The sequence below is a fragment of the Paenilisteria rustica genome (assembly GCF_013820765.1).
In the GTDB taxonomy this organism is placed as follows: domain Bacteria; phylum Bacillota; class Bacilli; order Lactobacillales; family Listeriaceae; genus Listeria_A; species Listeria_A rustica.
Genome location: NZ_JABJVM010000013.1, coordinates 1 through 84,636, shown reverse-complemented (window position 1 = coordinate 84,636; position 84,636 = coordinate 1). Strand labels below are relative to the sequence as shown.

Annotated in this window: 83 protein-coding genes, 5 tRNA genes and 1 riboswitch; of the genes, 19 read left to right on the top strand and 69 right to left on the bottom strand. The window is 42.7% G+C overall.

What is annotated here, in order from left to right:
- Positions 1-422 precede the first annotated feature (422 nt).
- The 6 genes from HPK16_RS12230 to HPK16_RS12205 all read right to left on the bottom strand — a co-directional run bounded on the left by HPK16_RS12230 (position 423) and on the right by HPK16_RS12205 (position 12,363).
- On the bottom strand, positions 423-6,938 hold the full coding sequence (locus HPK16_RS12230; RefSeq protein ID WP_181677221.1) for an immunoglobulin-like domain-containing protein: 6,516 nt from the start codon (positions 6,936-6,938) through the stop codon (positions 423-425).
- 494 nt (positions 6,939-7,432) lie between these two features.
- Complete coding sequence (gene htpX, locus HPK16_RS12225; RefSeq protein WP_181677220.1) at positions 7,433-8,359, bottom strand: zinc metalloprotease HtpX; 927 nt, start codon at positions 8,357-8,359, stop codon at positions 7,433-7,435.
- Positions 8,360-8,382: 23 nt separating this feature from the next.
- The gene (locus tag HPK16_RS12220; RefSeq protein ID WP_181677219.1) at positions 8,383-8,940 is read right to left on the bottom strand and encodes a LemA family protein; all 558 of its coding nucleotides are present in this window, start codon (positions 8,938-8,940) and stop codon (positions 8,383-8,385) included.
- Between the two features lie 55 nt (positions 8,941-8,995).
- Positions 8,996-10,261, bottom strand: coding sequence for a peptidase U32 family protein (locus HPK16_RS12215; RefSeq protein ID WP_181677218.1), 1,266 nt, complete (start codon positions 10,259-10,261; stop codon positions 8,996-8,998).
- A 13-nt stretch (positions 10,262-10,274) separates the two neighbouring features.
- Positions 10,275-11,183 (bottom strand): peptidase U32 family protein, encoded by a 909-nt coding sequence (locus HPK16_RS12210; RefSeq protein WP_181677217.1) that lies wholly within the window; start codon positions 11,181-11,183, stop codon positions 10,275-10,277.
- A gap of 118 nt (positions 11,184-11,301) precedes the next feature.
- Entirely contained in the window at positions 11,302-12,363 is a 1,062-nt protein-coding gene (locus HPK16_RS12205; protein WP_220132332.1) for a glycosyltransferase family 4 protein, read from the bottom strand.
- A 210-nt stretch (positions 12,364-12,573) separates the two neighbouring features.
- Between HPK16_RS12205 and HPK16_RS12200 the strand changes: the two genes are divergently transcribed.
- Positions 12,574-13,503 carry an LCP family glycopolymer transferase gene (locus HPK16_RS12200; RefSeq protein ID WP_181677216.1) on the top strand — a complete coding sequence of 310 codons (930 nt, stop codon included), beginning with the start codon at positions 12,574-12,576 and terminating at the stop codon, positions 13,501-13,503.
- Between the two features lie 46 nt (positions 13,504-13,549).
- Here the strand turns inward: HPK16_RS12200 and HPK16_RS12195 are convergent, their stop codons facing one another.
- From HPK16_RS12195 to msrA, 12 genes are all read right to left on the bottom strand, one after another.
- Positions 13,550-14,014 (bottom strand): DoxX family protein, encoded by a 465-nt coding sequence (locus tag HPK16_RS12195; protein WP_181677215.1) that lies wholly within the window; start codon positions 14,012-14,014, stop codon positions 13,550-13,552.
- A gap of 13 nt (positions 14,015-14,027) precedes the next feature.
- The gene (locus HPK16_RS12190; RefSeq protein WP_246369410.1) at positions 14,028-14,801 is read right to left on the bottom strand and encodes a DM13 domain-containing protein; all 774 of its coding nucleotides are present in this window, start codon (positions 14,799-14,801) and stop codon (positions 14,028-14,030) included.
- Positions 14,802-14,875: 74 nt separating this feature from the next.
- Entirely contained in the window at positions 14,876-15,523 is a 648-nt protein-coding gene (locus tag HPK16_RS12185; protein ID WP_181677214.1) for a TVP38/TMEM64 family protein, read from the bottom strand.
- Positions 15,520-16,872 carry a dihydrolipoyl dehydrogenase family protein gene (locus tag HPK16_RS12180; RefSeq protein ID WP_181677213.1) on the bottom strand — a complete coding sequence of 451 codons (1,353 nt, stop codon included), beginning with the start codon at positions 16,870-16,872 and terminating at the stop codon, positions 15,520-15,522. The genes HPK16_RS12185 and HPK16_RS12180 overlap by 4 nt, the downstream gene beginning before the upstream one ends.
- Before the next feature lie 5 nt (positions 16,873-16,877).
- Positions 16,878-17,471 (bottom strand): CDP-alcohol phosphatidyltransferase family protein, encoded by a 594-nt coding sequence (locus tag HPK16_RS12175; RefSeq protein WP_181677212.1) that lies wholly within the window; start codon positions 17,469-17,471, stop codon positions 16,878-16,880.
- Entirely contained in the window at positions 17,464-18,324 is an 861-nt protein-coding gene (locus HPK16_RS12170; RefSeq protein WP_181677211.1) for an ABC transporter ATP-binding protein, read from the bottom strand. Before HPK16_RS12170 ends, HPK16_RS12175 begins: the two co-directional genes overlap by 8 nt.
- Positions 18,324-19,049, bottom strand: a complete 726-nt coding sequence (locus HPK16_RS12165; RefSeq protein WP_181677210.1) for an ABC transporter permease — start codon at positions 19,047-19,049, stop codon at positions 18,324-18,326. Before HPK16_RS12165 ends, HPK16_RS12170 begins: the two co-directional genes overlap by 1 nt.
- Positions 19,046-19,849, bottom strand: a complete 804-nt coding sequence (locus HPK16_RS12160; RefSeq protein WP_181677209.1) for an ABC transporter permease subunit — start codon at positions 19,847-19,849, stop codon at positions 19,046-19,048. The genes HPK16_RS12165 and HPK16_RS12160 overlap by 4 nt, the downstream gene beginning before the upstream one ends.
- Complete coding sequence (locus HPK16_RS12155; protein ID WP_246369409.1) at positions 19,836-21,026, bottom strand: ABC transporter substrate-binding protein; 1,191 nt, start codon at positions 21,024-21,026, stop codon at positions 19,836-19,838. The genes HPK16_RS12160 and HPK16_RS12155 overlap by 14 nt, the downstream gene beginning before the upstream one ends.
- Positions 21,023-22,072, bottom strand: a complete 1,050-nt coding sequence (locus HPK16_RS12150) for a sensor histidine kinase (RefSeq protein WP_181677208.1) — start codon at positions 22,070-22,072, stop codon at positions 21,023-21,025. The genes HPK16_RS12155 and HPK16_RS12150 overlap by 4 nt, the downstream gene beginning before the upstream one ends.
- Positions 22,069-22,758: a response regulator transcription factor gene (locus HPK16_RS12145; protein WP_118907463.1), complete on the bottom strand. Its 690-nt coding sequence runs from the start codon at positions 22,756-22,758 to the stop codon at positions 22,069-22,071. Before HPK16_RS12145 ends, HPK16_RS12150 begins: the two co-directional genes overlap by 4 nt.
- Positions 22,759-22,776: 18 nt before the next feature.
- Positions 22,777-23,904, bottom strand: coding sequence for a peptide-methionine (S)-S-oxide reductase MsrA (msrA, locus tag HPK16_RS12140; RefSeq protein ID WP_181677207.1), 1,128 nt, complete (start codon positions 23,902-23,904; stop codon positions 22,777-22,779).
- Between the two features lie 251 nt (positions 23,905-24,155).
- On the opposite strand from msrA, the gene HPK16_RS12135 reads away from it, so the two are divergent.
- From HPK16_RS12135 to HPK16_RS17200, 4 genes are all read left to right on the top strand, one after another.
- Positions 24,156-24,905, top strand: coding sequence for an alpha/beta hydrolase (locus HPK16_RS12135; protein WP_181677206.1), 750 nt, complete (start codon positions 24,156-24,158; stop codon positions 24,903-24,905).
- The gene (locus HPK16_RS12130) at positions 24,902-25,582 is read left to right on the top strand and encodes a phosphatase PAP2 family protein (protein ID WP_181677205.1); all 681 of its coding nucleotides are present in this window, start codon (positions 24,902-24,904) and stop codon (positions 25,580-25,582) included. Before HPK16_RS12135 ends, HPK16_RS12130 begins: the two co-directional genes overlap by 4 nt.
- A 146-nt stretch (positions 25,583-25,728) precedes the next feature.
- Positions 25,729-25,980, top strand: a complete 252-nt coding sequence (locus HPK16_RS17205; protein ID WP_181677204.1) for a transposase family protein — start codon at positions 25,729-25,731, stop codon at positions 25,978-25,980.
- Positions 25,981-25,992: 12 nt separating this feature from the next.
- Entirely contained in the window at positions 25,993-26,100 is a 108-nt protein-coding gene (locus HPK16_RS17200) for a transposase (RefSeq protein ID WP_425487934.1), read from the top strand.
- 254 nt (positions 26,101-26,354) lie between these two features.
- On the opposite strand, the gene HPK16_RS12115 is transcribed toward HPK16_RS17200, so the two are convergent.
- The 5 genes from HPK16_RS12115 to HPK16_RS12095 all read right to left on the bottom strand — a co-directional run bounded on the left by HPK16_RS12115 (position 26,355) and on the right by HPK16_RS12095 (position 29,626).
- Positions 26,355-27,152 (bottom strand): SMI1/KNR4 family protein, encoded by a 798-nt coding sequence (locus tag HPK16_RS12115; RefSeq protein WP_181677202.1) that lies wholly within the window; start codon positions 27,150-27,152, stop codon positions 26,355-26,357.
- A gap of 21 nt (positions 27,153-27,173) precedes the next feature.
- Complete coding sequence (locus tag HPK16_RS17115) at positions 27,174-27,710, bottom strand: HNH endonuclease (protein WP_181677201.1); 537 nt, start codon at positions 27,708-27,710, stop codon at positions 27,174-27,176.
- Between the two features lie 303 nt (positions 27,711-28,013).
- On the bottom strand, positions 28,014-28,175 hold the full coding sequence (locus HPK16_RS12105; RefSeq protein ID WP_181677200.1) for a lmo0937 family membrane protein: 162 nt from the start codon (positions 28,173-28,175) through the stop codon (positions 28,014-28,016).
- Positions 28,176-28,243: 68 nt separating this feature from the next.
- Entirely contained in the window at positions 28,244-29,179 is a 936-nt protein-coding gene (locus tag HPK16_RS12100) for an NADP-dependent oxidoreductase (RefSeq protein WP_181677226.1), read from the bottom strand.
- Positions 29,180-29,200: 21 nt separating this feature from the next.
- Positions 29,201-29,626, bottom strand: coding sequence for a MarR family winged helix-turn-helix transcriptional regulator (locus tag HPK16_RS12095; protein WP_246369408.1), 426 nt, complete (start codon positions 29,624-29,626; stop codon positions 29,201-29,203).
- 167 nt (positions 29,627-29,793) lie between these two features.
- Between HPK16_RS12095 and HPK16_RS12090 the strand changes: the two genes are divergently transcribed.
- Both HPK16_RS12090 and HPK16_RS12085 read left to right on the top strand, forming a co-directional pair.
- The gene (locus HPK16_RS12090; protein ID WP_181677199.1) at positions 29,794-31,026 is read left to right on the top strand and encodes a threonine/serine exporter family protein; all 1,233 of its coding nucleotides are present in this window, start codon (positions 29,794-29,796) and stop codon (positions 31,024-31,026) included.
- An 82-nt stretch (positions 31,027-31,108) separates the two neighbouring features.
- Positions 31,109-31,837, top strand: a complete 729-nt coding sequence (locus HPK16_RS12085) for a hypothetical protein (protein ID WP_181677198.1) — start codon at positions 31,109-31,111, stop codon at positions 31,835-31,837.
- Between the two features lie 114 nt (positions 31,838-31,951).
- Here the strand turns inward: HPK16_RS12085 and HPK16_RS12080 are convergent, their stop codons facing one another.
- Both HPK16_RS12080 and HPK16_RS12075 read right to left on the bottom strand, forming a co-directional pair.
- A complete protein-coding gene (locus HPK16_RS12080; protein ID WP_181677197.1) occupies positions 31,952-32,152 on the bottom strand; it encodes a hypothetical protein in 201 nt (66 codons plus the stop codon).
- A gap of 22 nt (positions 32,153-32,174) precedes the next feature.
- The gene (locus HPK16_RS12075; RefSeq protein ID WP_181677225.1) at positions 32,175-33,008 is read right to left on the bottom strand and encodes a hypothetical protein; all 834 of its coding nucleotides are present in this window, start codon (positions 33,006-33,008) and stop codon (positions 32,175-32,177) included.
- Between the two features lie 558 nt (positions 33,009-33,566).
- Here HPK16_RS12075 and HPK16_RS12070 point away from each other — a divergent pair.
- Positions 33,567-33,639, top strand: a tRNA-Ala gene (locus HPK16_RS12070).
- A gap of 91 nt (positions 33,640-33,730) precedes the next feature.
- Here HPK16_RS12070 and dagF read toward each other — a convergent pair.
- The 13 genes from dagF to HPK16_RS12005 form a co-directional block, all read right to left on the bottom strand.
- Entirely contained in the window at positions 33,731-34,474 is a 744-nt protein-coding gene (dagF, locus tag HPK16_RS12065) for a 2-dehydro-3-deoxy-phosphogluconate aldolase (RefSeq protein WP_181677196.1), read from the bottom strand.
- Between the two features lie 26 nt (positions 34,475-34,500).
- The gene (locus HPK16_RS12060; RefSeq protein WP_181677195.1) at positions 34,501-35,598 is read right to left on the bottom strand and encodes a DgaE family pyridoxal phosphate-dependent ammonia lyase; all 1,098 of its coding nucleotides are present in this window, start codon (positions 35,596-35,598) and stop codon (positions 34,501-34,503) included.
- Positions 35,599-35,617: 19 nt separating this feature from the next.
- Positions 35,618-36,268 carry a DUF4310 family protein gene (locus tag HPK16_RS12055; protein ID WP_181677194.1) on the bottom strand — a complete coding sequence of 217 codons (651 nt, stop codon included), beginning with the start codon at positions 36,266-36,268 and terminating at the stop codon, positions 35,618-35,620.
- Positions 36,269-36,272: 4 nt separating this feature from the next.
- Positions 36,273-37,055 carry a DUF4311 domain-containing protein gene (locus HPK16_RS12050; RefSeq protein ID WP_181677193.1) on the bottom strand — a complete coding sequence of 261 codons (783 nt, stop codon included), beginning with the start codon at positions 37,053-37,055 and terminating at the stop codon, positions 36,273-36,275.
- Between the two features lie 9 nt (positions 37,056-37,064).
- Positions 37,065-37,406 (bottom strand): DUF4312 family protein, encoded by a 342-nt coding sequence (locus tag HPK16_RS12045; protein WP_181677192.1) that lies wholly within the window; start codon positions 37,404-37,406, stop codon positions 37,065-37,067.
- 1 nt (position 37,407) lies between these two features.
- Entirely contained in the window at positions 37,408-37,773 is a 366-nt protein-coding gene (locus HPK16_RS12040) for an SFCGS family glycine-rich protein (RefSeq protein ID WP_181677191.1), read from the bottom strand.
- Between the two features lie 13 nt (positions 37,774-37,786).
- Complete coding sequence (locus HPK16_RS12035) at positions 37,787-38,119, bottom strand: hypothetical protein (RefSeq protein WP_181677190.1); 333 nt, start codon at positions 38,117-38,119, stop codon at positions 37,787-37,789.
- The gene (locus HPK16_RS12030) at positions 38,116-39,228 is read right to left on the bottom strand and encodes an amidohydrolase/deacetylase family metallohydrolase (protein ID WP_181677189.1); all 1,113 of its coding nucleotides are present in this window, start codon (positions 39,226-39,228) and stop codon (positions 38,116-38,118) included. Before HPK16_RS12030 ends, HPK16_RS12035 begins: the two co-directional genes overlap by 4 nt.
- A gap of 15 nt (positions 39,229-39,243) precedes the next feature.
- Positions 39,244-41,067, bottom strand: a complete 1,824-nt coding sequence (locus HPK16_RS12025) for a BglG family transcription antiterminator (RefSeq protein ID WP_181677188.1) — start codon at positions 41,065-41,067, stop codon at positions 39,244-39,246.
- A 234-nt stretch (positions 41,068-41,301) separates the two neighbouring features.
- Positions 41,302-41,667, bottom strand: coding sequence for a hypothetical protein (locus HPK16_RS12020; RefSeq protein WP_181677187.1), 366 nt, complete (start codon positions 41,665-41,667; stop codon positions 41,302-41,304).
- 267 nt (positions 41,668-41,934) lie between these two features.
- Positions 41,935-42,018: transfer RNA gene (locus HPK16_RS12015), tRNA-Leu, on the bottom strand.
- 220 nt (positions 42,019-42,238) lie between these two features.
- Positions 42,239-42,310: transfer RNA gene (locus tag HPK16_RS12010), tRNA-Glu, on the bottom strand.
- A 121-nt stretch (positions 42,311-42,431) separates the two neighbouring features.
- Positions 42,432-44,702, bottom strand: coding sequence for a family 10 glycosylhydrolase (locus tag HPK16_RS12005; RefSeq protein ID WP_181677186.1), 2,271 nt, complete (start codon positions 44,700-44,702; stop codon positions 42,432-42,434).
- A gap of 350 nt (positions 44,703-45,052) precedes the next feature.
- On the opposite strand from HPK16_RS12005, the gene HPK16_RS12000 reads away from it, so the two are divergent.
- From HPK16_RS12000 to HPK16_RS11985, 4 genes are all read left to right on the top strand, one after another.
- Complete coding sequence (locus tag HPK16_RS12000; RefSeq protein WP_181677185.1) at positions 45,053-46,357, top strand: PTS sugar transporter subunit IIC; 1,305 nt, start codon at positions 45,053-45,055, stop codon at positions 46,355-46,357.
- Between the two features lie 62 nt (positions 46,358-46,419).
- Positions 46,420-46,707 (top strand): hypothetical protein, encoded by a 288-nt coding sequence (locus HPK16_RS11995; RefSeq protein WP_181677184.1) that lies wholly within the window; start codon positions 46,420-46,422, stop codon positions 46,705-46,707.
- An 18-nt stretch (positions 46,708-46,725) separates the two neighbouring features.
- The gene (anmK, locus tag HPK16_RS11990) at positions 46,726-47,901 is read left to right on the top strand and encodes an anhydro-N-acetylmuramic acid kinase AnmK (protein WP_181677183.1); all 1,176 of its coding nucleotides are present in this window, start codon (positions 46,726-46,728) and stop codon (positions 47,899-47,901) included.
- Entirely contained in the window at positions 47,894-48,982 is a 1,089-nt protein-coding gene (locus HPK16_RS11985; protein WP_181677182.1) for a DUF871 domain-containing protein, read from the top strand. Before anmK ends, HPK16_RS11985 begins: the two co-directional genes overlap by 8 nt.
- A gap of 84 nt (positions 48,983-49,066) precedes the next feature.
- On the opposite strand, the gene HPK16_RS11980 is transcribed toward HPK16_RS11985, so the two are convergent.
- From HPK16_RS11980 to HPK16_RS11880, 21 genes are all read right to left on the bottom strand, one after another.
- Positions 49,067-49,157 (bottom strand) — tRNA-Ser (locus HPK16_RS11980).
- A 41-nt stretch (positions 49,158-49,198) separates the two neighbouring features.
- Positions 49,199-49,271 (bottom strand) — tRNA-Asn (locus HPK16_RS11975).
- A gap of 119 nt (positions 49,272-49,390) precedes the next feature.
- A complete protein-coding gene (locus tag HPK16_RS11970; RefSeq protein WP_181677181.1) occupies positions 49,391-50,293 on the bottom strand; it encodes an RloB domain-containing protein in 903 nt (300 codons plus the stop codon).
- 12 nt (positions 50,294-50,305) lie between these two features.
- On the bottom strand, positions 50,306-51,649 hold the full coding sequence (locus HPK16_RS11965) for an AAA family ATPase (protein ID WP_181677180.1): 1,344 nt from the start codon (positions 51,647-51,649) through the stop codon (positions 50,306-50,308).
- Between the two features lie 109 nt (positions 51,650-51,758).
- The gene (locus HPK16_RS11960; protein WP_181677224.1) at positions 51,759-52,208 is read right to left on the bottom strand and encodes a SprT family protein; all 450 of its coding nucleotides are present in this window, start codon (positions 52,206-52,208) and stop codon (positions 51,759-51,761) included.
- A gap of 7 nt (positions 52,209-52,215) precedes the next feature.
- The gene (locus HPK16_RS11955) at positions 52,216-54,378 is read right to left on the bottom strand and encodes a Tex family protein (protein ID WP_181677179.1); all 2,163 of its coding nucleotides are present in this window, start codon (positions 54,376-54,378) and stop codon (positions 52,216-52,218) included.
- A 298-nt stretch (positions 54,379-54,676) separates the two neighbouring features.
- Positions 54,677-55,279: a PP2C family serine/threonine-protein phosphatase gene (locus tag HPK16_RS11950; protein WP_425487933.1), complete on the bottom strand. Its 603-nt coding sequence runs from the start codon at positions 55,277-55,279 to the stop codon at positions 54,677-54,679.
- A 9-nt stretch (positions 55,280-55,288) separates the two neighbouring features.
- Positions 55,289-56,095, bottom strand: a complete 807-nt coding sequence (gene sigB / locus HPK16_RS11945) for an RNA polymerase sigma factor SigB (RefSeq protein WP_181677177.1) — start codon at positions 56,093-56,095, stop codon at positions 55,289-55,291.
- Entirely contained in the window at positions 56,073-56,546 is a 474-nt protein-coding gene (gene rsbW, locus HPK16_RS11940; RefSeq protein WP_181677176.1) for an anti-sigma B factor RsbW, read from the bottom strand. The genes sigB and rsbW overlap by 23 nt, the downstream gene beginning before the upstream one ends.
- The gene (locus HPK16_RS11935) at positions 56,530-56,874 is read right to left on the bottom strand and encodes an STAS domain-containing protein (protein WP_181677175.1); all 345 of its coding nucleotides are present in this window, start codon (positions 56,872-56,874) and stop codon (positions 56,530-56,532) included. The genes rsbW and HPK16_RS11935 overlap by 17 nt, the downstream gene beginning before the upstream one ends.
- Before the next feature lie 55 nt (positions 56,875-56,929).
- Entirely contained in the window at positions 56,930-57,943 is a 1,014-nt protein-coding gene (locus tag HPK16_RS11930) for a PP2C family protein-serine/threonine phosphatase (RefSeq protein WP_181677174.1), read from the bottom strand.
- Positions 57,944-57,958: 15 nt separating this feature from the next.
- Positions 57,959-58,369: an anti-sigma regulatory factor gene (locus HPK16_RS11925; protein WP_181677173.1), complete on the bottom strand. Its 411-nt coding sequence runs from the start codon at positions 58,367-58,369 to the stop codon at positions 57,959-57,961.
- Positions 58,370-58,371: 2 nt separating this feature from the next.
- Positions 58,372-58,728, bottom strand: a complete 357-nt coding sequence (locus tag HPK16_RS11920) for an STAS domain-containing protein (protein WP_181677172.1) — start codon at positions 58,726-58,728, stop codon at positions 58,372-58,374.
- Between the two features lie 4 nt (positions 58,729-58,732).
- Positions 58,733-59,569, bottom strand: a complete 837-nt coding sequence (locus HPK16_RS11915) for an RsbT co-antagonist protein RsbRA (RefSeq protein ID WP_181677171.1) — start codon at positions 59,567-59,569, stop codon at positions 58,733-58,735.
- 310 nt (positions 59,570-59,879) lie between these two features.
- Positions 59,880-60,224 (bottom strand): type II toxin-antitoxin system PemK/MazF family toxin, encoded by a 345-nt coding sequence (locus HPK16_RS11910; RefSeq protein ID WP_181677223.1) that lies wholly within the window; start codon positions 60,222-60,224, stop codon positions 59,880-59,882.
- Between the two features lie 8 nt (positions 60,225-60,232).
- A complete protein-coding gene (locus tag HPK16_RS11905; protein WP_036079655.1) occupies positions 60,233-60,511 on the bottom strand; it encodes a hypothetical protein in 279 nt (92 codons plus the stop codon).
- A 218-nt stretch (positions 60,512-60,729) separates the two neighbouring features.
- Positions 60,730-61,824, bottom strand: a complete 1,095-nt coding sequence (alr, locus tag HPK16_RS11900; RefSeq protein WP_181677170.1) for an alanine racemase — start codon at positions 61,822-61,824, stop codon at positions 60,730-60,732.
- On the bottom strand, positions 61,815-62,198 hold the full coding sequence (gene acpS, locus HPK16_RS11895) for a holo-ACP synthase (RefSeq protein WP_181677169.1): 384 nt from the start codon (positions 62,196-62,198) through the stop codon (positions 61,815-61,817). The genes alr and acpS overlap by 10 nt, the downstream gene beginning before the upstream one ends.
- The gene (gene hemG, locus HPK16_RS11890) at positions 62,195-63,583 is read right to left on the bottom strand and encodes a protoporphyrinogen oxidase (protein WP_181677168.1); all 1,389 of its coding nucleotides are present in this window, start codon (positions 63,581-63,583) and stop codon (positions 62,195-62,197) included. Before hemG ends, acpS begins: the two co-directional genes overlap by 4 nt.
- Positions 63,584-63,614: 31 nt before the next feature.
- On the bottom strand, positions 63,615-65,087 hold the full coding sequence (locus HPK16_RS11885; RefSeq protein WP_181677167.1) for a PH domain-containing protein: 1,473 nt from the start codon (positions 65,085-65,087) through the stop codon (positions 63,615-63,617).
- A complete protein-coding gene (locus HPK16_RS11880; RefSeq protein ID WP_181677166.1) occupies positions 65,080-65,562 on the bottom strand; it encodes a PH domain-containing protein in 483 nt (160 codons plus the stop codon). The genes HPK16_RS11885 and HPK16_RS11880 overlap by 8 nt, the downstream gene beginning before the upstream one ends.
- 219 nt (positions 65,563-65,781) lie before the next feature.
- Here HPK16_RS11880 and HPK16_RS11875 point away from each other — a divergent pair, with 219 nt between their 5' ends.
- A complete protein-coding gene (locus tag HPK16_RS11875; protein ID WP_181677165.1) occupies positions 65,782-66,237 on the top strand; it encodes a hypothetical protein in 456 nt (151 codons plus the stop codon).
- An 80-nt stretch (positions 66,238-66,317) separates the two neighbouring features.
- Positions 66,318-66,527 (top strand): hypothetical protein, encoded by a 210-nt coding sequence (locus HPK16_RS11870; protein WP_181677164.1) that lies wholly within the window; start codon positions 66,318-66,320, stop codon positions 66,525-66,527.
- Between the two features lie 58 nt (positions 66,528-66,585).
- Here HPK16_RS11870 and HPK16_RS11865 read toward each other — a convergent pair whose 3' ends face one another.
- Complete coding sequence (locus HPK16_RS11865; RefSeq protein WP_181677163.1) at positions 66,586-67,071, bottom strand: QueT transporter family protein; 486 nt, start codon at positions 67,069-67,071, stop codon at positions 66,586-66,588.
- 10 nt (positions 67,072-67,081) lie between these two features.
- A riboswitch (PreQ1 riboswitch) is annotated at positions 67,082-67,126 on the bottom strand.
- Positions 67,127-67,329: 203 nt separating this feature from the next.
- Between HPK16_RS11865 and HPK16_RS11860 the strand changes: the two genes are divergently transcribed.
- The 4 genes from HPK16_RS11860 to HPK16_RS11845 all read left to right on the top strand — a co-directional run bounded on the left by HPK16_RS11860 (position 67,330) and on the right by HPK16_RS11845 (position 72,005).
- The gene (locus HPK16_RS11860; RefSeq protein ID WP_036058499.1) at positions 67,330-67,821 is read left to right on the top strand and encodes an RrF2 family transcriptional regulator; all 492 of its coding nucleotides are present in this window, start codon (positions 67,330-67,332) and stop codon (positions 67,819-67,821) included.
- Positions 67,822-67,826: 5 nt separating this feature from the next.
- Positions 67,827-70,526 (top strand): YhgE/Pip domain-containing protein, encoded by a 2,700-nt coding sequence (locus HPK16_RS11855; protein WP_181677162.1) that lies wholly within the window; start codon positions 67,827-67,829, stop codon positions 70,524-70,526.
- 128 nt (positions 70,527-70,654) lie between these two features.
- Complete coding sequence (locus HPK16_RS11850; protein ID WP_181677161.1) at positions 70,655-71,071, top strand: MerR family transcriptional regulator; 417 nt, start codon at positions 70,655-70,657, stop codon at positions 71,069-71,071.
- An 82-nt stretch (positions 71,072-71,153) separates the two neighbouring features.
- Positions 71,154-72,005, top strand: coding sequence for an aldo/keto reductase (locus HPK16_RS11845; RefSeq protein ID WP_181677160.1), 852 nt, complete (start codon positions 71,154-71,156; stop codon positions 72,003-72,005).
- 63 nt (positions 72,006-72,068) lie between these two features.
- Here HPK16_RS11845 and HPK16_RS11840 read toward each other — a convergent pair whose 3' ends face one another.
- The 3 genes from HPK16_RS11840 to cshA form a co-directional block, all read right to left on the bottom strand.
- Positions 72,069-72,719, bottom strand: coding sequence for a hypothetical protein (locus tag HPK16_RS11840; RefSeq protein ID WP_181677159.1), 651 nt, complete (start codon positions 72,717-72,719; stop codon positions 72,069-72,071).
- 237 nt (positions 72,720-72,956) lie between these two features.
- Positions 72,957-73,286 (bottom strand): hypothetical protein, encoded by a 330-nt coding sequence (locus tag HPK16_RS11835; protein WP_181677158.1) that lies wholly within the window; start codon positions 73,284-73,286, stop codon positions 72,957-72,959.
- Between the two features lie 250 nt (positions 73,287-73,536).
- Positions 73,537-75,087 carry a degradosome RNA helicase CshA gene (gene cshA / locus HPK16_RS11830; RefSeq protein ID WP_181677157.1) on the bottom strand — a complete coding sequence of 517 codons (1,551 nt, stop codon included), beginning with the start codon at positions 75,085-75,087 and terminating at the stop codon, positions 73,537-73,539.
- A gap of 576 nt (positions 75,088-75,663) precedes the next feature.
- Between cshA and HPK16_RS11825 the strand changes: the two genes are divergently transcribed.
- Positions 75,664-79,230 (top strand): immunoglobulin-like domain-containing protein, encoded by a 3,567-nt coding sequence (locus tag HPK16_RS11825; protein WP_181677156.1) that lies wholly within the window; start codon positions 75,664-75,666, stop codon positions 79,228-79,230.
- A 58-nt stretch (positions 79,231-79,288) separates the two neighbouring features.
- On the opposite strand, the gene HPK16_RS11820 is transcribed toward HPK16_RS11825, so the two are convergent.
- The 6 genes from HPK16_RS11820 to HPK16_RS11795 all read right to left on the bottom strand — a co-directional run bounded on the left by HPK16_RS11820 (position 79,289) and on the right by HPK16_RS11795 (position 84,357).
- Positions 79,289-80,653: a UDP-N-acetylmuramoyl-tripeptide--D-alanyl-D-alanine ligase gene (locus tag HPK16_RS11820; protein WP_181677155.1), complete on the bottom strand. Its 1,365-nt coding sequence runs from the start codon at positions 80,651-80,653 to the stop codon at positions 79,289-79,291.
- A 65-nt stretch (positions 80,654-80,718) separates the two neighbouring features.
- Entirely contained in the window at positions 80,719-81,837 is a 1,119-nt protein-coding gene (locus HPK16_RS11815; RefSeq protein ID WP_181677154.1) for a D-alanine--D-alanine ligase, read from the bottom strand.
- Positions 81,838-82,100: 263 nt separating this feature from the next.
- The gene (locus HPK16_RS11810; RefSeq protein WP_181677153.1) at positions 82,101-82,421 is read right to left on the bottom strand and encodes a DMT family transporter; all 321 of its coding nucleotides are present in this window, start codon (positions 82,419-82,421) and stop codon (positions 82,101-82,103) included.
- The gene (locus HPK16_RS11805; protein WP_036091253.1) at positions 82,421-82,771 is read right to left on the bottom strand and encodes a DMT family transporter; all 351 of its coding nucleotides are present in this window, start codon (positions 82,769-82,771) and stop codon (positions 82,421-82,423) included. Before HPK16_RS11805 ends, HPK16_RS11810 begins: the two co-directional genes overlap by 1 nt.
- 84 nt (positions 82,772-82,855) lie before the next feature.
- Complete coding sequence (locus HPK16_RS11800; RefSeq protein ID WP_181677152.1) at positions 82,856-83,407, bottom strand: TetR/AcrR family transcriptional regulator; 552 nt, start codon at positions 83,405-83,407, stop codon at positions 82,856-82,858.
- A 179-nt stretch (positions 83,408-83,586) separates the two neighbouring features.
- Entirely contained in the window at positions 83,587-84,357 is a 771-nt protein-coding gene (locus HPK16_RS11795) for a hypothetical protein (RefSeq protein WP_181677222.1), read from the bottom strand.
- Positions 84,358-84,636: the final 279 nt, after the last annotated feature.

The following is an 84,636-nucleotide window of genomic DNA, read 5'->3' as shown; positions in this document are numbered from 1 at the left end:
GGATTGGGTTTCGTCACTTTTATCTTAACGGATGTTGATATTACTGTGTATTTTTTTGTCTTGAAATGAGAACAAAAAAATGTTGAGGCAGATTAATTTCTACCCCAACATTTATTATAGAACCTTTTTTCTCTGTCCAAAATTCTAATCAAACTTTCATCAAAATAATGTTGGAATTTCATGCATATGCTTTATTATAGAGAATGTAAAGCAAGGACAGCAATTAGTTTTACCCCCCTTTTTCTAATTGTGGTGTCCCTTAACAAACTCCTTTTTTCGACCAGCCTCCCCTAGCTGGTCGTTTTTTTGTTGTAAACTATAAGATAGGATTTCTTGCAATTTCGTATACGACATATCTACAAAAAAAGCTGAGAGGTAAGCTACTCATTAGAGTAGTTATCTCTCAGCTTTATGCTTAGCTTTTAAAGAATTAGCACACTCACCGTCTGAATCTCGCCACCTAGCACATCATATGCTGTCAGTGAAACGATGTCTGTCCGGTTCTTAATGACGGTTTTTGCGTAGTATTGGAAGTCTGGTCCTGTTGTTGGCACGTTGATGGTTGTTTGTTTTACATTATTAACGGTAAGACTGATTCTTGCTACATCACCGGAGAACTGACCTTTGACGTAACTATCAGTACCAATCTGGAAAGAATTCACCGTTACGTTGCCATTTGAAGAAGTTACCGGTACCACTTTTGTGCTAATGACGTTGCCAGCTGTGTTATAACCAACAAGCTCGATAATATCAGTCACTTTTGTGATGTTGGTTTTTGCATAATATTTGATTGTGCCATCAGTGACATTGATACGTTGAAGTGGCACCTTGTTTATTTGCAATTCCACTTTTACGATATCTCCTGTGAATGTACCTGTTACATAGCTATCTTTACCAATCTTAAATGGCGCGACAGTATCGATTTTTCCTGGAAGGCTGATACCGTTTAGGATGGTGACTTTTTTTGTGTCTAGGATTTTGCCAACATTATCGTAAGCTGTCAGTTGGCCGTTATCATTGAGATTGCGAATCACGTTATTTGCATAATACTTAAAGTCTGGCGAACTTACACTGATTCTCGTGCCTTCTATATTATTAACTGTCAAACTGATTTTAGCCACATCGCCGGAAAATTGTCCTGTTACGTAGTTGTCTTTACCAAGATAGAACGAGTTCACGGTGAATTGTCCAACTGTTGGTTTTTGCACGTTTACTTTTGTTTTTTGTAGCTCGTTACCGTCTTTATCGTAGCCAATCATGTTGACTTCGTCGGTCGGCGCACTGATTTTACCTTTTGCGTAATATTGGTACGGGGAGCCAGTTGCGTTGATGATTTGTTGCAGTGTACCGTTTATTTCTAAAGCGATTTTTGCGACATCACCAGTATACGTACCTTTGACGTAGCTGTCTGTGCCAATGATAAAGTCGTTTGTTGTGATGGTTCCCGACGTTTTTCCTCTGTTTGCTAATAGTTCTTTTGCTTTATCCAAATTATTTTGTAAATCATATCTCGTTGCAACATCCGCTACAGCGTCTACTGCTTTTTGGGCTACATCGATCGCTTTTTGATTCGTTTCTTTTTTGAGTGACCCTGATGTTGTATCGTCATTTGTAAAAAGGGCTTGCACGGCTTTGGTTGCTGCGTCTTCTTTTTGTGCTTGTTCTGCGGCTAGACCGTTATCGATCATCGGTCCCCAGTTATTTGTTTTAAAAGCGCGGACAGTTAGTTTTACTTTTGCATCAAGAATTGTTCCTGGTGTGTATTTGGTTGCTCTGCTTGATACAACACCGTCTGCTCCCATTGGATCGGTACCGTCAGTTGTGTAATAAGCATCCGTTCCAGCATTTGGATTTTCTAAAATAACTCCCGTGCCGCTTGGTACAACATTAACGTTTTGTAATGTATGCGCCATGCCGTATTTTGTCCACATTTCTAGGTTGTATTTCACGCGGTCAGGGACTTGGGCTTGTACTTTTACTTGAGCCGCTAACCAATCAGCATACATCGTTTTTCTCGCACCCATGTACGCTGCGTCTAGTTTGTACGCCGCGTCAATTTGTTTTTGGTTTTCTAAGATCAGTTGTCTCACATTTGCGACAGATAATGGAGCGCCTGCTGCACCTGCGAAATCACCGTTTGCTGGGCCGATTTGTTTTAGAACTTGGTCTTTAACGAGCGTTTTGAACTCAAGATTACCAGCTGTTGCGACAGTACTACTATCACCTGAAAAATTCCCAAATAAAACGCCAGCACCACGTCTTGAGTTGCCATCTGCCCATTTATACCGATACGTTCCACCACCGCCCGCAAAGGCAGATGAGCTCGTTCCAGTTCCACCATTATTATAAAAAGCGCCATCGGTATCGTTAATGTTGAACTTCATTTTCGTGCCATTCCCGTTTAGAATATCGTTGGAAACGACTGCGTCTACTTCTTGCTCGGTATCAGTAAACATGAATAGTATTTGTGTTTTGATTAAATCATCGACATCGACATAGTTTTTAAATTCTTGGAAGTTTTTCGCTGCTGCTACTGCTTTTACTTTGGATAAAATAGCAGTGTCGCCATCGCCTTCTTCTACATGGCCAGGCACAAAATAGCCATCTTGGAAGCGAATTTTTGTATAGTCATCATCGCTACCACCGAAGTACTCCTCAAACATTTTCTGGCTGAAATCTTCGCGCATCGTTTTTACACCCATATATTTACCGTTGTAATAGTAATGCACGTAATTGGCGTGTAAAAAGATTTTATGCATTTGTTCGGCTAACGTATTGGTTACTTTTTCATCGTAACGGTTGTAGCCGAGGTTGTAGACGTCATTCTGCGGACCATCTTGCCCCTCTTTAAGCTCTAGTTTGCTGAACTTCCCTACAACAGGGTATGCTTCGCCAGGTATGGCATCGAAAAAGTTGTATTTTGCTTTTTTGCCATTGAAATCACGATGGAATTTAATAGCGACGCCGGAGTTGAACTGTGATACACTTGCTTGCCCGAATTTTTTAGCACCGGAAAAATTGAAATAATTCGTTCCACCAGTACCCAGATGGGAATCTAGATATTCAAATGTGCCGTGTGTGTGTGTGGTTCCATTTAGATTAGCCGCATCACCAGTAACGGATACAACAGGAAAATCGTCAATGGCTTGAGCGTACTCATCACTCGTGATTGTCGTTTTATACTGCCACTGGGAGCCTGATGTCACTTCATTTTTGTAGTTATCTCGCAAAATGTACGTGTTCGAAAGTACGCCCGTATTCCCAATTGCATCATACCCATAAACTTTCACAACGGTTGTTTTGCTAATGGTCAATGGCCCAGTGTAAATCGTTCCTTTCGTCGCGCTCGGTTCGCTACCATCTAGCGTATATTTCAATGTGATACCAGCTTTAGAAGTGATGCTTAAGTCAAAACCATTATCATACATACCGCGATTTTTACTGAATTGTATAGCATAATTCTTCTGACCGTTATCATTCGACTTTCCTAACGTATCTGAGCTGAATAAAGTGAGGTTCTTACTCACATCCGGTTGACGTCCGAATGACTGATTGTACGCTTGTTTTGTATATTTAATCGAGTCTACGGTTTTAAATTCAGAGCCGACTTTAGCCGATAAAATAACATCCCCACTACCGCCGATTTCAAAATTTAAGTGATTATTGCCGAGTTCCGTTGCTTTATCAGAGTACATGACGCGGTATCCTTTTGCGGGAATTACCAGATTGGAAAACTCGAATTTGTCGAGCGTTTTCGCTTTATCTGTCAAATACATCCCTTTGTCTAAAATTACAGGGACATCGTTGTCATTGTATAGCTCGACCCACGCTTCTTTTGAGTTCGCGGTGCCTTCTGATGATAGCTCGTTGATGTAGACGTTTTTGATTTTATCTGGTGTTGTGAGTGCGCCTTCGATGCTCGGACCTATGCCATTGTTTTTATATTTGATGATTAGACGGGCGGCACTTGCGTTTCCACCTTGATAGACGCTCCCAATATAGTTATCGCCATCGACGCGGAATGCCATCGATTGGCCGTCTTTCCAACCAGTTAAACGGTTTTCGTCAATAATATCTTTTAAATTAGCTGTACGCACGATTTGGTTGCCTGTTGTAAAAGCTGGCTGATTGTATTTCACAACCAAATTGCTGTAAGCTCGCGATGTGATGTTTCCAGCTTGATTTTTGTAGATTTCTGGATTACCAAGCTCGGAGCGAACTTCCATATTGGAGCTTACTTTTGCTGCATTCGTTGCATACGTTGTGAATTCTAGGTAAGCATCTTCAATTTCTGCTGATTCTGGAATACTGACATTGCCAAAACGGAAAGCTGAGATATCTTTGTAACTAGGTGTTAGATTAGTTGATGTGTATCCGCCGATTCTTAAATTCGAGTTTAGGTCGATTGATTTTGCTGTGCCATATTCTTCTGCATCGTCGTTTGCCGTCGCAACTTGACCATTAAAATCGCCATCTTCGGAGTAGTATTCTAGTACTAATTTTGGTGCCATTGTAGCGCTTGATTCATAAGAACGAGCGATGAAAGACCCTGTTTTGTCGCCGTCGACTTTGAATACGAGATTTTTCATAGCAGGTGTTGCTTCACGCATTTCATCGATAACTTGCGTCAAATCAGCTGTGTTGACAGTATCATTGACCGCTACTTTATCTGGCGTTGTAGATTTAGCAACAGAATTTGTCAGTTTACGGCTATCGAATGAAGCGACTGTGGACGCGAAGGCATCGCCATTTCCCATTTCACCTGCTACCGTCAAATTCGTTGGCGCACTTGAGGCTGTGAGTGTTGTAAAGGCAATATATGCTTTCGTAATCACAGCATCTGCTGGAATCGAAACATTCGCAAAACGTACAAATGTAGCTTGTGGCGCCGCGTTCAGAAGTCCGTGTAAATTAAGCGCAGTGCTCGTTAAATTAACAGATGAAGCGGATATCGCCGCGTCATCGGTTCCAGCTTTAACGCTATATTCTTTTTTCGCTAGTGGTACTTTGTCGGCATCTTCTCGAATCGAATACGTGAAGGTTTGCACGCCGCTATTTTGTTTGGCGTTATAGGCGTATGCTTTAACCGTCGTATTTTTATCAATGGTAATCGGTGTTGTATACGTTTTTCCGTTCGTCTCGCTCGGAATCGATCCATCTGTCGTGTATTTAATCGTATTAACCGCATCACTCGTGAGTGTTAGGTCAAAAGCTTTCGCATAAAATCCCGTTTTCTGGCTAGCTTCAACCGTGACAATCGGAGTCGCATCGTTGTTTGAACGCTCATAAGTCCCCTGTTTAAAAGTCACTAGATCCGCAGCGGCATCATTAAGACGGCCAATCGTCTCGTTAAAATTCATTTTTCGAACGTCAAACGAGTCCACAATATGAAAACTAGCATCATATTTTGTAGATAAATACAGTTTTGTTGCACGATTTCCCAATGTGAAATTAGTCGCCGCATCGTTATCCGTTCCATCTGCTTTCACAATACGATATCCTTTTGCTGGAATGTAGAGGTTTTTCAACGCTGATTTTCCTAATGTAGTCTCATCATCGGATAGGAAAACATCTTTTTCAAAGAATACAGGGACATCATTGTTATTATAAATTTCAATCCAGCCTGCTGCTTGGAGATCTGTTCCCATACTCGCAACCTCATTAATAAAAAGGTTTTTCATCTTCGCTGGCTCTTTTATGACATCTGCACCGACTGCATCCTTTTCACTGTATGAATATTTAATTACGAGTTTTGGTTGGTATGCAGCTGTCGCGCCGCCTTGATAAATGGTGCCGATATAATTGTCGCCATCCACGCAGAATGCAAGTGCATTGCCATTTCTCCATCCCATAAGACGTGTTTCATCGATGATATTTTTAAGATTTGGTGTTCGAATGACTTGATTTGCCACCGTAAACGAGGGCTGCTGATATTGGATAGTAGACGCTGTATAATGACGCGCACTGATATTTCCAGCAACAGTCGAATAAGCGACTGGGTTACCTAATTCCGCCGCAATCGACATGTTGGATACCCGATTTGCCGTCGTAGCTTTCGTCGTAAATTCCAAATAAGCATCATCAATTTTTGCGTTTTCTGGAAGCGTTACATTCGTAAATCGGAACGCAGAAAGGTCTTTATTAGCAGGTGTTAGCGTTGTTGATGTATAACCGCCAATCTTCATTTCTGTGTTCAACTCTATCGCATTGTTCACGCCGTACTCTTCAGCATCATCGGATGTACTGCTAATTTTCGCTGTATAATCTGCGGATGGTGATGTATATTCTACGATCAGTTTCGGCGCCATCGCTGCGCTTGAATCATAAGAACGCATCACAAAGGAACCCACATTGTTACCCACTATTTTGAATACATAGTTTTGTATTTCAGTCGAATTAGCTCGCATCTCATTTAACACAGAAGTAATGTCTGTCGTATTGAAAATCGTATTCGTTGCTACCACAGGGGTCGTCATGCTAACCGCTGCGTTCGTAAATGTTCGACTGGTAAAAGAAGCCACCGTATTCGCGAATTCCGCTTGACTTCCAAGCTCCCCTGTTATATTAATCGTTGTAGATTGACTTGCAGAGGAAGCATCACGCGTCGTAAATGAGAGATACGCGTTTGATATTTTCGCATCGACCGGCAACTCTACATCAGAAAAACGTAAATAAGTCGCTTGAGGTACGCCACTCACTACACCATGTAAATCAAGGCCAGTACTCGTTAAATTAACGGATGAAGCGCTAACCTCAGCATCTTCTGTCCCTTTCTTAATTTGAAACTCTTTCTTCTGTACAAAAGTCGGTTCCGTATTTCCTATTACTGCTGGTGCTGCCGTTTCTGCAAAAGTAATGATATTCCCGAGCGAAGTCGGTACCATCAAGGCAGCAATCATTGCCACTGATAAAATTTTTAATCCAAGTTTCTTTTTCATGTTTGTAATTATAACCACTTTATGCATCATTTATTTATGATGAGCAGTCATTTCCTCCTTTATTTGATTCGAATTTTTTCTTTTTGGTCGCACTAGTGGTGCATCCTTATTTCATAAAAATATTTTTAGTTTTCTTTTTCCTAAATACCATCTTTTCCTTTACTGTAGAATATTTAGTCATGCATATGCCTTAGATTAATGCAATTCTCCCAACACCTCATTCATTCTATTTTGATTTTAAATTATCTGCCTTGTTTCTTCTGTTCCTACTTCTATCTTACTTGCAAAATGTAGCGTACGTCAGCAAAATCTGAGGTTTTTTTTACTCTAAAAATAACTGTTCACGAAAATGACATCTGCTCTTTCCGAAAAAAACAAAAAGAATAAATATTCTTTTATATGTTTTTATATTCAATACAAAGACAAAAAAAGACTAAGAACTAGCCGCCAGTTTGACATGACAATAGCTAATTCTTAGTCTTTCTTATCAGTGCTTACATATGTTCTAAACGCTCAATTCGGCTTGCAATTGGCGGATGTGAATCAAATAGGCCAGCTTTCTCTTTTTTCTTCTTGTCACCTTTGGATGGTGTTGTGAAGTAAATCGATTCAGAGGCGGCACTCGGCTGTTTCATCTTGGTCGTGTCGCCACCAATTTTGCGCAAAGCATCGGCTAAACCGGTCGGGTTCCGCGTCAGCTCAATCGCCGTTGCATCCGCCAAATATTCGCGGTTACGGCTAAGTGCGAACTGTATCGCCGTCGCAATAATCGGGGCTAAAATGACGAAAACGAGGGCGACAATATAGATAATCGCTTGTGCCCCACCGCCGCCGTTGTTATCATTACTTTTTCGATTGTTGTTTCCGCCGGTGATACTACCCCAGAAGAGCATCCGCATCGCTAAATCGGACAAGATCGCAACGACTGCTACGAGCGCGATTGCAATCGTCGAAAGTCGAATATCGTAGTTACGAATATGCGCCACTTCATGTGCGATAACACCTTCTAGTTCATAGCGCTCCAACTTGTCTAGTAATCCTCGTGTGACAGCGACCGCGCCCTTCTCTGGTGAAATCCCCGTTGCAAAAGCGTTCGGACTTGGATCTTCCACAATGTATACTTTTGGCATTGGAATTCCTGCTACCATCGCCATACTTTCCACTGTATCCCAAAGCACTGGTTCTTGATCTTTGGATGTGACTTCCTTCGCCCGGTTCATCGTCATAACGACTTTCGAACTTGAAAAAATCATAATCGCGATATAAATAGCACCAATCACAGCCGCCATAATCAAACCGTTCAAGTAATTATTGTAAACCAAAATCCCGATAGCACATCCGACCAGCATCACAAAAATGAAGAATCCTAAAACAATGAACACTGTCTTACGCTTATTAGCCGCTATTTGTTCAAATAACATGGCGCATTCTTCCTTTCAGTGTTTTAGAATTGTACTTTTGGAACTACTTTTTCTTCCTCAGGTGTTGCAAGCATGTCGCGTTTTGTGAACCCGCCCATTTTGGCAACGATGTTAGAAGGTACTGATTCAATTTTTGTGTTATATGTCATGACTGTTGTGTTATAAAGTTGGCGTGAATAAGCCACTTTGTTTTCTGTTGTCGCTAGTTCGTGTTGTAATTCGATAAATGACGTGTTCGCTTTTAAATCTGGGTAAGACTCAGCAAGAGCAAATACAGATTTTAGCGCGCCAGTCAGCATGTTGTCTGCTTCCATTTGTTCACTGCGACCATCTGCTGGGGCTTGTGTCATCATATTACGAGCTTCCACAACTTGCGCCAATGTTTCTTTCTCATGTGCCGCATAGCCTTTCACCGTCTCAATTAAATTCGGAATTAAGTCAAAGCGACGTTTCAGTTGCACATCGATTTGCGCCCATGTTTCTTCTACTCTGTTGCGATATTTAACAAGGCTGTTATACAGTCCGAAATAAATCAAGACAAGTATGACAACAACCGCGATAGCAATAATCCATCCTATCATGTTCAAACAACTCCTTTTCTGGTTTGTTTCCATTATAGCACGTTTTTTAATTTATTTATGCTCTGGCGCGTTTTTTAGCTACCCGTTCTTCTTTTTTCTTGCGCATAAAATAAAATTCTTCTACAGGATGCTCTACCGTCATTTTCACCGTCATCATCGCGTTAGGCGCACGCTCAATCGGTTCGCCCTGCTCGTTCCAAAGGTCCTTCACAACTTGTTTAAAGCCAACTTCACCCGGACCGTAAAATTCAATTTCTTCACCAATCCCAAAATTGTTTCGCTGTTGTAGCGTCGCGATTTTTGTAGTTGGGTCATAATCCAATACTTGTGCTGCAAACGCGTATTGCGGAATTTTACGCGTTTTGCCGAATAGCTGCTCATCTTCAGTCGGTTCTTGATAGAAGAAACCAGTCGATAATTCGCGCTGTGCCACTTTCCAAAGTTCCGCTTCCCACGCTGGATCAAATACGAAATTATCTGGATCCGCGCAATACGCATCCACGACTTTACGATACACACTAGCTACTGTGGAAACGTAATGAATCGACTTCATGCGGCCTTCAATTTTCAAACTATCCACGCCTGCTTCGACCATATCCGGAATGAAGCGAATCATCGATAAATCTACCGCGCTCATCGAAAACGGCTCTTCGTCCTCATCCACAAGGTTACGCGGCACACCATTATCAATTTCAAAAAGGTCATATTTCCAACGACAACTCTGCGCACAGCCGCCACGATTCGCGTCCCGATTCGCCATATGATTCGACAACGTACAGCGTCCAGAATACGAGATACACATCGCGCCGTGAATGAAAGCTTCCATCTCAACATCCGTATTTTGTCCGATTTCCTGAATCTCGCTCATGCTCACTTCACGCGCCAAAACCACGCGCTCCAAGCCCTGCTGCTTCCAGAATTCAAGCGTCTTGTAGTTCGTCGCCGAAGCCTGCGTCGACAAATGCACAGGAAGTCCCGGTGCATCCGCAAAACAAATACTAATCAGCGCTGGGTCCGACACGATGACCGCGTCAATCCCGATATCACGCAATGTCCGGAAAAACTCGCCAGCACCTTCCGTGTCACCGTCATGGGCCACCATATTCGCTGCCACATACACCTTCGCGTCACGCGCATGCGCAAACGCCACACCTTCTTGCATCTCCTCATACGAGAAATTCCCCGCACGCGAACGAAGCCCGAAAGCCTGCCCACCAATATATACAGCGTCCGCACCGTAGCGAATCGCAATTTTCAACTTTTCAAGATTACCCGCCGGCGCTAAAACTTCCGGCTTTTTCAATATTTTTCTTCCAGTCATTGTCATGCCCTCCTCATTTTACCTCATCTGGTTGTTTCAAAAAGAATCCTGTTCCAAGCGTCCGCGTCTCCGGCTGTAATTTCGCTAAACGGTTCACAAAAGTTTCCGCCACAAAATCACCCGCCTCAAGTGCCTCTTTCGCCTTCACAAATAGCGCCACAATCGCGACAAAACCCTCGCCCGGCAACAAAACACCATCCAGCTTCCAAGTCCTCAGTCCCGCGTTATACACACGTTCCAAATAAGGCATCAACGACAAATCCTCCGTTGAAAAAATATGCGTCCCATTCTCGTCCTCATAAATCGGTAACTGGCTGTCCGCGTCATTCGGTTCACGCAAATAAAGCCCTCGATCCTTCGACGTATCATCTTTTATCTCTACAATGTTTTGGTAATTCGTTACGAGTTTCCGCTTCGATTGGTGAATACATGTCGGGCCATACACCTGCACCTCAATCGGCACATCCATTTTTGCCGTGATCGCTTCAAGCTCAATCAACGTCAACTCACGAGCCATGACAGCCCCAACTGCCCCCTGTTTCACCCAAAAATCGACCTGTTCCGCGCTCGTCACAAACGTCTGCGCATCATAGATAAACGGTAAATCAAGCGCCATTTCATGCAACATAAAAACAACACCTGGGTCCCCTACAGTAATGGCGTCGACTTTCATGTTAGCTATTTCACGTAAATAAGCAGGTAAATCCTTCAAATGCTCATTATGCATGAGCGCATTCACGGCCACTAAGACCTTCTTCCCTGCTTCGTGCGCTTTGTTAGTAATTTCACTAATATCGGCGAGCGTCAGTGATTGCGGCATGCGCAGTCCAAATCGACTTCCTCCGACGTATAGCGTGTCTACCCCCGCGCCCAACAACAATTCAGCTTGCAAAACCGACTCTGCCGTGGCAATAATATTCATGTTTTATCTCTCCTTTGATCTGTTTAAAATGTACTTACATAGAGTAACATAGATACAGCAAGGCATCAAGCGTATTTTAGAACAAAAAAAGAACTTACCCCAAATGGAGATAAGTCCTCTATTCCTGTTCCTCTTCACGTTCAATTCGTTCCATTCGCAAAAGCCGCATCATTGGTCGGTAATTTTGGCTGACGAGTCCTAATACCTCAACGAAAAACTCCACAATCACGAGTAGTACCAAGATAAGTAGGAACGATCCCCAGAATGTCGACATCGTGAAAATAAGGGCGAACAGCGAGAATAGCGCCGAAATCGCGTAAATCAAAATCACCGTTTGTCGATGTGTGAAACCGAGCTTCATTAAACTATGATGCAAATGCGATTTATCCGCCATCGCGATTGGTGTCCTGTGCACAATTCGTCTAATAATCGCCAATATCGTATCGAAAATTGGTACACCGAGAATAAGTACAGGGACAATCAACGAAATAAATGTAACGTTTTTGAAACCCATCAACGAAAGAATTGCGATGATATATCCTAAAAACAGCGCGCCCGTGTCACCCATGAAAATTTTGGCGGGGTAGAAATTATATGGTAGAAATCCGAGTGTGGAAGCTGCGAGCACCGCTGTAATCATGATAACTAACGGATCACCCATCACGAAAGCCATGCCCATAATCGTTAACAGGGCAATCGTCGAAACACCAGCAGCCAGTCCGTCCAGACCATCGATCAAATTAATCGCGTTCGTAATCGCCACAATCCACAGAATCGTCAGCGGAATCGATAGGTAACCGAAGTAAACCTCCCCACCAAATGGCAAATTAATAAACGTAATGTTAATGCCACCCCAGAAAACAATAATCCCTGCCGCGAGAAGCTGACCGATCAACTTGTAACGCGCCTTTAATTCAAAAATATCGTCCAGGATACCAGTCAATGCGATCACACTTGCCCCAATAATAAGCGGCCATAATAGCGTTTTATCGATTGGTAATAAGAACATTCCGATGAGAAAGGCGATGAAAATAGCCACCCCACCCAAGCTCGGTATCGGTACTATATTAATTCTTCTTTTATCTGGTTTATCCGTAATATCAAATTTAAGTACAATTCGTCTCACCACAGGAGTTAACAGCAGCGAGGCCAAAAAACATATTAATATAACTGTCAACATAATTCCTCGTGCTCCTCTTGCAAAATTTATGTACAGACTCATACTTCTACAAGTATACCCACAATCCTGAAAAAAAACAATGAAAACCCATAATCCTATTTTGCATATGTGTTTTCTAATGAAAAACTAATGGAATTATCAGTGACTTATTTGTCAGTATGTAGTAAAATAGGAAGTGACATAAATTACTCTAGAGAGGTTGAGACGCAAATGCGCGCTGAAAAACGCACAGCTACAAAAAAGAAGAAACGTACAGGACTGAAGATTTTCCTATGGTCTGTTTTGGGTATATTTTTAATTCTAGGAGGCATCGTTGGCTATGCCGTGTTCCAAACAAAGTCAACCATGGATACAATTCACACGCCTGTTGCAGGTGCTGCAAATCCGGTAAAATTGGATGGTAACACCCCGTTTTCAGTCCTTATTTTAGGTGTTGATGAACGTGAAGGCGATGTTGGACGTTCCGATACAACAATGGTTGCGACCGTTAATGGAAAAACGAACAAAGCACAAATGTTGAGTATCCCTCGTGATACGCGTACCGAAATTATCGGACATGATTCCACAAATAAAATCAATGCCGCCTACGCTTATGGTGGCGTAAAAATGGCTGAAGATACAGTAACTCACTTTTTAAATGGTATTCCGATTAACTACTACATCAAAATGAACATGGAAGGCCTCAAAGATTTAGTTGATGCTGTTGGTGGCGTTGAAGTTTATAACGACATGGACATCAGCTTAAAAGATAAAGAGTTCAAAAAAGGTAATGTAAAACTAAACGGTACCGATGCCTTAGCCTACACACGTATCCGTAAAACAGATGCGCGCGGTGACTTCGGTCGTCAAATGCGTCAACAAGAAGTTATCCAAGCCGTTGTTGAGAAGATTGCAACAACGCAAACACTATGGAACTTCGATGAGATTCTTTCCGCAGTTGGTAAGAACATGCAAACCGATTTAACTATGACAGATATTACACGTATCACCAAAAACTATCTTTCTGCACGTAAAAATGTTGAAAATATGACAGTTGCTGGTGATGGTGGTAAGATGGACGGCATTTGGTATTACAATGTATCTGATGCAGAACGTCAAAAATTACACGATTCTTTAGCGAAAAACTTAGAGTTAAAATAAAAATTAAGAAGAAGCTCCCGCGTGATTAGGAGCTTCTTTTTCTGCATTAAGGGTTATCTCCGGCTATGGCATGCCGCTTTTTGTGCCAGATTTTGTAGGCATTTGTTAGGCTAAAATAGTTAGCTTGATGTATTGTGAGGACTAGTACAAAACCAGTCGCCAGCTGTAATGGATAAATATAAATCATATCCGCCAACCAATAGTTGATTCCCATAAAAATTCCGGCGATCAGAGCTGGCAATGTCAGTATTCCTGTGATTAAGCCAAGTCCCACGAAGAGCTCCCCCCATGGAATCAAAATGTTGAATAATCCTGTGTTTGGCGCTACAACATTTTCCATGAATGCTTTGTACCAATCTGGGGAGTCTGTATTGGCGAGCACACTTGGAACGAGACCCGAGATATCAAAGTGGGCTTGCAATTTGAACCAACCTTCATGAAACCAACTGATACCTAGAGCTATTCGGATAAGTGAGAACAAGACATTTGCGCTTTGTTTGAGAATACGCATCTGATTCAACTCCTTAACTGTTTAATGGCGCTTGACCAAATGCTTCATGCGCTTTTTCACAGTAAATCACGACTGTATTGTAGTCCCCTGTTTCCACGCCTGCCAACGAGAAGTTTTGCTCCGCCGCTTTTAGATCGATTTTTGAGATTTCTTTCCCGGTTTTAATATCGCCATCCTTCGTTAAATACACATGCAAATCTGGACCTTCATCCGTTTTAAAGTTCATCAATTTCAAATCGTCACCGTCAATTGTCGCTGTACCGCTCACTTTATGTTGACCAACGCCTGCAAAATTACCCGTCATCATCGTCATCGCTGTATCGTCCATTTTATCTGATAGTGCGCCTTTACCGAATACTTCGTGGGCTTTTTCGCAATAAATCATGACTGTATCGTATTTCGTGAGATCTTTATCCGACACATCAAATGTTTGGCTCATTTCTTTGAGGTCGATTTTGCTTACTTCCACACCATCCTTCACATCATTGCCTTTTGCTAAGTACACATGCAAGTCTGGGCCTTCATCTGTCACAAAATCAGTCAACATCAGTTTGCTGTCTTTGATTGTCGCTGTCCCACTGACTTTATGTGCACCTTCCCCGCTCAATGTGGCCATCATCGATACTTTCTGATTCGCCTTCATCATGCTGTCTTTTTTGTCCGTCATCGCTGACTTCGTATCGTCCATTTTGTCATCTTTGCTTGATGAATCCGCGCCTCCACATGCCGCCAATACCAATGTCGAGCCAAGTGCTACTGTTAAAATTGCTGTTTTTATTTTCATCATTTTTACCCCTCTTCGTTATTATTTTCTACTCTCTTATCATAACAACGAAAGATATGGTAACGTTTACGCAATTCTTAGGTATTTCTTATTTTTTTCACGATAAGGGGTAAAATAATCATAAAAGCGTATAAAGCAATCGCCGTATAAAATTGCCAATCGAGATGTCCGAGTGAAGAGCCAAGGAAATTCAAAGTAAATGCGCCTGGAATAATGCCAAGATAGGTTGCTGCGGCGTAATCACGCATGCGAATCGAGCTGAGCCCCATCGAATAATTGATACTGTCAAAAGGAAAAAGTGGGATAAGTCGTAAATAGAGCACGACTAAAAAGCCATTTTCACCGATTTTATGATCGAATTTCTCTAATTTCTTCCCCTGAATGAGGCGTTCGATTTTATCTTTTCCTAGTTTACGGGCAATCCAGAAAGCCAGAAGCGCGCCAGTTCCAGCGCCAATAACATCTAGAATCGTGCCTTGTACCGCGCCAAATGTGTAGCCACCAAAAAGCGTGAGTGGTGTTGCGGGAAATAGGACGAGCGGACGCAGAATATAGGTGATCACGTAGAGAATTTTGCCCCAAATGCCCATATCGCGAACAACTTGACTAAGCTCCGCCACGTTGAAACTGTCGATAATTCCGAGTTTGTAAATGATGAGAACACCGGTGAGTACGAATGCAATAAATAAAATAATACCGCGCCATTCTTTCCAAAATTTCTTCATGATAACCCCCTCCATTTAATGATTTTGCGGATCAGTCGTTGTAATATTGGTTTTTCGAGTTTTTCGGTGAGTAGTTGATCAGATAGGTTTTTTAGGATTTCTGATTTCGTTGGGTACGGGTAGATTGGTTTGGATAGGTCTGTGAGTTTTGCGTTTTTGGATTTTAGTAGCGCGATTTGTTGCATGACCGTTGATATATCCATACCAATTGCCTCGGCGCGAACGATTTTTGCTTTGTTGTCGATGCCGACTTTGACGAGTGCTTCCGGTTCGTTGTCGGTTTTGAAACGATCAATGTTGGCGCCTGATGCGGTTAGAATTCGAGTTGCTTGGTGCGTCGAAGCTAGCTGATAAATTTCAGGTTTTGTGTAGATAACGGATGCGAGTGTGCCATAATTTACTTTGCTGAAATTGCCAAATGCGATATTCGTGAGAGCGGTTCTGGCCTCGACACCTCCTGCATGCGTGAGGCTGGGGCTTTTGATGACGTCTCCGATAGCATAAATATGTGGTGCTGTTGTTTGAAGATAATGATTGGTGCTGATTTTCGCGTCATAGGTAACACCAGCTCGTTCTAGTTGCAAGCTGTCGATATTCGCGATTTGTCCAGCGGCAAAAAGTATTTTTTCAACGGTTAGCGTTTTTTCTATCCCTGATTCTGTGATTTTAAGACTGATTTCATCTTTGTTCAGACGTGTGACATCGGTTAGTGTACTATCAAGATGGATATCTAAATCAAGTTTTTGCAAAGCGATATCTGCAATATCACGGCTAAAATGTTTTAAAAATTCAGTATTATGATCAAAAATCGCTATTTCAACGCCCAAATTTTGTAACGCTTGCCCAAGTTCGAGTCCGACCGGGCCTGCGCCAATGATTGCCATTTCGCATGGAAGTTTTGCCATCTGGAATAGTGTCTCATTTGTTTCATACATTGATGTATCCAAACCTGCCACATCCGGAATCCTTGGACGCGAGCCGGTTGCGATGATAAATTTTTTCGCGCTGAGTTGTTGATCTCCGACTTCTATTTGATATGCGTCCAGAAAACGCGCTTTCCCGATGTAAACCGTTGCGCCGATTTCTTCAAAACGCGGAACGCTGTCATGGACTTGAATCTCCGCAATCACAGCTTTTATTTTCGCCTGAATTTCCGTCCAATCCGTCGTTTCCTGCGCCATATGTAGCAGCGTTTTTGAAGGAACACAGCCAGAATGAAGACAATCGCCGCCCATATTTGCATCTGTATTGACCACCGCGACATCCACACCAAGCCGCGCCAAGCCAGCCGTAGCATAGAGTCCCGCCGCACCGCCGCCAATCACAATCACCTGATGATGCTTTTTCATCGTCCTCACTCCTCCTTATCGAGCTGTCTGTGCGCTTCGATTAAACGCTGTATTGTCGAAATTATTTCGATGATAAAAAACAATAACGTCGTCCAAAATAAGAAAGTCGGCGCTGTTAATACCATCAAACTAAGTAAAATAAATCCTTCCGTTCGTTCCGCGAGTCCCGTTGCATAATGAAATGACTTCACGCCTTTATTCTGCACCACATTTCCAATCGTCAAAAAAGCCGTAATTCCAAATAAAATCGATGCCATCAAAAGTAGCAGGATGAACTGCTGTTCTGGAAATCTTGCGGCCAGCGCAACAATAATCCCCGCTTCGACCACTCGATCAAACGTCACGTCCATCACCGTTCCAAAACCGCTTTGCTTCGTTTTTCGTGCCATCGTCCCATCAACCGCATCCAAAAACCCAGAAAACCAAAGGACTAAAACACCCGTCCACATCCAGCCAAATCCGACCAAAATCGCAGCAACGACGCCAATCACAAATGCCAAAACCGTCACTTGATTCGCTGAAAATCCGATTTTCAAAAAGAAATCTGCCGTTTTGTCCAATATCGGTCTGACATATGGTCTCGCTTTCGTATCAAGCATCTTTTTCACCCCTTACTGGCGCAATATAAGCCGTTTCCGCTCTATTTTCATCCACGATAATAAACTTCTGTGTCCCGTCTTCCAAAATAACCGACCAATAGGCCTGCCCATAGAGCATAACTTGGCGCTCGACCCGCACCGGAACACCAAAATCCGCCATCCGCCAAGCACCAATCGGGTAATAGGCATCCTCATACAACAGACCATCTCCGAAAAAAACATCGATTTCAGCCTCCGTCGCCTCTTTCAGTAACCCATTGTCCATCAACAAAACGCGCTCACTGAAAACTTTAGCCTCTTCATAATGATGCGTCACGAATACCGCCGCGATTTGGCGCTCCTCAATCTGCGTAAAAACCCACTGCCGCATATCGCGTCCGAGCCTCACATCCAAACTACTAAACGGTTCATCCATCAATAGTAAATCTGGATTACCAATTAGCGCTCGCGCCACCGAAACCCGTTGCTGTTGCCCACCTGAAAGCTCAAAAGGGTAGGCATCGGCCCATTTTGCCAGCTCGCTTTTCTCCAAGAAAACGCGTCCGATTGCCTCACGTTCTTTCCGTTTTACCTTTTGGCATTTCAGTGGAAAAATAAGATTCTCCAAAACCGTCATATGCGAAAATAGCACAGGTTTTTGAGAGATATACGCCATTTTAATCCCTGATTTCTGATAACTACCACCATCAAACGGTAATAATCCCGCTAATACTTTTAAAAATGTCGTTTTCCCACTCCCCGATCCACCTAGAATAGTCACCTTCTCACCTCTTCTAAGCGTCAAGCTAACCTCGTGCAAAATCGTCTCATTTTCAAAGCGTTTCGTTATATTTTCAGCCCTGATTATCTCCATTAACCCATCACCCCAACCAATTTCACAATTCCTTTGTAGCACCATCTAAATATAAATAACATCGCAAACGCCATGAAAATCGTGAATAAAGCAGCTGCCGCAACGATTTGCAATTGCGAAGATGTGAAGTATGGAAATAAAATGAGTGCCACCGTCTGAATAATACCGCCACCGATCATCGATGTAATCGCGTACTGCCCAATCGAAATCACGACCGAAAACAACAAAATCGTCTCATTCATCGGACGCATAAGCGGTAAATAGACGTCCAATGCTAGGCGCAACCGCGTTCCACCCATCAAATAAACATACTGATTAATATCCTGATCAAGCGCCAAATAAGCATTCCGCGCAATCCTAATTGAATAAGGTAACGTCGGCAAAAGTTGAATCAAGACAACTCCTAGCACTGTTTCCGTCAAATCCAAACGAATAAACCAAATATCCAGCCCCGCCGCAATAACAATGAGCGGCACAATCAGGGGTAGCTGCAAACAAACATCCAAAAACGCCAATTTCCGCCCCGTCGCCCGCGCTAAATAATACCCCACATAATTTGCCACCAGCAAGTTAATCATCACAACAAAAATCGCGACCATAATCGTTGTTCCAATCGCCGACCTGAAATTCGAATCCTCAAAAATACCAACTTCCCCGCCACGCCAAGCAACGATACCAAAAACAGCAATCATAATCACATATTGTCCGTAAATAAACTGCCTCATAATTGCCCACTTCCTTTACGCAAAAAGCCCCGATATCGTTGCACCGAAGCGAATAGAACAAACGCCAACAACAGCAAGAACACAGACACCACAACCATCCAAAACATCGTCGCCACTTGCACACTCACATCCGTCGCATAATATCCCTGATAAAATACCACACCTAGAAACGCCGGAAAACTGTTTCCCACCAAGCTTGGGATTTCATATGCCGTCCAAATAAAAGCCAACAAAATAATTATGAGTTCTGCCATTTGTGGCGCTATTTTTGGAAATTCAACAGTCGCAAAAACGCGCCACGTCCCACCGCCAGACAATCGCACCAATTCCACCTCTGCAAAATCGATTTTTCGGTACGTCGTCATCAGATAAAAAACAACAAACGGTACTTCTTTCAACAAATACGCGATCAAAATCTCCAGAGTCCCGTAAATTTTATAATATTCGCCGATATACGGATAAATGAACGCAAAAACGAGATATACATAGAGCGCTACAACAAAATGCGGATAATAGAAACTCGTGTTTAAACGTGCCACGGATCGCATCACTTTAGGTTTAAGCAATATTTGTCGCACAATTAAAACACCCAGTCCAATCGATAAAACTGTTGCAATCACACTCACACCCAACGAATACAAAACACTTGTGAAAATCCGCTTTTGACGGCTTACTTCCACAATTCCATCCCAATTTGCCCCTAAAAATCGCATTTTCCAAACGAGCAACACAATTGCCATCAAACTAACCGCGCCAAGCAACACCGGAATTAGCCAAGCCACGCCTTTACGGATAGACATAATTGCTCCATTCTTTCTGAATCGCTTCTGCGGTCGTATCCGGGAACTCATTCAACGCCTGCCAGTCATTATAAAACTGATCCCCCGTCTCACCTGCCGCGTCAAATTTCGCCTGCCAGTCCTTCGTCATTTTATTCGTAAGTAGCGTCGTTCCATCGCCCCACACCGATGTTTTCAATTTCTCGGCTTGCGCTTCTTCCGACAATAAATAATTAATCACGACAAGAGATGCCGCTGGTTGTTGCGTATTAAAAGCCACCGAAAGATAATGCGCATTCGTCAAAGCCCCATTATCAAGCGAAAAAGTCCGCGTCGAAGCTGGAAACGTGCCATCTTTTATAAATGGCAAGGCACGACGCTCATTAAAGCCCATCGTGAAATCAATCTGACCTTGCGCGTACAACTGATCTAGCTCCTGCAACGTTTTCGGATATGTTTTCCCATCACGCCACAAATACGGTCCAATCGATTCTAAATACGCATACGCCTTCTCACGATCCGCTTTTGTCGGAGCCTCGGTGAATTCCTTCCCCGGATTTTGCGCGTAAATCACTTGCCTAACAAACGCATCTCCGGTGAAATCTGCCACATCCGGATACGTAAACCGTCCAGGATTTGCCTTCACCCAAGCCGTCAATTCCGCCAAATTAAGCGGTGGTTTCGAAACTTTGTCCGCATTATATTGGAACACAAAAGACGTTTTTCCCCATGGTGCTTCCATTTTATCGATCGCATTTCCCGCATCCTTTTCCGTCAAAAGTGGATCGACAAACTTCGCTACATTTGGAATCTGATCGGTAATTTCACCGTAAAGCAGCCCGCCATCCTTTGCCGTTTTGAAATTCTGACCATTAATCCAAACCACATCCACGCTACCATTTTTCTTCCCAGCCTGTTTCTCACTGCTCAGTTTCTGAATAAATTTCTCCGTATCCATTGGCACCCGTTTCAGCGTAATATCCTGCTCTTTTTTCAGTTTCGGCGCCACAAAATCGTCGATGTAGGCGTTAATATTCTTATCCCCGCCCCACATGTAGAAATTCACCGTCTGACCTTTCGCGTCCTTTTCCAACTGCGCAAAATCCTGGCCCTTCACGCTATCCGACGAGCTATTATTCCCGCACGCCGCCAAAACGAACAATAATCCAAGCATTGCCATTAAGCCAAATCGCTTCATCCCAGTTCCCCTTCTTTCCAAATCGGTATCGCCAAAATAAACGTACTACCAACATTGAGCTCGCTCTCCACACACAGCGAACCACCGTGTAACTCCGCTAAATTTTTTGCAATATGAAGCCCAAGTCCCGAGCCACCATGCGCCAAATTCCGCGATTTCTCCACACGATACAACCGCTCAAAAATCCGCTCCTGCTCCGCCGCTGAAATTCCCTGTCCGTGATCCTGCACCCGAAACAAAATAGCATCTTCCGTCCGCCTCACATTAATCTCAATCGCCGTTCCCACATCCGAAAACTTCAACGCATTCTCCAGCAAATTATACAAAATCCGCGTCACAAACTTCTGATCCGCATACACAAACTGGCAGTCCGGCGCAATCGCCACATGCACATCCCGATGCTCTCGCTTCAACTGCACATCAAAAGCCTCCAAAACATCAACCAGCAACTGATCCAACCAAATCCGCGTCCGCTCCAAAACTGGCTCTTTCTTATCAATCGCCGCGACATCCATCAACTCATCAACCAAATCCGTCAATCGCATCGTTTCCCGCTGAATCGTCCGCAAATACTGCTGCCGCTCCGCATCCGTCGCAATCATTCCATCTAAAAGTGCCTCCGAAAACGACCGAATCGATGCAATAGGTGTCTTAATATCATGCGACAAATTCGCAATCAACTCATTTCGCTCCAGTTCTCCGTCCTTAATCTGCCGAAACATCTCGTCTAACCGCTCCGACATCTCATTGAAATCCTCCGCCAGCATCCGTGTTTCGAGTGGTCCCGTCACCTCGACCTTCCCAGAAAACTCACCTTGCGCGATTTTGCGACTTTCCTTTCCCAATTTATCAATCGACCGAAGTGCCGGCCGCATCAACAAATAATTAATCACAAAAGCAAGCGTACTCGCACCAAGCGTAATCAAAATCGTAAAAATCACGAATTGCGTGTTAAAAATCATCCGATACGCGCTAAAGCCCAGCACAACCGTTACAATAATCACGCCAATCCCATAAGAAAGTAAAATAAGCGTCCGTAATTTCATGATTCCATCACCAACTCGAACTTGTAGCCAAGACCCCAAACAGTCTTAATAAAAACTGGTGCCTCGCCGTTCACCTGCAACTTCTCCCGTAAATGATGGATGTGCACATTAATTGTATTCGCATCCCCATCGTACTCGTAGCCCCAAACACGCTCCAGCAATTCCGATTTTGAGAAAACCCGTTTATTCTCACTCGCTAGAAGCCACAACAAATCGAATTCCTTAATCGTCAGCTCCAATTCCTGCCCAGAAACCGACGCCAATCGTTTCGCCTTATCCAGAAAAAGTGGTCCATGTGTCAGCGTCTCCGGTTCCACAAATTGCCGCGACCGCCGCAAAATATTTTTCACCCGAAGCACCAACTCACGTGGGCTAAATGGTTTCGACATATAATCATCCGCACCGAGCGTCAAACCGTACAACCGCTCCTTCTCCTGCGTTAAAGCACTCAAATACAAAAACGGCGTATCCTTTCCGCGCTCCTGCACCTCCATAATAAACGCATGCCCGTCCATTTTCGGCATCATAATATCCACGACCATCAAATCGACACGTTGCGCATCATACATCACAAGCGCCTCTTCGCCATTTTTTGCCGTTAAAACACGAAAGCCTTCCTTCTCCAAATAGCGCCGACACACATCAACTATTGTCTCCTCATCATCCACCAGTAAAATCGTGTTCATCCGCGCCTCACCTCACGTTTATTTTTTCTCAAATAGATACAAGAAATCCCCGTACCCCTTCTCCTTCATCTGTGCCCTCGGAATAAAATTGAGCGCCGCCGAATTCATGCAATACCGCAAATGCGTTGGCTGTGGCCCATCCGAAAAAACATGTCCCAAATGCGAATCCGCGTGCTTACTCCTAATCTCCGTCCGCTTTGTCACCAAGAAATTATCCTCTTTTTCATAGACATTATTCGGCACTAGCGGCTTGGTAAAACTCGGCCAACCCGTACCCGAATCGAATTTATCCGTCGAACTAAACAGCGGCTCACCCGAAACCAAATCTACATAAATTCCTTCCGCCTTATTCGCATCATATTTATTTTGGAAAGCCGTCTCTGTTTGACTTTCCTGCGTCACCCGGTACTGCTCGTCCGTCAACTCCGCCTTGATATCAGCCTGCGAATAGCTCGCTGGGTAACTCGGCAAATCTACCGCCTTGTCCTTGCCCCAATGCTTATTCAAGAAATCATCACGCCCCGAGCCATTCCGATAATACTCGTACCGTTTCGGATTTTTCTTATAGTAATCTTGATGATACGTTTCCGCTTCATAAAAGTTGCTTGATGCCTTAATCGGCGTCACAACCTTGCTAAACCGATTCGTTTCTGCCAACGCTTTTTTAGAGGCTTCCGCTTCCTTCTTCTGCTCCGCATTCACATAAAAAATCCCCGCACCGTACTGCGTTCCACGATCGACAAACTGGCCCTCGGCATCCGTCGGGTCAATCTGATGCCAAAATACGTCCAGCAACTGCTCATACGAAATCAACTTCGGATCAAATTTTATCATCACAGCTTCCTGATGCCCGGTATTCCCACTCGAAACTTCATCATACGTCGGATTCCGCGTCGTGCCCCCCGTATACCCCGAGATCACATCGTTGACCCCTTTTAACTTCTCAAATGGCGGCTCCATGCACCAAAAACAGCCACCCGCAAAAATCGCGACCTCTTGCCCCGATCCATCATCACCCACATTTTGATACGCTAGATTATCGCTACCATGCGACTTTGCATCCTGATGCGAAACATACGCATAAACGCCCCACGCCACCCCAATTGCAGCGATTACAATAAGCGTATTTCTCAACCATTTTTTCATATAGTCCGCCTCCAAATAATACAATAGTCTGCTAATAATATCTAATTCCCTGATTTACACGTTGGAAAACGATATTATCTTACCCACCTATCATACAAAAAAGAAGTTTTATATAACTTACCTAATTATTATGTAATTCTTAAGTTTAAAAAAAGCCTAATTTAGAATGAAAACGATAGCAATCTATCCAACAAATTCCCCACTATGTTATACTAATAATACTTTCCATTACAAAAGGAGGAACCTAAATCATGGCTATTTTTTCAACACATTTCGCATCACAATCCTTGCAACTAAGAACCTCGCTTCAGGTGTTTATTCCTGACATCATCGATACCGACAAGCCCATGCGTTTGCTGTACTTATTACACGGTTTATCCGACGATGACACCGCTTGGCTGACCAACTCCTCGCTCGTTCGCTATGCGGAGAATCGTAATATTGCGATTGTGATGCCACAAGTTCATCGCAGTTTTTATACAGATATGCAGACTGGAAATCGGTACTGGACATTCCTGAGTGAGGAATTGCCACGCCTTGTCCACAGCTGGTTCAAACTCCCTACGGAACCCGAAAATACATACGTCGCAGGCCTATCCATGGGCGGTTACGGCGCGTTCAAATGGGCCTTGCATTATCCCGAAAAATTCGCCGGAATGGCATCACTCTCTGGTGCACTGGACATTGTGGCATTACGCGAAGCCAGACCAGAAGGCGAAGCAGAGATGCAAGCAACATTTGGCGACATCGAATCCCACCGCGGTTCCGACAACGATTTGCTCACTTTATTAGGAAAAATCACAGCCAAACCGCGCGTTTTACAGCTTTGCGGCACGGAGGACTTTCTATATGAAAACAACCTCGGTTTCAAAGCCCACATCGAGCAAACAGATTTACCGTACACCTATCAAGAATCACCTGGTGAACATGACTGGGAATACTGGGATCGCGAAATTCAGACCGTACTCAACTGGATTGATCAAAAAGGAGATTTTGCATGACGAACACGAAAAGAAACGCCAGTATTTTATTTGTGCTTAGCGCGATTACGGCGATTGGCTTTATCCTGATGATGATTGGTGTCGCAACGAATGCACCCTTTATTCAGACTTTCGACAACTACTGGATTGATATTATCCGCGTTAATATTACAGCAAGCAAGACAGATATCATTGCTTTTATTACCAATTTTGGCGGGGTTGCAGCGATTGTGATGATGACGGTTGTCCTTCTCGTGATTCTCCTGCTTTTGAAACGCTATACCATTGCCATTTGGTTTGGCGGCGTTGTTTTGGTTGGCGGCGCGCTTTTGCCCTGGATTATTAAACAAATCATCGCCCGTCCACGCCCGAGTGACATGCTTATTTCCCAAGGCGGTTACAGCTTTCCAAGTGGTCACGCCACAGGTTCGACAGCGTTTTACGGCATGATCGCAGCTTTACTTATCCTTGCCGTATCAAAATTATGGCAACGCATCCTGATTGGGCTCGTCGCCCTAGCAATCATTTTAACAATCATGTACACTCGCGTCTATCTTGGCGTTCACTACCCATCAGATGTCACCGCCGGATTCCTACTTGGCAGCACCGCAGTTCTTTGCGGGAGCGCCCTATTCCTACTATACAGTCAGGCATGCCACCGCTATTTGTTGGCTCGAAACTGGAAAGACGTCTATTAAAAACGGGTTCTATAATAAATGTTGGGGTAGAAATTAATCTGCCTCAACATTTTTTTGTTCTTGTTTTAAGGCAAAAAAATACACAGTAATATCAACATCCGTTAAGATAAAAGTGACGAAACCCAATCCAAAGGAGCGATATTACCATGCCAGACCATTTTATCATACAACTCATGGGTTTAGAAAATAAAAACGTCCAGCTCATCAAACATTCCATAGAGAAAGATACCTGCCATCTTCATATTCAATTAAAACGAAAGAAACATACGTGCCCTCATTGTCAAACCGGTATAAATCGTATGAGAGATTATCGTACTCACTTGTTTCAACACCTTAAAATGGCCGAGAAACGGGTCTATATTCATTATTGGAAACGACGCTATCTCAGAGAACGCTGACAACAAGTAGAAATCGTGATTATGGATCTAAGCTCCACATTTAAAAGCTCCGTTCAAAAAGCCCTTGGCAACCCATTGATTATTGCTGATTCTTTTCATTTTTCCCACTATATTTATTAGGCATTAACCAAAGTTTTAAAACGTGGTGCTTATGGCTTTCAATGCTTCGAAAGGTTCCGAACCAAAATACTAGCACAACACTTTATCAAAGATTTTGACATCTCTGTAGTTTAAGAAAAGGCACGAGCTATTGACTCCCTAGCTCGCACCTCGATATTTCACCCCAACAATTGACATAGAGCCTTAAAAAGAAACGTGCCATTTTCATGACACGCTCTCGTAATCTTACATGATTAGCCTATTTAACTTTAAACTTATCTTTTGTCAGCTAAGTTTTCTTCAATCATTTCTTTGTATATTTTAAAATCTAAACCGACTTCTTTTCTTAGTAAAGTTAGGCAGATATCTATCAAAGTTTGGTTTGTAATCGTTTCATTTTCTATCTCTGTTCTCATCGCATCCGCAATAGTAATTTTTTGCTGCTCTGTTCCTTGGTCGAAAACTTTAGCGAAGGCCTCATACAACAAGTTGTCTTCTTTTACCATAGAAAAATCTTGAATCCACGTGTAGACACCATTAGCTACTTCATTCATGTTTGTTGAGCTAGCCCATGCTTTTATTTCTTCATGAGTGGGTATATGAATGTCATCATGTTCTTCATCATCGTCGTCTTCCACCGTAAACATCAAGTCCATCAAGCTATCAAAGTCATCACAAATTTTGTGCGCATCACCGCGTTCTGTATCTATATATATAATTTCAGGCGCTGATGGGTTCATTTCATAATCTAATGCTATAAAAGAATGCCCATCTCCCGCAATCAGAATGATATTATCTTTCGTAATTTCCCACTCTTCTTTAAGATATTCTGTTTCCAGTATACCTTCATCTGGTTCAATTCCGTATAACGAGTCAAGTAAGATAAAACCCTCACCATCATCATTAACAAAGTCAACGTGAACGGCATCCGTTTTTAGATAACCACCATTTTGTTTTTTCAATACCTTAAGATAGCTCTTGGGTAATGTGACACCAAATGTTTTTTCTGCCAATTCAATATTTTTTTGTGTCAATCGGCTCGGATTGTCACTATCTTTTTCCCAAATACTCATATTCTTTACTACCTCCTTCGTTTATTTTGTACCCCAAATAGCTTTACCTCCAGTGTGGCCCGTCGCCTTATGAATAGCTGTATCTACTAATTGCATTTTGCCTCTATCTTGATGATGCCACGTCATACTTCTAGGAGTAAACCCATTTTGTATATCCTTAAGTTGATTCGAAGTAAAGTTACTCTTAGATATTTTACCATTATTTATATTCTTTTTAAGATATGCATTTGCTTCTTTAAATTGTTTCGTGTTAGATGACTTCAATAAAGAATTTGGTAAAGTCATTTGCGCTTTCTTGCTGAAAATAGGGAAACCTTTAGCATCAAATTTAACACCTGTTTTAGGATGTGATTTCCCAGCCAATTTACCATTTTTTATGGTTATGTTTTTCTTCACACCATTTTTAAGTGTTTGTTTGACTACATATCTTGATCCTATTCTTATAACAACCGCTGCAACTGCAGGAATTACAAATGGCAATATCCGACCTTCAATTAAATCCGAATCAATTTCAGGTAAACCACTCGTGTCGTAGGATTCTTCTTGTAACCGTTCCACTTCTTCTGTGGTTGTTGCAAGTATACCATCCAGTTCTTCTTCCGTAAATGTTACTAAATCATCCTCTGTAAATTCAGCCGGGACATATTGTTCAAATCCATCAATAGAGACACTTGGTACTTGCGAGATAGCAATCGTTTGTCCTTTCTCGCTATACGCTGTAACACGGAACCAAAACTTATCCGCATTGGCATACGTTGTGCCCTTTAAGGCATATGGCTTTCAATGCTTCGAAAGGTTCCGAGCCAAAAAACGAGGCTATACCGTTCCCAATCAGGGTATCACGGATAGCCTCGTTCTTTTTTATTTACGCTTATTTCGAGCGGTTTGAATCAAGTTCCAAATAACTAATACTAGAACAACTACCAATAAAATATTGATAAGCCCTCCAGCGATATGAAAAATTAATCCGAGTACCCAGAAGGCAAGCAGAATAACGATGATTCCCCAAATGATACCTAGCATGTGTAACCCTCCTTGCTTTGTGTCATCTATATCTTTACCACATTGAAAAATCGGCAAACATCCAAAAACTAGAAACTAATCACGATTTTTCCTTTTGCATGGTGTGTTTCGCTGAGGGCATGCGCGTCGTAAACACCTTGTGCGGAGAATGGGAAAGTTGCCCCTATAATCGCTTTAACCTTGCCAGCAGCCATCAAGTCAGCAAATGCTTTCAACTGCTCACCGTTAGGCTCCAACCAGATGCTCTTCGCTACGATATTTTTCGATTTTGCCAATTCTTGATCAGGTTCCGCAACGATTGAAATCAAACGTCCCGTGTTCTCTTTCAACACTTTGAAGCTATCCTTTTGAATGTCGCCACCCATCGTATCAAAAACAACATCCAGATCCGTTAAAACGTCCGCAAAATTCGTTGTCTTATAGTCAATCACTTCATCCGCGCCAAGCTCTTTCAAAAAGGCTGCATTCTTCTCGCTCGCCGTCGTAATCACGTGTGCACCAGCATTTTTCGCGAGCTGAATCGCAAGGGTTCCAACACCGCCAGCACCAGCATGAATCAACACTTTTTCACCAGCTTGCAAATTCGCGTGGTCAAAAAGCGCCTGCCAAGCCGTCAAACCAGCAAGGGGGATCGAAGCTGCCTCATCAAATGATACATTATCCGGAATTTTCGCAAGTAATGGCGCGTCTACTAACGCATATTCTGCATACGTACCAAAACGCGTCGTCTCAGGGCGCGCGAACACTTTATCCCCGACTTTCCAATCCGTCACATCCGCGCCAACTTCAGAAATAACACCCGCTGCGTCCCACCCTAAAATAATCGGGAACGGCCAATCCATCATTTGTTTTAAGTACCCTTCACGCAATTTCCAGTCAATCGGGTTAATCGAAGTCGCCTTCATTTCCACCACAACTTGATTTGCTTCCGGTTTTGGATTCGCAACCTCTGCTTCTTTCAATTCCTCTTTACCACCATAATTTTCAATAACAACTGCTTTCATCATCCATTACCTCCTCTAAATTTAACGCGTAATATTCGCCGACATCCGTCCTAAAATATCCGCAAAACCCGCAAGTTCTTGTTTTGATAAACCTTCTAGTAACTGCCTCTGAAAAGCCTCTTTTTGCGCTGTTAGTTCAGTAAGCCTCGTTTCACCAAGTGCCGTCAATCTGATAAAAGTTGCCCGACGATCCGGCGCCCGTTTCTCACGAATGAGCAGACCATCCTCTTCCAGTTTGCGCAAATGCCTTGTAATCGCAGCAGCATCAAGATTTAGAGTCTGTTGCAGGGCCTGCTGATTTTGCTCGTTCTCACAAGATATTTGGTAAAGTAATTCCACTTTTGTCGCACTCATTCGCAATGTTGACTCGAATGTTTGGTTCATATTTTTGCATAAACGGTGCATTTTCGCGAGCAATATCGCGCGTTCCGAACAACCATCATCCATCTCAATCCCTCCGATCCACCAATTAATTGACCCATCAATTGATATATCAACTATCTTACTCTTTTAAATAAATTTGGCAAGGAATCTGCTCGAAAGGTATTCAGAACTGCATTATGGTATAATTTTTACAAAGTATGAGTTCAGAACAAAAATGGGGGTGTGGAAAAATGACAACGCAAGATAAGACATTTATTTCACTTATTTCGACAATGGGACGTGTTTTGCTGACAGAGAGCGGCGAAGGCACCATTATGATAGAAGAACAGTTGCATCAAGTAGCCGCGCATTATGGCTATCACTTGAATATCTTATGCTTAAGTGAGTATATAGAAATCACCATTTATCATGAGGAAGAGCATATTCACCATGCTATTATTCAAGCAACACCAGGAATCGCTTCTTTATCACGCATATCTTCCGTCAAAACATTGCTTCATGACATAGATAATGGCCTCACGCTTGAAACGGCGGATGAAAAGATGCAAAAGATTGCGACGTCCCCGCCAATTTATCCTGATTGGTTACGCGTAATTGGTACCTCTTTTTTCGCGATGGGATTTGCACCTCTTGTTATTGCAACATGGACAGAAGTGTGGATTAGTGGTGTTTTAGGCCTCATTTCAGGACTGATATGCGTCGTTTTAGAAAAAAATAGGTTCGGCCTTTTCTTTCCGCTCATCGCATCCTTTTTTGTAGGTATTGTTAGTCTCACTGTTTTCCATGACACGGCGATTAGCTACGGGCCTGTGTTTCTGATGATTCCAGCGCTGTTCATTTGTATTCCGGGAGATACGATGTCTGCGGCTGCCGGCGAGGTTTTTTATGGAAAATTAACAGCTGGGTCTGCTCGCTTAGTCTCTGCATTTATGTGTCTCCTCCAGATGGTGATTGGCATTTTGCTAGCGATTGAAGTGACTGGGGCAACCGTTCGGACGCTCGATAAAGGAGATATTTCAGGCACTTTTAATTCAGTCTATATCTTATTATTTGTCATCGTTTTCTGCCTAGGATTATGTTTAACATTTAACGTTCCAATGACCTATTTGAAGTGGTTATCGATTTTTGCAATCCTGACTCTTGTTATCCAATATGTTGTAGGTCAGTGGACTGGTGATTTAATTGGCACCTTTGTTGCAGCGATTGCGGCTGGTGTTATGGCGAATATTGCCACAAAATCCCCTTCTCAACCACCACGCGTCGTCCTTTTTATCAGTAGCTTCTTCATTTTAACAGTTGGCGCAAAAGGGATTGAAGGGCTATCGAGCATTATTGGTGGATACGTTGTGGAAGGTTCGCGTGAAATAATGGCGATGATTATCCTCTTCCCGACCGTGACTATTGGCATAGCGATCGGCTACTTAATTTCGACACAAAAGAAACAATTACAACAAAAAAATTGAAAAACTGCTGTTCACCTGCCTTGTGATGATTATATAATGGAGATAGCTTCATAAAACAAGGTAAGAGGAGAGATTTAGAAAAATGAAAAAAGGCATCGGGATACTGCTTTTGGGCTTAGTACTACTTTTAGCAGCATGCGGAAGTAACGAAAAGCAAGCAGAAACCTCTGATAAATTAACGATTCAATTAGATGAAAAAAACGTAACGGCGGACGCAAATGATATTTTCACGGTTACAGGAAAAGCAACATCTGGTGCTACGATTAGTATCGGCGACGTTTCCGTGGATGCAAATAAAAAAGGCAAATTCGAGTTAATGCACGTCTATGAAAGCGATAAATCCTATGAACTAATAGCGAGTAAGAAAGGCCTGACAGAGGTCCGCGCAACCGTTCATGTGACCAAACCGAACGCAGTTAAAGAGGAGCAGAAAGAACAAGAGCAAGCCGCGAAAGACAAAGCTCAAAAAGAAGTAACGGAAAATGCGAAGCCAAACGCCGCCAAAATATCCTTTGCGATGTTGAACGGCAATCCTGATAAATACGCGCGAGAATCGTATTATTTAAAAGGACAAGTCGCAGAAGTCACTGATGGCGGCGCGACGAAATATTTGAAGGTAAATATGACGCAAGATGGTGGCACGTGGAAAGATACCGTGATGGTGATTTACACGGGGACTACAGAAGCTAAAAAAGGCGCTATCGTCGAGGTTTATGGGACGATTTATGGAACGTATGCGTTTGATGACGCGAATGGTAAGACAATTGCGATGCCGGGGATTACGGCTAGTTCGATTAGTGTTGTAGAATAAAGTATCCCTGTCACACAATGTTTTTATCATCACTGAAAATAAGCAAAATAATGACCGCCAAGCGTCCAATGCTGGCGGTCTTCTTCTGTATCTATCATTTAGCATTAAGATAGCTTAGTTTGTGCTACGTCGCTTTAGCAACTTCACCAACAAAATAATAATCAGTATAGGAATAAGCACAATTATAGTTTGGGCTGCACCTAACACCAGAGCTCCAATAATAGTTGATGCATTCGCATCATTGATTAACATAATATCCATGAAGCTAAGTACTATAAAAAGCGATATTGCTAGAATTAATATAGTTTTCTTCATTGAAATGCGTCCTTTCTATATTTTATCGTATTACAGATGACTTACTCACCTTGCCCAAGTGATTACATTCCACATTTACGCGAATATACTTCTCCTCCACTACAAGCCCGTTACCTTTGTACATTATACCAGACTTAACTGTAGCCTGCTGATACACTACTCGTCTCTTGCTACTCGGTTTTTGTACATCATTTTTCTTATCATGAACCGACCAAACGACACCAGAGATACCATTCACTTTAACATAGTTCTCTGTAGTTTGTGCAGTCACTTTAGTACCGTTGTAAGTGAACTTGGCGCCAATGCCAGCAGTGTAAAGCTTATTTCCTGAGTACTTAGCATATCCCGTACGTGTATGTCGAGCCGACACTGTTTTTGATGCAGCGTGTACTTTTTGACCGAAAATAACTGTCTCACCAAACTCCTTAATACTTGAAATTATAGTTTCATTCGACTCTTCTTCTCTCAGTAACTTCTGCTCTTCTGGAGTCGCATCGCTCTCATTTGATACCTCAGTTGAGTCTAGCATAACCTCTGTGTCTGTAACAACCAATTGTATTTCATCATTGATAGTATATGTATCAATAAATTCTGGCGCTTCCTCAGAGCTACCTATTTTCTCAGCAATAGTATTATTATTATCAGCTAAATACTCTTGAACAATTTTTTCCTCGTTGCCATCCGCATTTTTTAACTCTTCTACCAGCTCTTTCTGATATGCTAACTCTTCCTTTATTTCTTTTTTAGTAAGATTCAGACCGCCACCACCAGCTGCTACAGTTACAGGTGTGTCTAGCGACTCAGCATCAGCTAATATAGGTGATGCTACTCCCGATAACACTATAGTAGCTACCATAGAGCCGATACTAATTTTCTTTAATATATTCTTATTCACAATAACCATCTCCCTTTTTTATATTATTTTTCTATATCACTTACATTACAGTAACATTACAATAATTGCAAACTTTTTGTTAACTGTACCCAATTTAGACAAAATAAAAAAGGCATTCAGACGAAAGCCACTGTCTTACTATTTGATGTTAATGATTTCGAAATCTTCATCTTACGTATTGGCGTAGATTATATCGCATCGCTTAGAGCTAAATGATTTTCAAGCTTTTTTTGACTATACTATTCATCACTTTCTCCGCTAACTCTAAGACATATATCTGCCACTCTACTCATAAAAGAAAACGTACATTTGAAATTTGTAAAACAGAAATCACGGTACAAGAAATACGCCCTAACTTTGTACATTTATTCCTATATTTTGTAGGAACCAGGATAATATCGCAGCAATCACTTTTAAAAAGTCATTTTGACATCTCTGCCCATGGAGCATTTTTAGCACTGTAAAGCTAAAAGGGTTGACAGGTTCAAAAGCGCTGTGCTACAATGTTTTCAAGATATAGGGGCGTTAGCTCAGCTGGGAGAGCGCTACGCTGGCAGTGTAGAGGTCAGGGGTTCGATCCCCCTACGCTCCATAAAAATCTCTAAATATGTAGAAAAGACATGTTCCTGATATAAACTGGGAACATGTCTTTTATTGTATCACTATCTACTAAATGAAGTAGATTACACTAATTTTTTAATAATTTCCAATAACATTTTCACATCCTCTACTCGTGTCGCACCCGTTTCTGCGTCCACAATCGACGTGTACACGTGCGGGATTACTTGTTTCACACCGGCATCCAGCGCGATTTTTAGAATAGCTTCGAAGTTTTCTAAATCGATTCCGCCTGTTGGTTCTAATGCGAAATCGGCTTCTGCACATGCTTTAGCGACTGCCCGGAATTCGGGTTCTGTGGATAAGCCCTTCATTGGGAAATATTTGATTGCGTTACCACCCATGTCCTTGATGAGTGCAATCGCGGCTTCAATTGGGACAATCGCTGTTTCTGCCACGCCTGCACTGATCGCTCCTGTGGAAATGTTGACGTATCCAACTTTTCCAGTTGGCGACACAAGGCTATTAATCCAGCCAGGTTTTGCGTCGAGGTTTGCTCGAGTTGCTCCAACAGCTGGGAAAACTTGATTGATGTGGTTTCCTGCGTATTCTTTTGCGATTGCCGCAACAACACTTGCTTGGCGAGCATCTCCTGCGCCTAGCCCAACGGATACAGCATCATCAATCGCCGCGCCGTATTCACGCATGGCCGCGATGCCTGCTTCAACTGTCGGATAATCTTTGGATAGCACACCGACAACAACGTGCTCTTCTGCTGCGTCAAAAACTTCTTTTGCGTTCTCCACCGAATTGGCTAACACGTTCAGAACCACGCGATTTTTATAAAAACGGTCTTGTATCGTACTCATTGAAAAATTCCTCCTAATTATTCGTTTTATGCGACGAATCGTTTGATTTCTGCCGCGATTATTTCTGCGTCATCGCCTTGAAGCGAGCGCGAATCGATATCGAAAAAGCCTTGTGTTGCGCCGTAATCTCGTGTGTAAATGGCGATTGGGCCGTTTTTGAGCGCTTCGACAAGTTCTACCGCGGTTTTTCCTGTTTGCTGTGCGTCAATCCGAATACGTGCTCGAAAAATCGGACGTCCAGCTTCATCTTGTACTTCTGTCACGCTGATTCCCGCCTGATTTGCAAAATGTGAGGCTAATTTGTGCACGGTTTCTTTTTGTACCGCGCTCGTATCTGCTTTATCCCAATATTCTTCTAATGCTGCGAGTAAGCCGAATGTGCTTTCCTTGCCAACTTTCATGCTACGGCCGATACCATAAAGCTGTGTTTTCACCCAAGTAACGTAGTCTTTACCACCTGCGACGATGCCTGTTGTAGGGCCTTCAATCGCTTTAGAGCCGCTATATATCGCTAAATCGCCACATTGAACATATTTCTTCAGATCACCTTCTGCTGCTGCATCAATAATGAGCGGAATATTATATTCGAGGCTGATTTCACGCATTTCTTCGACAGAAATCATGTTTTTCTGCACGGCATGATGGGACTGCACGTATAAAAGTGCCGCTGTGCGTTCATTAATCGCATCAATCACATGCTTCTTGCGCCCTTCATTGGCATATCCAACTTCCACACGACGCCCGCCGCCGAGCGCTATCATCGTCTCAACTGGTGCGCCATACTGGACATTATGCCCTTTTAACAAAATAATTTCATTGGCTGCGATTGGCTCTTGGTGTAATTTCATCGAGATACCTTCGTGGCCTTTTGTCACCATCGCTGCGACCGAGAGTGCGATACCGCTCGAGGCCGAATTGACTACAACCGCGTCCTCTGACTCTAGCATTTTGGCAATCCGTGCGCCAGCTTTATCGACCAAATCCGCGATCTCAACATAATTTTGACCGCCTTTTTTCATCGCTTCAAAAACCGCATCACTCGGCGCCGAAACACCGAGAATACTCATTCGACCGCTCGCATTGATCACCCGTTTCAAGCCGTATTTTTCGTTTAGATTTGTCATCTTAAAACTCCTTCGCATTTTATAGTGGGAAAAAGATACCTAGAATCATCGCGCCAATAATTGCGCCACCAGCAATTGGCTTTTTCCAAGCGTAAAAAATCGCTGCGCCGATGATCGAACCGATACCTACTGGAATCGAGGCCGTGCAAGCGCTTAAAACAATAAGTGGGCCTAGAAAGCGACCAGACGTATTTCCCGCACCCATCATGACATCTGCGCCAAATGTCGAGTTCGATTTTCCAACTGTGAAATGGCGAATTCCAATAATAATCGCGCCGACTGCAAGACCAAGTACCGCACCTGTCAAAAGCGCCACCGCAAAATTCGTAAGCGGCAATGTGATACCAGCGCCAAGCATTAGGGCAGGCACTCCAATCCCAATTCCCGTCTGAATCGCGCCACCGATATCGAGAATCCCGACAAGCGAGCCTTCCAGAATTCGCGCAAACAAGAAACTCGCGCCAAACGCAGCAGCTGCGCCATATCCGCCACCTTCCATCCCGGCTTTTAGCAAGGCCACAATCGCCACATCATTGAACGCGCCCACATGATACACGTAATACATATGCGTTCCAGCGAATACGCCAGCCGATAAAAGCGCCACAAAAATCGGGAAACTCCAGTCTGCAAACCAAAAGTTCTTTTTATCAATTTCCGTTATATGCTCCATTATACTACACCTCTTGTCCTAATAGTCTGTGGAAGTTGAGCAACCACTCTGGTACTGGTAAATTCATACTCTTAATCATTTCAATATCAAATCCGCGGAAGAATGCACTTAATACGAACAAAATAATAACAGAAATCAACAGCGTACGTGTCAATTTATTCCAACCGCTATCATCCACACCTTTACCGATTAAAATACCGAGAACCACACCTGGAACGGCATTTCCCATAATAATATGTGCCAATCCACCAAAAATCGTACCCCAAATACCAGACCGTTTTCCCGCATCAAGGGCTGCTAACCAAAAGATAACTGGCATGATCGGATTGATTAAAAGCGTCGCTGCTGGAACGAGCACTTTTTCCGCGATATCTTTCAAAGAACTAGGAATCGCCGCACCCGTTGAATTCAAAAATGCAACAACAAGGACGCCAACAATCGCGCCAGCAATCGCCATTTTTTTCGGATTATGTAGCGTATCCTCTACTGTTCTGCCTTTTCGGATAAGAGATGCCGCCGCCCAGTTCGGAATAATCCGATGATCGACGTCTTGCGTGAAGGCTCCTGTTGAAACGACGGAAGCCCAGGCGTTGAAGAAGAATCCAAGCCCGAAAGAAAAGTGACTCGCCGCGTCTCCCGCACATGCATTCAATTCGCCGAGCGTTCGAAAAGCTCCCATTCCTTGAGTCGTCGGCGCGTGGAACATCCGTGCAGCACCAGCACCGACAGCAAATCCGACAAGGCCACCGATGATTGCCGATTTAAATAGAATTACTAAAATATCCATATTCTCAACCTACCCTTTCGCCAATTTTTTCATTAGTTTGTTTTTAGTATTGTCTTCTACGGTAAAATTCACTTTTTCAATGTGCATCACGGCAAGATCCAACGCAATTTCTAATTTCACTTCAAATTCCTGCCGTATGCGCGGAAACAGGAAGAACATAAACGTCTCTTTATAGCGTTTTTCCGTCGCCGTTAAAATGCTGACATCGCGCGGTTCGATTCGTAAAATCATCGTGTTCGGATACTTCGCCATCACCTGTTTTTGCACTTGACCGAGCGCTGCATTTATCGCGTGCTGTTTCGTTTTTCCTTTTCCAGTAATCTGCACCGTTTCTTTCATATTCTCCTGCATCTTACTGTTTCTCCGCGTGTTCCTGGAAAGCCTTTACCAAACGCTCACCGAGTTCTTCTACATCCATAAAACCAAAACCGAGCACTGTTTTACCGCCCTGAATCGCCGTCACGCCTTCTTCAATCGAGCGCATCCCGTAATGTGCCGGATAGCCGTATTTCGTTTGCGCCGTCAAAGCACCCGCGCCACCACTACCACAAAATGAAATACCGAAATCTGCGTTATTTTCCTTCATCACGTCACCAAGTCGCATATCCGCGCCCATTCCCGGCACAACAATTGCCTTCGCTCCCGCTTTTTCTGCACCAGCCGCTACGTTTTGTCCTTTTCCTAACCGATCTGCAATCACCACTGTAATTTGATTCATCATTTTTCCTCCTCTAATTTAATTTTGCCGTCTCAAAATGGATCGACAGTAAATATTTCTCATCTTCATGAATCCCTGAAACCATGCCACAAATCCGTGCTGCTAAATATAGCGAATCAAGCGACACCTCATCAAAAAGCGCCTTATCCTCAATCGTGAACATTTCGCCTTCCCGACCCCGCCGGATCATCGCCGCCACATGAGAAGCAAGGCCTAACTCCTGCGCTGGCTCCAAAAAAATCCCATCATGCTCCGCTTCGGTCTTCGCTTTTTTCATGACTTTCTCAAAAAACATCGCATCACCACTTCTCTCTGAAATCATTTGCCAATCCGTTTCAAAACTCATGCCTTCCAAACCACCCGTCCCGATTTAATCGTCATTTTTGGCTCTATCACTTTCACCGTTTCACGCACCTCGCCATTCGAATCGACAAGCGCCATTTTCCGATCCACCACATCGAACACCGTCACATCCGCTACCGTTCCAAGTGCAAAAGTACCTTGCTCATGGAGCCCCAGCGCCGCGCGTGCCCGACTTGTAACCGATGCCACCGCCTCATCTAGCGAATAATCCAGTTGTAGCAACTTCGTCATCGTCGTCATCAAACTACCGACTGGCGTTTCAATATTCCGCTCATAAATGTCCGTGCTCGTCGTAAACGCCTCATCGTATTTCCCCTTAAATTTCTGCAACGTCTCATAACTAAAGCTCGCCGAACCATGCCCAATATCAAAAAGAACACCACGAGTAAGCGCATCTCGCGCCTCCGGAATCATCTCCCCATTCGTGTCCAGAATCCCATGTTCCTTTCCATGAAATGCATGCGTCACGATATCCCCCTTTTTCAAGAGTGGCAAAATATCCGGTAAATATGGTGGCGGATTCCCAATATGAATCATAATCGGCACACCTAGTGCATCCGCCACCATCCGCGCATGAACGAGCGGCTTCACATCCTGCTCCCGCACAACCGATCCACTCATCCGCGCCTTCAAACCGACCAAATTTGGCTCCGCCGCAAAAGCCGTCCGTGCCTCATCCACGCCCATCAAATCAGCTGGATCGGCAAGCTCTGAAAGCCCGTCACAAAGCCCTTTTCGCGAAATATTCAAAAATGCCAAGACCTCCGTATCATGCGTATCAATAATCGTTTCCCGAAAACGCGCCAAACCATCGCTTCCCGTACTCCCCGCATCCACAATCGTCGTCACACCTTGCTGCACGCCAACTCTGTCCGCATCAATCCCAATCACAGCCCCGTCCTCATATACATGCACATGCATATCAATGAATCCCGGCGCCACATAACTCCCAGCCACATCCATCACAGTCGCCGTCTCCTGCGAAATCTCACTCACCGCAACAAATCGTCCATCACGAATTGCAATCTCACCTGACTCCCGCGCCACATCATCCGGGTCCACTAACCGCCCATTTCGAATCAACAACTCCATTTCTCATCATCCCCTCTACTTAAAATAATGCACAATTGCCTCCAGTTCCGCCGACTGAAAATACAATCCACACTGCTCAAAAACCTCCGTCAAGCGCGCCTTCAACTCCTGCCGCTCACCATCCTCACTCGCCAATACCAAATCATACTGCTTATTAAAATAATACCGCTGCACCATCAAAAAAATATGCAACAACAGTCCATTTTCCAATTTTCGATCGATTTCACCCGCCAACGCATCCTTGACCTGCTGGTAAACCTCGAATCCTTTCAAAATAATCTCTTCACTAATCTCCTCATGACTGCTCTGCCGTACCAGATCCACCCTTTCACCCAAGTCCAGTGCAACAGGAACCTCCACCAAAATTCGCGCCACTTCCTGCCTGATCATTTCCAAATCCGTTTCTTTCGGCAACGCCTCCGTCACAACGACCGGCAAACCCGACTCAATCGGAAAAACACTAATAATCAACTCAATCGCATGCTTCCGACACATCGCCTCGACCTCGACAATCGAACAATACGCGACCATCTCCACATGCGCAATCCCAGCTTCCACGCGATTTTTAATCAAGCGAGCCACACCACGCCCCGTGGAACAAACATAGAGCGTCCGTACTTTTCGCTGATGCAATTTCTGATTTTCCAGCGACACGAGAAAATGCAACACGATGAAAGAAATAAACGACTCCTGAATCACCTGCTCATCCGAAATGAATTTTTTGCAAGCCTCGTATACATGTCCAAATAACGCAGGATACTGCTGCTTAATCTCCGAATTCAGCGGATTAAACTCATTTCCCGGCACTCCACCTTGACCGAGCCGCAACGACAAATGCGCAAACAAATTCGCATACAACTTCTGATCCAGCGCATAATCCACACCTTCCTTCTCCGCCACAAACGCAATCATCGCCTCCGTCAGAGCCGCAATATCCGTCTCCAACATCCCGCCCACAGGACTGCCCACACAATACTGATACTCCGCCTTCAAAAGCGGAAACTCCCTTTGCATATACACCCGCTGCATAAACCCGATAAAACTGCGCTTCGCCTCCGATTTCTCCGCCCCAATATCCAGCACATGATACGCCTCCATCGTGCGCCCCATTTGCAAACGCTTAAGCGAAATCGTCAGCCGAATCAAAATGGTCATCAAATCCAGCTGCTGCCAAATTTCCCGCGTCTCCTCCTGAAAGTAATGAGCCAACGCCGATTCCACCAACTGATACTCCGGCAAAATTCGCTTATCAAACATCGGCTGAAAATTTCGTTCCCGGTCTTGCCTCGTAATCCGCGTCGTCATTTTGTAAACCTCATAATTATTCATGTTACTCATAAGCAAATGCTCCAACAACGAACGCAGTCGCTGTTCCTCACCCAAAATCCGATAACCACTGCGCTGCTCACGGCTAAGCGACACATGAAACCGTTCCGCAAGCCGTTCCACCTCATTCATATCCGCCAAAATCGTATTTCGGCTAACATCAATCTCATCCGCCATCAAAGCCGCCGTCACATAATCCTCACTCAGCAACAACATCACTAAAATACGCCTAACACGCATCGCTCGACTCGTATACAGTTTCTGATTCTCCATCTGCGACAACTCATTGCGCAACTCCATCAATAGACTCGCATCACATTCCAACCAATAACCCTTATTCGGCTGCGAAAACAACACAACCTGATGCTCCGAAAACCAATCTCGCACCCTTTCCAAATCATATTTTATCGACCGAATACTAACGCCCATCTGATCTGCTAAATCCTTCGTACGAACAACAGCAGAAGCGCTAAGCAGCTGATTCACAATTTGCAACTCTCTCCGCCCCAACATAATACCTGCCTCCATTTTCTTACCTTATGGACTACACTTCTCATTATAGAATTAAAACGCTTACTTTTACAGACAAAATTTATGCCCTCGATTAGTGCAATTCATTTTGTTAAGTTACATCATATCAGAAAAAGGTCGTGGCTATACGGGCAAAAAAAGCTTAATCGCAACACCAATTTGGCATTTTGATTAAGCTTTGGATACCTATTAAATTCATTCTTTAAAAATAAGACCCTATTTATCATGCATCGCCTCATTTTTTATAGTAATACAATACGATTCGATTTTTTGAAGTAAGCCATTGTCATTGAATGTATATATATCACACGCGTCAATAAAAGATACTTCATCCTTTTTTTCAAAAACCGCCAGTCCATTTAAGACAACTTGATGCTCTCCGATAATCCTATTTTTAACATTGAATGTTGTAGTGACTGATTTAAAATAGCTACTAGTCTCCTCACATTTTTGAATGACACTTTCTATCCCGGTTATAGTGCTTTCACCGACAATATTCCATTCGATTGAATCAGACAAATATAAGTATGTTTCCTCGAAGCGCCCCATTGAAAATGATTCAGCAATTAATCGTTTATTCATCAGACACAACTCCTTTCTTAATTTTTCTGTACAAATCTCCCTTAAATTTGATATTCTTAATGCTACCATAAAAATAGCACTAAAACCATGAATCTTAGCCCCTACTTTTCCTAAATCCGATTCCAGCTCCAAATACAAAAAAGCTCGCAAGTCTAGCGTAAACACAAGACTCACAAGCTTATTCAGACATTCTAATCGATTTCATATCCACGCACGTTCACATGAATATCGGGGTTGCAACAATCCAAGATCGAACAACCCCAACAATGCGGCCGAGAGGACTTGAACCTCCACGGGTTTTACCCCACTAGGCCCTCAACCTAGCGCGTCTGCCGATTCCGCCACGACCGCTCTGTAACACTAATTTATATTATATTATTGGATTTCCACCATGTCAATGATTATCTCAAAAAACATGAATATTTATTCATCCACGACGCGAAATTAGCGAATCTCACATACAAAAAAACGTCCACCCATCTCTTTTCTTTCCGGGTAGGACGAAATCTCCGCTTCACACAAATCGAGCGAAAGCGTTTGTATTCCTCCGCATATACACAAAATAATGCTATGACCCGTACGGGAATCGAACCCGTGATACCGCCGTGAAAGGGCGGTGTCTTAACCGCTTGACCAACGGGCCTTGGTGTGTAGCCCTAAAGCCAACTTTTTCATTATAGCATACTCACCAAAACTTGCAATACCTAATTCAAATTTTCTAGAGAAGTCCCTACTTATCGCTAAGCAGAGACTCATCCTAATTCCTAGATTTGTCTTCTTTTCCAACGAATCAGTATCAGCACACCCAACATGCTAAGTACCAATCCTAGGACAATGGCTAAATCCATCGACTTGTCTCCAGTTGTTGGTAGCGCTCCTTTGTCTTCACTGGTTTCCGGACTCTTCACTATTTTTTCAACAGTTGGTGCTTTTTCTGGCTGATTCGGCACGATCTCTTTCTCTGGCGATATTACGATTGTTCCATCTGGTTTTGGTGCAGGATCTGGTGTTGGTGTCGGCTCAGGTTCTGGCTCTGTTGGCGCGACTTTCGTATAGCTCACAATGACGGTCTGCGCTTGATCTGTGAACGTTCCCGTTGTTTGCGATGCTTTTTGTGTGTAGCCTGCAATCGCTTTTATTTCCGCTGCAAAATTTTCACCGACGTTCCCTTTTAAAACTACCGGTGACGCGATTTCTGCCCCATTTTCATCTTGGTATAAAACGGTCACATCGGCGCCTTGTATTTGGGCGATAACTGGGGCGGATTCATTGCTGGCAGCGTCCAGTGCGGTCACGACATAAGTGCCGGATTCGCTAATTGGATAGCTGAATTCCGATGCATCGCCGCGCCAAATTTTTGTGACGATGTTCGCTGGATTAGCGGTGATTTCTGCGGCGGTTCCGGTGCCTTTATAAATGACGTAGTAGCGCGCGGAATTGGTGGCTGTATCTGACCAAGTAAGTGCAGCCGCGGTTTGTTTGACTTCCATCGGTGCGGCAATTGCTTGGTGCGCAAGCCACGGTTTGCTCGGTGTTAATGACGGTATCGCAAAATAGGTCTCTTTTAAAAGATCAATCGCGGCATTTTTAGCTTCGTTTGTAGGCGTTGCGATATCGCTTTTTTTGATATCATTATAGCTGAACAGAACGCTACCGGAAACTTGGTCTAGTAGCTGATTGAAACGCATTTGATTCGGAATTTCTGCTGGGTTCATCCATGCAGCGTCGAAACCGCCATTTCCAACATGTTTATAGTTCGCATGCCCAACATAAATTTGTACATGTGTCCCTTCTGCGGCCTTGTTCCACCACCTTGCCAAATCGCCATAAGGAGCGGCTGCTTGGTCAAAACTCCAGTAAATTTGCGGTGTCATATAATCGACTTTCTCGTCTTTAATCCACTGATATGTATCAGCGAAAATGCTTTGGGAATAGGACTGCGAGGAACCTGTCGGCGTGTTGGAACCGAGCGGATTATTCGCTTTATGCTCCCAAATTCCGAATGGACTAATACCGAATTGGACGGCGGTTTTCTTGGCCTGATTGCTCGTATCAATTGTGCTTTTCACCTTGTCAATTAATGTCGTAATGTTGTCACGGCGCCAGTCATCGATTCCCGCTTTCGTGTTTGGATATCCTGCTGGAATACCATATTTAGCGAATGTTGCCGCGTCCTCGTCTTTATCGCCAAACAAAACATTTTTCCCATCCACCGTAATGCGATATGGATAAAAATAGTCATCGAAATGAATCGCATCCACATCGTAATTTGTCACAACTTCCTTGATTGTTGCCGCTACGTGATCCTGTACTTCTGGAATACCAGGATTCAGAAATAGCTTTTCATCAAAGCGCAACACGCTCTCAGGATGCAAAACAGCGTAATTCGTGTCCGCTAAAAGTCCTGCCTTGTTCCATGCCGCGATTTGCTCTGGAATCGTCATTGCAAGCGCTTCCTCTTTCGTCGCACCTATTTTGGCCAAAACGCTTTGTGTCGTCAATTTTGTATTCGTCACGCGGTATGGATTAAACCAAGCGTGATATTCCATGCCTCGTTTGTGCGTTTCCTCGACCATGATGGCAAGCGGATCATACCCTGGATTCGCGCCCTGCACGCCAGTTGCGATAAACTCTGACCATGGATTTATTTTCGATGGGTAGTAAGCGTCAAGGAGCGGCCGAACTTGGAAAATAACCGCGTTCATATTCCACGTTTCAAAATCGTCTAGCACGGTTTTATATTGTGCACGGAAAGCCGATTCTGATGCCGCTTTTGCGAAGTTCAGATTAGCTATTGTCGCGACCCATGAACTTTTGAATTGCTCTTTGTCTTGTGTGTAAGTCGTTGGAATCTGGACTTGCTCGCTGGAACCGTTATAGTAGAAAACCGGTGTGCTCGCGTCATAACCATACGTTCCATCCGCGTTCTTAATAAATTTTGTAAGTCCTTCTGTTACCCCTTCCGCCTGTACTGCCACGGAAAAAATGCTTACACTTAATACGAGTATGAGTAACATTGATGCCCACTTTTTCATTCTTCATCCCCCTTTTTAATATCGCCAAACTTTATAATATTTTCCAGATGGCGATTACGGGTTCAATATATCATCTTCAAACATTGATTTCAACTTATTTTTTAGAAAAATTAATTATATTTACCTTTTATACAGTGTTAGAATATGCCTCTATCCCTTTTATAGCAACCTATTTCATGTTTCAAACTAACTGAAATAAATTTTTAAATACTTTTTGCAAGCGTTGACATTTTATTTCAAATGAACTAGAATACACCATGTGAACTATTTTTAATATAAAGGAGGTTTGTCACCATTATTCTCACCACAGAGATAATACATACCTATCTAACTAAAAAGGGAGAGTCATTATGCAGAGATTTATGGATTTTTTAGAGAAGTATTTGTCGATTCCAATGGCAAAATTGTCCGAACAACGGCATCTGCGCGCGATTCGTGATGGGGTTGTTTCGTCGCTACCGTTTATCATTGTTGGTAGTATGTTTTTGATCGTCGCTTTTCCCCCGGTTCCTGAGAGTACCGCGCTTTATCAATGGTCCCAAGAGCATTTATTTGAAATTTTGATTCCTTATCGTATGACTATGTTTATTATGTCCTTATATATCACTTTTGGAATCGGTTACAATTTAGCGAAAAGTTACAAGCTTGATCCGTTATCCGGTGGGCAGATTGCTGTTGCTTCGTTTCTATTAACCCTGACACCAATCGCACTTGATAAAGTCGGTTTTGTTTTGCCAATGGCCAATCTCGGCGGGCACGGATTATTTATGGCAATGATTGTTTCGATTTTTTCTGTTGAAGTGATGCGCTTCTGTAAAACGCGCAACATTACAATCAAGATGCCAGAACAAGTTCCCCCTAGTGTAGCAAGGTCGTTTGAAGCACTTATTCCTGTTGCTTTTGTTGTTTTATTTATGACACTAATCACGGTTGTACTCGGCATTGATCTCCATTCGCTTGTCGACCAAGCAGTGGCACCGGTTGTAAAGGCTGGCGATAGCTTATTTGGTGTCCTACTACCCGTATTCTTAATTGGTTTCTTCTGGTCCTTTGGTATTCACGGGATTTCCGTTATTGGAGCCGTTGCAAGACCTCTTTGGGAAAAATATTTAGGTGCCAATGCAGAAGCTGTGGCGGCTGGTACTCCAATTCCTCACGTTGCTCCTGAGACATTTTTCCAATGGTTCGTGTGGATTGGTGGGTCTGGTGCAACACTTGGCTTAGTTTTTGCCATGCTATTCTTTGCTAAATCAAGTTATTTGAAAGCGCTCGGCAAAACGACACTGGTTCCAAGTCTTTTCAACATTAATGAGCCTGTTATTTTCGGAACGCCGATTGTGTTGAACCCGATGTTGATTATTCCGTTCATCTTTATTCCAATGATTACAACAACAATCTCGTATTTTGCGACCGTTTTGGGATTCATCTCACCAACGTATGTCATGGCGCCGTGGACTTTACCCGCCCCGATTGGAGCCTATCTGTCAACAGGCGGTGATTGGCGAGCCATCGTACTCGTTCTGGTCAACATTGCGATATCGTTCGTCATCTACATCCCGTTCTTCAAAATGTACGATCAGAAGTTACTGGATGAAGAAAAAGCACAATCAGAGGAAAACAAAGAAACGCACAGCAGCGAGCCGAATTTGGCTTAACTTAGAACACAAGGAGGGGCGCATCGTTGTCCCTCTTCATTTAAAAAGGAGGTTTTACCCATATGGAAACGAATAGTAAATGGATTAAGTTTAACTATAAAAGCGCGATTATCTTTTTCACCATGACGATTCTAGCCAATCTTATTTTCCTTCCTGTACTTACCGGTCTTGGTGTTCCTAAGGCTTTTGCTTTATTTCTACTTACGAGTCTTGGCAGTAGCATTGGGCTATCTTATATTTTACTCGCGAAACATGGTTTTTATAAGTCGAAGAAACAGGCGGCAATTTTTACAACAGTTGTTACACTAGTTTGCACGGCGAGTTGTTACTTTTTAATGTATCTGAGCTAAAATGAGGAGGTTTATATTATGTACGTTGTTGGACTAATGTCCGGTACGTCGCTTGATGGCGTGGACGTGGCTCTGCTTGATGTCAAGGAGATGGATGGGAACTTATCGACAAAATTGATTGATTTCAAAACGGTGCCCTTTCAACCTAGAATCGTGGCGGAAATTCGTAAAAGTTTGAGTATAGAAGAATCTGACTCACAGCTGATTTGTAGTTTAAATTTCAAATTGGGTGTGCTTTTTGCCGAAAGTGTGAAAATGATTTGTAGTAAAAATGGGATTGCGGCGTCAGAACTTGGCGTGATTGGCTCGCATGGCCAGACGATTTTTCATCAGCCGGAACAAGTTGGGGATTTCGTTGCTTCGACGTTGCAAATTGGTGAGCCTGCGGTGATTTCGTATGAAACTGGCGCGACGGTTGTCTCGAATTTTCGCACGATGGATATGGCTGCTGGCGGTCAAGGCGCACCGCTCGTGCCGTTCACGGAGTTACTGCTCTACCGAGACGCGCACAAAAATCGCTTATTGCAAAATATCGGCGGGATTGGAAATGTGACGGTTTTACCTAAAAACGCGACATTGGATCACGTTTTTGCGTTTGATACTGGTCCTGGAAATATGATTATCGATGAGTTGATGCAACGCCTCTTTGGACGCGGCTATGATGACGGCGGGGAAATGGCGGCGCACGGTACTGTAAACGCGGAGCTTCTTGCTTATTGTATGGATGACCCTTTTATAACCGCTGCCATTCCAAAGTCAACTGGGCGCGAACTTTTTGGGAAGGAATATACTGATGAGTTGCTGACTACATACGGACATCTGGCGCCGGAAGATTTGATTGCTACCATAACCATGTTCACCGCCAAAACCATCGTTTCGAACTATGAACAATTCGTCTTTTCAAAAATGGCGATTGACGAAGTAATTGTTAGCGGTGGTGGAAGTTATAACCAGACGTTATTGCGCTATTTGGCAGAACTTTTGGAGGGGCGCTGCGAGGTATTGACACAAGAAGACATTGGTTACTCTTCCGATGCAAAAGAGGCTGTCGCGTTTGGCCTGTTGGCGTATGAAACACTGCATGGTCGGCCGTCCAACGTTCCGATGGCAACTGGCGCGCGTGAACACGTTATCCTCGGCAATGTCACCTATCCACCGCTAAAATATAAGGAAGAAGGTACGACTCATGCATAAACTTGGTATTTCGATTTATCCGGAACACGCAACACCTGAAAAAGATAAGGCTTACATCAGTTTGGCACACAAATATGGTTTTACGCGCGTATTTACGTGTTTATTGTCGGTGAGCGGCGATAAAGAACTGATTTTACGCGAATTTAAAGAGACGATTAGTCATGCGAATGCACTTGGTATGGAAGTCTTGGTTGATATTTCGCCACGCATTTTCGAAGCTCTTGGTATTTCTTATGATGATCTATCCTTTTTCCACGAGCTCGGCGCTTACGGGATTCGCCTGGATATGGGCTTTACTGGTAGCGAAGAAGCCGCGATGACATTCAATCCATACGGTCTCAAAATTGAGATTAATATGAGTAACGACACGAATTATTTGAATAATATTATCGATTTCCAGCCGAATCGGGATAATTTGATTGGTTCTCACAATTTTTATCCGCATCGGTATGCGGGTCTTTCCTATGATTATTTCGTGAAATGTAGCGAACGTTTCCGTAGTTTTCAGATTCGCACCGCTGCTTTTGTCCACTCGAATGACGCAACGTACGGTCCTTGGCCAGTGACAGAAGGCTTGTGCACACTTGAGATGCACCGCGGTTTGCCAATTGACACACAGGCGAAACATCTGCTGGCAACCAAGCTAATTGATGACATTATTGTGGCGAACGCCTACGCTTCTGAGAATGAACTCGCACAACTAAGCGCTGTGATACAAGCAGAGAAATTTGGATTAAAAATACAGCTTCACGATACGATAACTCCGCTGGAACGCAAAATCGTCACGGAAGAACCTCACTTCTATCGCGGCGACGTATCCGATTATTTCATTCGCTCGACACAATCACGCGTAAAATATCGCGCAGATGATTTCAAACCAACGTTCACACCAAACATCAAACGAGGCGATATCCTGATTGAAAATGAGCTGTATGGTCAATATAAAGGCGAATTGCAAATCGCTCTGAAAGACATGGAAAACCGCGGCAAAACGAATGTCGTTGGACGGATTCTAGACGAGGAGATTTTCTTGCTGGACTATATGGAACCGTGGACAAAGTTTGAATTTTTTGTAGAATAGTTTGGCAGGCAGGTTAGTCTTTGGCTAGCCTGTTTTTGCGCATGAAAAAAACCGATGAATCTTCATCGATTTGGATTTATAATATGGCGGAGAAGGAGGGATTTGAACCCTCGCGCCGCGTTAACGACCTATACCCTTAGCAGGGGCACCTCTTCAGCCACTTGAGTACTTCCCCATATTTGAATCGTCAGGCTTATAATATGCTCGTCGAAAGAACTCCACAGGCAAGACTCGAACTTGCGACCGATCGGTTAACAGCCGATTGCTCTACCAACTGAGCTACTGTGGAATAGCGTCATGTTTGTTTTTGCTGACTCTTTACATTATAAGCAGGAATACTGAAAAAATCAAGCTTTATTTGACATATCTAATAATAAATTTTTCAAAATTAATACATAAAAATAAAAATCACCAAATTTCATCTAACTTCAGTTTTTTTATAACCTTGGGAATAGTTGATCCAATACCATTTTTTATAGCATTAACCTCTGAATTGTATAGTTCAGCATTTGCTAACATGCATGGTATTTTATCTACAAAAATGGCTGCCTTATATCTATTTTTTTTGTAAGTACTCCCATCTATTTCGTGTAACTTGCTATTGAGTAAATCCTCTAAATACCTTCTTTTACTGGAAACCCTTCTATTCTCGCTAATTTCAGTTTTGGTAAACAGTTGGCAGCTATCTAAGTGTAGCAAAAGATAAAACTCAAAATTGGGATTAGTTACGCCTAATTCAAATCCATTCTCGCAACAAATTGTAACCGCTTTATCAAATTGATTGATTGTGAAACTTTCTTTATCTCTGTCAATGATAACCCAAATCTCATCAATCTCCTCATTATATTCACCCAACTTCTTTAATGCCTTTAGCTGTAGCAAAACTTCTTCAACTTTACTACTATTTTGAAGGATATCAGAAATTTTACTTCTACTATCCCATTTTTCTGCACACTTCTTCAAATCAACAATTAAATCTTCATATGTTTTTTTATCATCTTCGGTATAGTCATTGACTATTTTTTCTAATATCTTTTTTTCATCTTTTACGATTTGTCTTTCATTGAAATACAAGCTCATATTCTCTACTACATACAATTGATTAGATCTATTTTTCAATATTCTATCAAAAAAGATAATCTCTGGAATAACTCCAATATCTGACATCTGAATTTTTTTGTATACTTCTTCAAAATAAATTTTCTCTGTTTTCTCACCTTCAAAAACAAAGAAAAATTTATGTTGTTCGTCTTTCTTACTATCTACATGTCTTACTTCTGCAGGATTAATATTTGATAGCCTCAATAACATAACATCCTCTCTTTATGTTGTAAGTATTTTAGGTATACTTCCATACCTTCCATCCAAATAAGCTGACTGGATATCTTTATCAAATCTCTCTTTATACACTTCTAATGAATATATTTTAGAGGCACCCCGATTGTTTTTTTCCACAAACCAGATTTCATCTCTCCTTAATAAAGTCAAATCCAGTAGCCTATCTTCGTGAGTCGTTACTATCAATTGATTCCTTAGTTTTTCATTAACTTTTCCTTTTTGCAAATAATCTTCAATAAACTTAAAAGATAAGTTTGGATGGAGACTTCGGTCTATTTCATCTACTATATATACACCATCGTTTTCACTAGAAAGAATATTGTATATGTCTATAATTCGCTTAGTTCCATCGGATTCTTCCCCAAGACTATATATAGTTGAATTCTCATCATTGTGTATAAAATATATTTTACTAATACAAATATTATTTGATTGATTCTTACTTAGTTTATATATATTCTCTCCTGTTTTAAGATGTGCCATTCCATTTTTTCCTGATTTTTTATAATCGGCTAATATTTTATCTAAGAGTTTTAACGGGATCTCTTCTTGCATATCTTTTTTACCTATTTCAACAAATTTAATATCGGTAATTCCTGTCCCAAAATTCCTTAAAAATTTCACTAATTCTGCACTCTCTTTTTTCTTAAAAAGAAATAATCCAGATTTCCTCAAACTTTCTGTAGGTGAAATAACCTCTAATTTCTCTGAGAACCAATTATAAATATCTTCAAATATCTCACTTTCGCCAGATTCAAATTTCTTTTTATTATTATTAACTTCATTAATAAAAAGATGATGTTTTGCACTATTCAAATCTTCCATGTAAACATCTAACCTTAATTTATCAGCTTCATCCATCTGAAAAAAAGCCTCATTTACTTCATTTATATAAATCTCATCTTCTAATTGTCTTGTGAAAATAATTTCATCGTTCTTTCCCTTAATTTCATACAACCATTCCTTTAGTATCCTCTCTTCTTGTAGAAGAACAGAAAAACCATAACTATAGGTCTTATCATTTATCAATAATTCATATTCGAATGCAGTTTCTCTATCAAGGTTTTCCAAGTTGATTTTACAATACTTCTCCCTATACTGGCTGATACTATCACAATTTAAAATCATTGATGAGGATGCTCTAATTGCCTCTACTAAGTTCGATTTCCCTGAAGCATTTGCTCCATATATTGTGGCCAACCTTAATAAAGATATTTTTTTTGATGCATAAACATGATTTTCATGCTTCCTAGCAGTTCCTTTTACCATTGATATTTCTGATAAATCCTCGAACGACAAAAAGTTCCTTACTCTAAAATTAATAAGCATAATAATCATCTCCTTTCTCACAAGTTATCAACTCATTATATCATATTCATGAGAAAAAAAGTTACTAAAAGTGATTTCTTCACTTTTAGTAACTTTTTTATAGTGTTTCCTACAGAATTTCTTGCATGTATTTTATACGACCATTACAGCGACCGCAACGATATTTTTTCACATCAAAACGGCGCTTGCGTAGGAACTCGGTTTGGCATGATAAACAGGTGTAGCGATGCATTTTTTGTGCGGTCGGAATCGCTTGGCAAAATCGCGGGGCATCCACTTTTGCGAGGAGGGATCGAAAATCGGCGTCACGGTGCTGATAACCTTTCCCCTCGAGGTGCAGGTGATAATGGCACAATTCATGCTTCATAATCCCGATAAAATAATCCAAGCCGAAATTCTCCAAATAACGCGGATTCATCTCAATATCGTGGCTCTGCAGCAAATAACGCCCACCAGTCGTTCGTAGCCGCGAATTAAAGCGAGCTTGATGCTGGAACCTTTTTTGGAAAAATTGCAACGACACGCGCTCCATGTGCCGCTGCAACTCTTGTTCTGTCATCATCTGTTTACTTTCCTTGATCCGGACTCAGCATCGTCAGTGAAATCCGACCTTTTTTCTGATCGATATCATCTACCCAAACCGTCACAATGTCGCCCACCGAAACAATGTCCATCGGCTTGCTGACAAAGGATTTACTTAGCTTTGAAATATGCACGAGACCGTCTTGTTTGACGCCAATATCGACAAAAGCGCCGAAATCAACGACATTGCGCACGGTTCCTTGGAGCTCCATCCCGCTTTTCAAATCTTCCATCGACATAACATCTTGCTTCAAAAGTGGCGCGTCGAGTTCGTCCCGTAAATCGCGTCCAGGTGCCACGAGCGAATCCACAATATCCTGAAGCGTTTCTTTGCCAACTTCAAGCTCTGCGGCCATTTCCGTCAAACTGAACTGTGCCAATGCAGTTTTAAGTTCCTGTGAGCCGAGGTCAGCCAGTTTGAATCCTGCTGAAACCACGATTTTTTCCGCTGTTGCATAGCTTTCCGGGTGAATCGCCGTTGCGTCGAGCGGGTGCTTTCCGTCTAAAATACGCAAGAATCCGATGCTTTGTTCATACGATTTAGCACCTAGACGCGGTACTTTTTTGAGTTCTTTGCGCGATGCGAATGGCCCGTTTTCTTCGCGGTATTTGCGAATGTTGCCAGCGACCGTTTTGTTGAGCCCAGCGACATATTGCAAAAGGGATGCCGAGGCTGTGTTCACGTTTACGCCGACTTGGTTTACTGCGGTTTCCACAACAAATGTTAGCGTATCGTTGAGTTGTTTTTGCGCGACGTCATGTTGGTATTGCCCAACGCCGACGGATTTTGGATCAATTTTTACGAGTTCGGCAAGCGGGTCTTGTAAGCGGCGACCGATCGATACGGCGCTTCGTTGCTCGACTTGGAAATCTGGAAACTCTTCACGCGCGATGTCACTAGCGGAATAAACACTAGCTCCTGCCTCATTAACGATACAATAATACGCGTTTAGTTTCTCTTCTTTAATCAATTCTGCGATAAATTGCTCCGACTCACGTGACGCCGTGCCGTTCCCAATCGCAACAACTTCGACATCATACGCCTTCATCAGTTGCAATACTTTTTGTTTCGCGTCCGCTTTTTTATTTTGCGGTGGATGAGGATAGATCACGTCAATTGTGAGCACCTTCCCCGTTTTATCAAGCAATGCGAGCTTACAACCCGTCCGATACGCCGGATCAAGCCCTAATATAATTTTTCCTTTCAACGGCGGTTGCAAAAGTAATTTACGCAAGTTCTCCGCAAAAATATGAATCGCCTGCTCCTCCGCCGCTTCCGTCAATTCCGCACGAATTTCACGCTCAATAGCTGGGCCGATAAAACGCTTGTATGCATCCTCTAACGCCGTCACCACATAGCTTTCCGTGATTGATCCAGGTTTCTTAATCACCTGTTTGCGTAGATATTCGATGATTTTAAGCGGATCTACCACGACAGAAACGCGTAAGATGTCCTCTTTTTCGCCACGATTGAAAGCCAACACGCGGTGACTCGCCACTTTGCCGATGATTTCTTGGTAGTCGTAATACATCTCGTACACCGATTTCTCATCCAGTTCGATCTTTTTACCGACCGATTGCATCATGCCAAATTTCCGAGTAAATTCGCGAATCCATTTTCGGTATGTAGGCTCGTCTGAAATGACTTCCGCGATGATTTCGTGCGCCCCTAAAAGGACATCCTCGGTCGTCGCTACTTCGTGTTCCGCGGAGATATATTTTGCCGCTTCCGCCATCACGTCCTCTGACTGCGGGAATGTCATCAGCCAAGTCGCGAATGGTTCCAAGCCTTTTTCTTTGGCAATCGTTGCTTTCGTACGCTTCTTCTGTTTGTACGGGCGATATAAATCCTCCAACGCTTGGTGTTTCTCGGCCTTCGTAATTGCCGCCGCCAAATCCTCCGTAAGCTTGCCCTGCTCCTCAATCAATCGTAAAATTTCTTCCTTGCGCTGCTCCAATTTTTCCACATACGCGTAACGCTCTTCAATATTTCGAATCTCGACCTCATCCAAGCTACCAGTCATTTCCTTCCGGTAACGCGCGATAAACGGCACGGTATTTCCCTCGTTTAGTAGGCCAATAACCGCGTTAATCTGGTTCGGGCGATATGGTAGTGATTTATGTACTAGTTTTAAAATTTCTTCCATTTTTATCTTTGCCTCCATAAAATTCATCTGTTTGTATTGTACCATAGAAATTGGGGTTGAGGGGGAATCGTGGGCATAAGGAAATAAGGATTTATCGACTGGGTTGAGTGGATAAATCCTTGGAGTATCAGTATGAGTGAGGACGTAGGGAACATGTAATCCTTGTTCTGCGTCATGACCTGCGCCTCCGATCTAGCTTCAACGACCAACTCCTCGAAAACTTCACGCCCTCCACAAAAAGCAAGAGCGGCTTTTTCTTGCGGCCGCTCCAGTTTTTTTCGGAGCTGAACTGGCCGTTTCAGCACTTCATCTTCCCCATCAAAAAAGTCACATCGTCTTCTGGCACTTCAGCAACATTACTCTCAATGCAATGGCCTGTGTTTTCTATGTTGGCGCTCGCGTAGAGGTATTTCTTTATCCCTGCTAGCGTCAAGCCGTCGGAGTGCATCAAGAATCTGGAGCCTGGGCGGTAGCTGAATTCTTGTGTCCGAATTTTTTGCCTTCTTCCAGATAGAAATCCTGTCGATGATATCGGATAGACCAACTCGTCATCTTCTCCTACCATAAAAAATCGGATATTCCCAATTCCGCAATAAATCAGTTTTTGCTTAGCCCAATCTGTTCGCCAAATCGCAATCGCGGCGCCTCGTAGTCCAGCTACTGCTTCGTTAGAGCGCGCCACGATGTCCGCTAGCGACTTTAATGAGCTATTCGCATCAATAGCTTCCACAACCGCTTTTGCGGCCTTCTCGGCTTCCTTACCGCTTCCAAGGCCGTCCACTAGTGCGCATAAAACCCCCGTCGCGTCTTCTTTCAAAAAGATTTGATCCCCACAATGTCGCTGTAAATGTTTCGCCCGTTGAAAAACATAGACTTCCGTATCAAAATCCGACTGCCACATTGCATTCATTTATTCTAAATCCTCATCTTGCAATGCCGCGCGCAACTTCTTAATCGCTTGGCGCTGAATCCGCGACACGTGCATCTGCGAAATATCCAGCAAGTCGCCAGTTTCTTTTTGACTGCGATTCTCAATGAACGTATACTGCAAAATTTTCTGCTCCCGCTCATCTAGCGCTGGCAATACCTTCTCAAGCAACATCCGCTGATTCACCCGTTCAAAGCCATCGTCCTCGCCGCCAACAACATCCAGCAACGTAATTGTGCTTCCGTCCGAATCCGCCTCAATCGAATGATCCACAGACAACGCTTGATAGCTTTTGCCCATTTCCATCGCTTCTAAAATTTCCTCTTCCGTCGCACCGATAAATTCCGCAATATCGCTAATTTGTGGTGAGCGTTGCAATTCTCGCGTCAACTCTTCCACCGCATTTTTTATCTTCGGACCGAGTTCTTTAATCCGACGTGGTACGTGAACACTCCAAGTTTTATCTCGTAAAAAGCGCTTGATTTCCCCGACAATCGTTGGTACCGCAAACGCTTCGAAACTCTTACCGAACGTTGCATCATATCTGCGAATCGCACCTAGCAATCCAATATTTCCAACTTGCACTAAATCTTCATGAAATGATTTACCTTGAGAATACTTGCGGGCAATGGATTCCACCAAATTCTTATAGTGAACAACAAGCTCATATTGCGCTTCCTCATCGCCGGTTTCTTGGTAATCACTAATCCATTTGTAGACCTTCTCTTTGGCCTTCTCACGGGCTTCCTCTCTTGCCGCTAGTTCCTCAGGTCGAGATAATTTTGGCATTCCCCTCCACCTGCTTTTCCTCTATATATTTAGTCATCACAACCGAAACTCCGTTATCATAATGCAATTCGACATCATCCATCAATGCCTCAATTAAAAATAAACCTAACCCTCCAACGCGCAACATATCCGCATCGCTTTCTTCTTCATACGGGCCAATTTCAGCCTTGCGTTTCTCCAGATCAAAGCTCTTGCCCTCATCCGTGACACGCACCTCTAATTTATCTTCATAAACGGAGAAAGTAATCTGAATTTCACCACTATCCTCTTCACTAAAAGCATGTTTTACAGCATTCGTAATCGCTTCACTAATCGCAATTTTTAAATCTTCAATCGCTTCAAAAGAAAAACCGATTCGGCTTGCGACACCCGATACTGCTAATCGTCCTAAGCTTACAAACTCAGGTTTTGCCGGAATTTTTAGCTCAATCGTGTCATACATTGTTGCCATTCATTTCACCCTCTACATTTTTGATTTCAATAATATCAGTCAAACCAGTAATCTCAAATAAACGATAAATACGATCTGACAAGCCAACTAATTCTAATTCACTCTTCTTCGCACGTAGGTTTTTAAACAGGCCGACAAAAATGCCTAACCCAGTGCTATCCATGTAACTCACGCCTGCTAAATCAATCTGTAAATGAAAACTCTCCTGATCCAAAAACTCGCTCAAGGCCTCTTTTAATTTTGGTGCCGTGTACGCGTCAATCTCGCCACCCACAACTACTTTCGCATGATTACTATCAGTTTCTCTGATCTCTACTTTGATATTCATCACTTCACCTCGCCCATTTTGTATATCCAGAGTAATTACCCTGAATACCATCACCTTAAACACGTTTTAAACAAATTAGTGTAAAATCGTCGCGCAATTCATAGTCCTGCACTTTACACAAATGATCATACACCTCCTTAACCAACCTCTGAGGCGGCAAATCAATGCGCTCCTTAAAAACAGCAATCAAATCCTCACGTTCAATGAATCCCTCGGCCGTCCGCGTTTCCGTCACACCATCAGACATAATAAAAATCATATCATCCGGCTCCACTTCCTTTTCAAAAGCACGATACGTAGCGCTACGATCAATACCAAGCGGTAACCCACGTGCATACAAATCGGTAAACTGTCGCGTTTTTGCACTAAAATACAGCCCTACTTCATGGCCCGCCGACGCAAATTCAAACAAATGGTGCGCCGTATCATACAAACCATAAAACATCGTGATAAACATATTATCCGCAATGTTCGTTTCCGCAACCGCATTCAGATTCTGCAACATCTCACTCGGCGTCTTCGCATCACCGCCATAGTTATCCGCCGCATATTTCAGCATCGACATACTAAATGCTGCCGGAATCCCTTTTCCAATCACATCCGCAAGCGTAACACTGATCTTATTTTCGCCCTCATTCGTAAAACTATAAAAATCGCCACTCATCTGACGCATCGGCACGCTCACCGCGCCAACCTCAAGCCCTTTGACCATCGGGATATCCGATTTCATCATCGTTTTTTGCATGTCCTCGGCTTGAGCAATTTCACGCCGGAGCGCTATCTGCTCTGTCCGCAAACTGAGGTGCTCCATGTGCGCCAACCCATAGCCGACCATCATTTCGAGCAACACATCAAACGAAGAAGAAACATATTCCGGCAAATCCGCATCATATTCCTCTAAAATCGAACGATGCAGATTCACCACTTCCTCTGGCGACACACGATTTTCCATCGCCTCACGCGTCAACCTTTCGCATGAATACAATATTTCCTCATCTTGATGTTCTAAGTATTTCAGCATAATTTCACGATATTTCTCTTTAAATTCCTTAATCTCCCTATCTTCCATGTAGCGTCGTCCCCCCTAGCGGACCCACTTATGTGTTGTAATAATGGTTCCCTGTGCTCCTTCTTCCACGCTAGATACTAAATCAAAAGTATCCATCAATCGTTTCACGCCTGGTAAACCTGCACCCAGACCGCCCGATGTCGTGTAGCCATCTTGCATAACTTGCCTTACATCTTTGATTCCCGGACCTTTGTCTTTTGCAACTATTTTCAGTCCGTCTTTTCCTGCTTCTGCCATCTTTTCAATACATATCTCTCCAGTTCCCGCATAGAGAAAAATATTTCTTGCAAGCTCACTAATTGCTGTTGTGATTCTCGCCTGGTCCACCGTACCAAAACCGATTTCCTTCGATATCTTTCGTCCTAACTGGCGAGCGGCGACAATGTCCCACTCATTGATAATCTTGACACAGGATTGGAATTCCATCTCTATTCCCCCAATTCCTGTTTTAATTTTTCCAAACCGCTTTCTAGATCCATCGCGGAAAGGACACCCTCAAATGTAATACCTAGCTCAATCAATGTAATCGCAACTGCCGGCTGGATTCCCGTCACAACCACTGTCGCCCCCATCAATCGAGACATACTGACAACATCACCTAAAATTTTGGCAATGAAGGAATCGATAAAATCAATCGATGTAATATCAATCACGACTCCACGTGCAGATGTTTCATGAATTTTGGCAAGTAGGTCCTCCTGGAATTCTACAGCCGTTTGATCATCGAGTTCACTCTGGATGGAAATTAATAGACATTCTCCCAATTTCAAAATCGGAATTCCCATTCTCTCACTCCTCTTTTTCTACAATCTCTCTATTCGTCATCGCGAGTGCCTTCTCCATGCCTTTTTTCATCGTGCTCGTCGTGATAACTTGATCTAATTCTATCCCTAAATTCACAATCGTCTGCGCAATCTCTGGCCTTATTCCAACGAGCATCGCTTGGCATCCCACCAACCTGACCGCATCACTGGCTTGAATAATATGATGCGCCACCATCGTATCGACAATCGGAACACCCGTAATATCAATCAGCACAACATCCGAACGATTCTTCACAACGCCAATCAGCAAATTCTCCATAATCAGCTTTGCCCGCTCTGTATCAATCGTACCAATAAGTGGCATCACCGAAATCCCATCGAAAATCGGTAACAGCGGCGCCGAAAGCTCCTGTAATGCCGTTTTTTGAATCGATACCGTCTTCTCCCAAGAATCAGCATACGCATTCACAACAACATTATACATCGAGGACAACCAGTTTTCAAAATCATAGTAGATATCCTCATCTCGCTCCTTAACTTTACTGAACAGCCCTTGCCGCTTCATCTCGCTATACACTAGAAGCCCAAACGTTCGCAAACCACTTGTCACAAAATGCACCGACCAACCAAGATGCACTACTTTTTCCGCAAAATCATCTAGTTTTTCGCTAAAAGAACCATCTTTCGTCCCTAGTACATTCGCAACAATCAAATCCAAAAATTCACGACTTGTATCCTCATATAGAATATCGCTCGTCACTAGAAGAATTGCCGGGTCTGCCTGCTCTTTCATCTGTTCCATCCACTTACTTAGCAACACATCTTTGTTTGTATGGATAAAATTCGCAAAATCTCTATACATATCTCTATTTCCAACCTTTCTCCTTGATTGAAGCCCAGTCTAATCTTCCTAAAAAAAAGAGACACAAGAAAAGCAAGGGGGGGAGCAAAATGGGGTTTGCCACAGCCTAAGAAGCTTTTCTCATGTCGGGTACTACAAGCCAGACATTATATTCTAAACTCAAGTATCATCTAATATGTAATTCTTTGTGTTCCATTGAATCTTCGCGAAACCTTCACGTACTGCCTCGTCATTCGACTAGTAAAGCCGTGCTTAATCATCAATTATGTAAAAGACACATCCGCTCTACTACTCATAAATATTCGCAATTTTAAAAATCTACCAAGCCCATGCTAATTTCTAACGCTTTATTTACTTGATTCATCAAGCTGTCGTCCAAATGCGTAATCTTGTCCGTCAAGCGTTGTTTATCAATCGTTCTCACCTGTTCAAGTAAAATAACAGAATCACGATCAAAACCATGTTTCCGGGCTGCCTCAACGTGAGTCGGCAATTTGGCTTTAGAAATCTTCGCCGTAATTGCCGCCACGATGACAGTAGGACTAAATCGATTGCCAATATCGTTTTGAATAACGAGAACAGGCCGTATTCCCCCTTGTTCACTTCCAACAACAGGAGATAAGTCCGCGTAGTAAACATCCCCACGCTTCACCATCGGCTCATTCATCCTCCTAAAACTTGTAAATTTTTATCCTCGGCTTCCGATTCTACATGTGTACATTCACACGCAATCGAAAAGTTAATAGAAGCCATTTCAGTATACCCACGTTCCATTTCGTCACGCAAATCGCGCGCTTTTCTTTGACGTAAAAACTGTTGTGTTGCTTCCATAATCATTTCACTCCGCCCCATTTTTTCTTTTGCCCGAGCCTCATCTAAGTCGTCCAATACCTGCTGCGTCATTTCTACCCAGATTTCTGTCGTGTCTGTCTTTTCTAACACGCGTCACACCCCCAGCTGTGTATTACTCCATAACATGTATATCGTAACACTATAGGCGCGTGATTGAAAGGCTTTTCGGAGTGTTTTTCACTAAAAATACGCTTTTAGACCTGATTCCCTATTCTTTAGGCTAGACTGAATACCTAAGAGTTAGGAAATATGTTGTGTACTTTCTCATTATAATTCCTAATCAAAAACTATGCACGTAAAAAACCTTACTAGATGTATTTTTTTGGAACCCTTTCCGAAATAAGACACGTAATTTCATAATTAATCGTCTTCAAATGGCTTGCAGCAACATCTGCTGAGTTCGGCCCACCAATTAGCGTCACTTTTGTGCCAACAGGGTATTTGCCTGGCAATTTAATAATGCACTGATCCATACAAACCCGACCAACAACCGGCATCAAAACACCATCTACTGATACGTGAAACCCTGTATACGCTCGAATAAACCCATCCGCGTAACCAACTGGTAATGTCGCAACCCATTCTCGCGCCTCTGCTTCATACGTAGCGCCATAACTTACATGATCTCCTGGCATTAATTCTTTCACTTGCACCATTTCCGTGTATAGTGATAAAGCTGGACGTAGCTCAAACGGCAAAGCTGACCGAATTTCTGGCGATGGCGTTAAACCATACATCGAAATACCGAAGCGCACCGCATCGAAATCCGCCTGCTCATGCAATAACGCCGTGGCACTATTCGCACAATGCACAACAGCCGGGCGTACCTCCAGCGACGCTAGCACCTCACGAAAACAGGCCAATTGCTTCTCGAAATACGACGTTTCCAGTTGATCTGCCGTAGCAAAATGCGTAAAAATCCCTGCCAGCGTGATATCCTCTCGTTTTGCGATTTCGCTCTCTATCGCACGCACCGCTTCCATGGAACGCAGACCTAAACGCCCCATCCCAGTATCCACTTTCAAATGAACATCAAGATTCGCTGGTAACTGCTCTAACTCCGTTAACCATTCGATATCAAATACCGACAAAGTAATCCGTTTTTGCGCAGCGAGTCCTGCAAAGCTTTGAGGAACCGCCCCCATCACCAAAATAAAATCATCAAACCCAGCTTCACGCAGCGCTAAAGCCTCGTCAAGAATCGCAACACAAAATCCTTTAGCACCAGCTTCCTTTGCTGTTTTTGCGACTTCCAGCATGCCGTGGCCATACGCATCTGCTTTGACAACAGCAAATAGAGCAACATCGGCAGGCAAAAGCGCCCGCTCATTCTGAATATTATCCCTAATCGCCGCACAATCCACTTCCGCCCACGTCGGTCGATGCCAACCTGTTACTGCCATTCTTTCCGCCCCCGATCAACCTCTTCAATGATGACTTGCGCCGCAGCACTTCTTCCCGTATGTGTAATACTGACAAAAACTTGCTCATCCAAACGCTTCGGCTTTGTCAAAATCGGTCGTCCATTCGGCAATGTCAAAATTTCCACATCTGTAAAGCTCAGTTCTTTGCCAAATCCCGTCCCATTCGCCTTAGCATAAGCTTCCTTCGCAGAAAAACGCCCCGCTAAAAACTCCACCTTGCGAGAACCACTATACTTAGCAAGCAATTTCTGCTCCTCATCCGTCAAAATTCGTTCCACAAACCGCGGATTGTGGTCTAAGACTTTCTCTACACGCTCTAAATCAATCATATCTAAACCGACACCTTTTATCATGGCATCACCTGTTCCATTAGTTGACAAGCCTCATTTGCCGCTGTTTTCCCAGCCTGAATACAATCTGGAATCCCAACACCACGATACGACATCCCTGCTAAAAATATAGTTGGATGGGTATGTTTCAGCTCTTTTTCCACAATCGCAAGACGTTCTTGATGTCCCACGGTATATTGCGGCATGGCTTCCTTCATTCGACTTACTTCATAAAATAACGGTTCTCCTTCAAGCCCAATCATTTCTTTCAAGTCCGCTTGCACTTTATTCGCCATTTCCTCATCTGTCTGATCTAACAAGCCCACTTGCCCAGCCTTTCCGAGAAAACCACGAAGTAAGATTTTCCCTTCTGGTACCATATGCGGCCATTTTTCATGTACCCACGTGCAAGCCGTAATATTATAATCACCCGTTCTTGCCACCAAAAAGCCCGTGCCTTCTGGAATCGTCGGAACCGCTTCTGAATCAAAAGCCAGTGAAATCGTCGCCAAACTGGTCATCGGTTGTTCTGCCAATGGTTTAACCGCTGGCACGTCGAGTAGCGAAAGCACCACATCATGCGTTGCAGCAATAATAATCGCATCTGCAACAATGCGTTCGCCATTCTCCAAAACGACCGTTGTATTCTCAATCGCCTTCACCTTTGTACGTGTGTGCAGTCGCTCCACCGGCAAGGAATCTACCAAAGCATCTGTTAACGTTGATAAACCTCCAGCAAGCGTCCGAAAAGCACCTATCGTTTTGGCAGTTCCAGTCGTATTAACCGTCTCTGGGCGATGGCTCTTCAACCCATACATCAAACTCCGGTGTTCCTTCGCCACTTGCTCAAATTGCGGAAAAGTAGCTCGCAGACTCATCTCATATATATTTCCCGCATAAATACCCGCCAGTAACGGCTCGATTAAGCGCACAACCATCTCTTTTCCAAAACGGTGTTCAAAGAAGGCACCTATCGACTGGTCCGCCTCCGTCACGTTCGCATCTAACATCAGTTCCTCTAGCGCCCTGATTTTACCGTCTTGCGTTAATAAATCGCTTTCTAGGAGCGAACGAATATCCGTCGGGATTCCCATCACAGAGCCCTCAGGAATCGGATGCAGCGCCGAGTCATGATAAATATACGATTTACCAGTCGCGTTTGTAATGAGTTGATCCGTTAATCCTAATTCATCCACAAGTGCCAGTCCCGCCGGTTTTCGTGCTAAGAAAGAATCTGGTCCCTTCTCAATGATAAAACCATCGCGATGAACTGTATTGAATTTCCCACCGAAATGATTGTCCGCCTCATACAATTGCCAATCCACGGCTTCTTGACTGGTCTGCTTATTAAGATAATGTGCTGCGGATAAGCCTGTCAGCCCACCGCCAATAATGATGACTTTTTTCATAATAGGTTCCTTCTTTCTGAATAAAACTTACTTATTTCGATGGTTGATACCAGTGATATAGACGATTGGCATCCTGCTGCGCAATATAATGAACACCTGCATCTAAGTGTGTCTGCCCCGACTTCAAATGTACCGTAAAATGAACGACTTTCCCTTTTTTCATCCAGATACTTTGCGCATAGTCCACCGATTGAACACGACGCTTCAGCATAAAATTCGTTTGTTTAGAAATAAAAGCACGACCTTGCATCACGATTTCAGTCTCCGTTGTATAAAAACCTGTAGCACGATAGGAAGCATAGGCTTTCCAAGCGAAAAGTGGTAACAAGATTAGACTGAATAACCCCCACGGGAATAATAGAATACTGACAAGTAAAATAACAGGTACCGTCCAAATCAGATTGATAAAAAAGAACCTTCTCAAACTCGTTTTGGGCACTCGTTCTAACCTATCTATCGGAAATTGGTAATCTTCTAGAAACTGAGGTAAAATCTCTAACGCTTTCTTTTTCTTCACAATTGGTAAAATAAGAATATCTCCCGAATGCTCATCATCACCTGAACTCCCGGCTGTTACAACACGCACCGACGCTAATTTCAGCATTTGCCGTAGTGGGGACTCAATTAATTTAATCGATTGAATCCGTTCAAAAGCAATAGAAGTATGTTCACGCTGTAGCAGTCCTTTTTCAATAACAATATGGTCCTCAAACTTCATCAACTTGAATTGGAAATACTTAAATAACGTGGTGACAATTGCGATTCCCCAAAGAATAAGTAACACGATAAGTCCAATGATAACGAGGATAATTGCACCGTAGCGAACGATTGTATTAAACTGTTCTTCCACAAAATCTGCTGGAATCACATCGCGGAACTGCTGTCCAAAGGCAAGAATAATCAAGAATACCCCGAAAACACCACCAGACGTCACCGCCATGAGCAACAATTCTTTGACTTCTAGTTGAAATGTAAGGAGCGGTTTTTCATTTTGCTCCTTGGCAACTGGAATATCCACTACTTCTGCGTTCTCCTCTTCCACCAATTCAGCCACTTTTCCGGCACGTAAATCTTTCAATTCCTGCGCCACGCTTGCAGGAACCGCGCTCAAATCCGCTTCGGCTTTCCCGCCACCAGCTGTTTCAATCAAAATTTGAACGACATGAAACGGCATATAGAAAAACCATTGTTTCTGCTGAACCGTCTGAATTCGCTCATATGGAATAAAAATATTTTTTTTGAAAAACAGGCCGTACTTCACGCGAATTCCCTTATCATCCATCCGATACCGGTATGTAAAATACTTGATCAAGGCTGGCGCTAATAACAAAATAATCAAAGCAATAACGAGCAGCGGATACATCCACCAAGATAGTATCCCATTGTCATTCAAATTCCGAAACACCGCAAATATAACAACCGCAATTGGAATAATACTCTGCCTTACACTGACAATTAACTCCTTAACAAGCGCAATCGGATGCAGACGTCTATCTTCATACATCTTCCTTCGCCACCTTTACAAGCTCTAAAATATGGTGTCTCAGCGCATCCGATTCTTCCGCTCGAACAGCCTCGATGGTGTGCACTGTTGCCGCCGTTGAAATCGATACACTCACCAATTTCTGTTTTCTTAAGAGCGGTCCCTGATCGGTTTCCACGTGCTGCACTCGAATCATCGGAATCAACACACGACTTCTAAAAATAATCCCATGCTGAATCTCAATTTCGTCATGTCTAATTTGATAACTCCATCTTGCCCAACGAAAAGGTACAATCAAGAAAAACGTCAAAATAAAATATAGAATCGTGAACGCAAAGCCAATCGCGCTCCACCAAAGTGATACATCAATCGCATAAAACAGAATCGCCGCCCCAATCGATGCAGCTAAAAATACCAAAATCGCAATCGCATACCCTTGGCGCCATACTGTTTTAATCTTCTCAGGTAATTTTTGTGCTAAATTCTCAAGCTCCATAAAACGCCCTCCCTTTTCTTTTAATAATACCTGAAACCCCTTGAAAAATAAAGCTTTATCCCCTGCTATTTTGCGTCCCCACCAAGCATATTTATCCCCTTATTGCTCAATTTTGTGTATACTTAGTTTCTAATATAAAGTTCTTAATCTATTCGTTTTTCGTTCATAGTTTGTTCATTTCTTGGCTTTATAATGAAAGATAGAAAGGTGGTAGTAAGCATGAAAAAACGATTTTATGGATTCCTATTATTTATTTTATTCTTTTCAACGAGTATACATATTCCAGTGAGCGCGGCCACAACGAGCCCTACTACTTCCGACGAAAGCGCCAATGACTTTATAGAAATGTTCGAAATAGACAACTATACAGCAGCAAACCCATATATTTTAGTAACTGGAAATACGGCTACTATCATGTTTACCACAGACGATAAGGCCAAAGTGAGCATTCGTAGCGGTTCTATTTATGTAAAAACAACAGACTATACACGTGACCAAGAACTAGCTATTAATCAATTAGAAACAACCAATCACCTCATTTTAACCGTTACAACAAAAGCCGGTGTTAGCACTTCTTATCCAATTACCATCAAAACAGCACCTAAATCTAAGCATAAAGTCGTGCCAAGAATCACCGAAACATCGCTTTCATCCTCAAGAAGAACAGATTCTTAGAAAACTCTCCTCTGATTTTCATTTTCATTTCACCTTTATCTAGTAGTATAGACTTAACTACTACTGGAGGGATGTCAGCCTTGAAAAGGAAAATCGGATTTGGTGCCTTATGTTTCTTAATCGCGTTAGGCGCTAGCATTTTACTCACACGACCTGATGTAAAAGACACGGCCAGCAAATTAAAAACAGACTATATAGACGCAACTACCGTCGAAAATGTAAACGATCCGTTCTCAAAGCTCGTTGATGATCAGAAAGAATGGTTTATGAAGAAATTAAGCGGATCATAAAAAAAGCATGATAACAGTCGCGATTTTTGGGCGACTTGTCATCATGCTTTTTGACGTTCTAATTAATAATTTTCTTGAAGTCAATCCGTTTGTTAATGTAGTACATAATTGGTGCACCAACAGCTAGAACGATGAATTCGCTGATAGCCAGCGTTAACCATGTATACAAAAACGGGTATTCTAAGACTAGCGCCAATTCCCAAGCAATGATAAACATTGTTGCAGAGAAAACGAGCGTCGTCAAAACCATTCTCACCTTCACATTCGCCACGTAGCGACTCAGCAAAATAACAATGGCTAACGAGATGGCGGACTGCCCTACCCCAAACACCCAGTCATACCAACCGAGCGGCGAGAAGAAATTCGCAATCAATACCCCAACTACAATTCCAAAAAAGTATTTCTTATCAAACACGATTAAATGATTGAACATCTCTGACAAACGAAATTGAATATTCGTAAATCCAAAAGGCGCTACAACCAGCGTCACGACAACATAAAGCGCCGCAACGATTGCGTTTACCGTCAACGTTTTTATTTTCATTTTATATGAGCTCCCCTTAGTTTTTTTACGTAGGATGGTTTCGAACTACGTTTTCTCATCTATGTTACCTTAAAACCCCTGCTATATCAAGGTCATTTCAACTTTTTTCGCAAGTAAACGGTTTCTTATCAAAAAATACTTGCTTTTTTTCGCAAATGGGTGTAAATTCAATTATAGACTTTATTTGTCCACGATGAATTTAATTTATTTTAATTAGGGACAAGATATATCCACAATGAAATCGAGGTGAATACCAACATGCAATTAACCAAAGGCGTAGAGCAAGCGATTTGTATCATCGTCCTGCTGTCCACCCAAGATAACAATAATCCACTAGCATCTGACACGATTAGCGAGCATTTGCAAGTATCCCCTTCTTATTTAAAGAAGATTATGCGCAAACTCGTTGTCCAGAATATCATCCGATCCGTACCCGGCAATAACGGCGGTTTTTCACTGGCGAAAAGTCCGGAACAGATCACATTGCTGGAAGTCGTGGAATCGATGGAAGGTCCGATATCTATTTATCCAGACACAGGCTTGATTAACAAAGTTTTCCGCGATGGCGAGCACACTTCTAAAGGGGAAGCAGTGTTACACGATGTTTTTAACGGCGCCAATGATCTTATTCGCGACTACTTATCTAAACAAACAGCCGCAGACCTACTGAAACGCACGATGGAACAATCTGAAATACCAGTACTTAACTGGAACACAATGAATCTAAGCAATCAAAAGGAGAAAGAGTGAGTTTTATGAATATGTTAAAGCAAGAATGGAAACGACTTTTAAACAACAAAATCCTGCTCGTTTCGACAATCGTTATTATGTTTATCCCGATTTTATACGGTGGCGTTTTCCTGAAATCCGTTTGGGACCCGTACGGCAAAACAAGTGAGCTTCCTGTCGCTGTCGTCAATGAAGACCAAGCGGCGAATTACGAAGGCCAAGAGCTCGATGTCGGGAATGAACTCGTCAAAGAACTGAAGAAAAATAACGATTTAGGCTGGAATTTCCTTGATGCAAAGACCGCCAATGAAGGTTTGAAAGACGGCAAGTACTACATGGTCATCACGATTCCGAAAGACTTTTCCAAAAATGCCTCTACCGTTCTTGATTCAACGCCTAAAAAAATGAATCTTTCTTATGAAATCAACCCCGCGCAAAACTATATCGGGGAAGTCGTAACCGGCCAAGGCGCATCAGCAGTCAACGCCAAAATTTCGAAAAAAGTAACGGAAAGCTATGCCAAGGCGATTTTTTCACAAATTTCAAAAGTTGGCGATGGAATGAAAACGGCCGCTGACGGTTCTAAGAAAATCGATGACGGTACGATTCAGTTGAAAGACGGCAGTAAAACGCTGACTGCAAAACTAAACGAACTCGCAGCAAGTACCCCGAAACTGGCAGATGGCGCGAATAAAATCAACGTAGCGCTTGGCACAACGGTAGCAGATGGCGTGAACAAATTAAATGCCGGTGCTGGCAAACTAAATAGCTCGCTCGGTCAATATACGGCTGGCGTGTCACAAGTCCAATCAGGCCTTGGCAAATTGCAAGATGGCACAGCGCAACTAAACGCGAACTCCCCTGCCCTACTTGCCGGAAGCGGTAAATTAGCAGAAGGACTCGGCACGCTAAACGCAAGCACAGAAACACTTGCCGCCAAAGTTCCTGAACTAAACAACGGCCAACAATCTTTAAACAGCGGTTTACAAAAATTACAAGCTGGAAGCACCAAGTTAGACGCTGGCCTTAACAAATTGGCGAACGGACTGCCAACCGCGAATAACGTTAAAGAACTAACATCAGGATTAAACGCGATGAAAGCCGGGATCAACACGATTAACTCGTCCTTACAAGCAGGCGGCGACCTAAGTGCTTCAATGAAAACACTACAAACCAATTTAAAAACAATGGAAACAGCCATCACAGATCTAGGCACTTCCATCCAAAATAACGGCAAAAACACAACGACCGCCGTTGCTAGTACGAGCGCATTCCAAAGCCTAACACCAGCACAACAAAAAGAAATCACAGGCGCGCTCAGCACAGAATTAACGAAACAAGCCGGACAACAAGCAGCTATTGCACAAAAACTCGGCGCTAATTTATCCAGTACCGCAGACATTTTACAAAATAAATTACAACCCGTGGCAGGCAGCTTAGGTACATTAAAAGCTGGCGTTGCGGAACTAAATAGCAAAGCATCGGTCGGCATCCCTGTCGCAGTCCAAGCAATCCAAGGCTACGACACAATCCGCGGCGCATTTACAGCACCAAACAACGGCATTTTAGCAGGTTCCGCGCAATTAAAAGCAGGTCTTGATTCAGCCGTATCTGGAAGCAATCAATTAGCATCTGGAACAGCTACCTTAAACAATAGCGTTCCTGCCTTAGTCGGTGGCGTATCGCAACTTGCAGAAGGATCTACCGCTTTAAACAGTGGCCTACAAACATATACAAATGGCGTAGGTACAGTGAATAACGGTATTAGTCAAGCAAATAACGGTGCCACACAATTAACGCAAAATAACCTAGCCCTTCTCGCAGGTTCATCCGCACTCGCAGCTGGCACAAATACACTTGCAGGTGGCTTACCAGAACTTGTGAACGGCACCAACGCACTTGCAACTGGCGCAACACAAGTCAGCGATGGCTCTGGCAAACTAGCAACAGGCTCTGGAACAATCGCTTCCAACCTCGTGAAATTAAACGATGGTACAAGCGAACTAGCAACCAAACTAAAAGACGGCGCAGCCCAAGTTGGCAAAATCGATCCATCCTCGAAAACGTACGATATGATCGCGCAACCAACCGAACTCACTGAGAAAAAACTAAGCAACGTACCAAACTACGGTCACGGTCTAGCACCTTACGTCCTATCACTTGGCTTATACGTCGGCGCATTGGTATTCAACTTTATCTTCCCAATCCGTCGCCCATCCATGACACCGACGTCTGGCGTATCATGGTGGTTGAGTAAATTCTCGATTGGTTTTGTCGCAGCGATTTTACAAGCATTGATTCTTGATTTCGTCATGTTAGCACTAGGCTTAGAAGTGGCACATATGGGAGACTTCTTCTTAATCTCCATTTTAACATCGCTCACCTTTATGTTCCTCGTTATGCTCTTGGCAACGGCACTCGGAAATCCTGGTCGCTTCATTGCGATGGTTATCCTCGTCTTGCAACTCGGAGCAAGTGGCGGTACATTCCCGATGCCACTAACAGACGGATTCTTCAACGCATTAAATCCATTCTTACCGATGACACATTCCGTTTACGGCTTCCGTCAAGCGATCTCATCAGGACTTGGAAACCAGCTTTTCGTCGTCAGTGCATGGGTTTTAGTCGGCTTGATTATTCTTTTCAACGCCCTGCTCATCCTGACGCTAACGATCAGAAAAAACAAACGCTTCCCAGTGACAGAACTACACGAACAAACGATATAATTCAAAATACCGCGAAATTACGGCTCTTCCAAATGCCGGGTTTCGCGGTATTTTTTTGCGCATAGGAGGTTCTTTCTTGCCTTAGTCCCAACTCCAAGGTTTATAATACAGGATGGAGGTGAACAAAAATGAACATTAAACAAGCAGCAGAGATGTTCGATTTAACCGTTGATACGTTGCGCTATTACGAACGAGTTGGCGTTATTCCACCCGTTCATCGCAATGCGAGTGGCTATCGGGACTATTCGACCAGCGATTTAAACTGGATTTACCTCGCGAAAAATTTGCGCAAAGCTGGTCTCTCCGTGGAATCCCTCATCGAGTTTGCGACGCTTGCCCAATTACGAGAAACGCAAAATGTCGAGGAAGCACAAAAACAGATTTTGCGAGATCAGTTAAAAGAGCTCGACGATAAATTAGCTGAAATGAACAAAGTACGCGATTTGCTCGTCTATAAAATCGAAACCTACGACGAACATATTGCCAAATTTAAGACTGGTGAAATAAGTGCAAAAAACATCGAAAAACTCTGGGAACGAAAATAAGAGTTGTTTACTTGCTATGGAGTGGGCTTAAAGGTTTATAGTTAAATTTAGAAATAGCAATAAAATCTAGGAGGACTTATTTATGAAAACTGTCGCATTGAATAATGGTGTTGAAATACCAATTTTAGGATTTGGAACATTTCAAATTACAGACTCCGAACAAGCGGAAACAGCTGTGCAAGAGGCGATTAAAGCTGGATATCGTCATATTGACACGGCGCAGAGCTACATGAATGAGGAAGCGGTTGGCCGAGGTATCGCTAAATCTGGTGTCCCACGCGAAGAACTTTTCATTACGACAAAGGTTTGGGTTGAAAATGTGAGCTATGAGGGTGTACTAGCATCATTCGAGCGTTCTTTGAAACGCCTTGGCCTAGACTATATTGATTTATTATTGATTCACCAACCATTCGCCGACGTTTACGGTGCTTGGCGAGCCATGGAAGAACTGCAAAAACAAGGAAAAATTCGGGCGATTGGCGTTTCCAATTTTGCAGTGGATAAAGCTGTGGACTTAGCAGAATTCAACACGGTTACTCCGCAAGTCAACCAAATAGAGATTAATCCATTCCAACAACAAGCGAAAAACATCGCAGCGCTAAAGGCAGAGGGTATCATGCCAGAAGCCTGGGCACCGTTCGCTGAGGGGAAAAACGATATCTTCCACAACGCCATTCTCGTGAAAATCGGTGAAAAATACGGCAAATCCGTCGCGCAAGTGATTACTCGCTGGCTGGTGGAACAGGATATCATCGTATTGGCGAAATCTGTGAAACCCGAACGGATGCAGGAAAACCTCAATGTCTTTGATTTTGCGTTGACAGATGCGGATAAACAGGAAATCGCGACGCTAAATGAAGGAGAAAGCCAGTTCTTCTCACACGCCGATCCAGAAATGATTCGCTGGATGGCAAGTCGGAAAATGGGCGTTTAACAAAGAAAAGCTTAGTATCACGTGATTGAGGCACAACCTAATCCGTGGTACTAAGCTTTATTTTTAGTTCTCAAGTTCTTCTAATTTTGATTCATTTACTTCAATACTAGTTTCAGCCTGATCTGGCGCTACGTGCTCCCCATTCTCTTCCACGTACATTCCTTGTGTAGGGTTGACAATACTAGAAGATGAGTCCTCATAATCTTGTAAAAAAAGTAAATATTCATTCCCATTTTCAAGCAACACAACCCCAGATTCCGAATAGTCTAGTCCGTTTTTCTTGCCATGCAATTGCTTTACTTCAACGATATCACCAACTTCATGGTTCCCTTTAAAATCTTCCGTTACCCTGACTTTAAAAACCCGACATGGAAAAATCGCATCATCCGTATTCTGATTTATACTTACAGCTTCCCTTTCTTCTGCTGTTAATCCTGTGACATCAAACTTCGCCTTTGTATCAACCAATTTATCCTCATAAGATGCCACCTCTCCATTAAAAACTGAATCTGAATGAGCTACCAGTTCCTCAAAATTACGATACATTGGATACTCTGTGTTTACTACTGCCCTCACAACCTGCGTCTTATTCTTTGTTTCTTGTACTTCGGCAAGGCTTCCTTTATCGTCATTCATTTCATTTATAAGGAAGAATGTACCAGCCACCAAGAAAATAACGGCAGCCACTGTGTACAACAACGCTCTGCGCTTCATATCAATCCCTCACAATCTTTATTTATATTTCACATTGATATTGGCTAAATCTTGAGTCGTCGGAATAAAGGTTACTGCTCGATTCCTATTATGATTCATCAGAGATTTATTTATCGTTGCTGGATAAGGATTATCTTCAAGCCCCCAAACATGTCCGAACTCGTGCGTTGTTGTACTCCGACAGTAATTGGAAAAATTGCTGCCACTCGCTGCTTTTATTAATGAAGTTGCATTAATCTATATCACATAACCGACTGTTTGCTTTTTTGAATTTAGGTAAGAAGTACACATTCCATACCAAGCATAGCTACTAGTAATTACTTTAAATTTATTTAGCGATGCCGATGTTTTCCGTATAGATACTTTAGTTTTTGAATTATTCCATGTAGATATAGCAGTGTTTAAGGTGTTCTTCCAAAAAACTGGATAAGTTGATGTTTCATCCATTAATTCTATCTGTGGAGTGGCGGATCTGTAAGGTAAGAAAACCTCTGCTTTCGAACTATTTCCAAATAAGAGTATTCCTACAACTATTATTCCAATAAACAACATCGCTTTAATCCTCAATTGGATAACCTCATTTCATATGTAATAATTTCAATCTATTACCAACTACCACAAAAGCCTATCACATAACTTTCACCAAAGATAGCGTTTTCATGAAAATAAAATATATATAGTTACATCCAATAAGAATATTCATAATCTATATAATTTTGTTACAAATACATTTCAAACAAGGTTTATTTATAACTAAAAACATACAAAAAAAAAACTCCGAATCAGCTGATAACAACTAATTCGGAGTTTGGTTTTATTATTTAGCGCTGCCGCCTTTGTTTCCGCCGCCGCCAGAGCCAGCTTTGCGATCGTTGCTGTAACGACGTCCGCCGCCATTTCCAGCACCTGAACCGCCTTTGCCGCGATAACCGCCGCCTCCGCCTTTGCGATCTCCACCGCCAGAGCCGCCACGATAGCCACCTTTACCGCCTCCGCGATAGCCGCCGCCACCTTTGCCTTTACCGCCTCCGCCTTTTCCTCCGCGATGAGGTAATGGACGTTCTTCGGAAATGTGAACTGGTGTTTGGTCAGGTTCTTTAGATAACAGTTTCAACATTGCTGCTGCGATATCTGTTGGATCGTATTCTTCTAGTAATTTCGTTGCTACTACTTTATAGTCAGCAAGGCTGTCTTCGCGAACGATATCGCTAATTTTTTCAGTAGCTACGCGCAATTGACCTTCGAATGCTTCGTCCCATGTTGGTGGTTGAAGTGGTGTCATGCGTTTTTTCGTAGTATCTTCCACGATTTTTAGGTAACCCATTTCACGTGGTGATACGAATGTTACTGCCATACCTTCTTTACCGGCACGACCAGTACGTCCAACACGATGGACATAGCTTTCTGGATCTTGCGGAATATCAAAGTTATAAACATGTGTTACACCAGAAATATCTAGACCACGTGCTGCTACATCTGTTGCAACAAGGATATCGATTTTTCCTTCTTTAAACTTACGCAATACGCTCATACGTTTCGCTTGGGTCAAATCACCATGAATACCTTCTGCAACATAACCACGCATGTCAAGGGCGCGAGATACTTCGTCAACACGGCGTTTTGTACGACCAAATACGATCGCAAGTTCAGGTGCTTGTACATCTAAAAGTCTAGAAAGAACGTCAAATTTCTCTCTTTCGTTTACTTTCACAAAGAATTGCTCGATTAGAAGAGCTGTCATTTCTTTTGCTTTTACTTGCACCAATTCTGGGTTTTTCATGAAACGTTCTGCGATGCGTTGAATTGGTTTTGGCATTGTTGCTGAGAATAGCAACGTTTGACGCTCATCTGGAACTGTTTTTAGGATTGACTCGATATCATCGATGAATCCCATGTTTAGCATTTCATCCGCTTCGTCCAATACTAACGTTTCTACGTTTTCTAGACGCAACGTTTTACGGTTGATATGATCTAGAATACGTCCTGGCGTACCAACAACGATTTGTGGATTTTTCTTTAATGAACGGATTTGACGACTGATGTCAGAACCACCGTATACTGCTAAAACATGAAGGCGTTTATCAGATGCTAAGCGATATAGCTCTTCTGAAACTTGAATCGCAAGCTCACGTGTTGGCGCGATAATTAGCGATTGTACCCCTGTTTTTTTAGTGTCAATTTTGTTGATAAGTGGCAAACCGAATGCTGCCGTTTTACCTGTACCTGTTTGTGCTTGTCCAATAATGTCTTTACCTAAAAGACCTAGTGGAATTGTTTTTTCTTGGATTGGGGTAGCTTCCTCAAATCCCATTCTGTTTACTGATTTAACAATTAGCGGATCTAAACCGAACTCCGAAAACTTTGTCAATGTCATTTCTCCTTTAAAAATAAGTTTTTTTGGGAGAGCACTTTCTCATCTTCATCATCTTTACTCATCGTTTTAATTCATCTGTTTAATGCAAGCAAGTTGTTATTAACTGAAACTTTAACGCCCGCATATTTCATTTTTCTGCAATAGAAAAGCTTGGATAAACCAAGCATATGATTCACGACATAATGGAGGCTGGGAGCAAACATCAACGCCGACAAGCGATCGATTCAGTCCACAGTCTCTTACGCAAAAAATAAAAAAGCCCTCTAATAATAATGTAGGCTTATCGTAAAAACCTAATTAACTTCCACAAATCATCATACCATGAATCCCTTGTGTTTTCAATGAATAAACTCGTTTTAACGCTATTTATTTTATTTGGAATATTGGTAACGATTTCATTTGCTTATTTTAAAAGTCTGAATGAAACTGTAACATAATATCCATATCTGATTGCACTTTTCCAGAAATATTGTATTTTTTCTTAGCGAAACTTGGTTAACATGGAAATGAGCTGTCCACTACTTTTAAAGGTTTGGTCAGCTTAATTCATAATAACAAGGGAGCAATAACATGTTGAAATGGTTTATTCGCACACTATTTATTTTATCAGCTATTATTTTTATAGGGGGTTTTTCTCCTATTGTCCACGCTGATGAAGTCAAGACTAAAGAAATATATACACTTGAAGACCCCACTTGGCTAAGAAATGCTGGGATGACGAAAGGTATATCGCACGACAAGCAATCGCTTGGTATCATTATTCCAGCGAATGTGAAACTTGAAGTACGCCAAACCAATCCTAAATTCACAGATGACCTTCAAGTTGAAATGGTTGGAGACGGCACAAAAAAGAACTTTGCTTATGTTACATCAGAATGGGAAACATTACAAAACACTGTCGACTTAGTTCCTTTCGTTAGAACACCTTATACAAAAGAAAAGCCTATTCTTGAGTACCGAGTGACGGACGAAATGACACCTTTACCAATCTATGAACAAGGAGATAATCAGGAGGTATTTTTCAATAAATGGGATACAGAAAATTCTTCCTATGCTCTACTTACATCTGATTATGTCCAATTCTTAGTTCCAAAAAAAGATAAAGAATATCTGAAAAACATGGACGATTTCAGCTCCATTGATAATCTTTTTGACTACTATACTGATATTTTTGAAACTTTAAATCAAGTAACAGGACTATCGTTTACACCTGAAAACCCTACAGACAAAAATATTCCTAATAAATATTTTGTTCAAGCAAATATTAATGGATATAAAGGCTCGAGTGCTGCATATACGACTGACTCTACTTATGCCACCGCGGACAGCATTGCTGATATCTGGCTATCGAAAAAAGAGCCTATGATTGCTTTGCATGAGATTGGTCATGGATACCAAGGTGCCTTCCTAGACCCAATGATTAGTATGATAGCAAATCCTTATTTCTCCGGATTCAATGTTAATGAGGTTTGGAATAATCAATATGTCACTATTTATGAAAAAAAGCTTTTCGGTGATGATGTCTATACAAAAGGCTATTTTTATGAGGGAGCTGGCAAAGCAAGAAGTGACGCAGCTATCGATAAGCTTTGGCAACAAGACCATGTTCCTCTAGATAACTGGGGACCTCTTGAAAAACTTGAAATGCTTGTTGCTCTTAATGAAAAAACAAATGACAAAGGGTTGACGCATTTCTATCAAGAATATCGTAAATTAGCTAATCAGCCTGGTTTTATCGCTAAAAATAATTTATTACTTGATCAAATATCGAAATATTACGGAGAAGTTAGTGGCTTTGATTTCACACCAGCACTCGTATCAGCTGGCGGAAGAATCTCACAAGCGCAACAGACTGAGAATTATTACAAAAAGGGGAAACCTGTAACTGCTCTTTCTGAATTAGTAACAGCAGAGAAGCTCCCAGATGTGCAAAAACAATTAAACATCCCATCTCCATTTAAATTAGTTGACACAGATCAGTTAGCCTCTACAAACTTGACTGGCACGGCAAGACTCAATTTAAGTATTGATGATATCGCTCAGATTAAAAATAAAATAATCGTTATTAGAAATGGCAATAAAATTGTTCGACAAGTAGGGATAACTGGCTCATCTGTGTATCTTGGCGAACTACCAGTAGGTATCTATTCACTGGATATGCCTACCGGTAACACAACAAAATACAGTGTCGACACACAATATCTTCGTGTCAAAAATGAAACCACTACTATTCCTGTAAAATATATGCCTAAGAAAACATCTGATTTAACAAACCAAACCATGCATCTCACAGGAATTAACAATAGCGAAGTCGAAACAATGAGCGTAGATTTAAATAATGAAAAGTTGAGTATAGATACTATTTACGAAACGCCAAATAAGGCGCTGGGTGATAAATTATTTTCTAAAATAGAGGTTCTTAATCTGGATAACCAGGTCGTTTTTTCAAAAGAAGCAAATGGTAATAGCTCCATGAAACGCGGGATTCAAACCTGCGAAATTAAAGAAGGTTACAAAATCCGTGTGTACCACAATATGAGTATATCTGTAGACAACCTAACTATCCTAGATCCGAGTAACACGACACACACATTTACCGTTACTAAATTGGGCTTACAACAAGATGGGACAAAAGTAAACGCGTCGACATTACTAACACCACTCATCTCATCGGCAGCACAAACGCTGCGCAACAATGAAACAATGCTAAACAGCCCTTATGTAGCTCTAAAAAATGATCTCCTTTTGGCGATTCAGCTTCTTGATGAGCCCGCACAATCGTCGCTACTAACCGAGTACAAAGATGTGTTGCCAACGACCACACTTGATCCAAAAAGTCATGTTACAGCTCCCACTCTAAACGATATTTACGTAGATGACACAATAATTACTGGGAGTCAGCCTACAGGAACAGTATGTACCCTCACTGTTTTCCAGCTTGATGGTACTTATAGGTTGTACGGCTATCCCGTGGATGACACCAGTAACATTAGCATGCCTTTGAATCAATACTCTATAAAATTAGTAGAAGGTATGCGCGTGGATCTAACGTATAAACTGTATGGTGTGACTAGCCTCGCCGCAACACAAATCGTAAAAACAGACAAACCAACCGCGCTAACTGTTGACGCAACCAAAATAGCAGCCTATACAGGAGAAAACGGCAAGCTAAATACAACCGTAAAACCTGCAAAAGCAAATCAAGAAGTTCTCTATACAACATCAAATCCTTCCATCATAAGTATTGATGAAGATGGAAATTGGAAAGCTCTTAAACAAGGTTCAGCAACGATTACAGTTACATCCAAGAAAAATACCAGTGTCACACAAACAATTCCTGTCACCGTCTCTGAGCCAGCTCAAATCTATACATTGACAGCTAACAATTATACTTTTGGAGATGTTGCTTTAAAAGGAACATTTAGTAAAAATATCGCTAAAGTTCGCCTTTGGGTTAACGGCATGGTTGTAACTCAAGCGACTACCAATGCCGATGGGACGTTTAGCTTTAATAATGCGGCAAGTTTTATTACAAAATCAACGGATAAAATTGAAATCGTTGGCGTTGACGCAGCTTATGTTGAAAAGAAACGTATAACGATCCCGATGAAAGCAGTACCTGCAACTGGAAATGAACTAACTGTCGGATCCTATACCATCGATTCCAGCACCCTATCTGGTACTTTTGGTAAAAATATTTTTAAAGTTCGTTTATGGGTGAATGGGAAAGTGGCAACACAAGCTATCAGTAACGCAGATGGTAGTTATAGTTTCGCTAACGTCGCTTCCTTTATAAAAGCAGGGGATAAAGTGGAGATTGTCGGTGTTGATAAGCAATATCAGGAAGTAAATCGTATCTCTGTGAAGTTAACGGATACAGAGCCCTTGAATAATACATTTACAATCGCGCCATTTAATCTTGGAGACAAAACAATTACTGGCGCCTTTGGAAGTGATATTTCTAAAATCCGCTTGTGGGTAAATGGGAAAGTGGCACAGCAAGCCACGACGACAAATGGCAGTTACACCTTTACTAGCGCAAACTATCTCATCACAAATGCCACAGATCTTGTAGAAATCGTAGCTGTGGACGCTCAGTATAAAGAACTATCTAGAAAAACAATACGTTTAAAATAAAACTAAAAAACAGTCATACAAAATCGGATTTAAGATTTTGTATGACTGTTTTTCTGATTTAATTTGTTAATGCTTCTACAATATCTTTTAATCCCATTCCGTACGAGCCTTTGACCATGATATATTCATTACCAGTAAGCTCAGCTAATAAGGCTGTTTTGAGTGCATCCTTCGATTTAAAATAAAAGACGTTCTCCGCGCCGATTTGCTCTGAAGCCGCTTTTGTAAATGCTTCGATGTGAGTTCCATAAGCAAACACAGCGTCGATGCTTCCTTTTTCGATGGATTTTCCGGCTTTGTAGTGGAACAAATCTGCGTCCTCGCCCAGCTCGAGCATATCCGCCACGACGACAAATTTCTTTTTATCGCCAGCGTTTAGATGCATAAACGTCTTTAAAACAGCCATTAGAGCGGTTGGACTCGAATTGTATGCATCGTTTAAAATATCGCTACCTTTTGTGCCGACCAGCCATTCTAAGCGGCTATTAGAGCGCTCCATATTCGCCAAAGCTTCTTTTACATCAAGTGCTGAGATGGCGAGTTCGTTCGCGGCTAACATCGCGGCCATTGTATTGAAAACGTTATGCTCCCCAACGATTGGCACGAAAATTTCGACCTCTGGTGCCGCATTTGTCGTGAAGGACGTGCCTTCCATTTCTGTACGCATCATCAGCGGATGTAAATCACCTTTTTCACCAAAAGTAGAGACGCGATATTGGTCGGTTATTAGTGGTTTCAGAAGTTCCTCTTCACTCGGATAAATTAATAAACTAGTGGACGCCAAGCCTGCTGTTATCTCCATTTTGGCTTTGGCGATTTCTTCACGTGATCCTAAATGCTCCAAATGAGCCTCACCAACGTTGGTAATCAGCGCGATATCTGGATTCACAATTTTTGTAAGGACTTCGATTTCGTGGCGATGATTCATACCCATCTCAAGCACTGCAACCTCTGTATCCGCAGGCATGCTAAGAATCGTGAACGGTAACCCGATGTGATTATTAAAATTCCCACCGGTTTTATGTACGCGATATTTCGATGCTACGATTGCTGCCATAATGTCTTTCGTCGTTGTTTTGCCGTTACTTCCTGTAATTGCGATTGTTTTTGGATTTACCTCGTGTAAATATGCTTTCGCCAAGTCTTGCAGCGCCGTTAATGTGTCTTCCACCATCAAAACTGGAACGCCTGCTGGTGGATTCGGCACATCTTTTTGCCAGAATGCCGCGCTTGCTCCCGCCTCATGTGCATCTTTCACAAATGCGTGTCCATCACGAGATTCCCCGACAAAAGGTACAAATAGGTCTCCCGCCTTTATTTGACGCGTATCAAAGCAAACACCTGTTAACTCGATGTCACGCCATTCACTTACATCATTTAGAATAGAAATCATGTCTGCAATTTCTGCTATCGTTTTTTTCAATTCGTCACCCTCCAAAATTCCGAGAAAAAAGCAGTCCGCATTTGGCACTGCTTTCCTCATTCTGATTAATCTTCTAATGTATATTTCAATTTATTTTTCGCATCATGTCGTTCTTTTGCAAGCTCAACTAATTTCACGATTAGCTCGGAATATGGCAAACCTGTTTCCTGCCAAAGTAGCGGGTACATACTGTATGGTGTAAATCCTGGCATCGTATTGACCTCATTTAAGAAAATCTGATTATCGTCTGTAACAAAGAAGTCCGCGCGCACAAGTCCACTACCATCGAGGCCGAGGAAAGCACGTTTTGCATAATCCACCAATTGATCATAAATCGCGGAATCAAGCTCTGCTGGAATCGCCATCACCGTATCGTTATCTTGATACTTCGCTCGGTAATCATAGAACACGGCCTCCGCACCTTTTGGAATGATTTCTCCCGCAACAGAACAAGCTGGCGTGTCATTACCAAGAACGGCAATCTCCACTTCGCGAGCCACAACGCCCTGCTCCACAACGATTCGGTGGTCATAACGAAGCGCCTCCACCATTGCCGCAACAAGCGTCGTGCGATCTGTTGCCTTGCTGATTCCCACACTCGAACCAAGATTCGCTGGTTTCACAAAAACCGGATAAACAAGCGCCGCCTCAATTTTTGCAACCATCTCGTCTTGCGTTTCTTGCCATTCGATTGCACGGACAGGTACAGCTGGAACTTGCGGAATGCCCGCATCAGCAAACACCATTTTCATCACAATTTTATCCATTGCCGCCGCCGAAGCCAAGACTCCCGCTCCAACATAAGGTAAATTCAGAACCTCTAACAAGCCCTGCACTGTGCCATCTTCGCCATTTGGTCCGTGCAATAGTGGGAAAACAACCATTTGGTCCATGTCGCCCTCTTCACGCAAAGAAGCTGGACTAACCGCTAAGCCATGTGATGCCGCATCTTTTGTTTCCGTGAGCCTCAGAGCATCCATTTGCTCAAAACGCAATTGCTCCACAAAGTCCAATTTCCCAATCAAATCCGGACCTTGAATCCAGTCACCCACGTTCGTTATGTAAATCGGTTTTACTTCAAATTTATCGAATTCCAGCGCATTAATCACCGAAAAAGCCGTCTGTAAGGAGATCTCGTGTTCCGCCGATTTCCCACCATATAAAAGCACTAATTTTGTTTTCATATTACCCCTCCGTTTACTACCTAAATCAATACAATCTATTTTAACACGTTTTCGGCGGAATAACAGAAAAAGCACCGAAAAAATTTCTCAGCGCTCAAATCTCTAATGGCTAGTCTTTAATCCCCAGTGCCCCGCCGAATCCTAAACATGGCGACAAATGCTTAGATTCTAGGCAAAGCCGAGCATCGGAGCGGAGCGTACGATTTGTACGTGAGCACCGAAGCACAGGCTTTAACGACGAAGATGAGCGTTTGTCGCCACGTTTAGACCCCGCTGGTGAGTTTTAGGCCAATAACTCCCGCCACAATTAGCGTAATAAATAAGAGTTTTAGCGCACTCTTCTTCTCCTTAAAAAGTAACATTCCCATCACGACAGAGCCAACTGCGCCAATTCCAGTCCAAATCGCGTAGCCCGTCCCAATCGGAATCGTCTTCAAAGCAAGCGAGAGCAAGAAGAAACTCGCAATCATAAACAGAACCGTATATATCGAATAGTTCATCTTCTTAAATCCTTCAGAAAGCTTCATCATCACGACAAAAGCCATTTCACACAGTCCAGCAATCAACAGAAAAATCCATGCCATCACGCGTCACCAGCCTTTTCATCCGACTTAGCGCCGCCATCCACCAATTTCAGACCAATAATCCCTGAAATCAGAACAATCAGCGAGATAATTTTCCAAAGATTTGCCGATTCATCCAAAAATAGCATCCCAATAATCGCCGTTCCTGCCGCGCCAATCCCTGTAAAAACAGCATATGCCGTCCCAATCGGAATCTTACGCATCGCCCGCGCAAATAAATAAAAACTGACGATTAAAAATGCAATCGTTAATAAACTCCATCCTAACCTACTAAAGCCGTGCGCTTCCTTCAAACCGAACGCCCAAACGATTTCAGACAATCCAGCGAGCATTAAATAAATCCATGCCATCACTTTTTCCTCCTAGATACTGGGCTGTCCCAAATTTGTTGAAAATACGATCCATCACGTATCCGAAAGGTCATCCTCTCTTTCTTACAATAACGCTGCCAGTGCTTCCCATGCTGCGTCGCGTCGTTTCGCGAAATCCTCGACATCATAGATTTCATGCTCCAAGCTCAATCCATCAAGTAAACAATAGAACACATAAATCCATTTCTCCTTCTGCACCGCGTCCAACTTCTGGCCTAAAATCGCACCAATAGATTCAGACGTCATCGCTTCATATGTCGTCATCTCCTCACCCATCTGCTTCGCGAGTGATTGTGGTGGAAAGAAAATTGCGCGTTGGAAAAATCGCTTCACATCAGGATCCACACCAAAATCAGTTACTTTATAGAAGAAAGCACGCAATTCTGCTTCCATCGTGTCGTGCTTTTCCTTCGCAACTTCTTCTAGCATCACCAATTCATGCCGCATCACATCTCGATAAATTTCCAAAAACAACGCTTCCTTCGAGGCAAAATGCGCGTAAATAGATGGCGTCTTAATTCCAACCGCCTTCGCAATTTCCGATAACGCCGTTCCCTCGTAGCCCTGCTCCGCAAAAAGTGGCAATGCCGCTTCTTTCAAACGCTGACTTGACATACGAAACCTCCTAACTAACATTCATTAGTTTTATTGTACCAAAAAAAACACGAAACGTAAAGCCTGCGTGTCAAAAAATAGTCACCCTCGTCGTTAAAGCCTGCGCTTCGACGCTCGGCTTTGCCTAGAATCTAAGCATTTTTTGACACGCTGAGGTTTGGCGGAATCTCAAAGTCCAATTAACCGTCAATAACAGACCATTCATTTTGCTTCATATCATAGATTAAATGGGCAACCACGTGCTCATATTCAATTAAATCATTCGAACGCAACAACTCTTGCATATCGTCTTTTAAATTCAAGCCAATCGGCACTTCAATCTGATTCCGCGTCTTCACCGCATCGTCAAACGAAATACATGCACCCTCCCGGAAATACTCCGCGAACTTTTTCAATAAATCTGTTGGTATATCAGCAATTCTTTTCCGTTTCATAAAGGGAAGGACAATTTTCTCTGTTGTCATCTGCATCATATTTTTCCAAATCGCATAGCCAAGCACATGGTAAAACTGGTCTAAATTACGGTAATAGACCTTATTATAGCGCCCATCCTCTTTCGTTAAATAAATGAAATTATTTTGTAGTTTATAGTAAAATGGGGACCGTAAATGCCTGCCCGTATGCGCCAAATAAAGTAATTCCGCCACTTCTTGCGCCGTTAACTGATTCACTAAATCAAGATCTTCAAAATCCACCCAGCAAAAATCAGCATATTGTGAAACCGGAGCCTTCTTCAATTCCGATAAATCGCTCACTTCGCTGTAATGAAAAGATGTATGCGCATTGAAAGATGCCTCTGGAAATTGATGCTTTAACAACAAAACATTTTGAGGTGGGGTCATCACACCGTTCATAAAATCACAAAATGTAATACCGCTCGTCACAACATTATTTATCACATTATCCATATGTACATAAATCGTTTGCTGCTTCAATATCTCTTTTTTCATTGCCTCACTCACCCAATTTCTCATATTTCTATCCTCTTTCGCGCAACTATATGTCTATCATACAACACTTACGTCAAAATGTATGTGTCAATTGATTCAAATCTTAGTTACTAATTGATGACAGACTCGGGCAAAAAACGTTTATCGGAATTAAGGTTCTATAATAAATGTTGGGGTAGAAATTAATCTGCCTCAACATTTTTTTGTTCTTATTTCAAGACAAAAAAATACACAGTAATATCAAAATCCTTTAAGATAAAAGTGACCAAACCCAATCCA

Bases quoted from the DNA above. Each gene is read 5' to 3' on its own strand.
- HPK16_RS12210 (WP_181677217.1), bottom strand. From the start codon at position 11,183: ATGAATATTATTGCCACGGCAGAGTCGGTTTTGCAAGCTGAATTGTTG.
- HPK16_RS11880 (WP_181677166.1), bottom strand. From the start codon at position 65,562: ATGGAGCTTGAGAATTTAGCACAAAAATTACCTGAGAAGATTAAAACA.
- HPK16_RS12075 (WP_181677225.1), bottom strand. From the start codon at position 33,008: ATGGTAGCTACTATAGTGTTATCGGGAGTAGCATCACCTATATTAGCT.
- HPK16_RS12115 (WP_181677202.1), bottom strand. From the start codon at position 27,152: ATGAGTATTTGGGAAAAAGATAGTGACAATCCGAGCCGATTGACACAA.
- HPK16_RS11935 (WP_181677175.1), bottom strand. From the start codon at position 56,874: ATGAATATCAAAGTAGAGATCAGAGAAACTGATAGTAATCATGCGAAA.
- rsbW (WP_181677176.1), bottom strand. From the start codon at position 56,546: ATGGCAACAATGTATGACACGATTGAGCTAAAAATTCCGGCAAAACCT.
- sigB (WP_181677177.1), bottom strand. From the start codon at position 56,095: ATGCCAAAATTATCTCGACCTGAGGAACTAGCGGCAAGAGAGGAAGCC.
- HPK16_RS11960 (WP_181677224.1), bottom strand. From the start codon at position 52,208: ATGACAGAACAAGAGTTGCAGCGGCACATGGAGCGCGTGTCGTTGCAA.
- HPK16_RS11965 (WP_181677180.1), bottom strand. From the start codon at position 51,649: ATGCTTATTAATTTTAGAGTAAGGAACTTTTTGTCGTTCGAGGATTTA.
- HPK16_RS11800 (WP_181677152.1), bottom strand. From the start codon at position 83,407: ATGTCAAGTCAGCGTTTGAAAGAAGCGGCATTGCCACTTTTTGCGGAG.
- HPK16_RS12175 (WP_181677212.1), bottom strand. From the start codon at position 17,471: ATGCTTGATACGAAAGCGAGACCATATGTCAGACCGATATTGGACAAA.
- msrA (WP_181677207.1), bottom strand. From the start codon at position 23,904: ATGAAAAAATGGTTGAGAAATACGCTTATTGTAATCGCTGCAATTGGG.
- HPK16_RS11925 (WP_181677173.1), bottom strand. From the start codon at position 58,369: ATGGAATTCCAATCCTGTGTCAAGATTATCAATGAGTGGGACATTGTC.
- HPK16_RS11860 (WP_036058499.1), top strand. From the start codon at position 67,330: ATGCAATTAACCAAAGGCGTAGAGCAAGCGATTTGTATCATCGTCCTG.
- HPK16_RS11815 (WP_181677154.1), bottom strand. From the start codon at position 81,837: ATGAAAACAAAATTAGTGCTTTTATATGGTGGGAAATCGGCGGAACAC.
- HPK16_RS11875 (WP_181677165.1), top strand. From the start codon at position 65,782: ATGAAAAAACGATTTTATGGATTCCTATTATTTATTTTATTCTTTTCA.
- HPK16_RS12045 (WP_181677192.1), bottom strand. From the start codon at position 37,406: ATGCAGGAGAATATGAAAGAAACGGTGCAGATTACTGGAAAAGGAAAA.
- HPK16_RS12185 (WP_181677214.1), bottom strand. From the start codon at position 15,523: ATGAAGAAATTTTGGAAAGAATGGCGCGGTATTATTTTATTTATTGCA.
- HPK16_RS11950 (WP_425487933.1), bottom strand. From the start codon at position 55,279: ATGTGGCAGTCGGATTTTGATACGGAAGTCTATGTTTTTCAACGGGCG.
- HPK16_RS11955 (WP_181677179.1), bottom strand. From the start codon at position 54,378: ATGGAAGAAATTTTAAAACTAGTACATAAATCACTACCATATCGCCCG.
- HPK16_RS11910 (WP_181677223.1), bottom strand. From the start codon at position 60,224: ATGGTGAAGCGTGGGGATGTTTACTACGCGGACTTATCTCCTGTTGTT.
- HPK16_RS12135 (WP_181677206.1), top strand. From the start codon at position 24,156: ATGGCTATTTTTTCAACACATTTCGCATCACAATCCTTGCAACTAAGA.
- HPK16_RS12085 (WP_181677198.1), top strand. From the start codon at position 31,109: ATGAAAAAAGGCATCGGGATACTGCTTTTGGGCTTAGTACTACTTTTA.
- HPK16_RS12205 (WP_220132332.1), bottom strand. From the start codon at position 12,363: ATGTTGACAGTTATATTAATATGTTTTTTGGCCTCGCTGCTGTTAACT.
- HPK16_RS11825 (WP_181677156.1), top strand. From the start codon at position 75,664: ATGTTGAAATGGTTTATTCGCACACTATTTATTTTATCAGCTATTATT.
- HPK16_RS11840 (WP_181677159.1), bottom strand. From the start codon at position 72,719: ATGAAGCGCAGAGCGTTGTTGTACACAGTGGCTGCCGTTATTTTCTTG.
- HPK16_RS11865 (WP_181677163.1), bottom strand. From the start codon at position 67,071: ATGAAAATAAAAACGTTGACGGTAAACGCAATCGTTGCGGCGCTTTAT.
- HPK16_RS11810 (WP_181677153.1), bottom strand. From the start codon at position 82,421: ATGGCATGGATTTTTCTGTTGATTGCTGGACTGTGTGAAATGGCTTTT.
- HPK16_RS12035 (WP_181677190.1), bottom strand. From the start codon at position 38,119: ATGAGTTTTGAAACGGATTGGCAAATGATTTCAGAGAGAAGTGGTGAT.
- HPK16_RS11985 (WP_181677182.1), top strand. From the start codon at position 47,894: ATGCATAAACTTGGTATTTCGATTTATCCGGAACACGCAACACCTGAA.
- HPK16_RS12130 (WP_181677205.1), top strand. From the start codon at position 24,902: ATGACGAACACGAAAAGAAACGCCAGTATTTTATTTGTGCTTAGCGCG.
- HPK16_RS11850 (WP_181677161.1), top strand. From the start codon at position 70,655: ATGAACATTAAACAAGCAGCAGAGATGTTCGATTTAACCGTTGATACG.
- HPK16_RS11795 (WP_181677222.1), bottom strand. From the start codon at position 84,357: ATGAAAAAAGAGATATTGAAGCAGCAAACGATTTATGTACATATGGAT.
- HPK16_RS12005 (WP_181677186.1), bottom strand. From the start codon at position 44,702: ATGAAAAAGTGGGCATCAATGTTACTCATACTCGTATTAAGTGTAAGC.
- alr (WP_181677170.1), bottom strand. From the start codon at position 61,824: ATGGCAGTAACAGGTTGGCATCGACCGACGTGGGCGGAAGTGGATTGT.
- HPK16_RS12180 (WP_181677213.1), bottom strand. From the start codon at position 16,872: ATGAAAAAGCATCATCAGGTGATTGTGATTGGCGGCGGTGCGGCGGGA.
- acpS (WP_181677169.1), bottom strand. From the start codon at position 62,198: ATGATAAAAGGTGTCGGTTTAGATATGATTGATTTAGAGCGTGTAGAG.
- HPK16_RS12080 (WP_181677197.1), bottom strand. From the start codon at position 32,152: ATGAAGAAAACTATATTAATTCTAGCAATATCGCTTTTTATAGTACTT.
- HPK16_RS11930 (WP_181677174.1), bottom strand. From the start codon at position 57,943: ATGGAAGATAGGGAGATTAAGGAATTTAAAGAGAAATATCGTGAAATT.
- HPK16_RS11970 (WP_181677181.1), bottom strand. From the start codon at position 50,293: ATGTTATTGAGGCTATCAAATATTAATCCTGCAGAAGTAAGACATGTA.
- HPK16_RS12095 (WP_246369408.1), bottom strand. From the start codon at position 29,626: ATGGATGATGGTTGTTCGGAACGCGCGATATTGCTCGCGAAAATGCAC.
- HPK16_RS12050 (WP_181677193.1), bottom strand. From the start codon at position 37,055: ATGGATATTTTAGTAATTCTATTTAAATCGGCAATCATCGGTGGCCTT.
- HPK16_RS12090 (WP_181677199.1), top strand. From the start codon at position 29,794: ATGACAACGCAAGATAAGACATTTATTTCACTTATTTCGACAATGGGA.
- HPK16_RS11915 (WP_181677171.1), bottom strand. From the start codon at position 59,569: ATGTATAGAGATTTTGCGAATTTTATCCATACAAACAAAGATGTGTTG.
- HPK16_RS12160 (WP_181677209.1), bottom strand. From the start codon at position 19,849: ATGTCTATCCGTAAAGGCGTGGCTTGGCTAATTCCGGTGTTGCTTGGC.
- HPK16_RS12030 (WP_181677189.1), bottom strand. From the start codon at position 39,228: ATGGAGTTGTTGATTCGAAATGGGCGGTTAGTGGACCCGGATGATGTG.
- HPK16_RS12220 (WP_181677219.1), bottom strand. From the start codon at position 8,940: ATGATAGGATGGATTATTGCTATCGCGGTTGTTGTCATACTTGTCTTG.
- HPK16_RS12105 (WP_181677200.1), bottom strand. From the start codon at position 28,175: ATGCTAGGTATCATTTGGGGAATCATCGTTATTCTGCTTGCCTTCTGG.
- HPK16_RS12230 (WP_181677221.1), bottom strand. From the start codon at position 6,938: ATGAAAAAGAAACTTGGATTAAAAATTTTATCAGTGGCAATGATTGCT.
- HPK16_RS12025 (WP_181677188.1), bottom strand. From the start codon at position 41,067: ATGTTGGGGCGGAGAGAGTTGCAAATTGTGAATCAGCTGCTTAGCGCT.
- htpX (WP_181677220.1), bottom strand. From the start codon at position 8,359: ATGTTATTTGAACAAATAGCGGCTAATAAGCGTAAGACAGTGTTCATT.
- HPK16_RS12200 (WP_181677216.1), top strand. From the start codon at position 12,574: ATGCGCGCTGAAAAACGCACAGCTACAAAAAAGAAGAAACGTACAGGA.
- HPK16_RS11920 (WP_181677172.1), bottom strand. From the start codon at position 58,728: ATGGGAATTCCGATTTTGAAATTGGGAGAATGTCTATTAATTTCCATC.
- HPK16_RS12040 (WP_181677191.1), bottom strand. From the start codon at position 37,773: ATGAATCAAATTACAGTGGTGATTGCAGATCGGTTAGGAAAAGGACAA.
- hemG (WP_181677168.1), bottom strand. From the start codon at position 63,583: ATGAAAAAAGTCATCATTATTGGCGGTGGGCTGACAGGCTTATCCGCA.
- HPK16_RS12155 (WP_246369409.1), bottom strand. From the start codon at position 21,026: ATGAAGCGATTTGGCTTAATGGCAATGCTTGGATTATTGTTCGTTTTG.
- HPK16_RS12055 (WP_181677194.1), bottom strand. From the start codon at position 36,268: ATGGAGCATATAACGGAAATTGATAAAAAGAACTTTTGGTTTGCAGAC.
- HPK16_RS11855 (WP_181677162.1), top strand. From the start codon at position 67,827: ATGAATATGTTAAAGCAAGAATGGAAACGACTTTTAAACAACAAAATC.
- HPK16_RS12150 (WP_181677208.1), bottom strand. From the start codon at position 22,072: ATGAAATTACGGACGCTTATTTTACTTTCTTATGGGATTGGCGTGATT.
- HPK16_RS12000 (WP_181677185.1), top strand. From the start codon at position 45,053: ATGCAGAGATTTATGGATTTTTTAGAGAAGTATTTGTCGATTCCAATG.
- HPK16_RS12100 (WP_181677226.1), bottom strand. From the start codon at position 29,179: ATGAAAGCAGTTGTTATTGAAAATTATGGTGGTAAAGAGGAATTGAAA.
- HPK16_RS12170 (WP_181677211.1), bottom strand. From the start codon at position 18,324: ATGGAGATAATCAGGGCTGAAAATATAACGAAACGCTTTGAAAATGAG.
- HPK16_RS17205 (WP_181677204.1), top strand. From the start codon at position 25,729: ATGCCAGACCATTTTATCATACAACTCATGGGTTTAGAAAATAAAAAC.
- HPK16_RS12190 (WP_246369410.1), bottom strand. From the start codon at position 14,801: ATGATGAAAATAAAAACAGCAATTTTAACAGTAGCACTTGGCTCGACA.
- HPK16_RS12145 (WP_118907463.1), bottom strand. From the start codon at position 22,758: ATGAACACGATTTTACTGGTGGATGATGAGGAGACAATAGTTGATGTG.
- HPK16_RS12060 (WP_181677195.1), bottom strand. From the start codon at position 35,598: ATGACAAATCTAAACGAAAAATACGGCTTGAAACGGGTGATCAATGCG.
- HPK16_RS12020 (WP_181677187.1), bottom strand. From the start codon at position 41,667: ATGAATAAACGATTAATTGCTGAATCATTTTCAATGGGGCGCTTCGAG.
- HPK16_RS11885 (WP_181677167.1), bottom strand. From the start codon at position 65,087: ATGTATGAAGATAGACGTCTGCATCCGATTGCGCTTGTTAAGGAGTTA.
- HPK16_RS12165 (WP_181677210.1), bottom strand. From the start codon at position 19,049: ATGAGGCAGTTTATTTACGGACAATATGTGATTATGATTGCTGTTTTT.
- HPK16_RS11805 (WP_036091253.1), bottom strand. From the start codon at position 82,771: ATGGCATGGATTTATTTAATGCTCGCTGGATTGTCTGAAATCGTTTGG.
- HPK16_RS11995 (WP_181677184.1), top strand. From the start codon at position 46,420: ATGGAAACGAATAGTAAATGGATTAAGTTTAACTATAAAAGCGCGATT.
- anmK (WP_181677183.1), top strand. From the start codon at position 46,726: ATGTACGTTGTTGGACTAATGTCCGGTACGTCGCTTGATGGCGTGGAC.
- HPK16_RS12195 (WP_181677215.1), bottom strand. From the start codon at position 14,014: ATGCGTATTCTCAAACAAAGCGCAAATGTCTTGTTCTCACTTATCCGA.
- HPK16_RS12215 (WP_181677218.1), bottom strand. From the start codon at position 10,261: ATGACTGGAAGAAAAATATTGAAAAAGCCGGAAGTTTTAGCGCCGGCG.
- HPK16_RS11845 (WP_181677160.1), top strand. From the start codon at position 71,154: ATGAAAACTGTCGCATTGAATAATGGTGTTGAAATACCAATTTTAGGA.
- dagF (WP_181677196.1), bottom strand. From the start codon at position 34,474: ATGAGTACGATACAAGACCGTTTTTATAAAAATCGCGTGGTTCTGAAC.